Source organism: Intrasporangium sp. (genome assembly GCF_039812505.1).
Taxonomy (GTDB): Bacteria; Actinomycetota; Actinomycetes; order Actinomycetales; family Dermatophilaceae; genus Intrasporangium_A.
Genome location: NZ_JBDIAQ010000001.1, coordinates 1 through 82,623 on the forward strand (window position 1 = coordinate 1; position 82,623 = coordinate 82,623).

At 72.3% G+C, this 82,623-nt stretch carries 76 protein-coding genes, 2 tRNA genes and 2 pseudogenes; 39 read left to right on the plus strand and 41 right to left on the minus strand.

Going from position 1 to position 82,623, the window contains the following annotated elements; all coding sequences use genetic code 11:
* Positions 1-640 precede the first annotated feature (640 nt).
* Positions 641-1,846 (minus strand): trypsin-like peptidase domain-containing protein, encoded by a 1,206-nt coding sequence (locus WMI84_RS00005; protein ID WP_347349936.1) that lies wholly within the window; start codon positions 1,844-1,846, stop codon positions 641-643.
* Between the two features lie 406 nt (positions 1,847-2,252).
* Here WMI84_RS00005 and WMI84_RS00010 point away from each other — a divergent pair, with 406 nt between their 5' ends.
* Positions 2,253-3,059 carry a hypothetical protein gene (locus WMI84_RS00010; RefSeq protein WP_347349937.1) on the plus strand — a complete coding sequence of 269 codons (807 nt, stop codon included), beginning with the start codon at positions 2,253-2,255 and terminating at the stop codon, positions 3,057-3,059.
* Positions 3,060-3,206: 147 nt separating this feature from the next.
* Here the strand turns inward: WMI84_RS00010 and WMI84_RS00015 are convergent, their stop codons facing one another.
* The 3 genes from WMI84_RS00015 to WMI84_RS00025 form a co-directional block, all read right to left on the minus strand.
* Positions 3,207-3,854: a response regulator transcription factor gene (locus WMI84_RS00015; RefSeq protein ID WP_347349938.1), complete on the minus strand. Its 648-nt coding sequence runs from the start codon at positions 3,852-3,854 to the stop codon at positions 3,207-3,209.
* Complete coding sequence (locus WMI84_RS00020) at positions 3,851-4,987, minus strand: histidine kinase (RefSeq protein ID WP_347350003.1); 1,137 nt, start codon at positions 4,985-4,987, stop codon at positions 3,851-3,853. Before WMI84_RS00020 ends, WMI84_RS00015 begins: the two co-directional genes overlap by 4 nt.
* A gap of 111 nt (positions 4,988-5,098) precedes the next feature.
* The gene (locus WMI84_RS00025; protein ID WP_347349939.1) at positions 5,099-5,587 is read right to left on the minus strand and encodes a DUF6326 family protein; all 489 of its coding nucleotides are present in this window, start codon (positions 5,585-5,587) and stop codon (positions 5,099-5,101) included.
* A 307-nt stretch (positions 5,588-5,894) separates the two neighbouring features.
* Here WMI84_RS00025 and WMI84_RS00030 point away from each other — a divergent pair, with 307 nt between their 5' ends.
* Genes WMI84_RS00030 through WMI84_RS00045 form a run of 4 tightly spaced genes read left to right on the plus strand, consistent with a single transcriptional unit; the run spans position 5,895 to position 8,128 of the window.
* Positions 5,895-6,377, plus strand: a complete 483-nt coding sequence (locus tag WMI84_RS00030; protein WP_347349940.1) for an alpha/beta hydrolase — start codon at positions 5,895-5,897, stop codon at positions 6,375-6,377.
* A 30-nt stretch (positions 6,378-6,407) separates the two neighbouring features.
* Positions 6,408-7,016, plus strand: a complete 609-nt coding sequence (locus WMI84_RS00035) for a PQQ-dependent sugar dehydrogenase (protein ID WP_347349941.1) — start codon at positions 6,408-6,410, stop codon at positions 7,014-7,016.
* Entirely contained in the window at positions 6,938-7,516 is a 579-nt protein-coding gene (locus tag WMI84_RS00040; protein WP_347349942.1) for a PQQ-dependent sugar dehydrogenase, read from the plus strand. Before WMI84_RS00035 ends, WMI84_RS00040 begins: the two co-directional genes overlap by 79 nt.
* 42 nt (positions 7,517-7,558) lie before the next feature.
* Positions 7,559-8,128 (plus strand): DapH/DapD/GlmU-related protein, encoded by a 570-nt coding sequence (locus tag WMI84_RS00045; RefSeq protein ID WP_347349943.1) that lies wholly within the window; start codon positions 7,559-7,561, stop codon positions 8,126-8,128.
* A gap of 95 nt (positions 8,129-8,223) precedes the next feature.
* Here WMI84_RS00045 and WMI84_RS00050 read toward each other — a convergent pair whose 3' ends face one another.
* The 4 genes and pseudogenes from WMI84_RS00050 to WMI84_RS00065 all read right to left on the minus strand — a co-directional run bounded on the left by WMI84_RS00050 (position 8,224) and on the right by WMI84_RS00065 (position 12,477).
* Positions 8,224-8,667 (minus strand): cyclophilin-like fold protein, encoded by a 444-nt coding sequence (locus WMI84_RS00050; RefSeq protein ID WP_347350004.1) that lies wholly within the window; start codon positions 8,665-8,667, stop codon positions 8,224-8,226.
* 78 nt (positions 8,668-8,745) lie between these two features.
* Positions 8,746-10,095: pseudogene (locus WMI84_RS00055) on the minus strand (MFS transporter); the annotation flags it as partial.
* Positions 10,096-10,275: 180 nt separating this feature from the next.
* Positions 10,276-11,202: pseudogene (locus WMI84_RS00060) on the minus strand (IS1595 family transposase); the annotation flags it as partial.
* A 513-nt stretch (positions 11,203-11,715) separates the two neighbouring features.
* A complete protein-coding gene (locus WMI84_RS00065; RefSeq protein WP_347349944.1) occupies positions 11,716-12,477 on the minus strand; it encodes a class I SAM-dependent methyltransferase in 762 nt (253 codons plus the stop codon).
* A 65-nt stretch (positions 12,478-12,542) separates the two neighbouring features.
* On the opposite strand from WMI84_RS00065, the gene WMI84_RS00070 reads away from it, so the two are divergent.
* The 4 genes from WMI84_RS00070 (at position 12,543) to WMI84_RS00085 (ending at position 14,538) form a co-directional block, all read left to right on the plus strand.
* On the plus strand, positions 12,543-13,130 hold the full coding sequence (locus WMI84_RS00070; protein ID WP_347349945.1) for a tyrosine-type recombinase/integrase: 588 nt from the start codon (positions 12,543-12,545) through the stop codon (positions 13,128-13,130).
* 163 nt (positions 13,131-13,293) lie between these two features.
* Positions 13,294-13,617, plus strand: coding sequence for a hypothetical protein (locus WMI84_RS00075; RefSeq protein WP_347349946.1), 324 nt, complete (start codon positions 13,294-13,296; stop codon positions 13,615-13,617).
* A complete protein-coding gene (locus WMI84_RS00080; protein ID WP_347349947.1) occupies positions 13,601-13,846 on the plus strand; it encodes a DUF6290 family protein in 246 nt (81 codons plus the stop codon). Before WMI84_RS00075 ends, WMI84_RS00080 begins: the two co-directional genes overlap by 17 nt.
* A gap of 197 nt (positions 13,847-14,043) precedes the next feature.
* Complete coding sequence (locus WMI84_RS00085; RefSeq protein WP_347349948.1) at positions 14,044-14,538, plus strand: tetratricopeptide repeat protein; 495 nt, start codon at positions 14,044-14,046, stop codon at positions 14,536-14,538.
* Positions 14,539-15,049: 511 nt separating this feature from the next.
* On the opposite strand, the gene dnaB is transcribed toward WMI84_RS00085, so the two are convergent.
* Positions 15,050-17,971, minus strand: coding sequence for a replicative DNA helicase (gene dnaB, locus WMI84_RS00090; protein WP_347349949.1), 2,922 nt, complete (start codon positions 17,969-17,971; stop codon positions 15,050-15,052).
* Positions 17,972-18,527: 556 nt separating this feature from the next.
* On the opposite strand from dnaB, the gene WMI84_RS00095 reads away from it, so the two are divergent.
* Entirely contained in the window at positions 18,528-18,800 is a 273-nt protein-coding gene (locus tag WMI84_RS00095) for a DUF2277 domain-containing protein (protein ID WP_347349950.1), read from the plus strand.
* A gap of 31 nt (positions 18,801-18,831) precedes the next feature.
* On the opposite strand, the gene WMI84_RS00100 is transcribed toward WMI84_RS00095, so the two are convergent.
* Together WMI84_RS00100 and WMI84_RS00105 are read right to left on the minus strand one after the other, a co-directional pair.
* Positions 18,832-19,176: a DUF202 domain-containing protein gene (locus tag WMI84_RS00100; RefSeq protein ID WP_347349951.1), complete on the minus strand. Its 345-nt coding sequence runs from the start codon at positions 19,174-19,176 to the stop codon at positions 18,832-18,834.
* Positions 19,173-19,565, minus strand: a complete 393-nt coding sequence (locus WMI84_RS00105) for a DUF202 domain-containing protein (protein ID WP_347349952.1) — start codon at positions 19,563-19,565, stop codon at positions 19,173-19,175. Before WMI84_RS00105 ends, WMI84_RS00100 begins: the two co-directional genes overlap by 4 nt.
* A gap of 186 nt (positions 19,566-19,751) precedes the next feature.
* Between WMI84_RS00105 and WMI84_RS00110 the strand changes: the two genes are divergently transcribed.
* The 3 genes from WMI84_RS00110 to iolC all read left to right on the plus strand — a co-directional run bounded on the left by WMI84_RS00110 (position 19,752) and on the right by iolC (position 22,848).
* Positions 19,752-20,453: a DNA alkylation repair protein gene (locus WMI84_RS00110; protein ID WP_347349953.1), complete on the plus strand. Its 702-nt coding sequence runs from the start codon at positions 19,752-19,754 to the stop codon at positions 20,451-20,453.
* Positions 20,450-21,769 carry an MATE family efflux transporter gene (locus tag WMI84_RS00115; RefSeq protein WP_347349954.1) on the plus strand — a complete coding sequence of 440 codons (1,320 nt, stop codon included), beginning with the start codon at positions 20,450-20,452 and terminating at the stop codon, positions 21,767-21,769. Before WMI84_RS00110 ends, WMI84_RS00115 begins: the two co-directional genes overlap by 4 nt.
* Before the next feature lie 113 nt (positions 21,770-21,882).
* Positions 21,883-22,848, plus strand: coding sequence for a 5-dehydro-2-deoxygluconokinase (gene iolC / locus WMI84_RS00120; protein ID WP_347349955.1), 966 nt, complete (start codon positions 21,883-21,885; stop codon positions 22,846-22,848).
* Positions 22,849-23,452: 604 nt separating this feature from the next.
* On the opposite strand, the gene rplI is transcribed toward iolC, so the two are convergent.
* From rplI to WMI84_RS00175, 11 genes are all read right to left on the minus strand, one after another.
* The gene (rplI, locus tag WMI84_RS00125; RefSeq protein ID WP_347349956.1) at positions 23,453-23,899 is read right to left on the minus strand and encodes a 50S ribosomal protein L9; all 447 of its coding nucleotides are present in this window, start codon (positions 23,897-23,899) and stop codon (positions 23,453-23,455) included.
* Between the two features lie 32 nt (positions 23,900-23,931).
* Positions 23,932-24,168 carry a 30S ribosomal protein S18 gene (rpsR, locus tag WMI84_RS00130; protein WP_034722198.1) on the minus strand — a complete coding sequence of 79 codons (237 nt, stop codon included), beginning with the start codon at positions 24,166-24,168 and terminating at the stop codon, positions 23,932-23,934.
* Between the two features lie 126 nt (positions 24,169-24,294).
* On the minus strand, positions 24,295-24,936 hold the full coding sequence (locus tag WMI84_RS00135) for a single-stranded DNA-binding protein (protein WP_347349957.1): 642 nt from the start codon (positions 24,934-24,936) through the stop codon (positions 24,295-24,297).
* Between the two features lie 52 nt (positions 24,937-24,988).
* Positions 24,989-25,276, minus strand: coding sequence for a 30S ribosomal protein S6 (gene rpsF / locus WMI84_RS00140; RefSeq protein WP_347349958.1), 288 nt, complete (start codon positions 25,274-25,276; stop codon positions 24,989-24,991).
* A 244-nt stretch (positions 25,277-25,520) separates the two neighbouring features.
* Complete coding sequence (locus WMI84_RS00145) at positions 25,521-27,185, minus strand: alpha/beta fold hydrolase (RefSeq protein WP_347349959.1); 1,665 nt, start codon at positions 27,183-27,185, stop codon at positions 25,521-25,523.
* A 159-nt stretch (positions 27,186-27,344) separates the two neighbouring features.
* Positions 27,345-27,791, minus strand: coding sequence for a MaoC/PaaZ C-terminal domain-containing protein (locus WMI84_RS00150; RefSeq protein ID WP_347349960.1), 447 nt, complete (start codon positions 27,789-27,791; stop codon positions 27,345-27,347).
* Between the two features lie 4 nt (positions 27,792-27,795).
* On the minus strand, positions 27,796-28,305 hold the full coding sequence (locus tag WMI84_RS00155) for a helix-turn-helix transcriptional regulator (protein WP_347349961.1): 510 nt from the start codon (positions 28,303-28,305) through the stop codon (positions 27,796-27,798).
* Positions 28,306-28,402: 97 nt separating this feature from the next.
* Positions 28,403-28,732 carry a hypothetical protein gene (locus tag WMI84_RS00160; RefSeq protein ID WP_347349962.1) on the minus strand — a complete coding sequence of 110 codons (330 nt, stop codon included), beginning with the start codon at positions 28,730-28,732 and terminating at the stop codon, positions 28,403-28,405.
* A gap of 126 nt (positions 28,733-28,858) precedes the next feature.
* Entirely contained in the window at positions 28,859-29,692 is an 834-nt protein-coding gene (locus tag WMI84_RS00165; RefSeq protein WP_347349963.1) for an alpha/beta hydrolase, read from the minus strand.
* A gap of 169 nt (positions 29,693-29,861) precedes the next feature.
* The gene (locus WMI84_RS00170) at positions 29,862-31,223 is read right to left on the minus strand and encodes a glycosyltransferase 87 family protein (protein ID WP_347349964.1); all 1,362 of its coding nucleotides are present in this window, start codon (positions 31,221-31,223) and stop codon (positions 29,862-29,864) included.
* A gap of 7 nt (positions 31,224-31,230) precedes the next feature.
* The gene (locus tag WMI84_RS00175) at positions 31,231-33,402 is read right to left on the minus strand and encodes a transglycosylase domain-containing protein (protein WP_347349965.1); all 2,172 of its coding nucleotides are present in this window, start codon (positions 33,400-33,402) and stop codon (positions 31,231-31,233) included.
* A 664-nt stretch (positions 33,403-34,066) separates the two neighbouring features.
* Here WMI84_RS00175 and WMI84_RS00180 point away from each other — a divergent pair.
* The 4 genes from WMI84_RS00180 to WMI84_RS00195 all read left to right on the plus strand — a co-directional run bounded on the left by WMI84_RS00180 (position 34,067) and on the right by WMI84_RS00195 (position 38,031).
* Positions 34,067-34,756, plus strand: coding sequence for a PadR family transcriptional regulator (locus tag WMI84_RS00180; RefSeq protein WP_347349966.1), 690 nt, complete (start codon positions 34,067-34,069; stop codon positions 34,754-34,756).
* 3 nt (positions 34,757-34,759) lie between these two features.
* Positions 34,760-35,851 (plus strand): inositol-3-phosphate synthase, encoded by a 1,092-nt coding sequence (locus WMI84_RS00185; protein ID WP_347349967.1) that lies wholly within the window; start codon positions 34,760-34,762, stop codon positions 35,849-35,851.
* Between the two features lie 344 nt (positions 35,852-36,195).
* Positions 36,196-37,245 (plus strand): hypothetical protein, encoded by a 1,050-nt coding sequence (locus tag WMI84_RS00190; RefSeq protein WP_347349968.1) that lies wholly within the window; start codon positions 36,196-36,198, stop codon positions 37,243-37,245.
* A gap of 150 nt (positions 37,246-37,395) precedes the next feature.
* Positions 37,396-38,031, plus strand: a complete 636-nt coding sequence (locus WMI84_RS00195; RefSeq protein WP_347349969.1) for a peroxiredoxin — start codon at positions 37,396-37,398, stop codon at positions 38,029-38,031.
* Between the two features lie 78 nt (positions 38,032-38,109).
* Here the strand turns inward: WMI84_RS00195 and WMI84_RS00200 are convergent, their stop codons facing one another.
* Positions 38,110-39,420: a S8/S53 family peptidase gene (locus WMI84_RS00200; RefSeq protein ID WP_347349970.1), complete on the minus strand. Its 1,311-nt coding sequence runs from the start codon at positions 39,418-39,420 to the stop codon at positions 38,110-38,112.
* Positions 39,421-39,590: 170 nt separating this feature from the next.
* Between WMI84_RS00200 and WMI84_RS00205 the strand changes: the two genes are divergently transcribed.
* Positions 39,591-42,275, plus strand: coding sequence for a CHAT domain-containing protein (locus WMI84_RS00205; protein WP_347349971.1), 2,685 nt, complete (start codon positions 39,591-39,593; stop codon positions 42,273-42,275).
* A gap of 112 nt (positions 42,276-42,387) precedes the next feature.
* On the opposite strand, the gene WMI84_RS00210 is transcribed toward WMI84_RS00205, so the two are convergent.
* From WMI84_RS00210 to WMI84_RS00220, 3 genes are all read right to left on the minus strand, one after another.
* On the minus strand, positions 42,388-42,867 hold the full coding sequence (locus tag WMI84_RS00210; RefSeq protein WP_347349972.1) for a carboxypeptidase regulatory-like domain-containing protein: 480 nt from the start codon (positions 42,865-42,867) through the stop codon (positions 42,388-42,390).
* On the minus strand, positions 42,867-43,451 hold the full coding sequence (locus WMI84_RS00215; RefSeq protein WP_347349973.1) for a sigma-70 family RNA polymerase sigma factor: 585 nt from the start codon (positions 43,449-43,451) through the stop codon (positions 42,867-42,869). The genes WMI84_RS00210 and WMI84_RS00215 overlap by 1 nt, the downstream gene beginning before the upstream one ends.
* A 155-nt stretch (positions 43,452-43,606) precedes the next feature.
* The gene (locus tag WMI84_RS00220; protein ID WP_347349974.1) at positions 43,607-45,079 is read right to left on the minus strand and encodes a CCA tRNA nucleotidyltransferase; all 1,473 of its coding nucleotides are present in this window, start codon (positions 45,077-45,079) and stop codon (positions 43,607-43,609) included.
* Between the two features lie 110 nt (positions 45,080-45,189).
* Between WMI84_RS00220 and WMI84_RS00225 the strand changes: the two genes are divergently transcribed.
* From WMI84_RS00225 to WMI84_RS00255, 7 genes are all read left to right on the plus strand, one after another.
* Positions 45,190-45,675, plus strand: coding sequence for an NUDIX hydrolase (locus WMI84_RS00225; protein WP_347349975.1), 486 nt, complete (start codon positions 45,190-45,192; stop codon positions 45,673-45,675).
* Positions 45,672-48,008, plus strand: a complete 2,337-nt coding sequence (locus tag WMI84_RS00230) for a DUF6049 family protein (RefSeq protein ID WP_347349976.1) — start codon at positions 45,672-45,674, stop codon at positions 48,006-48,008. Before WMI84_RS00225 ends, WMI84_RS00230 begins: the two co-directional genes overlap by 4 nt.
* A 38-nt stretch (positions 48,009-48,046) precedes the next feature.
* Positions 48,047-49,825, plus strand: a complete 1,779-nt coding sequence (locus WMI84_RS00235; protein WP_347349977.1) for a protein kinase family protein — start codon at positions 48,047-48,049, stop codon at positions 49,823-49,825.
* Between the two features lie 108 nt (positions 49,826-49,933).
* A complete protein-coding gene (gene trxB / locus WMI84_RS00240) occupies positions 49,934-50,965 on the plus strand; it encodes a thioredoxin-disulfide reductase (protein ID WP_347349978.1) in 1,032 nt (343 codons plus the stop codon).
* A 74-nt stretch (positions 50,966-51,039) separates the two neighbouring features.
* Positions 51,040-51,363 carry a thioredoxin gene (gene trxA / locus WMI84_RS00245; RefSeq protein WP_347349979.1) on the plus strand — a complete coding sequence of 108 codons (324 nt, stop codon included), beginning with the start codon at positions 51,040-51,042 and terminating at the stop codon, positions 51,361-51,363.
* 133 nt (positions 51,364-51,496) lie between these two features.
* Complete coding sequence (locus tag WMI84_RS00250) at positions 51,497-52,690, plus strand: N-acetylmuramoyl-L-alanine amidase (protein ID WP_347349980.1); 1,194 nt, start codon at positions 51,497-51,499, stop codon at positions 52,688-52,690.
* Between the two features lie 234 nt (positions 52,691-52,924).
* Positions 52,925-53,314 carry an SHOCT domain-containing protein gene (locus WMI84_RS00255; RefSeq protein ID WP_347349981.1) on the plus strand — a complete coding sequence of 130 codons (390 nt, stop codon included), beginning with the start codon at positions 52,925-52,927 and terminating at the stop codon, positions 53,312-53,314.
* 93 nt (positions 53,315-53,407) lie between these two features.
* Here the strand turns inward: WMI84_RS00255 and WMI84_RS00260 are convergent, their stop codons facing one another.
* From WMI84_RS00260 to WMI84_RS00280, 5 genes are all read right to left on the minus strand, one after another.
* Positions 53,408-54,046 carry a response regulator transcription factor gene (locus WMI84_RS00260; RefSeq protein ID WP_347349982.1) on the minus strand — a complete coding sequence of 213 codons (639 nt, stop codon included), beginning with the start codon at positions 54,044-54,046 and terminating at the stop codon, positions 53,408-53,410.
* Positions 54,043-55,377, minus strand: coding sequence for a sensor histidine kinase (locus WMI84_RS00265; protein ID WP_347349983.1), 1,335 nt, complete (start codon positions 55,375-55,377; stop codon positions 54,043-54,045). The genes WMI84_RS00260 and WMI84_RS00265 overlap by 4 nt, the downstream gene beginning before the upstream one ends.
* A 51-nt stretch (positions 55,378-55,428) precedes the next feature.
* The gene (locus tag WMI84_RS00270) at positions 55,429-56,166 is read right to left on the minus strand and encodes an ABC transporter permease (RefSeq protein ID WP_347349984.1); all 738 of its coding nucleotides are present in this window, start codon (positions 56,164-56,166) and stop codon (positions 55,429-55,431) included.
* Positions 56,163-57,089: an ABC transporter ATP-binding protein gene (locus tag WMI84_RS00275; protein ID WP_347349985.1), complete on the minus strand. Its 927-nt coding sequence runs from the start codon at positions 57,087-57,089 to the stop codon at positions 56,163-56,165. Before WMI84_RS00275 ends, WMI84_RS00270 begins: the two co-directional genes overlap by 4 nt.
* Positions 57,090-57,195: 106 nt before the next feature.
* The gene (locus WMI84_RS00280; RefSeq protein WP_347349986.1) at positions 57,196-57,882 is read right to left on the minus strand and encodes a GNAT family N-acetyltransferase; all 687 of its coding nucleotides are present in this window, start codon (positions 57,880-57,882) and stop codon (positions 57,196-57,198) included.
* An 80-nt stretch (positions 57,883-57,962) separates the two neighbouring features.
* Between WMI84_RS00280 and WMI84_RS00285 the strand changes: the two genes are divergently transcribed.
* Entirely contained in the window at positions 57,963-58,985 is a 1,023-nt protein-coding gene (locus tag WMI84_RS00285) for a glutathione S-transferase C-terminal domain-containing protein (protein ID WP_347349987.1), read from the plus strand.
* 61 nt (positions 58,986-59,046) lie between these two features.
* On the opposite strand, the gene WMI84_RS00290 is transcribed toward WMI84_RS00285, so the two are convergent.
* The 10 genes from WMI84_RS00290 to rpmH form a co-directional block, all read right to left on the minus strand.
* Entirely contained in the window at positions 59,047-59,964 is a 918-nt protein-coding gene (locus tag WMI84_RS00290; RefSeq protein WP_347349988.1) for a metallophosphoesterase, read from the minus strand.
* Positions 59,965-60,052: 88 nt separating this feature from the next.
* Positions 60,053-60,910 (minus strand): DNA-formamidopyrimidine glycosylase family protein, encoded by an 858-nt coding sequence (locus WMI84_RS00295; RefSeq protein ID WP_347349989.1) that lies wholly within the window; start codon positions 60,908-60,910, stop codon positions 60,053-60,055.
* Positions 60,911-60,914: 4 nt separating this feature from the next.
* Positions 60,915-62,090 (minus strand): ParB/RepB/Spo0J family partition protein, encoded by a 1,176-nt coding sequence (locus tag WMI84_RS00300; RefSeq protein ID WP_347349990.1) that lies wholly within the window; start codon positions 62,088-62,090, stop codon positions 60,915-60,917.
* Between the two features lie 148 nt (positions 62,091-62,238).
* Positions 62,239-63,381, minus strand: a complete 1,143-nt coding sequence (locus WMI84_RS00305; RefSeq protein ID WP_347350005.1) for a ParA family protein — start codon at positions 63,379-63,381, stop codon at positions 62,239-62,241.
* Between the two features lie 93 nt (positions 63,382-63,474).
* Entirely contained in the window at positions 63,475-64,248 is a 774-nt protein-coding gene (gene rsmG, locus WMI84_RS00310) for a 16S rRNA (guanine(527)-N(7))-methyltransferase RsmG (RefSeq protein ID WP_347349991.1), read from the minus strand.
* Positions 64,249-64,353: 105 nt separating this feature from the next.
* Positions 64,354-64,884 carry a R3H domain-containing nucleic acid-binding protein gene (locus WMI84_RS00315; RefSeq protein WP_347350006.1) on the minus strand — a complete coding sequence of 177 codons (531 nt, stop codon included), beginning with the start codon at positions 64,882-64,884 and terminating at the stop codon, positions 64,354-64,356.
* Positions 64,885-65,191: 307 nt separating this feature from the next.
* Positions 65,192-66,178: a membrane protein insertase YidC gene (gene yidC, locus WMI84_RS00320; protein WP_347349992.1), complete on the minus strand. Its 987-nt coding sequence runs from the start codon at positions 66,176-66,178 to the stop codon at positions 65,192-65,194.
* Positions 66,179-66,275: 97 nt separating this feature from the next.
* Positions 66,276-66,551 (minus strand): membrane protein insertion efficiency factor YidD, encoded by a 276-nt coding sequence (yidD, locus tag WMI84_RS00325; RefSeq protein ID WP_347349993.1) that lies wholly within the window; start codon positions 66,549-66,551, stop codon positions 66,276-66,278.
* Entirely contained in the window at positions 66,548-66,910 is a 363-nt protein-coding gene (gene rnpA / locus WMI84_RS00330; RefSeq protein ID WP_347349994.1) for a ribonuclease P protein component, read from the minus strand. Before rnpA ends, yidD begins: the two co-directional genes overlap by 4 nt.
* 9 nt (positions 66,911-66,919) lie before the next feature.
* Positions 66,920-67,057, minus strand: a complete 138-nt coding sequence (gene rpmH, locus WMI84_RS00335; RefSeq protein WP_171784913.1) for a 50S ribosomal protein L34 — start codon at positions 67,055-67,057, stop codon at positions 66,920-66,922.
* 489 nt (positions 67,058-67,546) lie between these two features.
* On the opposite strand from rpmH, the gene dnaA reads away from it, so the two are divergent.
* The 13 genes from dnaA (at position 67,547) to WMI84_RS00400 (ending at position 82,588) form a co-directional block, all read left to right on the plus strand.
* Positions 67,547-69,085: a chromosomal replication initiator protein DnaA gene (dnaA, locus tag WMI84_RS00340; protein ID WP_347350007.1), complete on the plus strand. Its 1,539-nt coding sequence runs from the start codon at positions 67,547-67,549 to the stop codon at positions 69,083-69,085.
* A 676-nt stretch (positions 69,086-69,761) separates the two neighbouring features.
* A complete protein-coding gene (gene dnaN, locus WMI84_RS00345) occupies positions 69,762-70,889 on the plus strand; it encodes a DNA polymerase III subunit beta (protein ID WP_347349995.1) in 1,128 nt (375 codons plus the stop codon).
* A 125-nt stretch (positions 70,890-71,014) separates the two neighbouring features.
* Positions 71,015-72,088, plus strand: coding sequence for a phosphogluconate dehydrogenase (NAD(+)-dependent, decarboxylating) (gene gnd / locus WMI84_RS00350; protein ID WP_347349996.1), 1,074 nt, complete (start codon positions 71,015-71,017; stop codon positions 72,086-72,088).
* Positions 72,089-72,095: 7 nt separating this feature from the next.
* Positions 72,096-73,463 carry a DNA replication/repair protein RecF gene (recF, locus tag WMI84_RS00355; protein ID WP_347349997.1) on the plus strand — a complete coding sequence of 456 codons (1,368 nt, stop codon included), beginning with the start codon at positions 72,096-72,098 and terminating at the stop codon, positions 73,461-73,463.
* Positions 73,460-74,020, plus strand: a complete 561-nt coding sequence (locus WMI84_RS00360; protein WP_347349998.1) for a DciA family protein — start codon at positions 73,460-73,462, stop codon at positions 74,018-74,020. Before recF ends, WMI84_RS00360 begins: the two co-directional genes overlap by 4 nt.
* Before the next feature lie 113 nt (positions 74,021-74,133).
* A complete protein-coding gene (locus WMI84_RS00365) occupies positions 74,134-75,564 on the plus strand; it encodes a protealysin inhibitor emfourin (protein ID WP_347349999.1) in 1,431 nt (476 codons plus the stop codon).
* Positions 75,561-76,136: a DUF1697 domain-containing protein gene (locus tag WMI84_RS00370; protein WP_347350000.1), complete on the plus strand. Its 576-nt coding sequence runs from the start codon at positions 75,561-75,563 to the stop codon at positions 76,134-76,136. The genes WMI84_RS00365 and WMI84_RS00370 overlap by 4 nt, the downstream gene beginning before the upstream one ends.
* Before the next feature lie 358 nt (positions 76,137-76,494).
* Positions 76,495-78,600: a DNA topoisomerase (ATP-hydrolyzing) subunit B gene (gene gyrB, locus WMI84_RS00375; protein WP_347350008.1), complete on the plus strand. Its 2,106-nt coding sequence runs from the start codon at positions 76,495-76,497 to the stop codon at positions 78,598-78,600.
* Between the two features lie 223 nt (positions 78,601-78,823).
* Positions 78,824-81,466, plus strand: a complete 2,643-nt coding sequence (gyrA, locus tag WMI84_RS00380; protein WP_347350009.1) for a DNA gyrase subunit A — start codon at positions 78,824-78,826, stop codon at positions 81,464-81,466.
* Complete coding sequence (locus WMI84_RS00385) at positions 81,463-82,110, plus strand: DUF3566 domain-containing protein (RefSeq protein WP_347350001.1); 648 nt, start codon at positions 81,463-81,465, stop codon at positions 82,108-82,110. Before gyrA ends, WMI84_RS00385 begins: the two co-directional genes overlap by 4 nt.
* Positions 82,111-82,229: 119 nt before the next feature.
* Positions 82,230-82,306, plus strand: a tRNA-Ile gene (locus WMI84_RS00390).
* A 27-nt stretch (positions 82,307-82,333) separates the two neighbouring features.
* Positions 82,334-82,489 (plus strand): DLW-39 family protein, encoded by a 156-nt coding sequence (locus WMI84_RS00395; protein ID WP_347350002.1) that lies wholly within the window; start codon positions 82,334-82,336, stop codon positions 82,487-82,489.
* 26 nt (positions 82,490-82,515) lie between these two features.
* A tRNA-Ala gene (locus WMI84_RS00400) sits at positions 82,516-82,588 on the plus strand.
* Positions 82,589-82,623: the final 35 nt, after the last annotated feature.

Consider the following 82,623-nt stretch of genomic DNA (forward strand, 5'->3'; position numbering starts at 1 on the left):
CGAGCTCGACGAGCCGCGGACCGAGGGCCAGCTGCTGGTGCGCGCGCTCGACCCTGCTTTGGTGTGGCTGGCCCACGAGCACGAGCCGTGGCGGCCCGGGTCCGGGGCTGCCCGACCCTGAGGGGCTCGGCTCCCTTCGCCAAGCCGGTCGTGCCGGTGGGTGGTGACCCGCGGCCGCCTTCGGTGCAGCGTGATCGCCGGGGGTCGCCGTTCCGCGAAGGTGGGGGTCGACCTCATTGTCGCCGGGGCCTGCGCGGCTCGCGTGCCGGGCCCTGTTGACGGGCGGCCGGCCGGCCCTGCTCGGAGTCGACTCGAACCGGCCCGGCCGTTGCAGGGCACACCGACAATCGGACCACGGCCCGATAGTGGGTGCCCCGCGACCCCTCGAACCCACCGACGACCGTCGTCAGGTCCGGACTGTGCGTGGTTTGCGTCGTCAACCACGGGGACTGTGCGTGGTTTGCATCGTCAGGGCGACACCAACCACGCACGACGCGGCGCCTGCCGGTGCTTGACCGGACCGCGGTCCGAAAGTGGGCGCCCAGGCGCTGCCGTGGGGTCGGCTCTCGGCCGGGCCAGGGTGTCGCGTGCGCGAGCGAGCCGGGAGCACCCGGCTCGCTGAGCGGCATACGGGCTGGCGTCAGGCGGCCGGCCCCGCGCCGAGGGTCACCGTGCCGTGGTGCGCGGTCCCGGTGGCGTCGACCCACCCGACGGACACCTGCTGTCCGGGCCGGCGCACGGTGAGGGCGGTCTCGACCTCGGGCTGGCTGGAGACCGCCTGGCCGCCGATCTCGGTGATCGTGTCACCGGGGGCGAGGCCGAGACGCGCCGCGGCCGTGTCGGGGATGACGCCCTGGATCGTGGTCGACTCACCCGGCAGCAGCTGGACGCCGAGGAAGGCCGGAACGCCCTGCTGGATCGTCGAGCTGGACACCCCGGCGACGATCTGGTCGGCGACCGCGACGGCGTGGTCGATCGGGATCGCGTAGCCGGCCACGGTGGCCCCGGTGCGCGGGTCGGTGGCGGCGGCGGTGTCCATGCCGACGACCTGGCCGGACGAGCTGAGCAGCGGCCCGCCGGAGTCACCGGGCTGGATGTCGGTGCTCGTCCGGATCAGTCCGGTGACCTGCTCGGCGTCGGTGCTGTCCTCGTCGGTGGCGGTGATCGACTGCCCGAGCGCCGTGACCTTGCCGGTGGCGGCCGCCGTGCCGGGGGCGTTGCTCGCGTTGCCGACCCCGGTGACCGACTGGCCGACGGCGACGGTGTCCGAGTCACCGAGCGGCGCGACGTTCAGGCCGCTGGCGCCCTTCAGCTGCAGGACCGCCACGTCGTTGGTCGGGCTGTCGCCGACGACGGTGGCGCCGTAGCGCCGGCCGGTGTTCAGGTCGACGGCAGTGATCGAGGTCGCTCCGTCGATGACGTGGTTGTTCGTCAGGACCCGGCCGTTGCTGGTGAGCACGATGCCGGTGCCGGCAGCCTCGGCCCGGCCGTAGTCGACCGTGGTCAGGATGTCGACGACCCCGACGGTCTGGGCGGCCGTGGCCTGCGTCGCGGGTTGCAGGGCGGGTGTCTCCGCGGCGGCGCCGTCGGACCCACCTGAGCCGCCGGCGCCACCGGACCCGTCGTAGCCGTACCGGCCACCCCAGCCGCCATACCCGTGGCCGGCGACCGACTGGCTGCCCGCGCCGGAGCCCCGGTACGAGCTGGCCGGTGCGGTCGAGCCGACGGCGGCCGTCGACGGCGCTGCGGCGTGGGCCTCGAGACCGGCGCCGGCAGCGGCGGCGAGAGCAGCCACCACTCCGAGCGCCGCGATACGGGTGAGTCGGCGAGGGTTCGAGTACGTCATGGCAAGTCCTGAAGATCAGCGGCACGTGGTTGTGCCATCTCCAGATCACGCCTGCAGGTGATCAGTGGACTACGGGCTGGTTGTGTGTTTGCTGTGCGATTCGTCTGCTTGGTGGAGCGAGCATGCCGGTTGTCCGGCGCCCCAGCAGGTATGCCGCTCACCCACCCACCGCGCACACGCGTGGTGCGTAGCATCGGAGGGTGGCCTACGACCGACCAGCCGAGAGCATCGCGCTGATCGACTCCCGCAGCCCCGTCAGGCTGCTGCGGCTGGGCCGACGGCGGCGGTTCGCCACGACGGGCGTCGACGTCGCCGACGACATTGCGGTCACGATGTTCGCGCGGGCGGACGGACGCCGCGTGCGCGCAGTCTTCCACGGCCACCTTCCGTCACCCACAGGAGGAACATGGCTGCCGAATCACGCCGTCAGGCGAGACGAGCCGACCTGCCACCCGAGGAGCGAGCCAAGCGCCTGCGCGAGAGCATCTACCTGGTGTTCGCGGCACTGTCCGTGAGCGTCGCGGTCCGCGCCCATGGACAGGTCGACCCGGCGCAGGCGATGACGACGCTCGGTGTGACGCTCGCCGGAACGGTGCTGGCGGTCTTCACCTCCGACGTCATCGCCCACCTCGTCACGCACGAACGGATGATTTCCCTCGTCGAGCTGGGCCACACCGTGTACTCGACGTTCGGCGCACTCAGCGCCGTCGTCCTGCCGTTCGTCTTTCTCACCATCGCCGCACTGACCGGCTGGGATGCCGACGCCGCGCTGCTCGCCTCGACGATCGCGATGGCCGCCTCGCTCGTGATCCTCGCAGCGACGGCGGTCCGACGCGTCCCCCTCACGTGGTGGCAGCGGGTGATCGCACTCGGGACCGAGGGCGTGCTGGGTCTGCTCGTCATCGGCCTGCAGGTCGTCGCCCACTCGTACACCCGGGCTCGGCTGGGAACCGACCAACTGGCGCACGGCCCCAGCGGCAGGCGACGTGGCGCCTCAGGACGAGTGGTCCGCAACGGCGGCGCAAGCGAGGGCCCGCGTGCAGCGTCTCGCCCCCAGCTCCCGACGTGGCCGAGGGCTTCCCTCACTGTCGGGCAGCGGCGAGTCCCCGCTGCTGCGCGTCCGCCTGCCCCGCGAACTCGACGAAGCTGTGACCGAGGCGGCCAGACGTGCTGGAGCCTCTCGTTCCGAATGGGTGCGGCGCGTCCTCGATGAGGCAGCCCATCGGGCGAGCTAGTGCCGTCACGGCTGCCGGTTGCCCTCGGCGCCGACTCGATGTGGTTTGCATCCGGTCCTCCTCGTCAGCCACCATCCAGGCGAGTCGGTCACAGTGGGTGTGGGCCTCCGATCCACCTGACGGGCTCACACGCGTTTGGTGTGGTGGGCCCACATCGCAATCTCCACCCGGTTGCGGACATCGAGCTTGGCCATCAGCGAGGCGACGTGGGTCTTGACCGTACTCAGGCTGATGAACAGCTCCGCGGCGATCTCGGCATTGGTACGGCCGCGGGCAACCAGCACCAGCACTTCCTCCTCGCGTTCGGTGAGCGGGTCGACAGGTTGGATCGGTGACCCTGGCGCGTGGTCGGCGAAGGTGGCCAGCAGCCGACGGGTGACGTTGGGGGCGATCAACGCGTCCCCGTTGGCCGCGGCGTGGATGGCCTGGACGAGCAGGTCCGGTCCGGCGTCCTTGAGCAGGAACCCGCGAGCACCGGCGCGCAGGGCACCAAGGATGTACTCGTCGAGATCGAAGGTCGTGATGACGACGACCGCGATCGGGTCCGCCACGTCCGGCCCGGCCAGGCGCCGGGTCACCTCCACGCCATCGAGTCCGGGCATCCGGATGTCCACGAGGAGGACATCGGGTCGCAGCCGGGTCGCCACGTCGAGCGCGCCCGGCCCGTCAGCGGCCTCCCCCACGACCTCGAGGTCGGGTTGCGCACCGAGGATCATGACGAGCCCGGTCCGGACGAGGTCCTGGTCGTCGGCCACGACGACGCGAATGCTCACGCCGGAGCCCCTGCTGGGAGGACGGCTTCGACCACCCAGCCGCCCTCGGGCCCCGGCCCGGCGCGGAGGGATCCGCCGAGGAGCTGGGCGCGTTCGGCCATCCCGGTCAAGCCGAACCCGGGCTCGGCACCCGGCCCCGGATGGGTCAGTCCATCATCGGCGATACGCAGCCGGACCACGTCGCCGGCACGGCGGACGTCGATGTCGACGCGGGTCGCGCTCCGCGCATGCCGCAAGGCGTTGGTCAGGGCCTCTTGGGCGAGCCGGTAGATCGCGGCATCCACGGGTCCGGGCAACCGCGTCACCGACCCGGCCACCGACACCTCGACGGCAGGGGTCGCGTCGGTGCGTGCCAGGCCGGACAGGTCCGCGACCCCCAACCGGGGCGAGTGGGCGCCCCAGTCGTCCTCACGGAGCACGCGCACCACGGCCCGCATCTCCGCCAGGGTCCGCGATGCCTCGGACTCGATCGCGGCGAGAATCTGGGCCGCCTGCTGAGGCTGCGTGCCGGCCACCACGCCGCCGGCCTGGGCCTGAACCGCGATGGCCGAGACATGGTGGGCCACGGTGTCGTGAAGCTCGCGCGCCAGTGCCAGCCGCTCCTGGTTGCGGATCTCGCTTCGTTGTCGACGCCAGAGGGCGGCGCGATATCGGAACACTGCCGCGAGGGCGACGAAGAGCAGCAGGAAGAGGCTGCCGTAGACGACCTCGGCCGCCCCTGCCGAGGAGACGTACATCCCCAGAGCGACGACCGCCGCCACGAGCGGCATACCGACTGTCATCTCCTGACCCGAGCCCCAGCGCGCGAGGGAGTAGAGCAGGACCAGGATCACCATCATCGAGAAGAGGCCGAGCTCGCCGCTCTGGGTCGAGTACTGCAGGACGGAGAGCAGCCCGGCGACGCCGAAGCCGACCAGGCAGGCAAGCAGCGGGTGACTCCGACGCCAGAAGAGGACGGGCATCAACGCCATGGCGAGCAGGGTGACAAAGGGCTGCCCGGCGAGGCCCGGACGGGCGATGCCCTCGACCAGCGCGGCGGCTTCGAACCCGCCGACGAGCAGCCAGTCGAGACGACCCACCGGCGGTGGGTCAGCGGGTCGCGGCTCGCGCCAGATGGAGCGCCATACGGCCATCACGGATTCAGCGTAGGGACGGACACTCAGCGGCGCACCCACCGAAAGGCCGACCCGATCGGCCGACCCTGGCTGTGGGGCAGGCCGGCCGATCGGATCGAGCGCATCTGCCTACCGTCCCATCGGGAGCTGCGACCGGTGAGGTGCGGCGGGGGCTGGGGTCGATGCCGGTGGCGTGCGGGGCCAGGTCCAGGCGGAACGCAGGATGAACGCGAGGAGGACCAGCTCGATCGTGAGGCCGAGACCGTAGTAGTACAGCCACTCCCCGCCGGCGAGGTTGAACGCCATGTAGGGGATCAGGAGGGTGGCCAGGACGAGGTTGGTGGCGCGGTTGGCTCGGGCGGGCAGTGTCATGGAGAGCAGGATCATGAGTGCCGGGATCGATGTGGCCGCGAGCGCACTGACCGCGAAGGTCTGGCTGATGTCGAACGTGAAGACCTTGCCGTTGAGGATGTCCTCGACCGCGCCCGGCTTGTAGAGGCCGAGGAGGTCGACGTAGACGTAGAGGAACATGAAGCTGGTCCAGGCTGCTGCGAGCCTCGTCTGGATGGGGACCTGCGGGTCCTTGAGCGGGGTGAGGGCCGCTGTCGGGGTGGTCATGTGGTGGCTCCTTCGACTCAGTCGGATGGTCGGTTCCACCACGATGGCTGGCCTCGTCCATGCGGGTCATCGGCCTGAGGGCTCGACCTGGCCCGCCCGAAGCACGGTCCGTGGGCCGTACTTTCGACCGATCTGTTCGCCGAGGACTTCAGCGCCGCCGTCGACTCCTGGGCACGGTGCCGTTCGTCGACCGGGAGCGCATCGGGGTCATCGGTATCTGCGGTTCCGGCGGTTCGCCCTCTCGGCCGCCTCGATCGACCCGCGCATCAAGGCCGTCGCGACGTCCGCGATGTTCGACATCAGCGGAGTGAACCGCGATGGGTGGGAGGGTGCCGGGACCGCCGAGGCCCGGGCCGCGCAGCTCGCCGACCTTGCCAAGCAGCGCTGGGCCGACGTCGACGGCGGCGAGCCGGCCCTGCAGCCGCAGTTTCCCGACACGGTGCCCGAGGGCCTCGACCCGATCACCGCGGAGTTCTTCGAGTACTACGTCAAGAGCAACGACCGCGGCCGGCATCCGCGTTCCATCGGGGCGTTCACCCTGACGAGCTTCCCCGCGCACATCAACTTCGGCGCGCTGCGGAACCTCGAGGACATCGCGCCCCGGCCCGCCCTCGTCGTCACCGGCGACCGGGCGCACTCGAAGTGGATGAGCGACGAGGTCGTGGCCAAGACCGACGGCGCCGCCGAGGAGGTCGTCGTCCCCGGCGCGCGGCACATCGACCTCTACGACGACACGGCCCTCATTCCCTTCGACCGACTCGAGGCGTTCTTCACCGAGCACCTCCGCTGACCGCGTGCACGAGAGCAGGAGGAGCACGACATGACCCACCGCCGCTCCGCCCGTGTCCTGGCCACCGCGGTCCTGGCCGTGCTGGCGGTCGCCGGCTGCACGACCGCGCCCGAGCCCGGCGGCGCCTCGTCGGCGCCGTCCTCGGCCACCAGCGCAACCTCGTCCTCAGCAGCTGGGTCGGTGGCCGACCTGCCGGTCGTCGCCGACCGGCTCGAGACGCCCTGGTCGGTCGCCTTCCTCGGGCAGACGCCATTCGTCTCCGAACGGGACTCCGGCCGGATCCTCGAGCTCGACGCGGCCGGCCGGAGCCGCGAGGTGGCCACGATCGTGGGCGTGTCCCCCCGCGGCGAGGCTGGCCTGCTCGGCATCGCGATCCGCGACAACCGCCTCTACGTCTACCCCAGCGCCGCCGACGAGAACCGGATCGATCGAGCGCTACCCGATCACCGGGTCGCCCGGCTCGTTCGGGCTGGGCCCCGCGCAGCGCCTGCTCGGCGGCATCCCGGCCGCGAGCTACCACGACGGCGGCCGGCTCGCCTTCGGCCCCGACGGCATGCTCTTTGCGGACGGTTGGGGACGCGGGCAACTCCAGCGCCGCCCGGGACCGCTCCGCGTTCTCGGGCAAGATCCTGCGGCTGACCCCCGACGGCGGTGTGCCGCAGGACAACCCGTTCCCTGGATCATTGGTCTACTGCTACGGGCACCGCAACCCGCAGGGGATCGCGTGGACACCGGACGGCACGATGTACGCCAGCGAGTTCGGGCAGAACATGTGGGATGAGCTCAACATCATCGAACCCGGACGCAACTACGGTTGGCTCGCCGTCGAGGGCCTCGCCCACCGCTCCGGCTTCACCGACCCGGTAGCCCAGTGGGCGCCTGCCGAGGCCAGCCCGAGCGGGATCGCCATCGTCGGTGGCACCGTCTACATCGCGAACCTGCGTGGCCAGCGGCTCATGGCGGTCCCGACCGCCGACCCCTCCGCGGCCACCTCCCGTTACGTCGGTGAGCTCGGCCGGATGCGCGACGCCGTCGTCGCGCCCGACGGGTCGCTGTGGATCGTCACCAGCAACACCGACGGTCGCGGCACGCCCGGCCCGCGCGACGACCGCATCCTGCGCCTCGACCCGCCGGCCTGACACTGCCTCGACCACGCAACCCCCATCACGACAGGACTACACATGATGCAAGGCGACGACGAGATCCTGCAGCGCTGCCTCGACGGCGGCTTTCACGACTTCACCCGCCCCTCCTTCCGGGTCATCGACCGGATCGTCGCGGAGAACGCCCGGATTCTCGCCGAGCTCAACACCGGCTACCACGACGGCCGGGCCGTGAGCGCGGCATACGAACGGCTCACCGGGCGGCCGCTGCCCGCCTCCGCATCGGTCGCGCTACCGTTCCGGTCCGACTTCGGCCGGCACATCTGGATCGGGGAGCGGGTCTTCGTCAACGCCGACTGCTTCTTCGTCGACCTCGGCGGGATCGTCCTCGAGGACGACGTCCTCATCGCCCCGCGCGTGACGATTCTGTCGGTCGACCACCCCGCCGACCCGGCCACGCGGCGCAGCGTCATCACCGCCGGGGTGCGGATCTGCCGGAAGGCGTGGATCGGTGCCGGCGCGACGATCGGCGCAGGCGTCACGGTCGGCGAGAATGCCATCGTTGCAGCGGGGGCGGTCGTCACCCATGACGTCGAGGCGAACACGGTCGTGGGCGGCATACCGGCCCGCTTCATCAAGGAGATCTGAGATACGAGGCCTCGTTATCGCACAGGGAGAGCCCCGACCGGAGGCTCCGGTCGGGGCCGCTCTCTGGACGGGCACCGTGGCATGCGCCCCGGGTGTCAGCCTCGCTCGATGGTGACCTGGAAGCCGTCGGGCTGCTGTGCGAGCCACGCCATGACGGCTGCGGCGATCCGCCCGATCCGCACGATGCCTTCGTAACGGCCGACATCCGTCGTGTAGAGCACGACCCGTGCGTTCGGGGCGTAGTAGCCCAGGTCGTCGATCTCGGGGTCGTCACCGGAGGGCCCCCCTCCATCTGCAACGGGCGGTCGAGGTCGGCCAGCTTCTCCTGACCGCCGTGGTTGCGGAAGCTGAGGGTCACCGGGAGCCGTGCCAGCAGGTCCCGGGCGGTCGAGGTGTCGTTGAGGCTGCCGTCGATGGTGCGGCCCCAGACTCGAAGCCGGATCGGAGTCGACCCGGTCATGGTGGCGGCGCTGTTGTCCGAGGCGGCGCCGGAGCCGGTGGTCGGCCCTGCCGTGGATAGTGTCGTCGACGAGGTCGATAGCCCTGCGTGCAGCCGGCGAGACCGAGGGCTGCGATACCGAGGGCGGCTGCCACCCGGATGTGACGAGGCGTCGTGGTCAACACATCTGAGGGCTCCTGTCGGATGGGTCGTGAGGAAGCACCTCACCGGTCTGATCTGCTTCCCTTCCACTCGACCGCACTCCACCAGCCCGGAACAGTCCCGCTCGCGAGGTGTACCAGCGGGGCGCCCGACCGGCGGGTTCCACGGCACCGTCCGACCCCCGAACGAGCCAGAGGGAGTGCGCGGTCCTCAATGAGCCATAGGCTTGCCGGCAGCCTGCGTCGCAGGACGAGTAGGGCGACGCCCGTGAAAGCGGCAGCGGCGGCCCAGACCGGGTCAGGGACGTTGTCCGAAGGTGTCTGGTGCCGCCACGGGCCAGTCCGCCGTCCCGCTCGAAGTGGTTGCGCTCAAAGGGGAAGAACGCCCCGTCGCGGTAGTAGGCGGCCGGGAAGGCGAAGGGGCAGCCGCGAGGGTGCCCAGGGCCCCACTGGCCCGCGGGGGCGACACGGCCTTGCAGGTGGTCCGGCGTCAGTTGCTGCGCCGCGGTCAGGGCGGCCAGAAACACCCAAGGCAGGGCGAAGCCGAGCACGATGGACCCGGCCCAGGTAGTGGGCAGCGTGGGCATGGTCCGCAGTGCGGTGCCGATGGTGAATGCTGCCAAGCCGGCCAGCGCCAGCGGCCCCAGTCCGAACCGGTTGATCACTCGGGAACTGGTCAAGCTGGCCAGGATCGAGCCGGCTCCGAGCAAGGCGCTGAACACACCCAGGTATGCCGGTGGCCGGCCGACAGCAGTGACCATGCTGAACTGGGCCGCGACTCCGAACCCGGAGATCGCCATGATGACCGCCGCGACGGCCACGATCACACGCAACCGTGGGGTGTCGCGGACGTGAGCGAATCCGGCCAGCAGCCCGACAGACCACCGTTTCCTGGGTGGTCGAGCCTGCTCGGGTGGTGATCGTAGGCGGCTGGTCGCGCCCGCCGCGATCAGGAAGGTCGCGGCGTCCAGCAGCGCGACCGCGCCGCCGCCGAGGGCGGTGAACAGGCCGGCACCGACCGGGGGCGCCAGCAGGCGCCCGGTCTCTTGCATGCCCAGCCGTCATCCGTTGACCTGCTGGCGTAGCGCCGTGGGAAATGTGTGCGTGAACAGCGCGGTCTCGGCCGGGCCGAGCAGCACCAGAGAGGTGCCGTAGGCGGTCATCGCCGTCAGGAGCAGCCAGATCTGGTCGCGGTCGCGCACCAGAACCAGCGTGCAGACCACGGCAGCGGTGCACAGGTTGAGCAGCACGATGAGCCGCTGTCGCGGCAGCCGGTCTACCAGGTAACCGGCCAGCGGCCCCAGTAGCGACGGCAGGTAGATGCATGCCATGACCAGGCTCGCGACCGCGCTGCTGCCGGTCAGCGATTTCGCCCAAGTGGGTTATCCATTTGACTGCCGGGTCGTTGGCGCCTCAGGGGAACTGGGCTACTCGAGCGTGGTCGTAGCGCGCCAGGGGCGGTCTGCGGGCGGGCCGGCGAGGCTGCTGGGCCGGGAACGGGGGCCGGACACGCCGGTCGGCTTGGTCTTCTTCGGGCTCGGGTTGGCCACGAGCTGCCTGTAGGTCAACGGTGGCGCCGCGGCCGCGTACTGCAGCAGCCGGTAGAAGAGCATGCCCCGGGCGCGTGAGTGTCGCCGGTTGAAGCGGAAGGTGAACTCGTCCAGGTAGGACTGCAGGTGCGCCGGGTCGACGCGGCCCTGGTGGGTGCCCAGTAGCCAGCGCTTGGCCAGCGCGGCGACGCGGTGCACCGCCGGTAGCAGCTCGTTGGCCTGCTGGCCCGATCCCGCGACCGGGTGCGGTTCGTGCACGAACCAGTCCCGGCACGCCGGACGGTAGGACGGCCACCCGTCGGTGACCACAGTTGCGCCGGGTTCGACTGTCGCTACGAGGAACTCGTGCAGCGAGGCCGCTTCCGCGTTGGGGATGACGCTCATCCGGGCCCGCCCGTACCCGCGCGGCTCGCGCAGCTCGACCGCGATCGCCACCAGGCTCTTGCCCAGCGCGCCTCGTCCGCGCGGGCCGGGCTGCTCGCCGCCGATGAACGTCTCATCGACCTCGACCCGGCCGGTGAGTACCTCTCGGCCGGGCCTGACCATCGCTGTGCGGTACCGATGCAGCATCGTCCACGCCGTCTGGTACGAGCCAAGCCCAAGCAGTTTCTGCATCGTCAGCGCCGAGACCCCACCCGGGTCAGCGGTCATGTACCACCCGGCCGCGAACCAGACCGTCAACGGTGTGCGAGTGTCCTGAAAGATCGTGCCCGCCGTCCGTGAGACCCGCTTGTCACAGCGGCCGCAGCGCCACACCCGACCCCGAGCGACCCTCGTCCCGGCTCGCGCACAGCGCGGACACACCGGACCGGCAGGCCAGCGCAGCCAGTCCAAGTAGTCCATGCACGCCTCATCGTCGGGGAACCACGCCCTCAACTCCGCATAAGACCCCGGGTAGTGCACACCACGCGACGGCACGTCCACAGGCTACCCAAGACCCGGCAGCCAAATGGATAACCCACTCGCCCAAATGCCGGCAACCAGGCTCAGCGCACTGTCGCCGACCAGGGAAAACCCCAGCCCGGTCAGATACCAGCGGGCATTGCGCCGGTCGGCTGCCGTCGCGGTGTTCGCCGGGTCGGTCATCGCCGGCCTTCCATGCGAGGAACGAGGTCGGCTCACTGAACCTCACCGCACCAGCCAATGGCAACACGAGTCAAGAAAGTTGAGTCGATCAGACGCAAATGCCATGACAGGTTCGCACCGGATTGCCCGCATCCGCGCGGTGCAGAGAGCGCCCGCTGCATCCCGCCGGACCCGTCATGCTGGCTGGGCTCCGATGTCACGTCCGGAAGCGGGTCCCGCACCGGCACGGCTCCGCGTGCCCATCGGTACGCGGAGCGTGCCGATCCTTGGACGGGCTTACGCCTCGTTCCGAGGCCTCCGAGCCTCATCTGGCCAAGGCGACCATGTAGGGGCCAGCCCTTGGGGCGACACTCATCGTCGAGGCAGACGACACACCAACGCGAATCGACGCTGCGAGAACGCGAGGTCTGAGCACGAATGGTGAAGCCGCAGCAACGGGCCAGCGTAGGCATCAGGGGTGAAGTCGTCGGGAACTTCCCACGGCACCATACGCAGGTACGACACCAGAGTTGCGACGTCGTCGAACCACATGGTGCCCTGCCAGTCGTGCGCCTCGACGACTTCAAGCCCCGCGGTCTCGGCGTCCTCACGGAACCGGTCCAAGGTCACATGTACGTAGGCGTTCTCGCTGCCGAACAGAGCGTGCGTCTGCTCGAAATCGCGACCATCGACTTGTTGAGTCACGAACCGGCCCCCAGGGCGCAGCACGCGGGCGATCTCGCTGGCGACGTAGGCCTCGTGGCCGTCGAGCACGACGTCGAATCGGCCGTCGGCAAACGGCAAAGGCGGATCGGGTCCTTCTGCGTCGTAGTGGACGACCTCGATTCCACGGGGTGCGAGCGCGTCCTTCGCCAATGGCAGATTGGGCGCCCAACCTTCGGTGGCGACGGTGTCATTGGGGAGCGCGTCTGCGAGGCCGAGGAGCACTTCTCCACCGCCCGTGCCGATGTCGAGGGCTGATCGCGCCCCACACAGCGCCGCCCGCGCGAGGTCCGGGTAGGACCACGGCAGTTCGTCCGCGGTTATGGAGTCGCCGAAGACCTCGAAGCTCCAGCCCGTGGTCGGCTCGGCGAAGCGGGTGCGCCATGATCTCAGCAGGGTCGCGTCGTCCACGTCAGGATCCAAACACAACGCAGGCCACCGCCTCGTGTTCCGGACCACGAGGGTTGGCTATCGGCGTGCCGCTTGTCGAAGGTCCACCGGGACGAGTCCCGCACCAGGGCCTGGACCGGCTCGAGCTGATCAGGTTCCTGCAGGTCGCCCAGACGATCACCGTCCACCATGGCGCTCTCGCCTACCTCCTCGGGATCAACGCCCTGCGCGCCTCCGAGGCCGCCGTGCGGATCGAGGACTACGCCGACACCCTGCGCGGGTACCGGGTGCTGCACCTGGTCGGTAAGGGCAACAAGCCGGCCACGATGCCGGTGACTGTCCCGGTGCTGCGCGCGCTGGAAGCCTGCCGCGGCGAGCGGTCCAGCGGGCCCCTGATCCTGCGGCCGCTCTCCGGTCGGCCAGTCGACCGACGCGACGTCTACCGGATGGTCGCCCGGATCGCTAAGACCGCCGGCATCCCGCGGCACATCAGCCCGCACTCGCTGCGGCATGCCGCGATCACCAACGCCCTGGACGCCGGGGTTCCGCTGCGGGACGCACAAATCCTTGCCCGACACGCCGACCCCCGAACCACCGAGCACTACGACCGAGCCCGCGGCAACCTCGACCGACACGGCGTCCACTTCCTCACCGCCTACGTCGCGGGCATCTGAACCCTGGCGCACAACTGCGTCGACACCGCCCACTGTGGGGAAGGGTCATGGCAACGTCGACCGCACGGCGTGCACTTCCTCAGCGCTACATCGTCGGAGTCTGAGCGGTCCGCGGAAGAAAGAGAATGTACTACATCGTCGCACGAGGACGTACACTGATGGCGTGGGCGAACAGATCCAGTGGGACCTCGATGCCATCGCCTACATCCTCGCCCGCGGAGAACGGTACCCCGACGGCGTGGGCATCGAGCCGGACTGGACCCAGGAGGTCATGGCCGATGTCGATCTCTTGGCCCTCGAACCAGACCCCAAGTCGCGGATGGGCGCCTCCCGGTTCATCGGCCACTCACCATCAGCCCAGCGAGTCATCGTCGTGATCGCCTACCGCGACCTCGATGGCGACCTCCACGGCATCAACGCCTGGCCCGCGACTGGGGCCGACATGAACATGTACCAGCAAGGAGACGACCATGGCCAAGAAGATTGACCCAGCACTGGCTGAACGGCTCCGCCGCGAGTCCGAAACGACCAAGGAGGCCGCCTACCCCGCGGGCGCGACTGGTCGACGTCCGAACCGCGAAAAGGTCTACTCCGTCCGCCTCAGCGCCGAAGAGGAGGCCGACGTCCAACGAGTCGCGGCCGCCAAGCACCTACCAGCCTCAACCCTCGTCCGGTCCTGGATTCTCGAACGACTAGACAACGAACGCTCGGCCTGACCCGCCCCACTCCGCCGCCAATGACGTGTCAATACGCGACCGCCATGAAGCCGTCCCGGTCGCGGGATCCTGCACTACTGGTCACGCTCCGCGTGACGATCCGCTTGCGGACGGCTCGTCGTGCGACTCTCGTCCGTCCGCGCGTGTCGGCGCTGGAGGCTACGGTCTCTGTCACACCGAGCAGAGAGGCGACGAGTGTGGCGGATCAGGACCTGATCATGAAGCGAGTGGGCGAAGGGATCGAACTCAGTCAGCGCGGCGATCGGGAAGCCGCCCGCGGCTTGTTCGCCGAGGTGTGGGAGGAGATCGGCGGCGAACGCGGTGATCCCTTCCACCGATGCGCGCTGGCCCACTGTATGGCCGATGTCCAAGACGACGTACAGGACGAGCTGCTGTGGGACCGTCGGGCGCTGGAGGCAGCTGACATGGTCAGCGACGAGCGAGCCGCAGCCGCAGGGGTGAGTTCAGTGGAGGGGTTCTACCCCTCGCTGTACTTGAACCTGGGTGAGTGCTACCGCAAGCTCGGCGACTACGACCAGGCACGCCAGCACCTGGCTGCGGGGCGAGCGGCTGTCGACATGCTGCCGGACGACGGTTATGGCCGCATGATCAGGGGCGGGCTGCAGCGGCTCGAAGAGCGCCTTTGTGAGCCCGATCAACCGGCTGATGCCGAGGAGTTCCGCCCCAGTTGACCATCCCCAATCGGTGACTCGAAGGCGTGGCGGTCAGCACGGCAATCGTGGAGGGGTGTGCTCTTGCCCGACACGATTCGGGCAAGGGGCTGCGGCCTTCGGCGCAGGCGTACTGGTGCGCATGGATGCTCTCTCTTCCCGGACCGTGCTTGGGTCGTCGGTGCACGGTCGGCTAGACCGGGCGGCCGGCGGGACCCATCGGTCATGGAGGCGTGGTACCGTTCCTGCCGGGTGGCGGCCTGACGGTCGATGAGATCATCGTGTTGCCACCCGGTCTGGCTTGGCCTGTCTTGGCGGGCGACGCCTCAGGATGCGGTTCAGACCGGCACAGGCTCCACTTCGGCGCCCATGGGCGCGGCCGGAGTGGGGAGACATGACTCCGCGGCGGCCGGTGGCCGGCATAAGCGGACGTTTAGAAAGAGCCGCTGAGAATAATGTTCCGTTTATGTTACATAGGCGGCCCAGCCAGGGTCGACCTGATGCAGCAGGGCTCGAGTTTGGCGCCACCACCTCAGAACCCACTCGCCATGTTCGTGAACCGGCTGTAGTGGCCCTGGAACGCCACCGTGATCGTGTCGGTCGGGCCGTTGCGGTGCTTCGCCACGATCAGGTCGGCCTCGCCCTCCCGGGGTGAGTCCTTCTCGTAGGCCGCCTCGCGGTGCAGCAGGATCACCATGTCCGCGTCCTGCTCGATGGAGTTGTGCACGGTGACGCCGTTCGCGATGAAGTTGTGGGTGCCGAGCACGGTCGCGTCGTAGACCTGCTCGACGCCGTCCGGCTCGATCGCGACCACCTCGTCCCACAGGACGTCGTTGGCCGCCTCCAGGTCGAGCTCGAGGCTGTCGAACAGCTCTGCAATCCGTTCCAGGTCGAGGCCCGCCTCACCTCCGACCAGGTCCGCCTCGAGGTCCTCGGGGCGCACCGTGACCCGGCCCCGGCCCTCGGACGCGGCCCCCGCCTGCGGGGCCCCCACCTGCGAGGCCTCCGGCCCGGAGCGCTCCCGCACGATCCGCAGCAGCGACTCCGCGGCGGCCGAGCGCCCGGAGTGCACCGCGATCTCCTGCAGGAAACGGCGCTGGTCGTCGACCCCGGCCACGTCCAGCGACCAGCCGGCCCCGCACCCCCCACGCAGCACCGTCGAGATCCCGAAGCGCAGCAGCAGGCGCGACACGTCCTCCAGCAGCCGGCGCGAGGCGTGCCGCAGCACGACCCGCCCCTCACGCGAAGCCTCGTCGACGGCGATCTCCCCGTCGAGCGCCCACAGCGCGTCGAGCAGCAGCGCGATCTGCCGCTTCGGGAAGGAGGCGATATCGGGCATGAGGGACCGCTGCGCCATCGGCACCACGTCGAAGCCGATCGTGCAGCCGAGCCGCTCGAGCCGACGGCCGGGCCGGTCCTTCGTCCGCGACGAGAGGAGCTGCGCACCGGTGCGCAGGTCGCGGTCCTCCAGCACCTGCTCGAACTCCTCCGGCGCCGGGACATGCCGCGGCACCGCCACCCGCTCCCCCGCGCGCAGCTCGCCGAGCGGCGCCCAGCCGGCCACCGTCAGGAACGGGTGGTTGTCGGTCGCGCGGACCTGCTTGCCCGACGCGAGGGTGAGCCGGAACACCGAACGCACCCCCGTCGGGAACACCGCGGTCATCGGGCGCATGACGTGCCGCAGCGACTCGTCCAGGCCCCACACCGGCACCTCGTGCCCGGGGTGGCGCTCGAACTCGTCGAGCAGCTCGCGGATCGACATCTCCGCGCCGGTGTCGGCCCGCAGGATCCGCGTCTCACCGGTCAGGCACCCCGACTCGCGCAGGTCGCTCATCTGCGGCTTCTTGTCGGTGCGCTGCTCCGGGCCGCGGTTGAGCTGCGAGATCGCGATGACCGGCACCTCGAGCTCCTTGGCCAGCAGCTTGAGCGCCCGGGAGAACTCCGAGACCTCCTGCTGGCGCGACTCGACCCGCTTACCCGACGACATGAGCTGCAGGTAGTCGATGACGACCAGCTTGAGGTTGCTGCGCTGCTTGAGTCGGCGGCACTTGGCCCGGATCTCCATCAGCGACATGTTCGGCGAGTCGTCGATGAACAACGGCGCGTCCGACACCCGCGCCATCGTCGAGGCCAGGCGGGTCCAGTCCTCCTCACGCATCGTGCCCTTGCGCATGTGCTGCAGCTGGATGCCGGCCTCGGCCGACAGCAGCCGCATGGTGATCTCGGTGCGGCTCATCTCGAGCGAGAACACCACCGAGGCCAGCTTGTGCTTGATCGCCGCGGTGCGCGCCACGTCGAGGCCGAGCGTCGAGTTGTGCGTGGGCACCAGCGACTCGCCCGCCAGGTACAGGTGGTCCGCGGCGGCCACCTCGATGCAACGGACCGGCACCGAGCCGCAGGGCGTGACAGACTCGACCTTCCACTGCGCCGGGCCGACCCGACGCACGCCCCGGCCGGGCGCCCGCTCGATCGTCACGACGCGACCCCGCTGGGCGGCATACCGGGCCTGGGCGGTGGTCACCACGCGTGTGGGGCCGCCGTCGAGCGAGACGGCCCACTGGTGCTGCTCGTCGGCGACGATGACCGCCCCGTCGGACAGCTCGACCCGGCAGCACGGGCGCCCGTGCATCACGTCGGTCGCCGCGACGACCCGGGTCGGCCGGCCGTCGCCGCCCAGGACGAGCTCGCCCACGGCGACCGAGCCCATCGTCGTCCAGCCCCCGGGGATGGGCAGCGGCGTGTCGAGCGCGAGGGCCTTGCCCATCGCCGGGCGCGCGGCCAGCACGATCATCTGGCCCGGGTGCAGCCCGTTGGTCAGCGAGTCGAGGTCGGTGAACCCGGTGGGCACGCCGGTCATCTCGCCCGACCGTCCGGTCGCCACCTCGATCTCGTCGACGGTGGCCTCGATCAGCTCGCCGATGGCGTGGTAGTCCTCGCCGCCGCGCGTGTCGGACACGGAGTAGACCTCGGCCTGGGCCGCGTTGACGATGTCCTCGACGTCGCCGCCGCCCTGCGCGTAGCCGAGCTGCACGATCCGGGTGCCGGCCTCGACCAGCCGGCGCAGCACCGCCCGCTCGGCCACGATCTGCGCGTAGTAGCCCGCGTTGGCCGCGGTCGGCACCGAGGCGATGAGCTGGTGCAGGTAGGCCTGCCCGCCGATGCGCGTCAGGTCGCCGCGCTTGGTCAGCTCGTCGGAGACGGTGATTGCGTCGGCCGGCTCGCCGCGGCCGTACAGGTCGAGGATCGCGTCGTAGACGACCTCGTGCGCCGGGCGGTAGAAGTCGGTGCCCTTGAGCACCTCGACACAGTCGGCGATCGCGTCCTTCGACAGGAGCATGCCGCCCAGCACCGACTGCTCGGCACCGACGTCCTGCGGGGGGAGCCGGTCGTCCGGGGGTCCGTCGCCGCGCGCCGACCCGGCGAACGCACTCGTGCTCAGCTCGTCGAGCGACACAGATCCCCCTCGCAGATGTGACAACGGCCCCTGACTCCCCCACTCCAGCACCGACCGGTGACAGTGGCCCGGCGGGGGCGGCCCTCACGCTAGGACCGGGCTGCTCGGGGTGGCAATTCGGCCTGTGGACAAGGTGTGGAAAGTTCGTCCGACACGCCGTCAACAGCTGTGGAGAAGGTGTGTGCACAACTGTGGGTTGTGGCCCAGGTCACACCGGTTTGTGCTCAGCAACCTGCAAGAACGATGTCCACTGCCTGTGGACCGAAATCTCTCGGGGGCTGTGCGTTGTCCACAGGGGCATGACCCGGAACCTGCTCCCGCACGTTCCTGCCGACGGTTCCGTATGCCGCCCACCTCCTCCCGCTCGGCCCGCACGACGTGCTTTCCGCGGGTTGGACGCGTCGGCGGCTCCGCACCTCGCGGTTCTGCCCGGCCCGGTCAGGTCCGCCCCGGGCGGTGCCGAGCCGGCCGCGCGGGCCGGGGTCTCGCCGGGTTGCCTGCAGGCGGTGCGCAGCGGCCCGATCCGGTGCGCCCGGGCCCGGTCTACCGTGGTCGCATGTGCCGGAACATCCGCCAGCTGCACAACTTCGAGCCTCCCGCGACCAGCGAGGAGGTGCGTGCGGCGGCGCTCCAGTACGTCCGCAAGGTCAGCGGCAGCGCCAGGCCCAGCCGGGCCAACCAGCCGGCCTTCGACGAGGCCGTCGAGGCGGTCGCGCACGCCACCGCGCACCTGCTGGAGCACCTGACCACCAGCGCCCCGCCGAGGAACCGCGAGGTCGAGGCGGCCCGGGCCCGCGAGCGCAGCCGGCTCCGCTTCGGCACCGCCTGACGGCGGCCCGGTACACCCGGTCCGGGCCAGGTCAGGTCGTGAGCGCGAGGTCGAGGACCACCCACAGGCCCAACGCGCCGAGCAGCAGCGTCGCCGCGGTCACCACGAGCACCTCGGACAGGGCCAGCGGCACCGGGGCGTGCGGGAAGCGCGGTGCGATCTGCCGGGTCCGCCGCCGGGTCCCGAGCAGGATGTAGCCCGCGCTGACGCAGGCGATCGCGACCATCGCCAGCACCACCACGCCGAAGCGGTCCACGAAGCGCATCAGCAGCAGCGACCCGGCCAGGAAGCTGACCATCGTGCGCTGCCAGGCCAGCTCGGTGCGCTCCGGCTGCAGACCCGGGTCGTCGCGGTCGTGCCAGACCGAGCCCTTCATCGCCACAGGGTGAAGACGATGACCAGCACGAGCGCCGCCGCCAGCGCCCCGCCGACGGCCAGCAGCGGCACGAGCACGGGGAACGGCAGCGGGGTCTTCTCCCGCATCGCCCGCTCCACCCGCAGCCAGCGCAGCCCGGCGCCGACGCTGACCAGAAGGCCCAGCACGAGCAGCCCGATGACGAACACGGTCCGCAGCGGGGTGACCAGCGTGTCGGCCAGGAAGCCCTCGATCGCGATCCCGCCGGCGATCAGCGCCATCCCGGTGCGGATCCAGGCCAGGAAGGTGCGCTCGTTGGCCAGCGTGAACCGCGGGTCCGGCTCGGCGCCGCCGGGCAGCAGCCACCGCGCCAGCCGGCTGCGCGGCACCTCGTGCGCGTCACCGGTCATGTCGGCAGGCTAGGGGATCGAGGGTGCCGGGCGCGGGACGCCCACCACCCCCGGCCCGCTGCCCGGCCCCGCCCCGCCCTACCGGGGCCGTGGGGCGCGGAGGCGACACGGCGGCATACCGGTGGCGCGACGAGACCGCCCACCCTGCCCGTGCCCGCGTCGGGGCCACGCGCTACCTTGTGCACCGTGACCGGCGCGAACGAGGCCTTCGTCGCGGCCGTGCAGGCCGCGCTCACGCAGCGCGCCGACCCGGTGCGCGCGGTCGGGCAGCAGCGCTACATGAAGTCCGCGATGCCCTACCACGGCCTGACGAGCCCGGAGCTCAAGCGCGCCCTCACGCCCGTGCTGCGCGAGGTGGCCATGGGCTCGCCAGAGGAGTGGCTCGCCACGATCGAGGCCCTCTGGTCGCGGGCCACCCACCGCGAGCAGTGGTATGCCGCTCTCGCCCTCGCGCGGCACCGCCCCTACCGCGGCTGGCTCGGTGCCGAGGGAATGGCCCTGTGGGAGCGGCTGATCCGCGAGGGAGCCTGGTGGGACGTCGTGGACGACATCGCCACGCACCTGGTGCGTGACACGCTGCTCGCGACGCCCGGTGCCGAGTCCGACCGGATCCGCAGCTGGGCACGCAGCGACTCGGTGTGGGTGCGCCGCGCAGCGATCCTCTGCCAGGTCGGGGCCGGCGCGCGGCTCGACGAGGACCTGCTCGCCGACGTCATCGCACCGAACGTCGCAGACCCGGAGTTCTTCGTCCGCAAGGCGATCGGCTGGGCGCTGCGGGACCACGCCCGGGTCGCGCCGGGATGGGTGCTGCGCTTCGTCCACCGGCACCCCGGCCTGTCCCAGCTGTCCCGGCGGGAGGCGCTCAAGCGCGTCGGTGCGCCTGCGTGACGAGCGACCACCGGCGCGAGATCCTCCGCCTCGCGGTACCGGCGTTCCTCGCGCTGGTGGCCGAGCCGCTCTTCCTGCTGGCCGACTCCGCGATCGTGGGCCACCTCGGCACGGCCGAGCTGGCCGGGCTCGGCATCGCCAGCACCGCGCTGCTGACCGCCTCCGGGGTGTTCGTCTTCCTGGCCTACGGGACGACCAGCGTCGTCGCGCGTCACCTCGGCGCCGGCGACCGGCGCGCGGCGGTGGCGGCCGGTGTCGACGGTTGCTGGCTCGCGGTCGGGCTCGGCGTGCCGACCGCGAGCGCCGTCGCGGTGTGGGCCGAGCCGATCTGCGCGCTCTTCGGTGCCGGTCCCGAGGTGCTGGCCCAGGCGGCCACGTACCTGCGGGTGTCCGCGCCCGGGCTGCCGGGGATGCTCGTCGTGCTCGCCGTGACCGGCGTGCTGCGCGGGCTGCAGGACACCACGACACCGCTGGCCGTGTCGGTCCTCGGCTTCGGCGCGAACGTCGTCCTCAACATCGGGCTGGTCTACGGGCTCGGCTGGGGCATCGCCGGCTCGGCCTGGGGGACGGTGATCGCCCAGACCGGGATGGCGGCCGCGCTCGCGCTCGTGCTGGTGCGCCAGGCCCGGGTGCTGCGGGCCCCGCTCGGACCGCACCCGGGCCGGGTGCTGGCCGCGGCCCGCACCGGGGCGCCACTGCTGGTGCGCACCCTCGCGCTGCGGGCCACCCTGCTGCTGACCACCTGGGTCGCTGCCTCGATGGGCGAGGTGACCCTGGCCGCCCACCAGGTCGCCATGACGTGCTGGTCGTTCCTCGCCTTCGCCCTCGACGCCCTGGCCATCGCGGCCCAGGCGATCACCGGGCGCGCCCTCGGGGCCGGCGACCGCGGGGCCGTCCGGACCGCCATGGGCACCATGGTCCGCTGGGGCGTCTGGGGCGGGCTGGGACTCGGCCTGCTCGTCGTGGCCGGGCACAGCGTCATACCGGCGCTGTTCACCCCGGAGCCCGACGTCCGGACCGCGCTGGCCGCGGCCCTGGTCGTCGTCGGGCTCGGGCAGGCGGTGTCGGGCTACGTGTTCGTGCTCGACGGCGTGCTGATCGGCGCCGGCGACGGCACCTGGCTGGCCTGGGGCTACGTCGTGGCGCTGGTCGGGTACCTGCCGATCGTGCTGTGGGTGCGCGCGGCCGGCTCCACCGGCTCGCCCCGGCACGACGTCGTGATCCTCTGGGTCGCGTTCACCGCGCTGATGGCGCTGCGGGCCGTCGTGCTCGGCTGGCGGGCGCGGCAGGACGGCTGGATGCGCCTCGGCGCCTGAGCCCGGCCGCACCACGACTGTGAGGTATCCCAAGCGGTCCCGGGCCCGCCGAGGCGGGTGAATCGTGATGGGATTGTGGGGCATGGTCGGAGACGGTCCGAGAGGAGCGCGACGTGACACCATACGACCTGGTCACGATGGGACGGGTGGGCGTCGACCTCTACCCACAGCAGCACGACGTGCCACTCGAGGTAGTCCGGACCTTCGAACGCTTCCTCGGCGGGAGCGCGGCCAACGTCTCGGTGGCGGCAGCCCGGTACGGGCGTCGCGTCGCCCTCATCAGCCGGGTGGGTGACGACGCCTTCGGCCGGTTCATCCGCTCGGAGCTGCTCCGGCTCGACGTCGACACCGAGTTCCTCACCACGGTGGAGGACCCCACCCCCACCTCGCTGACGTTCTGCGAGATCTACCGGCCCGACCACTTCCCGCTCGTCTTCTACCGCTACCCGACGGCACCGGACCTCCTGATCCAGCCGGGATCCCTGCCGCTGGAGGCGATCCGTGCGGCCCGCGTCTTCTGGGCGACCGGCACCGGGCTCTCGCAGGAGCCGAGCCGGTCCGCGCAGCACGCCGCCTGGGACGCACGCGGTCGGGCGCAGTGGACCATCCTCGACCTGGACTACCGCGAGCCGTTCTGGTCCTCCCCGGCCGCCGCCGCCGAGCAGCTCCAGGGGGCCCTGCCGAAGGTGACCACGGTCGTGGGGACCGCCGCGGAGTGCGCGATGGTCACCGGCAAGGCCGACGCGTGGGCCGCGGCCGAGGCCCTGTTCGCGCACGGTCTCGAACTGGTCATCGTCAAACGGGGTCGGCTCGGGGTGCTGGCGATGTCGCGCGAGGCACAGGTCGAGGTGCCCGCCTTCCCGACCGAGGTGGTCAGCGGGCTCGGCTCGTCGGACGCCTTCGGCGGGGCGCTCGTGCACGGTCTGCTCAGCGGCTGGGACCTGCGCCGGATGCTGAGCTTCGCGAGCATCGCCGGGGCGATCGTCGCCTCGCGGGCCGAGGCCTCCACGGCCATGCCGACGGCGGCCGAGGTCGACCGGCTCCTGGACGACGTGGGCCTGCAGGACGAGTTCTCCTGACCCTGCCGGGCCGAGCGTGACCCGGGCCGGAAGGGGAGCGTGACCTGGACCCGGAGGGGAGTTCGCGGGAGATCCTCGACACCTGCTCCGCTACGGGGAGCAGGGGGCCCGCTGCTCCACTGCGGGGAGCAGGGGGCCCGCTGCTCCACTGTGGGGAGCAGGGGGTGAGGGTCCTGCCACGGGCGCCGCGTGCGGCTCGCGAACGAGTCACCGGACCAGCCAGGGCGCGGCCGGGGCGCAGCGACGGGCTCAGGCAGTGGCCGGCGCGGCAGCGGCACGGGCCTGGCACCGGAGCTTGGTCCGGAAACGCAAGAACCCGCCCCTGCTGGCCACGTCGCCGAACTCGACCAGCAGGAGCGGGTGCCCTTGGACTCGATGACCCGACAGGGGGAGGTTGGCCACCGAGTCATTCAGGAGCAACTCACATGACCGACTATGGCGTCCGAACCTTAAGGGAACCTGAACGTGCCCTGTCAGTTTCCCCGCCCCGGTCGGGCTCGGCCCGGCGCAGCACCTCGGCCTGCACCCCCGTGCCCGGCGCTCGGCCGCGCCCACGGCAACAAGGCCCGGTCAGCACGGAACCGGGCCTCGTGGCTGTCGCCGCTCAGGCAGGCACGACCTCGAACCGGACCGTCGCCGCGACCTCCGGGTGCAGGCGCACGGTCGCCTCGTAGGAGCCGACCGTCTTGATCGCGTGCGTCACCTCGATCTTGCGCCGGTCGAGCTCGGGACCACCGGCCGCCTTGACGGCCGTCGCGATGTCGGCGCTCGAGATCGCGCCGAAGAGGCGACCGGAGGCACCGGCCTTGGCCGCCACCTGGACGGGCTGCGCCTCGAGGCGGCCCTTGACGTCCTTGGCGGTGTCGAGGTCGCGGATGGCACGAGCCGCACGCCCCTTGATCAGGGCATCGACCTGCTTCTGGCCGCCCTTGGTCCACGGCGTGGCCAGGGCGCGCGGGAGCAGGTAGTTGCGGCCGTAGCCGTCCTTGACCTCCACGACGTCGCCGGCGGCACCGAGACCGGTGACCTCCTGGGTCAGAATCAACTTCATCGCTGCTTCTCCTTGCTTCGTCCCGAGCCGGCTCAGCGCGCCGAGCTCGAGTAGGGCAGCAGGGCCATCTCGCGGGCGTTCTTGACGGCCGTGGCGATGAGGCGCTGCTCCTGGACCGACACCCCGGTCACCCGACGGGCCCGGATCTTGCCGCGGTCCGAGATGAACTTGCGCAGCAGCGCGGTGTCCTTGTAGTCGATGTTCTCGACCTTCGCCGCCTTGAGCGGGTTGGCCTTCTTCTTGGGTTTGCGAATGGCGGGCTTGGCCATCGTGGTGCTCTCCTTCGGTTGAGAGCCCGGGGCCGGTCACCCCGGGATGGATCGGTACGTATCGGTATGCCACTCACGACGTGAGCGGCGCACCCGGCGAGGTCTCCGGCCGGGCGTGCGGTGCGGCTAGAACGGTGGCTCGTCGTAGTTGGGGGCGTTGCTGCCCCAGCCGCCCTGCTGGCCGCCGGCCGTCTGGCCGGCTCCCTGCTGGCCACCGCCGGGCTGGCCCGAGCTCGCGGCACCCGGCTGGCCCCAGCCGCCGCCCTGCTGCTTGCCGCCCCAGCCACCGCCGGAGTCGGACCGGCCTGCGCCGGCCCAAGGGTCGTCACCGCCGCCCTGCTGCTGGCCGCTCCAGCCGCCGCCCTGCTGCTGCGCGCCGCCGCCGTAACCACCGCCACCGCCACGCTGGGTGCGGTTGACCTTGGCGGTGGCGCTGCGCAGGGATGGGCCGATCTCGTCGACCTCCAGCTCGATGACGGTGCGCTTCTCGCCCTCCTTGGTCTCGTACGACCGGGACTTCAGGCGGCCGGAGGCGATCACCCGCATGCCCTTCTGGAGTGACTCAGCCACGTTCTCGGCCGCGTCACGCCAGATCGAGCATCGCAGGAACAGCGTCTCGCCGTCCTTCCACTCGTTGTTGTTCCGGTCGAACATGCGCGGGGTGGACGCGACGGTGAAGTTGGCCACTGCGGCACCCGAGGGCGTGAACCGCAGCTCGGGGTCGGCGGTCAGGTTGCCGATGATGGTGATGACGGTGTCGCCTGCCATGCGGGGCTCCGTTTCAGTCCTTCGATGGGTGTAGCAGCTGGCTCACGGTGGATCAGGCGCCGGGCCGCAGCAGCTTGGTGCGCATGACCGACTCGCTGAGGTTCAACTGCCGGTCGAGCTCCTGCGCAGTGGCCGGCTCGGCGGTGAAGTTGACCACGGCATAGATGCCCTCGGACTTCTTCTTGATGTCGTAGGCCAGCCGACGGCGGCCCCAGATGTCGACGTTGTCGACGGTGCCGCCCTCCTTCTTGACCACGGCGAGGAACCTGTCGACCGTCGTGCCGACGGTGCGCTCCTCGGTCTCCGGGTCGAGGATGACCATTAGCTCGTACTGACGCATGCTTCCAACCCACCTCCTCTGGTCTCGGCGGTCGCGGGTCTTTCCCGTGACAGGAGGGTTGCAACGCGTCCTGCCGGGGGGCCCGGATCCACCCTGACAGATCGCGCCGACACGAGGTCGGCGTCATCCACAGGGCAGGGCCCGCGCGGCGAACGTGGGCAACACTACCGGGTTGAGCGGCATACGACTAAACCGCGGGCGGCCGCCTCGCTGTCGGCCGCCCGGGGCCGCGACGCGGGCGCGGCTACTTCTCGTGCACGTAGGTGCCGGGGGCCGGCTCCTGCGGCGGGTACGTCGCGGACCCCAGGGCCTCTGGGGCCGGTTTGCGCGTCCCGGAGCGCGGCCGGAGCCACTCCATCCAGTCCGGCCACCACGAGCCCTGGTGCTCCTCGGCCTTGGCCAGCCACGCGTCCGGGTCCGGGCCGCCGGCGGGCGCGATGCGGTACTTGTAGCGCGAGCTGCCGGGCGCGTTGACGAAGGTCTGGATGTGCCCGCTGTTGACGATGACGACCTGGTTGTCGCCGCCGAGCAGCTGGCTGGTCATGTAGCAGGGGCGCCACGTCGTGATGTGGTCGCGCTGTCCGGCCACGACGAAGCCGTCGGACTTGACCTGGGACAGGTCGATCGGGGTGCCCAGCAGGGTCATCCCGCCCGGCTCGACCACCATGCGGTTGGCCAGCATGCTGTTCGTGTCGCGGGAGAACTTGGCCGACAGGTTGGTTGCGTCGTCGTTCCACGCCAGCACGTCGAAGGCGGGCGCATCCTGACCGAGCAGCCAGTCGTTGATCACGTAGTTGTAGACCAGGTCCTTCGGCCGCATCCAGGCGAAGTTGTGCGCCACCTGCTTGGAGTTGTAGACCTTGGCGTCCGTCGCCGCCTTGGTCAGCTCGCCCGAGATGCCCGGCGTGGCCATCATGGTGACGCCGTTGGGCTTGCGCGCATCCAGCATGGTGACGATGTAGGTGGCCGCGTGGACCGGGTTGGTGCCCTTGGTGACCAGGTGGGCCTGCACCAGCGCGCTGGTCATCCCGCCGGCGCACAGCCCCACCAGGTTGAGGTCCTTGGCCCCGGTGATCTCCCGGACGATGTCGAAGGCCCGGATGTGTGCGGCGAGGTACTCGTCGAGGCCCCACGCGCCGTGCCCGAGCGACGGGTCCTCGCGCGGGTTGCGCCAGACGATCATGAAGGTCTGCATGCCGTTGGCGATCGCGTACTCCACCATCGAGCGCCCGGGGGCGAGGTCGAGCACGTAGTGCCGGTTCAGCTCCGGCGGCACGAACAGCAGCGGACGCCGGTGCACCTGCTCCGTGGTCGGGTTGTACTGCAGCAGCTCGAAGATGTCCTCGCGGTAGACCACGGCGCCCGGGGTGCAGGCGAGGTTCTCGCCGACCGTGAACGGGCTCGTGTCGACCATGCTGGGCATGCCCCGGTTGTCCTTCAGGTCGCGCAGGAAGTGCTGCATGCCACGCAGCACGGACATCCCCCCGGTCTCGAGCGCCCGGGAGACGGCGACCGGGTTGGTCAGCAGAAAGTTCGCCGGCGAGACCGCGCCGGTGAAGATGTCGGTCAGGTACCGGGTGCGCTTCTGGCTCTCCCAGTCCGCGTCGTCCTGGGCGGTCATCCGCTCGACCGCCTGCGTCCAAGCCAGGTGGCCCTGCGCCAGCCGGCGGTACACCGGGTTCTCCCGCCACCGCCGGTCGCCGTAGAGCGGGTCGCGGGTCGGGATCTCGATCTCCGAGAGGTTGAGCACGACCTTGGCCCACTCCGCGAGCAGCCGCGGCGTCTCGGTGGCCAGGACCTCCGGCCGGGTCAGCAGCTTGACCAGCTCACGCATCCGCAGCGGATCGAACGCGTCGGCACCGACCGAGATCGCTCCGCCGACCGACTCTTCCAGCTCGTTTCGATCCATGGGACCATCACCATCACTTTGCTAGCTCGACCGGACCGGGCGTGTACCCACGCCACGCCGTGCTCGTCGGGACGTCACTCGTCGGGACGTCGCTGGGGACCTCGTCGGGACGGGTCCCGGTTGCCCTCCGTCGCGGGCTCGGCACCTGCCGAGCGTACCTCACTGCCCGGGCGGCTCGGCGTCCCAGATGAGGTGCTCGGCCACCGCCACGACCTCGTCGTGCTGGTTGCGTGCCTCCACGCGGCAGGTGATCCGGTGCCCGTCCTCGGACCGGGCGGTCATCGCCTGGGCCAGGCTGATCGTGTCCCCGAAGCGCACCGGCTTGGTGAACCGCATCCGGTTGTAGCCCAGCGACAGGCCGTCGACGCCGTTCTGCAGCATCCACCGACCCGCGACGGTCGACATGAGCCCGACGGTCAGCGCGCCGTGCGCGACGCGTTCGCCGACCGGGTGGCTGGCGGCATACACCGCGTTGATGTGGACCGGGTAGAAGTCACCGGTGATGCCGGCGAAGGAGTAGACGTCGAACTCGGTGATCGTCTTGGTGAACTCGACCGCCCCGGGAAGTTCGCGGACCGGCGGCTCCTGCTTCGGCTCTGGTGTCATGGCGTCAGCCTCTCGCGTCGTCCGCGTCCGGCGCTACCCCGGGTGCCGCGGCCGGGCCGGACGGGTCCGGCCGGCCGAGCGGGTGGTCGGCGCGACCGGTTGCCACGCGCTCGGCGGCGGCCCGCAGGTAGCTGCGGTAGACCGAGCGCAGGGCCTCCTTCTCGGCCGGGGCAAGCACGCGGTCGAGCGCTATCGCCGTCTCCACGCTGACCGGCTCGCCGGCGCCCTCGTCGGGACCCGACTCGCCCGCCGCGGGCTGCGGGCCGCGGTCGGGAAGCACCTGCTGGCGCAGCATCTCCTCGACCGACAGGTGCAGCGCCTCGCCGATCTGGACCAGCACCCGCAGGGTCGGGTCGTGCAGACCGCGCTCGAGCTGGCTGAGATAGGCGTTCGAGACCAACGTGGCCCGCGACAGCTCACGCAGGGACATGTTGGCCAGCTCGCGCTGGGATCGGATGAAGGCGCCCATCGCGGCGCGCTGGGACTCCCACATGCCCGAGATCGGACCTGTCATCGCGGCATCCTGCCTTCCGGGTACGAGCAGGAGCCACCCGCGGCTGCGGGTGGCTCCTGCCGGCGAATCGCTGGAGACGACTGGCGTGCGCCGCGCCTCAGGCCTTCTTGGCGGCCGGCTTGGCAGCCGGAGCCTGCTCGGCGGCCTCGGTCGCGACGGCGCCGGCCTGCAGCAGCGAGTGGACGAACTGCTTGTTGAGGTCCATCAGCTGGGCAGCGAAGTCGTAGACCGAGTCGACGATCGCGGTGGGGTCACCCATGACCTGCTTGGCACCGGGCACCTGCGCGAGGGTCGGCACCTGCGGGGTGAACTTGGCGACGGCCTGGCTCCACGCCTGCACGGCCTCGACGGCGGCGGCCTGGCCGGTACGGATCGTCTCGAGCGCCTGAGCCTGGGCGGAGGTGATGAGGTCCTGAGCGTTGTCCATGACTACTCCTTTGGTAGTGATTGAGATACTGAGCGGTACCTCTCCACTGTACGAACCTCGTGTTCACTATGTCAAGCGGCCGGCGCGCGCGTCGTCTGGTGCGGGTCGCCGGGCCGGCCGCAGCCGTCAGGCCGTGGCCACCCCGGCCTGCCGGTCGAGGAACTCCGTGATGATCGGTCCGACGACCCGGGCGCGGTCGAACGGGAACAGGTGGCCCCCGTGGTCGATGACCCGCAGCTCGGCGTGCGGGATGCCGCTGGCGAGCAGTCGGGAGTTGGCCACCGGCGCGAGCGGGTCCTCGTCGCCACCCAGGACGAGGGTCGGCATGGTGAGCCGGGCCAGCCAGGGCAGGCTCGACCACGTCGAGCCGGCCGCGAACTGGTAGAGCAGGCCGGTCAGCGACGGGCGGGCGCCGTTCCAGCCCGACAGCTCGGTGTCGAGCAGGCCGGGGTGGCGCCCGACCCGGCCCCGGTAGAGCACCGGGGCGGACAGCTCGTGGACGGCCTTGCACTGGTAGAGCAGCGGGTTGGTCACCGCCAGCATCGCCAGCGGGTCGGCCGGGAAGCCGCCCCAGCCGCAGGCGGTGCCGACCAGGACCATCGAGGCGACCCGGTTCGGGTGGTCCTTGCCGAGCTGCTGGGCGATCATCCCGCCGAAGGAGTAGCCCAGCACGTCGAAGACCTCGATCCCGAGCTGGTCCAGCACGTCGCGGTAGAGCTCGGCGAGCTGTCGGATCGTCATCGGGTACCGCGGCGCCTGGGAGCGGCCGGTCCCCGGGTGGTCGACGGCGACCAGGCGCCGGCCCGGCAGCCGGTCGACGAGCGCCTGCCAGCCCTCGAGGCGCCCGCCGAGCCCGTTGACGAGCAGCAGCGGCCGGCCGGCGCCGACGTCACGGATCCGCAGGGCCAGGCCGGTGCTCTCGACGAACCGGTCGGCGCTCCGGGCGAAGGGTCGGGTCATGACCATGCTGCTGCTCCCTCTTGTTGACGACGCTGCCGGCACGGGCGGCGGAGCGCGGGTCGTCCGGCCGGGACGCGCTCCCGGTCCCCATCTTCGCCGACCGGCACGGCCGCCGTTCACATCTTCGCCAACCCGTTCCGGCGGCGGTCACGCGGGTCCGCCGTACCGGTCAGGTGAAGCGGACCACGAGGGCGTCGCCGGCCCCGGCCATCGGCCCGGCGAGGTCGTCGACCTCGTCCGGCGGCTCCCCCTCCGGCGCTCCCCCCGGCCCGACCGGAGCAGCCCGGTCGTGGGCCTGCAGCCAGGTCGACACCACCAGCCACAGCACGGCCAGCACCCGGAGCATCGAGATGGCCGCGTACCACGGGTTCGGCAGACCCCGGTCCGGCACGGTGGTGGCCGCGATGACGAGCCAGACGGCCACGAAGTTGACCGCCTCACCGGTGGCCCAGACGAGGTGGTCACGCCACTGGACCGCGGCCAGTGCGACCAGCGGGACCAGCCAGAGCGAGCTCTGCACCGTGAAGGACTTGCCGGTGACCAGCACGATCCCGACCATGACCAGCGAGACCTCGGCGATCGTCGGGCGCCGCGGCGCCGCCAGCGCCAGCACCGCGCCGAGCAGCACGGCCAGGACCCAGCCCGAGACGGCGAGCGCCGTCACCACGCCGACCGAGAGGGGGTGGCCGGCCAGCTGCGGGAGCAGCCACGGCGAGCCGTACCCCGGACCGGCGGTGGCCCAGTCGGCGTAGGCGGACGTGGCCGCGGCGGGGTTGAGCAGCCACGTCGCGGCGAACACCACGACCAGCACGAGCACGGCCTGCCCGGCGGTGCGCCGGTAGTCGCGCAGCCGCCCGGCCCGCACGGCCAGCAGGCCGATCGCGATCAGCAGCAGCACCGGGTAGGACCGTGCGGCCATCGCGAGCCCGAGCAGCACGCCCGCCGTCGTCGGGCGGCGCCGGCCCCAGGCCCACAGGCCGGCCGTGGCCAGCGCGACCCCGACCGCGTCGGCCGAGATGAACGCGACGAGCGCGACGACCGGCGACAGGGCGACGTGCGCCGCGAGCCAGGGCCGGCGCAGCGAGCCGGCCACCATCCAGATCATCGCCAGCACGAGGACCGAGGTGACGACCGCCCACAGCGCGAAGTACCAGGCGATCCGGGCTCCCTCGCGCCCGTCCGGCACGAGGGAGCCGACGAGCATGAGCAGCACGCCGGTCAGCGGCGGCTGCCCGGTCACCGGGGCATCCGCCCCACCCTGGAGGTATGCCGCTATCCCCCGTTCCAGCCCCGCGTCGCGGAACGCGTTGGGCAGGTCGGCGTAGCAGGCGTCCCAGAACTGCTCGGTTCCGGTCCAGTGGGTGCGCAGGCAGGGTGCCCGCAGCAGGATCCCGAAGCCGAGCGGCAGGGCCGCGAGGGCGGTCAGGATCGCCGCGGTCACCGGCCAGCGCGGGTCGGGCTCGGCGGCATACCGTCCCCTCGGGCCCCCGATGACCTCGGCGGCGGCCCGGGCGACGGGGTCGGGCGCCACGCCTGCCTCACCCCGCCCGGGAGCGGGTCGCGCCTGCCTCGGGCCGGGGTGGCCGGGGCACCGTGAACGTCGGCCGGCTCCGCGTGGGCGGCCGGGTCAGCGTGGGCCGGGCCGGCACGGTCCGGGTGGGCACCGGGGGGCCGGTCTGCGACGGCGACTGGGTCGAGGGTGCCTCGGTCGTGGTCGGCGCGCCGGTCGGGGTACCCGTCCGGGGCGTGGTCGGCGCGATGGTCACCCGGTTGTCGCCGACGCCGGCCCGGGGCGGGAAGGACTCGACGGGCACGCCCTGCAGGACCGGCTGCATGAACTCCATGAAGATGTCCGCCGGGATGGTGCCGCCGGTCAGGTTGTAGCCCTCGGCGTCGGTCATCGTCGTCGGGTTGCCGGCCGCGTCCGGCTTGTACATGCCGATCGAGACGGCGAGCTGCGGGACGAACCCGGAGAACCAGATGGACCGGTTCTCCTCGGAGGTCCCGGTCTTGCCGGCAACCGGACGGTCCAGGCCCTGCAGCTTGGTCGCGGTCCCGCCGGGCCGGACCGTGTAGGTCATCGCGTCGGTGACATCGGCCGTGACGTCCTTGTCGAAGGCCCGCGTCGTCTTCGGCGTGGCGACGTAACTGAAGCCGGACGTGGTCGAGGTCGCCGACTTCACCAGGTAGGGGGTGCTGCGGATGCCCTGCGCGGCGATCGTCGAGTAGGCCGAGGCCATGTCGATCACGTGCGGGGAGGACGTGCCCAGCACGTTCGTCAGGGTCGTGTCGAGCCCGGCCGTGTCGGCCGGGATGCCCGCGTCGATGGCGGCCTGCCTCGTCTTGGCCGGGCCGACCTCCTCGTTGAGAGCCACGAATGCCGTGTTGATCGAGCGGCCGATCATCCGCCGCATGTCGATCATCCCGTAGGACACGTGGCCGAAGTTGTTGATCGTCACGTCGTGGAACGTCTGAGGCGAGTTGCCGTTGAACTGCGTCCGGGTCGAGATGCCGTCGCGGACGGCGGCGAGCACCGCGAACGGCTTGAAGTTCGAGCCGGCCTGCAGGATCGCCTGGGTCGCGGCGTTCCACTGGGACTTCTGGTAGTCGGCACCGCCGTACATCGCGACCACGGCACCGTCGCCCGGCTCGATCGCGACCAGGCCGCCGTCGACCTTGTCGGGCAGGTTGCCCTTCATCGCCGTGACCGCGGCGGCCTGCGCCTTCTTCTCGATCGTGGTGGTGACCCGCAAACCGCCCTGGTCGATGTCCTTGTCGGTCAGGCCGATCGCGTTGAGCTCCTTGCGCACCTCGGCGGTGATGTAGCCGGTCGGGCCGGAGCCGTAGGTATTCGCCTTGCGGGGGTTGATCCTGGGCAGCTCGGTCCACTCGGCGCGTTCGGCGGCCCAGAGCCAGCCCTGGCTGACCATCCCGTCCAGCACCCACGCGTAGCGGCGTTCGAGGTTGGTCCGGGCCTGCTCGCCGTTGGCCGGGTCGTACATCTCCGGCGCGTTCGTGATCGCGGCGAGCACGGCGCCCTCGCCGACGGTGAGCTGGGAGACGTCCTTGCCGAAGTAGGTGCGGGCCGCGCTCTGGATGCCGTAGGCCCCGCGGCCGTAGTAGATGGTGTTGAGGTAGTTCTCGAGGATCTGCTGCTTGGACATCTGGTTGTCGATCTTGATGGCCAGCAGGATCTCCCTGCCCTTGCGCGCCAGGGTCCGGTCCTGGGTCAGGAAGTAGTTCTTGACGTACTGCTGGGTGATCGTGGACCCGCCGACCTGAGCCTCGCCGGTGACGCTTGTCTTGAGCGCCCGCAGGATGCCGGAGATCGAGATCCCGCTGTTGGTCCAGAAGGTGCGGTCCTCGGCGGCCAGGTGCGCGTCCTGGACGTGCTTGGGCACCTGCGAGAGCGGTACCGACTCGCGGTTGCCCTCGGCGGAAGAGATCCGGTCGAGCTCGGTGGTGCCGTCGGCGTAGTAGAGGATGGACAGCTGGGCGCTGGCCAGGTCGTTCGGCTGCGGGATCGACATCCGGGCGTAGGTCACGCCGATCCCGATGGCGCCGAGGACGAACAGCCCCAGCACCGTGAGGGAGCCCCACTTGAACGTCGGGACGGCCCAGCGACGCCAACCCGTGCGCGGCGGCTTCTGCTCGGGCCGCTCGTCCGGCGCGGCCGGCTCGCCGCGCCCGTCCTGCCTGCTTCGCGCCACTGGCTCACTTCCCGTCCTGGATCGACCCGGTTGAGGGATCCGGGCCGCGTATCAGTATGACCGCCCGCGTCGCGCGCACCGAAACCCGAACCCCGCCGGTGGTGCCGGAGCCGGCGCGGCGGCGAGCTGCCGCAACTGTCGGCACGGCACTGCCGGGCGGGGTGCTGATCTGGGCACAGGCGGTGATGGACCGGCCCGCGACGGTAAAGGTCGGGACGCCCTCATCACCTGCTCCGCCACGGGGAGCAGCGGGCCCACTGCGTCGCTGAGCGGAGCAGCGGGCCCACTGCGTCGCTGAGCGGAGCAGGTGATGAGGGTCGCGGGACGCAGGTGGCGGCGAACCGGCGGACGACCATTGGTCGCCATCGGGCGATTCGCAGGCCTGGGCCGAGCACGGGAGCGGCAGGCTCGTGGCGCAATGGTCGTCCGTGGGAACACGTGGACCTGAGCCTGACCATTGACAACCCGCACCATGACCGCACGGCGACATGACACGGCCACACGCAGGACACCGCCACACGCACCGCGACATGACGTGGCGCCGCTACTACTGCGGGGCGGCGCTACGACGCGCACGACGCGCCGGCCGGAACGAGCGGACCGGCCCGACCCAAACCAGACGCGAGGATGTATCGCACCGATATATCTGCGGTACTCTGACCGCATGCCGAGGTCCCCCACGAGCAGGCCGAGCCGACGTGCTGCGCTGCTCGAGTTCGCGATCCTCGGCCTGCTGCACGACGGTGCGCTGCACGGCTACGAGCTGCGCAAGCGGCTCACCACCGCCTTGGGCATCTTCCGCGCCCTGTCCTACGGCTCGCTCTATCCGGCGCTGCGCGGCCTGGTCGCGGCGGGGCAGATCTGCGAGACCCAGCCGCCCGGGCCGGCCCGGGGCGGTCGGCGCGCCCGGATCACCTACGAGCTGACCGCCCAGGGCAAGGAACGCTTCCAGGACCTCGTGGCCCACTCCGGGCCCGACGCATGGGACGACGAGGACTTCGACGTCCGGTTCGCCTTCTTCTCCCGCACCGAGGCGCAGGTCAGGCTGCGGATCCTCGAGGGCCGGCGCTCCCGGCTGGAGGAGCGCCTGGCCAACATCCGGGCCGCCGCGCTGGCCCGCCGCGAGCGGATGGACAGCTACACCCTGGCCCTGCAGCGGCACGGCGAGGAGCGCGCCGAGCGCGAGGTCCGCTGGCTCGAGGAGCTGATCAGCGCCGAGCGACGCAGCACGCCGGCGCCGGGCGGGCCGCCACCGCCCCCGGAGGGCGCGCCGAGCACGGAAGCCGGCTCGGCGGCATACCCCACGATCGACCAGACCCACCCCCAGACCGCACACCCAGAGAACAAGGAGTGATCCATGGGATCCATTCGCGTCGCCATCGTCGGCGTCGGCAACTGCGCCAGCTCGCTCGTGCAGGGTGTCGAGTACTACCGGAACGCGGACGCCACCACCACCGTCCCCGGCCTGATGCACGTCGAGTTCGGCGACTACCACGTCGGTGACGTCGAGTTCGTCGCCGCGTTCGACGTCGACGACAAGAAGGTCGGCAAGGATCTCGCCGAGGCGATCGATGCCAGCGAGAACAACACGATCAAGATCTGCGACGTGCCGACCACCGGGGTGACGGTCCAGCGCGGCCACACCCTCGACGGGCTCGGTAAGTACTACCGCCTGACGATCGACGAGTCGCCGGCCGACCCGGTCGACGTCGTGCAGGTCCTGACCGACCGCAAGGTCGACGTGCTCGTCTCCTACCTGCCGGTGGGCTCGGAGCAGGCCGACAAGTTCTACGCGCAGTGCGCGATCGACGCGAAGGTGGCGTTCGTCAATGCGCTGCCGGTGTTCATCGCCAGTGACCCCGAGTGGGCCGCGAAGTTCGAGGCCGCCGGCGTGCCGATCGTCGGCGACGACATCAAGAGCCAGGTCGGCGCGACGATCACCCACCGGGTCATGGCCAAGCTCTTCGAGGACCGCGGGGTGGCGCTGGACCGCACCTTCCAGCTCAACGTCGGCGGCAACATGGACTTCAAGAACATGCTCGAGCGCGACCGGCTCGAGTCCAAGAAGCTCTCCAAGACCCAGGCGGTCACGTCCAACCTGCACGGCGCGCTGGCCGGCAAGAAGGACGACCGGAACGTCCACATCGGCCCGTCGGACTACGTGCAGTGGCTCGACGACCGCAAGTGGGCCTACGTCCGGCTCGAGGGTCGTGCCTTCGGTGACGTGCCGCTGAACCTGGAGTACAAGCTCGAGGTGTGGGACTCGCCCAACTCGGCGGGCATCATCATCGACGCGATCCGCGCGGCGAAGATCGCCAAGGACCGCGGTATCGCCGGGGCCCTGCTGTCCGCCTCGTCGTACCTGATGAAGTCGCCGCCCGAGCAGCGCGAGGACACCGCGGGCCGGGCGCGGCTCGAGGCGTTCATCCGTGGCGAGGAGTCGCGCTGAGGTCGACTCCCGGTCCCGACCGTATGCCGCCGAGCCCGCCTCCCGACGGAGGCGGGCTCGGGTGCGTCACGGGACGGCCACCGCGCACCGGCCGCCGACCGCGACAGGTTCTTGGATCAGCACCCTCCCGCAAGGCGAAGTGCACCGCCGACGGCCCCCGAGAGCGCCTCTTCGGGCAACCGGATCGGCTGGTCTGACGCCTAGCATGGACTGGACCAGCGCGCGTGCAGCACGCCTGGGCCGGCGTCTCATCGCGCAGCGCCGGCTCGACTGGACCAGCCCGCGCGTGCAGCCGCACGAACCGGCGCGGCGTGCGCGGGCCCGCACTGACATGGGAGGCGCAGGTGTCCCACGAACGATCCGTCGAGCCGGACGACCCCACCCGGGCGCCACGAACCGGCCGGGTCCAGCCTGCGTCGCCGAGCGGAACCCGGCCCGCCGTCGCGACAGCGGCCGGGTTGCCCCCGAGCACCCCGCAGCAGCTGCTCGCCCTGCAGCAGCTCGCCGGTAACCGGGCGGTCACCGGCCGGGTGGCCCAGCCCAACCCGGTCCAGCGGATGGTCACGCAGACCGGGCTCAAGTCGGAGCACGCCATGAAGGTCCTGAAGAACCATCTCAAGGGCGACCCGCCGTTCAAGCCGCAGCGGGGCAACTTCGGCGCGGTGTCCTGGTTCGCCGGGTCCGGCAACCCCTACGTCGGCGGTCAGGCCCAGTCGTACGACATCACGGTCGACGTGCTGATCAACCCCGACCCGGTCAGGCTTCCGGCCACCTACTTCGCCCAGTTCATGCAGCAGTACGTGGCGCAGACCGGAGCCGACCTGGCGGACCCCGACACCCATCACGACTTCTGGGTCGCGCTCGGCCGAGCCCTGGAGACCGGCGGCGCGCAGCAGGTCCCGATCGACCAGAGCGCGGTCAGCAGACAGGGCGGTGGCACCTTCGTCGTCGTCGGCGGCAGCGCCCGCGAGTCGATCACACTCGCCAACCCCGCCAAGCTGGCCCAGGACCTCGGCGGCGGCGAGGCCCTGACGAAGACCGTCGAGGCACGCCGGACCAGGCTGGCGCCGCGGTTCACGGTCGTCTTCGACCGGGTCGCCCCGGACCAGGCCCGGGCCGGCGCCCCGCTGGCCGCCTTGCAGGCCTACATCGCGAGGCCGGCCGGCCTGACCAGGAGCGAGAAGGATTTCCCGGCCATGGGCTGGGGAGAGAAGAAGGTCCCCGCCTCGGTCGAGGTGACCTTCACCCTGACCTACCCGGACTACAGCATCGCGCGGCGCCAGGCCAAGCGGCTGGCCACGGCGATCGGGGACGGCCGGCTCGTCGGGCACCAGGTGCGGGTCTCCGGGGGCCCCGGCTGGTCGGCCAAGGCGACCAGATCCTATCGCAGCTGAGGCCGAACGGGCGTCCGGCCGGACCGTCACGGCCTCGATCGACCCACGTCACAGTATTTGGACACACATAACGTTGTGCTATGTCTCGGTCCACAATAGCGGCGGCCGTGTGGCGCCGCCCCGGGCGCCCCCCACCCGAGAGGAACCAGCATGAGCGCACCGCACCTGGGCGAGATCGCCCCGGACTTCACCGCCGAGACGACCGAGGGCACCGTCACCTTCCACAGCTGGAAGGGTGACAGCTGGGCGGTGCTGTTCAGCCACCCAGCCGACTTCACGCCGGTGTGCACCACCGAGCTCGGCCGGGTCGCGACGCTGGAGAGCGAGTGGGAGCGGCGCGGCGTCAAGGTCATCGCGGTCTCCGTCGACCCGCTGGAGAGCCACCAGGGGTGGAAGCGCGACATCGCCGAGGTGGCCGGCTCCGAGGTCGGCTACCCGATCATCGCCGACGAGACGCGCGCCGTGTCCGAGCTCTACGACATGATCCACCCAGGCGAGGGAGACACCTCCGGCGTGCGGTCCGTCTTCGTGATCGACGGCTCGCACAAGGTGCGCCTCACCCTGACCTACCCGAAGAGCGTGGGCCGCAACTTCGACGAGATCCTGCGCGCCGTCGACGCGCTGCAGACCACCGACCGGGGGCCCTACTCGACACCGGCCGACTGGCGCGCCGGTGAGCGCGTCGTCATCGCGCCCGCCATCCCGACCGCCGAGGCCAGGGACCGGTTCGGCGACGTCGAGGAGCTCACGCCATACCTGCGCTACGCCGCCGAACCGGCGCGCTGACCCCGGGACGCACGCGTGCCCCGGCGGGCGCGGGCACCGCGCCCGCCGGGCGGCACGACGTCATCCTCGGAACTCGGCTCAGAGCACCGGCGGGTCGGCCATCCCCGGTTCGAGCACCTTGCCCACCCCCGGGCGGGCGTTGGCCAACGCCTCCACGAGCAGGGCGTCGGCGGCCTCGCGGGCGCTCTCCCCGCTCCACGTCATCCGGGCCGCGATCAGCCCGGAGACCAGCGGCGTCGAGAACGAGGTGCCGCTCCAGTTCGCCAGGCCGGGGATGAAGTTGGCCTGCTGTCCCTGCAGTGGCGGCTCCTGGTAGGTGTAGACGCCTTTGGGGTAGGCGTTGACCACGTCGGAGCCGCGGGCGTAGACGTCCACCCAGCTGCCGTGGTTGCTGTACCCGGCGCGGCTGCCGTCCGCATCCAGCGCGCCGACCGAGACCGCCCACGGGAACGCCGCGGGCCAGAACGGGCCCCGGTCGCCGTCGTTGCCGGCCGCCGCGACGAGCACGGTGCCCTTGATGTGGCGCAGGCGCTCCTCCCAGAAGACGAGCAGCGACAGCAACGGCCGACCGCCCCGGGTCCGGGTGCCGGCGGACATCGAGATGATGTCGGGCATCCCCTCGAGCACCTCCCCGAGGTCGTGGGCCAGCTCGCTCTCGAGCACCGCGCCGCCGACGATCATCAGCGCGTCGACGTCGACCTGCGCCGCAGGGGCCATCGTGCGCAGCACGCCGGCCACGAAGGTGCCGTGACCGGTGTAGTGCCCGATGCCGCTCGGCTCCGGCTGCCCGGTCACCCCGGTCAGCCAGGCGTGCTCGGCGACGACAGCGGGCAGCACACCGGTGTCCACCACGGACACCCGCACGCCCGCCCCGTCGGAGTCCGGGTCCGGGTTGATCCCGGGCACCGGCGCCCCCGCGGACGGCAGCGGCTCGGTCGCCGGGCAGCAGCTCGAGGTGGTGATGTGCAGCACGTGGTCCGGCGTCGCGACCCCGGCCCCGAGCGCCGCATCGAGCCGCGCGAGGACGTCGGCGGTGCTGCCGAGCTTGTCGGCCGGGACCTCGATCACCTGCAGGCCCGCGACCGCCCGGCCGCGCCCGGCACGGGTCTTGTCGTCCTGCTGCTCCAGGCCGAGCACCCGGTAGACCCGCGGCGCGTCCACGTCCCGGGTCAGCACCGTGCCCTCCCGGTAGAGGTAGACGGCCTCCTCAAGCGGGCGGTCCGGCGGATAGGCAACTACGGTGATGCCGATGCCCTCGAACGCCTTGATGATCAGCTCGAGCTGCACCGCCTTGCGCCGGTCGGCCAGCGCCTCGTTGCCCGGGTCCCACCAGCGCACGTCCGCGTCCTTCGGGAGTTCCGGCCTGCTCTTGTCGTTGTCAGTGGTCATGTGAACCTTCAGGTCGCTCGAGTACGGGTAGGACAGCCATGACGTCGAACGCGCATCCGGGACTCGCGGGCCCGCTGCCCCGAAGGCGTCGCCGAGTCGCTGACGACTCTGGCACCTCCGGTGCCCGACCGCACGCCGAAACCGTCCCTGGCCCCCGTCCCGTCCCTGGTATGCCGCTCAGCCCGGACCCTGCCGAGACCCTCCTGCCGCTCGCGATCGGCGACCCGCCGGCCGCGTTCGTGGCCGCGCAGCGGCTGCTGGCCGACTCCCACGACCCGTACCACCGGTCCGTCGCCCACCAGACCATCGCGGTCGTGGAGCGTGACCGGGGCCGCCTCGACGAGGCGACCCGGCAGGGGTTCGCCGCGTTGCGCCAGGCTCGCCGCGTCGACCCGGACCGGCAGCGGGAGCGCGAGGGCGACGTGCTCGCCACGCTGGCAGCGGTGCTGGCCTACGCGGGCCGGACCGGCGAGGCGTTGCGGCGCTTCGACGCGGCGATCCCGCTCACGCCCCCGAACCGCCTGCCCCGGGTGCTGCACCGCCGGGCGCACATCCTCGGGCTGCTCGCGCACTACGACGCGGCGCTCGCGGACCTCGACCGCGCCGTCTCCGGCAGCCGAGCGCTGGGCGACACGCTCTGGGAGGGCCGGTCCCTGGTCAACCGCAGCGACGTGCACCTGGCCCGCGGCGAAACGGCCGCCGCGGAGCACGACGCCCGGCGGGCCGAGGAGCTGCTGAGCAGCATCGGGCAGCGCTTCGAGGCGGTGCAGGCGGTCCACAACCGGGCCCTGGCCGCCCACCAGCGCGGCGACCTGCCCACCGCGCTGGCCCTGCTCGACACGGTCACGGAGCGGTACGTCGAGCTCGGCAACGTGCGCGACGACCTGGTCGGGGACCGGATGGAGATGCTGCTGACCGCGGGGCTGGTCGACGAGGCGCGCGAGCTCGGCGCCGCCACCCTCGCCCGGGGGGGCCTGGCCCCGGTCCGGCGTGCCGAGCTGCTGCTCGTCACGGCCCGCGCCGCCCTGGCGCACGGCGACCTCGACGACGCCGACACCTGGGCCGGGGCGGCGGCCCTGCTGTTCCGCGCCCAGCTGCGACCCGGGTGGGCCGACCGGGCCGGGCTGCTGCGGCTGCGGGCGCGGTTCCTGGCCCGGCAGCAGGGCCTCGAGCCGACGCCGGCCACCCCGTCGTCCGGTGTGCCCACGGCGCCCCGTCGCGCCGCGCCAAGCGCCGGCGCGCTGCTGCGCGAGGCGCAGGTCCTGGTCGACTCGCTACGGCAGGCCCGGAGCACCGACCTGCCCGTCGGGCTCGCGCTGCACGGTCAGATCGCGCTGGCCGCGGGGCGGACCGAGCAGGCACAGTACAGCCTGGCGGAGGCGGCTGCGACCCGGCACCACGGTCCTCCGCTGGTCCGGGCGGCCGGCTGGCTCGCGGCGGCGCTGCTGGCCGACCAGCACCACGACGCCCGCGCGCTCATGACGGCCTGTCGACGGGGGCTGGACGCCGTCGACGAGCACCGCAGCCAGCTCGGCGACCTCGAGCTGCGGGCGCTGGCCAGCGGCCACGGCATCGAGCTGGCCCGGCTGGCGATCGGCGCGGCCGCCCGGTCCGGCCGCGCCCGTCGACTGCTGTGGTGGAGCGAACGGTGGCGCGCGACGGCCCTCACCAGCGCGGCCGACCCGGTCGAGGACCCTCGGCTGCGCCAGGACCTCGCGGCGTTGCGCGAGGTGGCCCGCCGGCTCGACGCGCTCGAGGACGGCGATCCGGGCCGGTCGGCGCTGGGCCGCCAGCGCGCCCATCTCGAGGCGTCGGTGCGCAGCGCGCAGCGACACCGGCGGGCTCGGGCCGAGCCGGGGCACCAGGGCAGCCCGGGCCTGGACCTCGACGCGGTCTTCGCCCGGCTGGGGGACGACGGCCTGCTGCTCAGCATGGTCAGCGACCGGGACGCCCTGCACCTGCTCGCGATGTTCCGGGGCAGGGTGCGGCACGAGCTGGTGGGCCCCGTCTCCGCCGCCTTGCGCGAGGCCGAGTTCGCGCGCTTCACGTTGCGCCGGGCCGCCCTGGGCCGGCGGGTCGACCTGACCGCAGCCGGGGGGCAGCTGCAGCAGGTCGCCCTCCGGACCGGTCGGCTGGTGCCCCGAGCTGCTCGACGGGTCGTCGTGGTCCCCCCGGCCGACCTGCTGACCCTCCCGTGGGGCCTGCTGCCCGTCCTGGCCGGCACGGTGCTGACGGTCAGCCCGTCGATCGGCCTGTGGCTGCGCGCGGGAGAGCGCCGGGACGATCCCGCCCACCCGGGTCGCGCCGGCCACGTCGCGCTGGTGACCGGCCCCGGCCTGACCACCCGGGAGCAGGAGGTCATCGGGCTGAGCCGCATCCACCCCGGCGCGTGCGTGCTGCACCCGGCGAAGGCCACCGCGGCGGCTGCGCTGGAGGCGCTCGACGGTGCCGCCCTGGCGCACATCGCGGCGCACGGCACCTTCCGGGCCGATGCGCCCCTCTTCTCGTCCCTCCGGCTGGCCGACGGCCCGCTGACCGTGCACGACCTGCAGGCGCTGGCCCGTCCGCCGCTGGCCCTGGTGCTGTCGGCCTGCGACTCGGGCGGGGCCGCGCCGATCAGCCCGTACGAGGCGCTGGGTCTGGTCTCCAGCCTGCTCGGGATGGGCACCAGCGCCGTACTGGCCAGCGTCGTACCGGTCAACGACGCGTCGTGCCTGCCGGTGATGTCCGACGTGCACGCCGCGGCCGGTGCCCACGGGTCCCTCGCCGAGGGGTGGCTGGCGGCCCGGCGCGCCGCCGGCGACGACGTGCTGCGTGCCGCGACGGCGGCCGCCTTCACCGCCTGGGGCGCCTGACGCCTCCGGCGGGCCCGTCCCCGACGCCCCGGCCCCCCGGACGGACCCCCCACCGGCCCATCCCCCACCGGACCCGTCCTCCCGACGACCCGGCCCCTGACGCGCCGGGTCGTCAGCCGGCGTCGAACCAGCCGGTCGTCAGCAGCGGCCGGTCCCCCCTCATCAGGACCAGGCGCACCAGCCCCAGCGGCACCCGGTCGACCACGAACCGGCCCCGCTCCAGGTCCACGGTCACCGAGGACGAGGCCGTCTCGAGCACGACCTGCCCGTCGGGCAGCACCCCGGGGTCGCTGCTGTCGGTGACCACGCCGACCGCCTGGGCGAAGTCGCCGCGCCGGGTCAGCTCGACGTCGACGGACACGCTGCCGTGCTCGAAGAAGTGCACCCGCGAGGAGGCCAGCCCGGCCCGGAGCGCCTCCTCGGGTATCGGCGCGTCGAGCATCGTCATGAGCTCGGCGTCGACCTGGCGCAGCAGGAAGGCCGCCTTGCCCAGCTCGACGACATGACGCGGCACCGGGTCGACGACCTGGATGATGGCGCGCAGCCGGTCGAGGACGGCCACGTCGTCTGGGTGCAGCTCGTGCTCAGCCATCACGATCTCCCCCCGGAGTCGAAGACGTAACCGGACTTGGCGACCAGCTCGCGCAGCGTGCGCAGGCAGCGCATCCGGGTCGGTCCGATCGAGCCGACCGGGATGCCGAGCGCCTCGGACACCGCGGTGTAGCTCGGCCGGTCGCAGGCCATGAGGATGCGCAGCAGCTGCTGACAGCGCGGCGACAGCTGGGTGAAACATGACCAGAGCTGTGCGTCCCGCTCGTCGCCGAGCAGCGCGGCGTCGAGCCCGGCCGTGTCGACGTCGACCGCCCGCTCAGCGAGGTCCTCGTCGCGCACGAGGTGTTCGCGTCCGCGCCGGCGCAGCGCGGTGAGGGACTCGTAGCGCGCCGTGGTGGCCAGCCACCCGGCCAGCGCCTCCGGATGCTCGATCCGGTCGAGGTTGTCCAGCAGGCGCAGCCAGGTGTTCTGCACGACGTCGGCGGCGTCGGTCTGGCCGAGCCGGTGGGCGCGGGCGATGCCCCACAGCAGGGACGAGAAACGCTCCACGATGGCAGACCAAGCCGACTCGTCGCCGCGGGAGGCAGCGGCGAGCAGCTCCGTGAGACCGCTCTGTTCGCCCATGCCTGGCCCCTTCTCAGGTTGCACAGTCTAGAACTCACCCTTTACAGACGCGCGGCCGGCCCGCCAGATACGTGCCCGGCCCGACGCCGGCCACGCGGGCCACCGACCGTACCGCGGAGACGGTCGCGCGCCCACTCACCGCCGGGCCCGGTGGGTCAGTGCGGCCGGGCGGCCCACCAGGCCAGCAGCCGCTCGCGGGCGGCGTCCTTGCCGAGCGGCCCCTCGTCGAGCCGGACCGCGAGCAGGTAGGCGTAGGCCTGCCCGAGCACCGGGCCCGGCTCGATCCCCAGGGCCGCGGCGATCTCGTTGCCGTCGAGCTCGGGCCGCACCCGCGACAGCTCCTCCTGGGCGACGAGCCGCTCGATCCGCGCCTCGAGGTCGTCGTAGGACGCCGCGAGGCGCTGGGCCTTGCGGACGTTGCGGGTGGTGCAGTCCGAGCGGGTCAGCCGGTGCAGCCGGGCCAGCAGCGGCCCGGCGTCGGTGACGTAGCGGCGCACCGCCGAGTCGGTCCACTGCCCGCCGCCGTAGCCGTGGAAGCGCAGGTGCAGCTCGACGAGCCGGGCGACCTGGCCGACCGTGGACTTGTCGTAGCGCAGCGCCTTGAGCCGCTTGGCCGCCAGCTTGGCGCCGACGACCTCGTGGTGGTGGAACGACACGCCGCCACCCGGCTCGAACCGGCGCGTCGCCGGCTTGCCGATGTCGTGCAGCAGCGCGGCGAGCCGGAGCACGAGGTCGGGACCGGGGACCGACTCAGGCGGGCCGTCGGGGGGGCCCTCGAGCGCGATCGCCTGCTCGAGCACGGTCAGCGAGTGCTGGTAGACGTCCTTGTGCCGGTGGTGCTCGTCGACCTCGAGGCGCAGCGCGGGCAGCTCCGGCAGGAAGACGTCGGCCAGGCCGGTGTCGACCAGCAGCGTCAGGCCCGCCCGCGGGTCCCGCGCGAGCAGGAGCTTGCCGAACTCGTCTCGGATCCGCTCGGCCGAGACGATCTGCAGGGAGCCGGCCTGTGCGGTCATGGCCCGGCGCACCTCGGGGGCGACGGTGAAGCCCAGCTGCGCCACGAACCGGGCCGCGCGCAGCATCCGCAGCGGGTCGTCGGCGAAGGACTCCTCCGGCGCGGCCGGGGTACGCAGCCGGCGCGCCGCGAGGTCACCCAGGCCCCCGTGCCGGTCGACGAACCCGAGGGAGGGCAGCCGGATCGCCATCGCGTTGACCGTGAAGTCGCGACGCCCGAGGTCGGCCTCGATCGAGTCGCCGAACATCACGTCGGGCTTGCGCGAGGCCCGGTCGTAGGTGTCGGCGCGGTAGGTGGTGACCTCGAGCGTCCGCGCGCCCTTGCGCAGCCCGATCGTGCCGAACTCGCGACCGATCTCCCACCGCGCGTCGGACCACCCCTCGACCGCGGCGAGGATCTGCTCCGGCCGCGCGTCCGTGGTGAAGTCGAGGTCGGGCGAGCTGCGCCCGAGGAACGCGTCGCGCACCGGCCCGCCGACCAGGGCGAGCTCGTGCCCGGCCGCCGCGAACCGGTCCCCGAGCTCGGTCAGCAGCGGCAGCACGGGAGCGAGCCGGGCGACGGCCCCCTGCAACAACGTGGCCGGGGCGGGTGCCGTGGGGGTGCGGTGGTCGGACACGCCCTTCAGCCTAGGTGAGCGGCATCCGTCGGTATGCCGCCCACCGCGGCGCGCGGCGACGTGCCGCGCGGCTGGGCGTCCCTCGAAGGAGCGCTGGCTAGGGTGGCGATGTGACCGCCCTGCCCAAGCCGCTGCCGACCCCCGGCCGGCGGCTGCCCGCGGTCGAGGAGCGCTCGGCCGGGGGGATCGCGGTCGCGATCTGCGACGGGTGCGCCTACCTGCCGATCATCGCGCGCCGCAACCGGGCCGGGCGCATCGAGTGGTGCCTGCCCAAGGGGCACGTCGAACCGGGCGAGACCCTGGTCGAGACCGCGGTCCGCGAGGTGGCCGAGGAGACCGGCATCCGGGGGCGGGTGCTGGTCGAGCTGGGGATGATCGACTACTGGTTCGCCACCTCGACCAAGCGGGTGCACAAGTACGTCCATCACTACCTGCTGGAGGCGGTGGGCGGCGAGATCACCGTCGAGAACGACCCGGACCGGGAGGCCATCGACGCCGTGTGGGCGCGGCTCGACGAGGTGCACCGGCGCCTCACCTTCCCCAACGAGCGGCGCATCGCGCAGGCGGCCTGGCACCGGCTGGCGGGCGACGGGTGAGCCGATGGCGGCGGGTCCCGGCGGGGCTCGGGGCCGCGCTCCTGCTCCTGCTCACCACGGTCGGCGGCGTCGCCGGGGCGGTGCCGCTGCCCGAGCGGGCCGCCCGGGCAGCGCGCGCGACGGCAGGACACGTCCCGGACGCCGCAGGCCGACCGGACGGCCCGGACCCTCACGTGACGCCCGGGCCGGACCGGGCCCTGGTGACCGTCACCGACGTCAGCCCCTTCGTGACCGGGCCCGGCACGACCGTGACCATCACCGGCACCGTCACCGCCCCCCGCGACCGGGCGCTACGCGGCGCGCGGCTCCGGGTCGTGCGCGGACCGTCCGGCCTGACCCGCCACGACGCCGTCGCGGCCTGGGCGAGGCAGACCGGCCCGGCGCGCGGGTCGACCGTGGCCCGGGCCGGACTGCCCACGGTCGAGGCCGCCGGGAGCACCGGGTTCAGCGTGCAGGTCCCTTCCGGCCGGGTCGGTTCCAGCCTGCCCTTCGCCGCCATCCCGATCTCGATCGAGGTGGTCCCGCGCGAGGCGGGCGGACCCGTCGGGGTGTTGCGCACCTTCCTGGCCTGGCAGGCGCGCAAGGAGTACGTCCCGCTCGAGATCGCCACCGTCCTGCCGGTCACGCTCCCGCCCGACCCGGCCCTCTTCTCGGGCCCGGAGGATGCCCGAATCCGGGCCTGGCGCGCGGCGATCGGCCCGGGCTCCCGCGTGCGCGACCTGCTCGACGGGTCCGCCGGGCACGAGGTCACCCTGGCCGTGGACCCGTCGGTCTTCGGGCCCAGCGCGGTGGGCGCCTCCGCGCCGACGGCGCCGACGCCCGGCCCCACCGGGAGCGAGCCCGCCACGACCGGCCCGCCGGCGGACGGCTCGGCGCTGCCCACCGCGCCGGCCCCCGGCGCGGCGCCGCCGTCCACGCCCGGCAGCACGGCGGCGCCGACCCCGACCCCCGCACCGACCATCGCCGGCCGGGTCGTCGCCGGGCTCGGCGACGAGGTGGCCGAGGCGCTGAAGGACCGGACCGTCTGGGCGCTGCCGTACGCCGACGCCGACCTCGCGGCCGCCGCGGCCATCGACCCGTCGAACGCGATCATCCGCGGGTTGGTCGACCGGTCCGCGATCGTCGGCAGCCGGCTCGGCCGACCGGTCCGGGCAGACGTCGTCCTGCCCGCCGACGGGCTGGCCCCCCCGGCACGCGAGCAGGCGCTGCTGACGCTGCTACAGGGCACCCGGGTCGGTCGCCCGGCCGGGATCGTGGTCAACAGCGCGGCGATCAGCAGGACGGCGGCATACACCCCCTCGGCGCGCCGCGTCAGCGCGGCCGGCACGCGACTGCTCGGCTGGGACCCGACCCTGTCGGCCCTGCTGCCGGCCGGTCCGGACGCGGGGGTGGCGGCGCGCCAGCGGTTCCTGGCCGAGACGCTCGCGCTGCTGTGGGAGCGGCCCGGGACCGAACGCTCGGTCCTCGTGCTCGGCGCCCGCACGCTGAACCCCGACCCGGTTGGCCTGGGCGACCTGCTCGACGCCATCGACGCCGCGCCGTGGCTCATCCCGGTCCGGGCCGACACCCTCCTGGTCGACTCGGGATCCGACGTGGCCACCCGCGTCGAGACACCCGCCGGGCCGGTCGCCCCGGCCGCGCCGAAGCCGACCCTGACCGGGCCGCGCCTGCAGCGGATGGCCACCGAGCGCGACACCCTGCACGAGGTGGCCACGGTGCTGCGCGACGGCCCGAGCTTCGAGGCCGCCTACCAAGAGGTCCTCGACGAGCTCGCGAGCACCCGGTGGCGGTGGGACCGCGCGGGCTGGACCCGGCTCGAGGCGTCGGTCACGGCCGACGTGAAGGCGGCCACGAGCGCCATCCGGGTCGTGCCCCGCAGCTTCAACTTCCTGGCCGAGCAGGGCACCCTGACCCTCACCGTGGAGAACGGCCTCGGCTACGCGGTCGCCGACATCCGGCTCGTGCTGACCCCGACGAACCCACGGATGCAGATCATCGCGCAACCGGGCCCGATCCGGATCGGCGCCGCGTCGAAGACGAGCGTCAAGGTGGCGGTCCGCGCGGTCGCGGCTGGACAGGCCGACATCCGGGCCGCGCTCACCACGGCCGACGGCACCCCGATCGGCCGGCCCGCCGTGATCCCGGTGACGGCCAACCCGCTGGACCGCACCATCTACTGGGCCGTGGGCATCCTCGCGGCCCTGGTCCTGATCGCCGGTGTCGCGCGGTCGCTGCTGCGGGGGACCTCGCGCCTGGAGCAGATCGGCAACCCGCCCGATCCGGACACCGACTCGCACGGTCAGCAGCACGGCAGCCGCGGCCGGTCCACTTAGGATGGACGCGACCAAGCCGAGGAAGGGGTGACGGGATCGTGCAGGGAGTCGGTCCGGGATCGGTCCTGGCAGGTCGGTATGCCGTCACCCTGCGCACCGCCGAAGGCCCGCACCACGAGCGGTGGCGGGCCACCGACCAGACTCTGGAGCGCGACGTCGTCCTGGTGTGCTTCCCGAGCACCGCGTCGGTGACCGCGGCCACGCTCGACGCGGCCCGCCGGGCCGCCGGCCTGGAGGACCCGCGCCTGGTCCGGGTGCTCGACGTCGGCACCGACCAGGACGTGTCCTTCGTGGTCGAGGAGCCGCTGACCGGTTCGGTGACGCTCGCGCACCTGCTGGTGGGCGGCGGCCTGCTCGCCGACGAGGTGCGCCGGCTGGTCGGCGAGTCGGCGGTCGCGCTCGAGAAGGCCAGGCACCGCGGGCTGCACCATCTGGCGCTGACCCCCGACTGCGTGCTGCGGATGCCCGACGGCGCCGTCAAGGTGCGCGGGCTGGCGACCGACGCCGCCCTGGCCGACCTCGACGGCGCGCCGGACGACCTCGCCTCCCGGGTCGACGCGGTTGGGCTGGTCCGGCTGACCTACGCGGGCCTGACCGGCCGCTGGCCCGCGGCGGCGCCCGAGCGTGTCCCGCCGGCCCCGCACGAGGGCCTCGAGCCGGCCCCGACGATCGTCGGCGGGCTGGCCGCTCCGTCCGAGATCGCCGTCGGGGTCCCGACCGACCTCGACCTGATCTGCCGTCAGACCCTGGCCGACGACGCCGGGCCGGCCTCGCCCGGCGACCTGGCCAACCAGCTCGCACCCTGGCCGCACGAGGCTCCCACGACCGACGGCGCAACGGCGATCGGGCTGCCCCGGCCGGTGGTCGCAACGAGCTCGACCCGCGTCCTGCCCGGGCTCGAGCCGGAGACCGAGGAGCATCGCGGGGCGCACCACCTGGCCACCGCGGGCGCCGCCGCGGCGGGGGCGGCCGCCGCGATCGGCGACCGGGTGGGCTCCTTCGCCCGGGCCGCGGCGGACAAGGCCGCCGCGCGCGCCGCCGAGCGCCGCGCGGCACACACCGAAGGGTTCGACGGCGAGGACGTCGCCCTGCACGACGCCCTCGAGGGCGGCGGCAACCAGCAGCTCGAGCCGCCCGTCCCGCTGCTGCGCCACCCGGTGCCGGAGGCACCGTCACGCACCCAGGCCCGGATCGCGCTGGCCATCGTCGGCGCGCTGGTCCTCGTCGCCCTGGTCATCGGGGTACAGAACGTCATGAAGATCGGTCGGCACGACGGGCCGGCCACCGCGCCGGCCGTGACGCCCTCGACGGCAGCCCGGCCGAGCCCGACCGCTTCGGCGACCTCGCCGAGCCCGAGCCCGACGAAGAGCGCGGCGGCGCGCACGCCGATCGAGATCACCGGCGGCACCGGCTTCGACCCGGAGGGTCACGAGGACCAGGGCGACGCCAAGGCGCGGCTCGCCTTCGACGGCGACCGCGACACGCAGTGGCAGTCGCGCTGGTTCGCCACCGACGACTTCAACGGCAGCCGCGACGGCGTCGGGCTCGTGCTCGACCTCGACGAGCGGGCCAGGATCAGCCAGGTCGAGCTGGTCCTGCCGGCCGACCAGGACGTGACCGTGTATGCCGCCGACCGGGCGAGCCTGGCGGGCGCCCAGAAGATCGGCAAGGTCCGCGACAAGTCGGGCACGGTCAAGCTCACCGCGCCCGACGACCTGAGACCGGCCTCCAAGGTCATCGTCTGGGTCACCAAGGCCGCGCCTGCCGAGGCCCCGAACCGCTTCCGCGCCCAGGTCTCCGAGGTCGTGGTGCGCTGACCGCGGCGTCCCGCTCCGGGAACAAGCGCCCCGTAGGATCGGTTGAGCCGTACAGGTCCGGGGCAGCGGCCCCGCGGTCGACCGATCCGCAACGAATCTGGGAGAACCATGTCCGACGTCCGCAACGTCATCATCGTCGGTTCGGGCCCGGCCGGGTACACGGCCGCGATCTACGCCGCCCGCGCCAACCTGCACCCCGTGGTCGTCGAGGGCGCCGTGACGGCCGGTGGCGCACTGATGAACACCACGGAGGTCGAGAACTTCCCCGGCTTCCCCGACGGGATCATGGGCCCGGACCTGATGGACCAGATGCGCGCCCAGGCCGCCCGGTTCGGCGCCGAGCTGGTCACCGACGACGTCGTCGAGGTCTCGCTCGAGGGCGAGCTCAAGACCGTCACCACCGGCTCGGGCAGCACCTATACGGCTCGCGCGGTCATCCTCGCGATGGGCTCGGCCTACCGCGAGCTCGGCCTGCCCAACGAGAAGGAGCTGTCCGGGCACGGGGTCTCCTGGTGCGCCACCTGCGACGGGTTCTTCTTCCGCGACCAGGACATCGCCGTCGTCGGCGGGGGCGACTCGGCGATCGAGGAGGCCACCTTCCTGACCAAGTTCGCCCGGTCCGTGACGATCGTCCACCGCCGCGACGAGCTGCGCGCCAGCAAGATCATGGCCGACCGGGCCTTCGCCAACGACCGCATCGGCTTCGCCTGGAACAGCACGGTCAGCGCGATCCATGGCGACGGCAAGCTCACCGGCGTGACCCTCACCGACACCACGACCGGCCAGACCCGCGAGCTGGCCGTGACGGGCCTGTTCGTCGCCATCGGCCACGACCCGCGCAGCGAGCTCGTCAAGGGCGCGGTCGAGCTGGGCCAGGGCGGCTACGTCATGGTCGACGGACGCTCCACCCGCACCAACCTCGCCGGGGTGTTCGCCTGCGGCGACCTCGTCGACCACACCTACCGTCAGGCCGTGACCGCCGCCGGCACCGGCTGTGCCGCTGCCCTGGACGCCGAGCACTACCTGTCCGGCCTGCCCGACGCCGGGCGGCCGGCCGCAGCACCGGCCCTCGTCATCGAGGGCGCGAGCCCCGCGGCAGCCGCCGTCCCGGCCACAGCCGGTGCGACGGGCCGGCACTGACCCGAGCAACCCGCCCCGTCCGCGCGCCCGCTGCCCAGCGGCATACGAGCTCGGCGGCATACGAAAGGAACGAGATGGCCCTGAAGGAAACCAGCGACGCCGCCTTCGCCGACGACGTCCTCATGAACGACAAGCCGGTCCTCGTGGACTTCTGGGCCACCTGGTGCGGCCCGTGCCGCAAGGTGGCCCCGATCCTGGAGGAGATCGCTGCCCAGCACGGCGACAAGATCGACGTCGTCAAGCTCGACACCGACTCCAACCCGAGCACGACGGCCCAGTACGGCGTCGTCTCGATCCCGACGATGAACGTCTACGTGGGCGGTCAGGTGGTCAAGACCATCGTGGGCGCGCACCCCAAGCCCAAGCTGCTGCGGGAGCTCGAGGAGTTCATCGCCTGAGCCGGGCTCCCCGGCAGCTCACAGCCGCCGCTCAGCCCGACCGAACGGTTCGGGTACTAGGCTGCACCACGGCCCCGAACCAGAGCGCGCCGCACGCCGCGGCACCGCCCGAGGCGCGGCGGAAGGAGTCCGAATGACGTCGCACCCCGTGAACGCGCTCCGGCCGGGCGACCGCGGCCCGGCCGTCGCCGCCGTCTGCCACCGGCTCATGCTCACCGGCGACCTGCCCGCCTCCTTCCCGCTCGACGACCGCCGGGATGTCGCCTACGACGCCACCGTCGAGCAGGCCGTGCGGGCCTTCCAGCAGCGCCGTGGCCTGATCGTCGACGGGGTGGTCGGCAGGGCCACCTTCGCCGTGCTCGACGGGGCGCAGTGGCGGCTCGGCGACCGGGTGCTGCGCTACACGTCCGGACCTGCCCTCGAGGGTGACGACGTCGGGGTGCTGCAGCGCCGGCTGGTGCAGCTCGGCTTCAGCGTCGGCAAGGTCGACGGCATCCTCGGTCCCGAGACCGACGCCGCGATCCGGACGTTCCAGAGCGCGGTCGGGCTCGCCGGCGACGGGGTCGTCGGGCCCGGGACGATAGGCGCCTTCGAGGCGCTGCGCCGCAGCGTGGGGGGCGGGTCGGCCACTGCCCTGCGCGAGCGCGAGCAGCTGCGCCGGTCCGGGCCCAGCCTGGCCGGGCGCACGATCGTGCTCGATCCCGGACACGGCGGGGGTGACCCCGGTGTCATCGGACCCGACGGGCTGACCGAGGCCTCGGTCGCGCTCGGCATCGCGGCCCGGGTCGAGGCGCGGCTGTCCGCGCACGGGGTCGACGTGGTCTTCACGCACACCGCCCACACCCCGGGCGGCTCCGAGGACGAGCGTGCCGCGTTCGCCAACGATGCCGGGGCGGACCTGTTGATCACCCTGCACAGCGACCACTCGATGCAGACCTCCGGCCACGGCGTCGCGACCTTCTTCTACGGACACCCCGACCATGGTGGGTGGTCCACGATCGGCGAGCGCTTCGCCGACCTCATGCTGCGCGAGGTCGTGGCCCGCACCGGCCTGACCGACTGCCGCTCACACGCGCGCACGTGGACCCTGCTGCGGCGCACCCGGATGCCGGCCGTCCGGCTCGACTTCGGGTACCTCACCCACCCCGGCGACTGCGCCCTCCTTGCCCGCCCCGGCATCCTGGACGGGCTGGCCGAGGGCATCGTGGTGGCCTTGCAGCGGATGTACCTCGGCGACGCCGACCTCGGCCGCACCGGGATGCTGCGCCTGTCCGACCTGCGCCGGCACCTCGAGGCGATGTCCGCCGGCTCCTCGCCTCCGGGCTGAGCCCCGCCCGGGGGGCGTCGTCCCGCCCGGCGCGAGCATCGGATTTGCTCGCCCCCCGAATCGTCCGGCAGGATCGGGGTGGAACGTCCACCGTCAGGCGTAGACCCGCCGGGCTGTGCCCTGCCTCTGCACGGCACGTCGTCGTGGGCGTTCGGGGGGCCCGACGGCGCGCCACCCTGCATCTTCCCTGGCCTGACCCGACCGTCGGGCCATCACCTTGAAAGGACCCTTGCAATGGGTGACTTCCTGTCCCACATCTGGGACTTCCTGTGGATGTTCTTCGCCATCTTCGTGTTCGTCGCGTGGCTGATCGCGCTGTTCAGCATCCTCGTGGACCTCTTCCGCGACCGCGAGCTGTCCGGCTGGGCGAAGGCCGTCTGGCTGCTCTTCCTGATGTTCGTCCCCTTCCTGACCGCGCTGGTCTACCTGATCGCCCGCGGCCGCGGCATGGCCGGCCGGGCCACCCGCCAGGCGCAGGCGCAGCAGGACGCCGCCGAGTCCTACATCCGCTCGGTCGCCCACGCCGGGCCGGCCGCCGAGATCGCCCAGGCCAAGCAGCTGCTCGACTCCGGCTCGATCACCGAGGCGGAGTTCGCCACGATCAAGGCGCGGGCGCTGGCCTGAGCCGCAACTCCCGGGGCACCGCGCCCTCGTCCGATCAAGCCCCCGGCACCGGAGCAGGTGCGTGGGGGCTTGACCCTTCCCGGGCGCGTCCGGTCAGCGCAGGATGCCCCGTCGGTGGCCCTCGCTGACGGCCGCGGCCCGGTCACGCACCCCGAGCTTGTCGAAGACGTGCAGCAGGTGGGTCTTGACCGTCGTCTCGCTGACGAACAGCCGCGCGGCGATGTCCTTGTTCGTCGCACCGTCAGCGGCCAGGGCCAGCACCTCACGCTCCCGGGGGCTGAGGGCGCCCTGGGACGGGGACCGCACCATGGTCACGAGGCGGTCGGCGACGGTCGGTGACAACGTGGTCCGTCCGGCGTGGGCCGCGCGGATGCCGGCGAGCAGCGTGTCCGCGGAGCTGTCCTTGAGCAGGTAGCCGGTGGCGCCCGCCTCGATCGCGGGCAGCACGTCGGCCTCGGTGTCGAAGGTGGTCACCACCAGCACCCGCACGTCGGGAGCGCGGGCCGCCAGCGCCCGGATCGCCTCCACCCCGCCCATCCCCGGCATCCGCAGGTCCATCAGCACCACGTCGACCGGGTGCGCCGCCACGAACGACAGCGCTGCCGCGCCATCCGCGCAGGCACCGACGACCTCGACCCAGGGAGTGCCACCGAGCATCCCCGCCAGGCCGTCCCGGACGACGGGATGGTCGTCGACGACCAGGACCCGGACCGGTCCGCCGATCCGTGTCATGCCGGCTCCTCGAGCGCGGCACGCGACCCGGGGGCCGCGACCGGGCTCGGGCCCTGCTTCGGGATGACCGCGCTGACCGTGGCGCCGGCCCCCGGCTCGGACTCGAGGGTGACCTGCCCGCCCAGAGCGGCGACCCGCCGGCGCATCGACCGCAGGCCGAAGGCGGTGCCGGACGTCGGGGCGGCAGCGTCACAGCCCCGCCCGTCGTCGCGTACGTCGAGCAGGATGGCGCTGTCCGTGTACGAGAGCGTCACGACGACGCGCGCGGCCTGCGCGTGCTTGGCGACGTTGGTCAGCGCCTCCTGCGCGGCGCGGTAGAGTGCGACCTCCGCATCGGCCGTCAGGGCTGCCGCGGTCCCGACCACCTCCACGTGCGTCGCGACGCCGGTGCCGACCGCCCAGGCGGCCGCCAGCTCCCGGACGGCGTCCGGGAGCCGGGCCTGCTCGAGCCGCTCCGGCCCGACCGCGGCCAGGAAGCGGCGGGCCTCGGCGAGCGCGTCGCGCGCGATCTGCCTGGCGGCGCTCGCGTGCCGCTGCCGCTCCTCGGCCGAGCCGGCCCGCTCCAGCGCCTCCAGCTGGGTGATCACGCCGGCCAGCCCCTGCGCGATCGTGTCGTGGACCTCGCCGGCGAAACGCTCCCGCTCGGCCTGCACCCCGGCCTCGTGGGCCTGGCCCAGCAGCTGGTCGTACAGGCGGGCGTTCTCGGCCAGCACCTGCTGCAGTCGCGCGTTGCTGGTCTCGAGCTCGGCCACCAGCTCCTTGCGCCGCTCGGCGTGACGGTCGGAGACCTCCATGAACCGGACCACCGCCACCGCGATGCCGAGGTTCATCGCCAGCAGCGCGGCCCAGAACACGAGCAGGCCGGTGGTCGGCTCCACCGGCGAGCCCGACTGCGCCCAGCTGATCAGGCCGGCGACGGCCAGGACCCCGACCCAGCGGGGCCAGCCGCGCGCGACGTCGAAGGTGCGGATGAACAGGAACCAGGTGAAGAAGCCGTACAGCGGGTGCGCCAGGTCGAGGCACGCGGTGAGCGCGAACAGGACCCCGAGGTAGACGCCGTCCGCGGCGCCGCCCAGCCGTCCGGCCCGGCCCAGACCCGGACTGCGGTCCCGGGAGCGACGCACCCGCGCCGTTGACCAGCCCGCCTCCCAGGCCGAGGTGGCGAGCACCAGACCGAGCAGTGCCGCCGGGGCGATCCGGGACAGCGAGCCGAGCAGAACCACGGTCGTGACCACCAGCAGCAGCCCGTGCGGCAGCCACCGGAAGAAGGTCGTCTCCCGGCTGCGCCAGCGTTGCTCCGCAGCGGCGAGCCCGCGCCCGTCCTGGCCCATCATCCGATCCTACGCGGCGGGGGCGGACCCCCGGGGCACCCGGTCACGGCCCTACTCCCAACGGAACCAGCGCACGGCCGCGGCGCCCAGCCCGGCGGCATACCCCACCAGCACGAGCAGGTGCAGCACCGCCGGCCATCCGCCGGCGGCCGCCCGGTACAGCGCCAGCGAGCCCGCCCCGAGCGGGGTGTACCCGCTGATGGTCTGCAGCAGCTCGGGCATGGCCGGTACCGGCACCCACAGCCCACCGAAGAACATGAGCGGGAAGAAGGCCATCGAGCCGACCCCCGAGGCGACCTTCGCCGAAGGCGCGAGGGCACCGGCGAGCAGGCCGAGGGCGAGCAGCGCCGCGGTCACGAGCACCAGGACCAGCAGGTATGCCGCCGGGTTCGCCGGCAGGGGGACCGCGAAGGCCGTGCGCGCGACCGTCACGAGCAGGAGCGCCATGACCAGGACGGCCGCGCCGAGCAGGGTCAGCTGGGCCCACACGAGCCGGTGCCAGCCGGCCGGGGTCGTCGCGAGCCGCTTGAGGACCTTGCGCTCCCGGTAGGTGCCCAGGATTGTCGCCAGGCCCGTCACGGCCAGGAAGCAGATCGACATCAGGATCAGGACCGGCAGGTAGAGGTCGATGAGCCGTACCCCGGTGTCGGGGTCGGGGCTGCGGAAGACGGGGATGAGTCCGAAGATGCCGAGCAGCAGGACCGGGAACAAGCAGGCCCAGAAGCTCAGGATGGGCTCCCGCAGCATGAGACGGCCCTCGGCGCGGGTCATCGCGATGTAGGCGGTCATGCCGGCTTCCTCTCGAGGGGGGCGGTGGTGCGGCTGGTCAGGGCCACGAAGGCGTCGTCGAGCCCGGCCTGCTCGACCCGGAGCCGCTGGGCCAGGATGTCGCGCCGGATCAGCTCGGCGATGACCGACTGGACGACGCCGTCGGTGCCGGACACGACGACCTCCGGACCGTTGCGCCCGGCCGTGCGTACCCCCGGCAGGTCGACGAGGTCGGCCGGCTCCACCGGGCGCGAGGGCACGAAGCGCATCGTCTGGTCCGGGGCCACGCTCGCGGTGATCTGGGCGGGGCTGCCGGACGCGGTGACCCGCCCGGCGTCGATGACCACCAAGCGGTCGCAGAGCCGCTCGGCCTCCTCCATCGAGTGGGTCACCAGCAGCACCGTCACCCCGGTGTCGCGCAGCTCGCGCACCAGCCGCCAGGTCTCCCGCCGAGCGGCGGGATCCAGGCCGGTCGTCAGCTCGTCGAGCATCGCGATCCGGGGCCGCCCGACCAGGGCCAGGGCGATCGACAGGCGCTGGCGCTGGCCGCCGGAGAGCCGGGCGAAGCGGGTGCGCAGGACCGGCCGCAGGCCGAGCCGGTCGACCAGCTCGCCCAGCTCGATCGGGCGCGCGTGGAAGGCGGCGTGCAGCTCGAGCGCCTCCCGGACGGAGAGCTTGTCCGGCAGTGCGGCCTCCTGCAGCTGGGCGCCGACCAGGGTCGTGATCCGGTCGTGGTCGGTGGCCGGGTCCAGACCCAGGACGCTGACCAGGCCGGCGTCGCGGCGGCGCAGGCCGAGCAGGCACTCGACGGTCGTCGTCTTGCCCGCTCCGTTCGGGCCGATGATCCCGAAGATCTCGCCCTCCTGCACGGTGAAGGACACGTCGGCGACGGCGACGGTCTCGCCGTAGGTCCGGCGCAGGTGGGCGACCTCGATGACTGCCATGCCTCCAGCCTCGGCCCGCGGGCGCGGCACCGGTATCGGCCGGCCGGGTGCGCTCGGGTCGGGTCCGGACGAGGACGGCATCCCCCGGACGGAGGATGCGGTGGGCTCAGCCCCGGTCGCGAACGCGGGCCCGGGTCGCCCCGTCGGGGTGCGGCGTCTCCGGTACCGGGTGCACCTTGGGCACCCGGGCCAGGGCTCGGGACAGCAGCTCGGCGGCCTCGTCCCGCAGGGTCAGCGCGTTGCGCAGGTCGAGCCGCAGGCGCGGGTAGCTCGGGTGCTCACGCTGGACGTGGAAACCGGCCCGCTGCAGGTCGGCCAGCTCGGGGATGCACGGGTGGTGGCCGAGTGCGCTGGGGCGGGCCCCGATCGCATCCAGTGACCGCGCCCGGTGCCGCAGGGCGTCCTTGGCGGCGGCCTGGACCAGGGTCTTGCGCAGCCCACGCCCGCGCGACCGGTCGGCCACCGCCAGCGCCACGAGCATGACGGTGGCCGGGTCCGACGGCCCGGTGGCGAAGGCGGCCAGCCGCGGGACATGGCGCGCCGGGGCGAGCAGGACGTGTCCCACCGGGGCACCCTCGAGGTAGACCACCCGGCCGGGCGGCCCCCAGTCGTCGGTCACGGCCCGGACCCATTCGGTGAGCAGCGTCAGCGGCTCGGGACCCCCGCGGTAGCCGTTGCGCGGGAGCGTCTGCCAGTACGTGCACGGGGCGCAGGAGCCGACCAGGTCGGCGACCGTGTCGGGAGTGAGCAGCCGGACCTCGCGTCTGCCCACCCGTGCCACCGGCCCGTCCATGTCCCTATTCTGCCCACGTCCGCAAGGGGGCAGTTGCGCCGGTGCGGGGTGAGCGGCATACCCGAACTACGGTGGGAGGCATGAGCGAACCGGGCACCTACGTCGAGAAGTCCTTCACCCGAGACACCCGCTACCTGACCGACCGCATCACGCGCGACGGCCGCGACGGCTGGCCGGTGCAGCCGGGTCGCTACCGGCTCGTCGTGGCCCGGGCCTGCCCGTGGGCCAACCGTGCCATCATCGTGCGGCGCCTGCTCGGCCTCGAGGACGCGCTCTCGATGGGCATCTGCGGGCCGACGCACGACAAGCGCAGCTGGACCTTCGACCTGGACCCCGACGGCCTCGACCCGGTGCTGCGCATCCCGCGCATCCAGAACGCCTACTTCCGGCGCGACCCCGACTACCCGCGCGGCATCACCGTCCCGGCGATCGTCGACGTCCCGAGTGGCGCCGTGGTGACCAACGACTTCAAGCAGATCACCGTCGACCTGGAGACCCAGTGGGTCGACCTGCACCGGGCGGGCGCGCCCGACCTGTACCCCGAGGCTCTGCGCGACGAGATCGAGGCCGTCGCCGAGCCGATCTACCAGGACATCAACAACGGCGTCTACAAGTGCGGCTTCGCCGGCTCGCAGCAGTCGTACGAGGAGAACTACCGGCGCCTGTTCGACCGGCTCGACGAGGTGTCCGAGCGGCTGCGCACCCGGCGCTACCTGGTCGGCCAGCACATCACCGAGGCGGACGTGCGGCTGTTCACCACGCTGGTGCGCTTCGACCCGGTCTACCACGGGCACTTCAAGTGCAACCGGAGCAAGCTGACGGAGATGCCGGTGCTCTGGGCCTACGCGCGCGACCTGTTCCAGACGCCCGGGTTCGGCGACACGGTCGACTTCACGCACATCAAGCAGCACTACTACGTCGTGCACCACGACGTGAACCCGACCGGGATCGTGCCGCTCGGCCCGGACCTGAGCGGGTGGGCAACCCCCCACCACCGCGAGGAGCTGGGCGGTTCGCCGTTCGGGGACGGCACCCCACCGGGGCCGGTGCGCGAGCCTGTCGACCCGGCGCACAACCCCGTGCTGTCGGCGGTGCACGCCTAGGGAATGCCGCCGGGCTGCCTTGGGCGGCAGCGCACCCGCGGAGTGGCCGGGTGTCTCGGGCTCAGGCCTCACCGGACCGGTCGGGCGGCGGGTGTTTGCGGGCGAACACGGCTCTGCGGCGGTCGGTCGGCACGGCCGCCAGATAGGCCCGGACCTCGTCGTTGAGCGCCGGCCAGGTCTCGCTCCGGGCGACCGGGACCACGGAGCCGACGACCTGGTCGTCGTGCACCTCGACGAGGTTCCAGGACTGGGGGCCGTCGAGCGCCATCAGCCGCTCCGGCGGCGCGCCGGCGTCGTCGACGTAGCAGACGCCGCCGGCGACGAAGACGGGGACCGTCCCAAGGGTGCCGAAGCTGGTCACGTGCAGGTGGCCGCCGAGGATCGCCCGAACGTCCGAGCCGCCGATCATCGCGCGCAGCCGGTCCGGCTCCCGGAAGTCGAGCAGCTGCATCCACGGGGAGTGGTAGGCGATCGGCGGGTGGTGCATGACCAGGACGGTCCCGTGCGGGGCGGGGGTCGCGAGCTGCCTTGCCAACCAGTCGAGCTGTTCGTCGGACAGGCCCCCGTCGTGGTGACCGGGCACGGCCGTGTCGAGTGCGATCACGCGCAACCCGCGCACCGTCGTCACGGTGTCCTGCGGCGCGTCCGTGTCGACGCCGAAGAGGACCTGGGCCAGGGGGCGTCGCTCGTCGTGGTTGCCGCCGGTCCACACGACGGCGGCGTGCAGCCGCGCGGCGACGGGCTCGACCAGCTCGCGCAGCAGCCGGTATGCCGCCGGGTCACCCGTGTCGGTCAGGTCCCCGGACAGCACGAGCAGGTCGATGCGCTGGTCGGTCGACTCGACCCGGTGCAGCGCGGCCCGCAGCTGAGCCGCGGTGTCGATCCGGCCGTGCAGCAGCGTGCCGTCGGCGAGCAGGTGCGGGTCGGACAGGTGGGCGATGACGTGCGTCGGGATCCGGGTCGTCGCGGCGACTGCCATGGCGCGAGCCTATGCCGACCTCATGCGCCCGCTCAGCGCCGTCGCGACGGCTGGACTGGCGCGAGCCTGTGCCGACCGCGCGCCCGGCTCAGCGCCGGGTCTGACAGCCCGGGCACCAGTAGAGCATCCGACCGGCCACCTTCTGGCCCACCACGGTGCTCCCGCACCGGTCACAGGTCTCGCCCGCCCGGTGGTAGGTGGCGAAGCGGCGCTCGAAGAACTCCCCGAGCCGCTCACCGGTCAGCGCCGCGGTGATCGGGCGCACGCTGCCGTCGGCCACAATTCGCTCCGCCTCGTCGACCTGGTCGTCCAGCGTCAGGATCTGCCCGAACGCCACTCCCAGCGGGAGCAGCCGGACGAGGTCCGACCAGATCTCCCACCACAGGTCGACGGCCAGCTCGCGGCCGGGGGTGAGCGGGTCGATCCGGTGCCGGTACAGCACCTCGCAGCGGTAGACGTTGCCGATCCCGGCGAGCACGGCCTGGTCGAGCAGGAGGGCGCCGATACCCCGCCTGGTACGCCGGATCCTCGCCAGGGCGACCTCGGGGGCGGCGGCCGGATCGAGCGGGTCCGGGCCGAGCGCGGCCCGGACGGACCGGCGGGTGTCGCGGTCGACGAGCGCACAGACCATCGGACCACGCAGGTCGGCGTAGTGCTGCGCCCCGACCAGCCGCAACCGGACCGTGCCGGCCGGGGCGGGCGGCTGGTGAGCAAAAGGGATGACCGGGAAGGTGCCGATCAGGCCGAGGTGGACGTGCAGGATCCGGTCCCCGATCTCGACGAACAGGTGCTTCCCGGCGGCGGTCGCGTCCTCCAGGACGCGTCCGTCCAGCCGAGCGGCGTCCGCGGCGAACCGTCCCTGCGGGCTGGTCGCGGAGACGCGACGGTCCCCGAACGCACGGGTCAGGCGAGCGGCCAGGGCATGGATCGTGTGGCCCTCCGGCACCGGGTCAGCCCAGGTCCTCGACGCCCATCAGCGTGAGGATCCGCTGGAGATCCTCGACCGAGGCGAACTCCACGGTGATCCTCCCCTTGCGGCGGCCCAAGGTGATCCCCACCCGGGTGTCGAGGCGGTCCGCCAACGTCGTGGTGTAGTCGTCCAGCTGGGGGTGCCGCGTGCCGGGGCGGGCGTGCTGCCGGGCGGGCGGCGCCGTGGGCGCGTCGCCGAGCGTGACGATCTCCTCCACGGTTCGCACGGACAGCCCCTCGGCCACGATCCGCTGGGCCAGTCGCTCCATCGCGGCGGCGTCGGTCAGGCCCAGCAGGGCACGGGCGTGGCCCGCGGAGAGCACCCCGGCCGCGACCCGTCGTTGCACGAGCGGCGGCAGCCGCAGCAGGCGCAGCGTGTTGGAGACCTGCGGCCGCGAGCGCCCGATCCGCGTGGCGAGCTCGTCCTGGGTGCACCCGAAGTCCTCGAGCAGCTGCTGGTAGGCGGCAGCCTCCTCGAGCGGGTTCAGCGCGGTGCGGTGCAGGTTCTCCAGCAGGGCGTCGCGCAGCAGCTCGTCGTCCGGGGTGTCCTTGATGATGGCCGGGACGAATTCGAGGCCGGCTGCCTGCGCCGCCCGCCAGCGGCGCTCGCCCATCACGAGCTCGTACCGGACGCTGCCGTCCGGGCCGCCCGCGGCGGTGTCGGCCGGCGCGTCCGACGCTTCCGCCGCGATCCAGCGGAGCACGACGGGCTGCAGGATGCCGATCTCGTTGACCGACTGCACCAGCTCGGCGAGCTCGTCCGCGTCGAAGATCGTGCGGGGCTGCCTCGGGTTGGGCCGGATCGCCGTGACCGGCACCTCGGCGAAAACCGCGCCGGGCACGGGCGCGAGGCTGCTGTCGGCCGGGTCCGGGTGTCCCGCCGGGTCGCTCCGCTCGGACCGGGCGCCGTCAGCGGCCCCGGCTCCCATCGCTTCGGGGTCACCCGGCCGGTCGGTGCGCGTGAGCGCGACGGCCGGGGCACCGTCGGGTCCGGCTTCGTCCTCGGGCGGCGCCCCGATCTCCTGCGGCACGCCGCCGGTCGCGCCCGGTTGCCGAGCCGGGAAGAAGACGTCGACCGGGCGGCCGTTCGGGCCGGGTGGCGCGCTCGGGATCAGCGCCCCCAGCCCGCGCCCCAGCGCCTGCCGCTTGTCCGCCATGGCCCACTCCTCCTGTGCGTGGCGCGCCTGCGGCGCCTCCCGCAGTCTAGGCGCCGCGCCGTCTCGCATCCGGGCGGCGCTCCGAGGGGCAGAGCTGTTGTTTCCCCGATCAGGTCCCATGTTTCACGTGAAACACCGACCGGACCGGTCAGATCGCGCCCGCCGCCCCCCGCTGCGCGATCTCGCTCGCCGCCTCCAGGTAGGCCAGGGCACCACTGCTCGACGGGTCGTAGGTCATCACCGTCTCGCTGAAGCTCGGCGCCTCCGAGATCCGGACCGAACGGGGCACGGTCGTGCGCAGCGTCTGCTCCGGGAAGTGTTCGCGCACCTCCTCGGCGACCTGGGCCGACAGACGGGTGCGGCCGTCGTACATGGTCAGCAGGATCGTCGACACGTGCAGGGCCGCGTTGAGATGCGACCTGACCAGCTCGATGTTCTTCAGCAGCTGCGAGAGGCCCTCCAGCGCGTAGTACTCGCACTGGATCGGGATGAACACCTCCTCGGCGGCCACCAGGGCATTGACCGTGAGCAGTCCCAGGCTCGGCGGGCAGTCGATCAGGACGTAGTCGTAGCCCTGCTCCTCGAGCGCGGCCGCCTGCAGGGCCCGCTTCAGGCGGGACTCGCGGGCCACGAGGGAGACGAGCTCGATCTCGGCCCCGGCCAGGTCGATAGTCGCGGGTGCGCACCGCAGGCCCGGGACGGCCGCGCAGGGCTGGACCACCTCGGCCAGCGGCTTGTCCCGGACCAGCACGTCGTAGACCGAGGGCAGGTCGGCGTGGTGGTCGATGCCGAGCGCGGTGCTCGCGTTTCCCTGCGGGTCGAGGTCGACGACGAGGACCTGCAGCCCGGACTGCGCCAGGGCCGCGGCGGTGTTGACGGCGGTCGTGGTCTTGCCGACCCCGCCCTTCTGGTTGGCCACCGTCAGCACCCGGGTGCCACCGGCCGGCTTGGGGAAGGCCCGTCCGGTCAGCCGGATGCGTCGCCGCGCGTTCTCTGCCAGCTCCTGCGCGACGGGGGTGTCCGGTCCCACGTTAGGGATTTCCGCGGCGAGCTCGGCCCGATCCCGGGCCGCATCGGCCGCCTCCACGTCATCCTGCGGGTCCTCCGGGCGCTCGACCGGCTCGTCCCCGGCCGGTGGGTCATCCGCCGCCTCGTGTTCCCCGCCCTTCGGCCCGGGTTCCGCAGCGTCCGGCAGGTCGACAGGCGTTTCACGTGAAACGGCAGCTCTCGGGTCGGGCCAGCCGAGGCGGCGATCCACTTCGCCCGCCGACTCGGCATCCGGCCAGCCCAGGTTGCTCGACACGGTCACTGGGACTCCACCTCCGGGAGCTCGATCGGGATGGGCAGCCGGTCGTACCTGACCCGGTCCGCGGCGGGCTGCACCTCAGCCACCGCGCCGCACTCTCGCACCACGACCGGTCACGTTACCGTCGCGTCTGCCCCGATGGCGGTCCTGCCGCCGGCGTGCCGAGCCGGCACTCGTGCGGCCGCCGGCCCGCAACGACCGCACGTCGACCGACCGGTCGAGCACGAGCCGAAGCACGGTCGTCTCGCCGACTCCTGCGGGGTCGGTGATTGCGATGGCCTCGGCACGTCCCACCCCGAGGCGGCGCAGCTCTCCCTCGGCCCGGGCCAGCTCCGTCCTGCCGTGACCGCCCTTGAGGGCCAGCAGCTGTCCCGGGACGTCGAGCAGCGGCAGCGTCCACTCGGCGAGCCGGACGATCCCGGTGACCGCACGAGCGGTCACCCATGGCGCGGTCAGCTCGCCCCAGAGGGACTCGGCCCGAGCGGTGTGCACGGTGACGTTGGACAGCGCGAGCTCGGCCACCGCGCAGGTGAGCCACGTGGTCCGCCGGGCCAGCGGCTCGACGAGGTGCACCTCCAGATCAGGGCGGGTGATCGCCAGGACCAGGCCGGGCAACCCCGCTCCGGACCCGACGTCGATGAGCCGCCGGCCCGGTCCAGCCGCCGGGATCAGGTCGGCGAGGACCGCGCAGTTGAGCACGTGGCGCTCCCACAGCCGGGGCCCCTCGCGGGGCCCGAGCAGACCGTGCGCGATGCCGGTGGTCGCGAGCAGGGCCACGTACCGCTCGGCCGTCCCGAGCCGGGGCCCGAAGACCTCCTCGGCCCGGGACGGAGCCGGCGGTGGAGGCAGCATCGCGGGCCGGTCCGATCCCGCGTTCACCTGTGCTCCCCTCTGCCTGCCGCAAACGGCTCCCGGGCGGGCTCGGCCCCTGTCCTGTCCTGTCGGGCGCGGCGGTGCTCAGCCCGGCTTGATGACGATGTACCGGTTCGGCTCGACGCCCTCGGACTCGGAGACGAGTCCGGCGGCCGCAACCTCGTCGTGCACGACCTTGCGCTCGAAGGCCGACATCGGCTCCAGCTCGCGGCGGCCTCCCGTCTGCTGCACCGCCGCGATCGCCTCGTGGGCCAGCTCGACCAGGGCGGCCCGGCGGGCGGCCCGGTGCCCGGCGATGTCGAGCATGAGCCGGCTGCGCTCACCGGTCTCGGCCTGCACCGCGAGCCGGGTCAGCTCCTGCAGCGCCTCCAGCACCTTGCCGTCGGTGCCCACCAGCCGGCGCGGCACCCGCCCCTCGTCCGAGTCCACGATGGCCACCACCGCGCGATCCCCGTCGACGTCGACGTCGAGGTCACCGTCGAGGTCGGCGATGTCGAGCAGCGTCTCGAGGAAGTCGGCGGCCACCTCGCCCTCGCGCTCCAGCTGCTGGATCCGCGCGGCCCGACGCGAGCCGCCCGCCTGCCCGGTCGCGGCGTCACCCGTCGGGGTCGCCAGCGGGTCGACAGGCGCCACCGGGTCGGCGGGGGTGGCCGGCGGCGGCTCGTCCGACCCGCGCACGGGCCCCTCCGTCGGCTCCGGGCCCTCGCTGGGGACCGGGGCCACCCCGGCGGCCGGGCCGTCCGTGGGTGGTGGTGCCGACACGGGGCGAAGCTCGGCCTCGGTGTCGGGCTCGGCCGGCTCCTGCCGCTGCGGGCTGTCGCTCATTGGTTCTCCTTGTTCCGCCGCGTCGACGACCGCCGGGGCACCGCACCGATGCCTGGCCGCGGACGCGGGACTGACCTTGGTCCTGGGGGAAGGGCCGCTAGGTGCGCCCCTTCTTCTTGCTCCGCTTCTTGCTCACCGGCTGCTGGCGCTGTCTGGGCTTGGGCTCCTCGACCACGGTTGCCACCTCGGTATCGCTGCCGGCCTGCAGCCCGGGCACGGTCACGTGCTTGGTGGCCCGCCCCTTGCGCCGGTCGCGGTCCTCCATGGCCTTGTACGCCGCCGAGCCCGGTGCGGGCATCTTGCGGATGACGTAGAACTGCTGGCCCATCGACCACACGTTGGTGGTCAGCCAGTAGATCAGGACGCCGATCGGGAAGTTCACGCCGGAGATGGCGAAGAACAACGGCATCAGGTAGATCAGGATCTTCTGCTGCTTGGCGAAGGGGTTGTCCAGCGCCGAGGCGGGCATGTTCTTGCGCATCAGCTGGTGCTGGGTCGTGAACGTGGTGACCGACATCAGCACGATGAGCACGCCGGCCAGGATCTTGACGTTGAGCGACTCGGTGCCGAGGAAGTGGTCGGACAGTCGGGCACCGAAGATGTTCGACGACTCGATGGTCGCGGCGACCTGCTGGGTGATCGGACCGATCGGGGAACCACCGTTGGGGTTGCCCTCGGCGATCGCCCGCAGGTTGTTCAGCAGCTGGAAGAGCGCGAAGAAGAACGGGCTCTGGATCAGGATCGGCAGGCAGCTGCTGAACGGGTTTGTCCCGGTGCGCTTGTACAGCGCCATGATCTCCTGCTGCTGGGCCTTCTGCGACTCGGGGTCGCGCTTGCCCTTGTACTTCTTCTGGATCTTCTGCATCTCGGGCTGGATGAGCTGCATCTGGCGCGAGGAGTGGATCTGCTTGACGAACAGCGGGAAGAGCAGGACGCGCACGACGACGGTCAGCCCGACGATCGAGAGCGCCCAGGCCCAGCCGGTGGGCAGGCCGATGACGTCGAACAGCCAGTGCCAGGCGTACATCACCCAGGCTTCCCCGAGCTTGATCGGGTAGAGCAGGGTGTTGAAGAAGTCGATCAACGTGGTCCCTCTGTGACGGCGGTGAGAGGCTCACCAAGGGTGGTCGGGGTGACCGGGTCGGGTGCAGCAGGTGTCCGGTCGGGGCGAGCCGGCCGGATCACCCGGTGGTTCGGATCTGGTGCAGCTGCTCCGAGTGGCGCTCCTCCCACCTGTCCGGAACGTGGTCGATGCCCCCGGGGTTCCACGGGTTGCACCGGCCGAGACGGCACAGCACGAGCCAGCCACCGCGGACCGGACCGAAGCGCGTGAGCGCGGTGACGGCATACGTGGAGCACGACGGGTAGAAGCGGCAGGTCGGCGGGCGCAGCGGTGAGACGAACAGCTGGTAGAGCCGCACGAGCAGGACGAACGGCGCGGACAGGATGCGGTTCATCGCACCCTCACGGGCGAGAGCACGCGGGCGAGCTGGCGCGCCAGCGCCGCGTCGAGCTCGTGGTAGCTCGCCGTGGCGGCCGCCGGGTTGGCGCGTACGACGAGGTCGCACCCCAGGGGTATGACGCTCAGCCGGCTCGCCGCGCTCGCGCGCAGCCGGCGTCTGGTGCGGTTGCGGGTCACGGCGTTGCCGACCGCGCGGGACACCACGAAGCCGACACGCGGCGGTAGGCCCGCCCGCGCACCGGTCCGGTTGGCATGCACGACGAGGAGCCGTCCGCCCACTCTGTGTGCCCCGGGGCCGCGCACCGTCGACGTGAAGTCTGCGCTCGCGCGCAGGCGATGACGTGCCGGCAGCACCGGGTCACCTCAGGCCGACAGCTCGGTGCGGCCCTTGCGACGACGGTTGGCCAGGATCGCGCGACCGGCGCGGGTGCGCATCCGCAGGCGGAAGCCGTGCGTCTTGGCTCGGCGTCGGGTGTTCGGCTGGAACGTGCGCTTGCTCACGTGCTACTCCGTGTGGATCGCGGGGCTGCCGCGCGCAGGACGCACAGTGAACCCGTTGGACATGGCTTCGGGCGGTCGGCGACCGCAATCGGCAAGCCCATGGATGACTCTGAGGGGTCAGTCTGCGCGACTGGGTCCAGGTCGGCGCCACGGGCATGCGAAAGAGGTCGCCGAGAGGCCGTCCACCACGATACGGGAGCCGCCGAAGGAGGGTCAAACCCACCGTCCGGCGCCGCGCACAGCGTGGCGAGGGGCCGACACGGCCCGGTAGGCAAGGCGACACGCCGGGCATCCCGGAGGTTTCCTCCCGTGCGGTTGTCAGGTCCTGCCGAAGGCGTTAGGTTTCGTGTCTCACGGTCCCTGCGCGCACCCCTGCACGGCTCACCCTGTATACACAGTTTGTGGACAACCGTGTGGACAACGGCCGACAGTGCGGCATGCAGCCCGGTCGTGGAGCCCGCCGACAGGGAAGAGTCAGGGACGGTGAAAGTGACGGTGACCTCGGACGACGTCGACTACGGACAGGTCTGGCAGCTCACGCTTGCGACCCTGGACACGGTCGGACTGCCCCACCAGGACCGGGCCTTCGTCCGGCTCTGCCGGCTCGTCGGGGTCCTCGACCAGACCGCGCTCGTGCGGGCGCCGAACCCCTTCACCAAGGACTTCCTCGAGAACCGGGTCCGAGGTCAGGTGACGGACGCGCTCTCGCTGCACCTGGGCCAGCCCGTCCAGCTCGCGGTCTCGGTCGACGAGGCGCTCGAGCAGGACTTCGGCCTGCTGGTCGAGGAGCCGGCGCCCGGCCCGGACCCGACGACCGACACCTTCGGGCGCCGCGACGGCTCGCACCTGCACCTCGTCGGGTCCGCTGACCGGCTCAGCGACCTGCGCGAGAACGCCCCGGCGCTGAACGGGGCCGACCTCGACGAGCCGCTCCCGACCGCAGGCGAGAGCGGCCCGGGTCCCCTGCGGCACCGGCCGGACCCGGGTGTCCCGGGTGACACCCGGCTGAACCCGAAGTACACCTTCGACACGTTCGTCATCGGCGCGGGGAACCGGTTCGCGCACGCGGCCGCGGTCGCCGTCGCGGAGGCGCCCGCCAAGGCGTACAACCCGCTGTTCATCTACGGCGAGTCCGGGCTGGGCAAGACCCACCTGCTGCACGCCATCGGCCACTATGCGCGCTCCATGTTCCCCGGCGTGAAGGTGCGCTACGTGAACTCCGAGGAGTTCACCAACGACTTCATCAACAGCATCCGCGACGACAAGGCGAGCACCTTCCAGGCCCGGCACCGCAGCGTCGACGTCCTGCTCATCGACGACATCCAGTTCCTGCAGGGCAAGCTGCAGACGCAGGAGGAGTTCTTCCACACCTTCAACACCCTGCACAACGCCAACAAGCAGATCGTCATCACCAGCGACCTGCCGCCGAAGGAGCTCTCCGGCTTCGAGGACCGGATGCGCACCCGGTTCGAGTCGGGCCTGCTGACCGACGTGCAGCCCCCGGACCTGGAGACACGCATCGCGATCCTGCGCAAGAAGGCCATCCAGGAGCGGATGTCGGTGCCGGACGAGGTGCTCGAGTACATCGCCAGCAACTTCTCGACGAACATCCGCGAGCTGGAGGGTGCCCTGATCCGGGTCACCGCCTTCGGCAACCTGAACCGGCAGCCGATCGACCGCGTCATGGCCGAGATGGTCCTGAAGGACGTGCTGCCCCACGAGACGCCCAACCAGGTCACCGCGGCCACGATCATGGCCGTGACGGCGCAGTACTACGCGGTCACGATGGACGACCTCTGCGGCTCCTCCCGGTCGCGCCAGCTCGTCACGGCGCGACAGATCGCGATGTACCTCTGCCGCGAGATGACCGAGCTGTCGCTGCCGAAGATCGGCCAGCACTTCGGCGGCCGCGACCACACCACAGTCATGCATGCCGACCGCAAGATCCGCGAGCTGATGGGTGAGCGCCGGGCGATCTACAACCAGGTCACCGAGCTGACCAACCGGATCCGGCAACAGACCCACTGAGCGTCCGACCGAACCCTGCAGAGCACCCCCCACGCCCGAGCCGTCCCGTCCCCCCGATCCGTCCCGTCCCCCCGAGCCCTCCTCCCGGCGCCGTTTCCCGAGCTGCCCCCGGGCCACGTCGGGCGCCCCGTGACCTTCTCTGCCCACAGGTTTTCCACAACGGGCGAGACCTGGGAGCCGGGTTGCTCCCGACCAATCCTCCACACCCTGTGGAAAAACCTGTGGAGACCTCGTCCCCAAGGTGCCGCGCCGAGGCTGGGCCCATCGCGGCCATGCAAGAGGACCCGGACCTGCGCCTGCACAGCCCCTGTGGGCAACCACGGACACCTGTGGAAAACCTGGTCCGGCGCGGGGAAGGACCCGTCCGTCGGGCGATCCGCGCTGTGGATGGCGCGCCGTCGTCCACAGCCACGCCCCGGCTGCACCTCACCGTCCACAGCCTCGTCCACACCCCGACACGCCCGGTGACGTGCCCCGCTGCGAGCGATCCACACGATCCACAGCACCGACGACCACTACGAGACCTCCCAGAAGAGGGCGCGCCCCGAGAACGAGTGTGGAAACGGCCCGACCGGACCGGGCGCTCCAGGTGCCGTGGGGCCGGGTGGTGCCGTGGGCGCACGGGCGACTAGTGTCTGAGCCCCAGTGGTCCGTCCTTTGACGAAGCGAGGGTGACGTGAAGCTCCGGGTTGACCGTGAAGTCCTGGCCGACGCCGTCACCTGGGTGGCGCGGGGCCTGCCGGCGCGGCCACCGGTACCCGTGCTCGCGGGCGTCCTGGTCGAGGCGGACCTGGCCGGCACCCTCACGCTCTCGGCGTTCGACTACGAGGTCTCGGCCCGGATCACCGTCCCTGCCGACGTCTCCGAGCCGGGCGAGGTGCTCGTGCTCGGCCGGCTGCTGACCGACATCGCGCGCAACCTGCCGGCCCGGCCGGTCGACGTGTCGACCGACGGCAGCAAGGTCAACCTCGTGTGCGGCTCGTCCCGCTTCAGCCTGCGCGAGATGCCCGTCGCCGACTACCCGACGCTGCCGGCGGCCCCGGAGGCCAGCGGCACCGTCGCGGGCGACGTGTTCACCCAGGCCGTCGCGCAGGTCTCGGTCGCGGCCGACCGCGGCGACACCCTGCCGATCCTGACCGGCGTGCGCATGCAGATCGAGGACGAGCGGATGACCCTGCTGGCCACCGACCGCTACCGACTCGCGATGCGCGAGCTCACCTGGAGCCCGGTCACCTCCGGCATCGACCACGTCGCGCTCGTCCCGGCTCGGCAGCTGTCCGAGATGGCCAAGGCCCTCGGCGCCGCGGGCTCCATCGAGCTCGAGCTGGGCTCCGGCAGCGACGGGCTGATCGGCTTCGAGGCGGGCCGGCGCCGGGCCACGACCCGGCTGCTCGACGGCGAGTACCCCAAGGTCGCCTCGATCTTCCCGACAGACCTCGAGACCGAGGCAGTCATCGCCACCGACCTGCTCGAGGAGGCCGTCCGCCGCGTGGCCCTCGTCGCCGAGCGCAACACCCCGGTGCTGCTCGGTTTCACCGACGGCCAGGTCTCGATCGAGGCCGGCAGCGGCGACGACGCACAGGCCTCCGAGGCCGTCGAGGCGAGCCTGACCGGCCCCGAGATCCAGATCGCGTTCAACCCGCAGTTCCTCCTCGACGGCCTGCACGCGGTGGGCACCGCGTTCAGCCGGCTCTCGTTCACCCAGCCGAGCCGCCCGGCAGTGCTCACCGGCCAGGCCGAGGCCGAGGGCGAGTCCGACCAGGGCTACCGGTACGTGCTCATGCCGGTCCGCTTCGCCAGCTGAGCCGCCGCACGCCGGATCCGCCCTGACCGAGGGGATGTCGCTCGGCAGGCGTAGCCTCGGAGGCACCCGCCCGGCCCGGGCGGAACTGTGGACCCGCCGGTTCACACCGTCAGGAAGGCAGGCGAATGCAGCTCGGACTCATCGGTCTCGGCAAGATGGGTGGCAACATGCGCGAACGGTTGCGTCGCGCCGGCCACGAGGTCGTCGGCTACGACCGCAACCCGGCAGTCTCCGACGTCGCGAGCGTGCCGGATCTCGTCGCGGCGCTCACGGCGCCACGCACCGTCTGGGTCATGGTCCCGGCCGGTGCGCCCACCCGCTCCACGGTCGAGCAGCTCAGCGGCCTGCTCGCGACCGGCGACCTGGTCATCGACGGCGGCAACTCCCGGTTCACCGACGACTTCCGCAACGCGGAGGTGCTCGGCGAGCAACAGATCGGCTACCTCGACTGCGGGGTGTCCGGGGGCATCTGGGGGCTGGCCAACGGCTACGGCCTGATGGTCGGCGGCGACGAGCGCTGGGTCGAGCACGCGATGCCGATCTTCGACGCGCTGCGCCCCGAGGGCCCGCGTGACGAGGGCTTCGTCCACGCCGGCGACGTCGGAGCCGGCCACTACACGAAGATGGTGCACAACGGCATCGAGTACGGCCTCATGCAGGCCTACGCCGAGGGCTACGAGCTGCTCGTGCGCAAGGACATCGTCAAGGACGTCCCCGGCGCGTTCAAGGCGTGGAGCCGGGGCACCGTGGTCCGGTCCTGGCTGCTCGACCTGATGACCGGTGCGCTGGCCGAGAACCCCACCCTGGCCGGCGTGTCCGACTACACCGTCGACTCCGGCGAGGGCAAGTGGACCGTCGAGGAGGCCGTCGCGCTCGAGGTGCCGATGCCGGTGATCTCGGCGGCGTTGTTCGCCCGGTACGGCTCGCGCCAGGAGATCTCCCCGACGATGCAGGCCGTCGCCGCGCTGCGGGGCGCGTTCGGCGGGCACGAGGTGATGACGATCGAGGAGGGCCAGGCCCTGCGACGCGGCGAGGGCCCCACCTCGGCGGCGCAGCACGTCGCGGCCAAGGGCATCGACGAGAAGGCCGACGCCGAGCGCCCCCTGGCGGCCCGGCCCGCGCCGACCGCCTACGTCGACCTCACCGGGCCGGTATCCGGGGCCTCGGCCGGGGCGAGCCCGGCACCGCAGCCGGACTAGCCGGGTCGTGTACGTCCGACACCTGACGCTGGCGGACTTCCGCAGCTATCCGAGCGCCGAGCTGGCCCTCGACCCGGGGGTCACCACGCTCTGCGGGCGCAACGGGCAGGGCAAGACCAACCTGGTGGAGGCCATCGGCTACCTCGCGACCCTCGGCTCGCATCGCGTGGCGAGCGACCAGCCGCTAGTCCGGTTCGGGACCACCCGGGCGGTGGTACGTGGCCTGGTCGTGCGCGGCGAACGCGAGACGCTGGTCGAGCTGGAGATCACCCCCGGGCGGGCCAACCGCGCCCGGCTCGGCCGGTCCCCGGTGTCGCGCCCCCGCGACGTGCTCGGCACGCTGCGCACCGTGCTGTTCGCTCCCGAGGACCTCGCGCTCGTCAAGGGCGAGCCGGCCGAGCGGCGCCGGTTCCTCGACGAGCTGCTCGTGCAGCGCCAGCCCCGCTGGGCCGCGGTCCGGTCCGACTACGACAAGGTGGTGCGCCAGCGCGGCGCCCTGCTCAAGCAGGCCGTGCCCCTCCTGCGGAGCGGGCGCGGGAGGCGCGGCGAGCGGCATACCCCGCGAGCGGACCCGGAGGGTGAGCAGCAGGCCCGTGCGTCCGTGCTGCAGACCCTGCACGTGTGGGACGCCCACCTGGCGACCGTCGGGGCCCAGCTGCTGTACGCGCGGCTGCGGCTGCTGCGCGACCTCGGGCCCGACCTGGCCGAGTGCTACGACGCGGTGTCCGAGAGCCGGGCGAACGTCCGGGCGACCTATCGCAGCTCGCTGCACGAGGAGGCGGCCGGGCCGATCGCCTCCGGTGCGGTGCCCGAGGTAGAGCAGCTGCGCGCCGCCCTGCTCGAGAGCCTCACGCGGGTGCGCGACCAGGAGGTCGAGCGAGGGGTGTGCCTCGTCGGGCCGCACCGCGACGACCTCGTCCTCACGCTCGGGGACCTGCCCGCCAAGGGCTATGCGAGCCACGGCGAGTCCTGGAGCCTGGCACTCGGGCTCAGGCTGGCGGCCTATCGGCTGCTGCGGCGCGACCTCGGCGAGGACCCGGTGCTGGTCCTCGACGACGTCTTCGCCGAGCTCGACACCGGGCGCCGCGCCCGGCTGGCCGAGCTGGTCGCCGACTGCGAGCAGGTCATCGTCACCGCCGCGGTCGTCGCCGACGTGCCGGACCGGTTCCGGCGGCAGGGCGCCACGTTCGAGGTCGAGCTCGGCCACGTCGCCCCCACCGGCCCGAACGGTCCGTTCGAGGGTGAGCGGGCCGGACTGCCGGACGGCTTGCTCCCGACCGGTCCGTTCGCGAAGGACCGGGTCGAGGTGGCGTCCGGCCCGGTTCGCCCCGACCGGCTCGGCGACCCGGCACCCGCCGTGAGTGACCCGCCGTGAGTGACCGCCCGGCCGAACCCCGGCCCCGGCCCGCCGCCGAGTCCGCCGGCCCACCGCCACCCGAGGACGCCGCGGCCGCGGCGTTGGCGCGGGCCCGGGCCGACGCGCTCGAGAAGGGCCTGCGACCCGGGATGCGGCCCAGGCGACGGGTGCGTCCGACCGGGTCCGGGGTGATCCTGTCCGGGGCCGACCGCGACGGCCGGGACCCGAGCCTGCTCGGTGAGCAGCTCGACCGGCTGGTCGCGGACAGGGGGTGGCAGCTCGACGTCACCGTCGGCTCCGTGCTGGGCCGCTGGGACGAGATCGTCGGCCCGGACGTGGCCCAGCACGTCGAGCCGGTGTCCTTCACCGACGGCCTCCTCACGGTGCGCACGGACTCCACCGCATGGGCCACCCAGATGCGGCTGCTGGCCTCGCACGTGCTGGCCCGCATCGGCGCGGAGGTCGGCGCCGGCGTGGTGACCGAGCTGAGGGTGCGCGGCCCGGGCGGACCGTCCTGGCGGCGCGGCCGGCTGCGGTCCCCCGACTCCCGCGGGCCGCGCGACACGTACGGCTGAGCGGACCCGTCCGGCGCGCGCCCTTCCCGGTCGGCACCGGGCCAGCGGCCCACCTCCGGCCTCTCGACGCGCCGGGGGAGGCGAATGTCGGCGGTCCGGACCACACTGGACCCATGAGGTGCCCATCGATCATCCCGCCCTATCTTCTCGAGCAGCTGGCCCAGGGCGACGACGACGCCCTCGCGCGACGGGCCCGCGAGTCACTGCACCACGACCGACGGCTGCGCACCGGTGGCCGGTTCCTGCCGCCCCTCGGCTACCAGCCGTCCGGGCTGCGGACCGCGGGACCACCGGCGACCCGCGCCGAGCACCCCGCGCCGGGGACGCAGGCGCCCGGGCTCGACCGCACCATCGGCGACGCGGACAACCAGACCACCACCCCCGGGCGCACCGTCCGCACCGAGGGCCAGCCGCCGGTCGCCGACCCCGCGGTCAACGAGGCCTACGACGCGCTCGGCTACACCTGGCACCTCTACGACGACGTCTACGACCGCAACTCGATCGACGGCAAGGGCATGCCGCTGCTGGCCACCGTCCACTACGGCCAGAGCTACGACAACGCCTTCTGGGACGGCACCCAGATGGTCTTCGGCGACGGCGACGGTATCGTCTTCGAGCGGTTCACCAAGAGCGTCGACGTCATCGGGCACGAGCTGACCCACGGCGTCACCGCCCACACCGCGGGCCTGCTCTACCGGGGCCAGTCCGGCGCGCTCAACGAGTCGGTGTCCGACGTCTTCGGCAGCCTCGTCAAGCAGCACCACCTGGGCCAGAGCGCCGAGCAGGCCGACTGGCTCATCGGCGCCGAGCTGCTCGCCCCGGGCGTGCACGGCCGGGCCCTGCGCGACATGCACCACCCCGGCACCGCCTACGACGACCCGCGGCTCGGCAAGGACCCGCAGCCGGCCGACATGGACCACTACGTCGACACGACCGAGGACAACGGCGGGGTCCACATCAACTCCGGCATCCCCAACCGGGCCTTCACCCTGGCCTGCCTCACCGTGGGCGGGTCGGCGTGGGAGACGATCGGGCCGGTCTGGTACGCCGTGCTGACCGGCGACGCAATCCGGGCCGACTGCGACTTCGCCACCTTCGCCGGGCTCACAGTCGCCGCGGCCGCGAGCAGGTACGGCGACGGCTCGGCCGAGCAGGGCGCCGTGCGCGACGGCTGGGTCACCGTCGGTGTCCTGGCCGACGACGGCGGCCGCGCCCCCGCGGCGAGCCGCGCGGCGCCGCGCGGCCTGGACCGGGGCCTGGCCGGGCCCGACGCCCAGGTCGTGCTGCGGCGCACGGGCGGCTTCGCCGGCATCGTCCGCGAGCGCCCGTTCTGCCTGGGCGACCTGCCCGAGCGCGACACCAAGAACTGGCAGCAGCTGCTGGGGGTGCCCACCCTGGACCAGATCGCCGGCGAGCAGGGGGGTCACCCCGACATGTTCAGCTACTCGATCACCTGCCCGCAGGCCGGGCTCGAGGTCACGGTGGCCGAGCCGCACCTGCCCGAGGCGATCCACCAGCTGTTCGAGCGCACCCTGCGCCAGTGACCGGGCCGACCCACGTCGCGCTGTTGCGCGGCGTGAACGTCGGCGGCACCGGCAAGCTGCCGATGTCCGAGCTCCGGGAGGTGCTCGAGGGCCTGGGCCACCGCGACGTCGTCACCTACATCCAGAGCGGAAACGCCGTGTTCACCCCGGGGACGCCGGCCGACCCGGCGACCCTGGCCCACACGCTCGAGGCGGCCATCGGGCAGGTGGCCGGCTTCCGTCCGGCGACCGTGGTGCTGACGGCGGCCCAGCTCCGGACGGTCCGCGCCGGCAACCCGTTCCCGGAGGTGACCGAGCCCAGGCAGCTGCACGCGGGCTTCTTCCCGCACCCGCTCGGGCCGGCGTATGCCGCCCAGGCCCGCCGGGCGCAGCAGCTGGCTCACGAGCAGGGCAGTCACGACCGGGTCGCGGTCGACGGGGCCGTGGTCTACCTGCACACCCCCGACGGGCTCGGCCGCAGTCGGCTCGCGCCGCTGCTCGGCCGGATCCGGGACGACGAGGGGGCGAGCGTGCCGGGCACCTTCCGCAACTGGGCGACCGTGACGAGGCTGGTGGCCCTGCTCGGGGGCTGACGCGCACCCGGCCGCACGCCTGGCCCGCCGCGCTGACTCGGGCTGCCCGGGCTGGCCGACTGCGCCGGCCCACGTTGACCCGCCGCCTGCCGGCCCCGCGGAAACGTCGCGCAGGCGCGCTGGGAGCCCCGGTCGTGACCCTCCCCCCGGCGGGGCCCACCGCTGGGCGTCTCGACGGCGGTTCCGGGCCGCGCACGGCATGCTCCCGGCCACTCGGACGGTAGGATGGAGGGGTTGCGGCTCGACCATCGCGTCGAGCCGCCCCGGTGTCGCCGCACGACTGCCGCACAACTGCTGTGCGGCCGGCGCCACCGGGAGTGCACGACGAGCAAGGAGAGACGTGTCCGAGGCCGACCCGATGCCAGAGCCGCTCGCTGACGACCCCTACCTGCGACACCTGCACCCGGACCACAAGCCCAACGGCGTCGACTACGACGCCAGTGCGATCACCGTCCTCGAGGGGCTCGAGGCGGTACGCAAGCGCCCGGGCATGTACATCGGGTCGACGGGCGAGCGCGGCCTGCACCACCTGGTCTGGGAGATCGTCGACAACGCGGTCGACGAGGCCCTGGCCGGCTACGCCGACACCATCGACGTCACCCTGATGGCCGACGGCGCGGTGCGCGTCAAGGACAACGGCCGCGGCATCCCGACCGACCTGCACCCGGTCGAGCACATCAGCGCGGTCGAGCTCGTGCTGACCCAGCTGCACGCCGGCGGCAAGTTCGGCGGGGGCGGCTACAAGGTGTCCGGCGGGCTGCACGGCGTCGGCTCCTCGGTCGTCAACGCCCTCTCGTCCCGGCTCGACGTCGCGGTCCGGCAGAAGGGCCACGCCTTCCGGATGAGCTTCGAGCACGGCGTGGCGACCGGACCGCTGCAGCAGATGGAGGAGACCCAGGCGACCGGCACCACGATCACCTTCTGGGCCAACCCCGAGATCTTCGAGACCACGCACTACGACTTCGAGACGATCCGGGCCCGGTTCCAGCAGATGGCCTTCCTCAACAAGGGCCTGACCATCAACCTGGTCGACGAGCGCGTCGTGCAGGCGCCCGACGACGCCGACGAGGATCTCGACAACGTCGACGACGTCATCGAGCAGGTCGAGCGCGACGACGAGGACCCGGCCGTGCCCGAGGGCACGACCAAGGTCGTCGCCGCCAAGCGGGTCTCCTACCGCTACGACGGCGGCCTGGTCGACTACGTGCACCACCTCAACGGGTCGAAGCGCAACGAGCCGGTCCATCCCGACGTGATCAGCTTCGAGACCGAGGACGACGCCAAGTCGCTCAGCCTCGAGGTCGCGATGCAGTGGACGACCGCGTTCAGCGAGTCGGTGCACACCTACGCCAACACGATCAACACCCATGAGGGCGGCACCCACGAGGAGGGCTTCCGCGCGGCCCTGACCAAGCTGGTCAACGAGTTCGCCCGCAAGCAGAACCTGCTCAAGGACAGGGACGACAACCTCACCGGCGACGACGTCCGCGAGGGCCTGACCGCGGTCATCTCGGTCAAGCTGGCCGACCCCCAGTTCGAGGGGCAGACCAAGACCAAGCTCGGCAACTCCGAGGTCAAGGGGTTCGTCCAGAGCGCCATGACCGACGAGTTCGGGCACTGGCTCGAGTCGCACCCCAGCGAGGGCAAGGACATCGTGCGCAAGGCGGTCCAGGCGGCTGCGGCGCGGATGGCGGCCCGCAAGGCCCGCGAGGCGACCCGGCGCAAGGGGCTGCTCGAGTCCGGCGGGCTGCCCGGCAAGCTGAAGGACTGCCAGTCCAAGGACCCGGGCGCCTCCGAGGTGTTCATCGTCGAGGGTGACTCGGCGGGCGGGTCGGCCACCCAGGCGCGCAACCCGCACACCCAGGCGATCCTGCCGATCCGCGGCAAGATCCTCAACGTCGAGAAGGCCCGGATCGACAAGATCCTGTCCAACCAGGAGGTCCAGGCGCTCATCTCGGCCTTCGGCACCGGGATCGGCGAGGATTTCGAGCTGGCCAAGGCCCGCTACCACAAGATCATCCTGATGGCCGACGCCGACGTCGACGGCATGCACATCCGCACGCTGCTGCTGACGCTGCTGTTCCGGTTCATGCGCCCGCTCATCGAGGCCGGCTACGTCTACCTCGCCCAGCCGCCGCTGTTCCGGCTGCGCTGGAGCAACGCGCCCCACCAGTTCGCCTACTCCGACCGGGAGCGCGACGGCCTGAAGGAGCTGGGCGAGGCCCGTGGCTGGCGGCTGCCCAAGGACAACCCGATCCAGCGCTACAAGGGCCTCGGCGAGATGAACTACACCGAGCTCGGGGAGACGACGATGGACCCCGAGACGCGCACGCTGCTGCAGGTGACCCTCGACGACGCAGCCAAGGCCGACGAGGTCTTCTCGGTGCTCATGGGCGAGGACGTCGAGTCACGCCGCACCTTCATCCAGAAGAATGCCCGCGACGTTCGCTTCCTGGACATCTAGCACCAGCCCGGATGCCGACACACGGGAGCTCCCGGCCGCGGGCGGCAGGCACCCCCGTGGGTCCCCGAGAACCCGGCCGCGAGACAACGGCGCGTTGGACGGGAAGCCCGGTGAGCGGCATACCCCTTGAGCTTGAAACCGACCGTACGACGAAGGAACCGACGTGAGCGACGACCTGCCTCCCAGCGACGGGAACGAGCCCCCCGAGGAGGACCAGAGCCACCTGCAGGGCACCGCCCCGGTCGAACGGGAACCCGGCCAGCACGACCGCGTCGAGCCGATCGACCTGAACACCGAGATGCAGCGCAGCTACATCGAGTACGCGATGTCGGTCATCGTCTCGCGCGCGCTGCCCGACGTGCGCGACGGCCTGAAGCCGGTGCACCGGCGCATCGTCTACGCGATGTATGACGGCGGCTACCGGCCCGAGCGCGGGTTCAACAAGTGCGCGCGGGTCGTCGGCGACGTCATGGGCCACTACCACCCGCACGGCGACTCGGCGATCTACGACGCGCTCGTGAGGCTCGTGCAGGACTGGTCGATGCGCTACCCGCTCGTCGACGGGCAGGGCAACTTCGGCTCACGCGGGAACGACGGGGCGGCCGCGCCCCGCTACACCGAGTGCCGGATGGCGCCGCTCGCGATGGAGATGGTGCGCGACATCGAGCAGGACACGGTCGACTTCGTGCCGAACTACGACGGCAAGACGATGCAGCCGACGGTGCTGCCCAGCCGGTTTCCCAACCTGCTGGTCAACGGCTCGGCCGGCATCGCGGTCGGCATGGCCACGCAGATCCCGCCGCACAACCTGCGCGAGGTCGCCGCCGCCGCCCAGTACTACCTGGCCCACCCGGACCTGCCCCGCGAGGAGTTCCTGGAGGAGGCCATCCGGATCGTGCAGGGGCCCGACTTCCCGACCGGGGCCCTGATCATGGGTCGGAAGGGGATCGAGGACGCCTACCGGACCGGGCGCGGGTCGATCATCATGCGCGCGATCGTGCAGGTGGAGGAGATCCGCGGCCGGCAGGCGCTCGTGGTGACCGAGCTGCCCTACCAGGTCAACCCCGACCAGCTCGCGATGAAGATCGCCGACCTGGTCAAGGACGGGCGGATCGCCGGGATCTCCGACATCAGCGACGAGACCTCCGGACGCACCGGGCAGCGCCTCGTCATCACGCTCAAGCGCGACGCCGTGGCCAAGGTGGTGCTCAACAACCTCTACAAGCACACCCAGCTGCAGACGACCTTCGGGGCCAACATGCTCGCGCTGGTCGACGAGGTGCCCCGCACCCTGCCGCTTTCGGCGTTCATCCGGCACTGGGTCGAGCACCAGATCGAGGTCGTCGTCCGGCGCACGCGGTTCCGCAAGGCCAAGGCCGAGGCCGAGATCCACGTCCTGCGTGGGCTGCTGAAGGCCCTCGACATGCTCGACGAGGTGATCGCGCTGATCCGGGGCAGCGCCACCGTCGAGGACGCGCGGGCGGGCCTGATCGGGCTGCTGCAGATCGACGAGGTGCAGGCCAACGCGATCCTCAACATGCAGCTGCGGCGGCTGGCCGCCCTGGAGCGGCAGCGGCTGGTCGAGCAGCACGACGAGCTGCAGGCCCTGATCGACGAGTACACCGCGATCCTCGCCTCGCCGGAGCGCCAGCGCGAGATCGTCTCGACGGAGCTGCAGGGCATCGTCGACAAGTACGGCGACGAGCGGCGTACCGCGATCGTGCCCTACGACGGCGACATGTCGGTGGAGGACCTGATCCCCGAGGAGGACGTCGTCGTGACGATCACCCGGGGCGGCTACGCCAAGCGGACCAGGGTCGACCAGTACCGCTCGCAGAAGCGCGGCGGCAAGGGGGTGCGCGGGGCCACGCTGCGCGGCGAGGACGTCGTCGAGCACTTCTTCACCACGACGACCCACCACTGGCTGCTCTTCTTCACCAACCTGGGCCGGGTGTACCGGGCCAAGGCGTACGAGCTGCCCGAGGGCTCGCGCGACTCGAAGGGCCAGCACGTGGCCAACCTGATGGCCTTCCAGCCCGACGAGCGGATCGCGCAGGTGCTGGCCATCAGCGACTACGACGCGGGCGACTACCTCGTCCTGGCGACCCGGCGCGGCCTGGTCAAGAAGACCCGGCTGGGTGACTACGACTCGCCACGCTCCGGTGGGGTCATCGCGGTCAACCTGCGCGACGGGGACGAGCTGGTCGGTGCCGACCTGCTCTCGTCCCGCGACGACCTGCTGCTCGTGTCTCGCAAGGGCCAGTCGCTGCGGTTCCACGCCACCGACGACGCGCTGCGACCGATGGGGCGGGCCACCTCCGGGGTCACGGGGATGAAGTTCCGCCGCGGCGACAGCCTGCTGTCCATGTCGGTCGTGGAGGAGGGCGAGGAACCCGACGTCTTCGTCGTCTTCGAGAACGGGCTGGCCAAGCGCACGCCCGTGTCCGACTACCGGATCCAGGGCCGCGGCGGGCTCGGGGTACAGGTGGCCAAGCTGTCCGACAAGGGCGGCGACCTGGTCGGCGCGCTGATCGTCGACGAGAGCGACGAGGTCATGGTCGTCATGGAGAAGGGCAAGATCGTCAGGTCGCGGGTCGACGAGGTGCGGGTCACGGGACGGTCGACCATGGGCGTGAAGTTCGCCACTCCCGACCGCGGTGACTCGATCGTGGCCGTCGCTCGCAACGCCGAGTCCGAGCACGAGGACGACGACGAGGAGCCGGACCAGCCTCACGAGACCGGTGAAACCGCGGGTGTCACCACGGGCGCGCAAACAGCGGTCTCCACGGTCGATGGCGTACCGTCTGACGAGAACACGAACGACCGGGGTGACAGCTCCGAGAGCGACAGCAGAGGTGACGAGTGAGCACGAGCAGCTCTGAGGGTGTGCCGGCCGGCGCCGGCTACGGACCGGGCTCCTCGACGCGGCACACTGCAGCCGGCGCCTCGCCCGGCCCGGCCGGGCCCAAGGGTGCGTCGGCCGCGCAGCGCAGCGTCGGGCCCACGCAGACCGCCCCTACCCAGGCCGTGCGGACCGGCGAGGCGGGCAGCTCGAGCGAGACGCACGGTGCCGGCCAGGCTCGCATCACCAGCCCGGCACCGGCCTCGACCCAGACCGCGGCCCAGGCCCGCCCGGCCCGCAAGGGGCCCCGGCGGGTGCGGCTGGCCGTCGCCCGGGTCGACCCGTGGTCGGTGATGAAGATGAGCTTCCTGCTCTCGGTGGCCATCGGCATCGCCGGGGTCGTGCTCACCGCGGTGCTATGGATGATCCTGTCGACGATGAACGTCTTCAACGACATCGAGGGGGTGCTGCAGAGCCTGCAGACCGCCACGAGCAACCCGTTCTCGATCAAGGACTACATCGGCTTCGGCCGGATCGTGTCGCTGTCCATCGTCATCGGTGTCATCGACGTGATCCTCATGACGGCGATCGCGACCATCTTCGCGTTCCTGTACAACATCTGCTCCGCGCTCGTCGGAGGCGTCCAGCTCACCCTCACCGACGACTGACGATGCGGGCACGCGAGGCCGGGCGAGCGGCATACCCGGTTTTGGTGCGGCGCGGACCGATCCGGTAACGTGATCCCTCGGCCCGGGTCTGCTGATCCTGGCCGCTTGTCGGTGACCACGGGCCTATAGCTCAGACGGTTAGAGCGCTTCCCTGATAAGGAAGAGGTCGGAGGTTCAAGTCCTCCTAGGCCCACCAGCACCACCGCATCGAGAGGACCAGCCCATGTGGAAGCGTCTCGCCCTGATCGCAGCGTCCGCCGCTGGGGTGGCCTACCTGCGCAAGAAGGCCAAGGACCAGCAGGCCGAGCAGGACCTCTGGGCCCAGGCGACCGACCCGATCCCGCCGGCCACGCCCGGGGAGCCCAAGCCGCAGGCATGACGGCCCGCGGCGCCTGATCGCCGCTCGGGGCCATGGCGCAACTGGTAGCGCACCTGCTTTGCAAGCAGGGGGTTAGGGGTTCGAGTCCCCTTGGCTCCACTCACGTTCGTGCAGGTCAACGGCTTGCAAGTCGC

Coding starts and splice junctions, on each gene's coding strand:
- WMI84_RS00005 (WP_347349936.1), bottom strand. CDS start 1,846: ATGACGTACTCGAACCCTCGCCGACTCACCCGTATCGCGGCGCTCGGA.
- WMI84_RS00010 (WP_347349937.1), top strand. CDS start 2,253: ATGGCTGCCGAATCACGCCGTCAGGCGAGACGAGCCGACCTGCCACCC.
- WMI84_RS00020 (WP_347350003.1), bottom strand. CDS start 4,987: ATGGCCGTATGGCGCTCCATCTGGCGCGAGCCGCGACCCGCTGACCCA.
- WMI84_RS00025 (WP_347349939.1), bottom strand. CDS start 5,587: ATGACCACCCCGACAGCGGCCCTCACCCCGCTCAAGGACCCGCAGGTC.
- WMI84_RS00035 (WP_347349941.1), top strand. CDS start 6,408: ATGACCCACCGCCGCTCCGCCCGTGTCCTGGCCACCGCGGTCCTGGCC.
- WMI84_RS00045 (WP_347349943.1), top strand. CDS start 7,559: ATGATGCAAGGCGACGACGAGATCCTGCAGCGCTGCCTCGACGGCGGC.
- WMI84_RS00080 (WP_347349947.1), top strand. CDS start 13,601: ATGGCCAAGAAGATTGACCCAGCACTGGCTGAACGGCTCCGCCGCGAG.
- WMI84_RS00095 (WP_347349950.1), top strand. CDS start 18,528: ATGTGCCGGAACATCCGCCAGCTGCACAACTTCGAGCCTCCCGCGACC.
- WMI84_RS00100 (WP_347349951.1), bottom strand. CDS start 19,176: ATGAAGGGCTCGGTCTGGCACGACCGCGACGACCCGGGTCTGCAGCCG.
- WMI84_RS00105 (WP_347349952.1), bottom strand. CDS start 19,565: ATGACCGGTGACGCGCACGAGGTGCCGCGCAGCCGGCTGGCGCGGTGG.
- rplI (WP_347349956.1), bottom strand. CDS start 23,899: ATGAAGTTGATTCTGACCCAGGAGGTCACCGGTCTCGGTGCCGCCGGC.
- rpsR (WP_034722198.1), bottom strand. CDS start 24,168: ATGGCCAAGCCCGCCATTCGCAAACCCAAGAAGAAGGCCAACCCGCTC.
- WMI84_RS00135 (WP_347349957.1), bottom strand. CDS start 24,936: ATGGCAGGCGACACCGTCATCACCATCATCGGCAACCTGACCGCCGAC.
- rpsF (WP_347349958.1), bottom strand. CDS start 25,276: ATGCGTCAGTACGAGCTAATGGTCATCCTCGACCCGGAGACCGAGGAG.
- WMI84_RS00145 (WP_347349959.1), bottom strand. CDS start 27,185: ATGGATCGAAACGAGCTGGAAGAGTCGGTCGGCGGAGCGATCTCGGTC.
- WMI84_RS00150 (WP_347349960.1), bottom strand. CDS start 27,791: ATGACACCAGAGCCGAAGCAGGAGCCGCCGGTCCGCGAACTTCCCGGG.
- WMI84_RS00155 (WP_347349961.1), bottom strand. CDS start 28,305: ATGACAGGTCCGATCTCGGGCATGTGGGAGTCCCAGCGCGCCGCGATG.
- WMI84_RS00160 (WP_347349962.1), bottom strand. CDS start 28,732: ATGGACAACGCTCAGGACCTCATCACCTCCGCCCAGGCTCAGGCGCTC.
- WMI84_RS00165 (WP_347349963.1), bottom strand. CDS start 29,692: ATGACCCGACCCTTCGCCCGGAGCGCCGACCGGTTCGTCGAGAGCACC.
- WMI84_RS00180 (WP_347349966.1), top strand. CDS start 34,067: ATGCCGAGGTCCCCCACGAGCAGGCCGAGCCGACGTGCTGCGCTGCTC.
- WMI84_RS00185 (WP_347349967.1), top strand. CDS start 34,760: ATGGGATCCATTCGCGTCGCCATCGTCGGCGTCGGCAACTGCGCCAGC.
- WMI84_RS00195 (WP_347349969.1), top strand. CDS start 37,396: ATGAGCGCACCGCACCTGGGCGAGATCGCCCCGGACTTCACCGCCGAG.
- WMI84_RS00200 (WP_347349970.1), bottom strand. CDS start 39,420: ATGACCACTGACAACGACAAGAGCAGGCCGGAACTCCCGAAGGACGCG.
- WMI84_RS00205 (WP_347349971.1), top strand. CDS start 39,591: ATGCCGCTCAGCCCGGACCCTGCCGAGACCCTCCTGCCGCTCGCGATC.
- WMI84_RS00210 (WP_347349972.1), bottom strand. CDS start 42,867: ATGGCTGAGCACGAGCTGCACCCAGACGACGTGGCCGTCCTCGACCGG.
- WMI84_RS00215 (WP_347349973.1), bottom strand. CDS start 43,451: ATGGGCGAACAGAGCGGTCTCACGGAGCTGCTCGCCGCTGCCTCCCGC.
- trxB (WP_347349978.1), top strand. CDS start 49,934: ATGTCCGACGTCCGCAACGTCATCATCGTCGGTTCGGGCCCGGCCGGG.
- trxA (WP_347349979.1), top strand. CDS start 51,040: ATGGCCCTGAAGGAAACCAGCGACGCCGCCTTCGCCGACGACGTCCTC.
- WMI84_RS00250 (WP_347349980.1), top strand. CDS start 51,497: ATGACGTCGCACCCCGTGAACGCGCTCCGGCCGGGCGACCGCGGCCCG.
- WMI84_RS00255 (WP_347349981.1), top strand. CDS start 52,925: ATGGGTGACTTCCTGTCCCACATCTGGGACTTCCTGTGGATGTTCTTC.
- WMI84_RS00260 (WP_347349982.1), bottom strand. CDS start 54,046: ATGACACGGATCGGCGGACCGGTCCGGGTCCTGGTCGTCGACGACCAT.
- WMI84_RS00265 (WP_347349983.1), bottom strand. CDS start 55,377: ATGGGCCAGGACGGGCGCGGGCTCGCCGCTGCGGAGCAACGCTGGCGC.
- WMI84_RS00270 (WP_347349984.1), bottom strand. CDS start 56,166: ATGACCGCCTACATCGCGATGACCCGCGCCGAGGGCCGTCTCATGCTG.
- WMI84_RS00275 (WP_347349985.1), bottom strand. CDS start 57,089: ATGGCAGTCATCGAGGTCGCCCACCTGCGCCGGACCTACGGCGAGACC.
- WMI84_RS00280 (WP_347349986.1), bottom strand. CDS start 57,882: ATGGACGGGCCGGTGGCACGGGTGGGCAGACGCGAGGTCCGGCTGCTC.
- WMI84_RS00285 (WP_347349987.1), top strand. CDS start 57,963: ATGAGCGAACCGGGCACCTACGTCGAGAAGTCCTTCACCCGAGACACC.
- WMI84_RS00290 (WP_347349988.1), bottom strand. CDS start 59,964: ATGGCAGTCGCCGCGACGACCCGGATCCCGACGCACGTCATCGCCCAC.
- WMI84_RS00300 (WP_347349990.1), bottom strand. CDS start 62,090: ATGGCGGACAAGCGGCAGGCGCTGGGGCGCGGGCTGGGGGCGCTGATC.
- rsmG (WP_347349991.1), bottom strand. CDS start 64,248: ATGCTGCCTCCACCGCCGGCTCCGTCCCGGGCCGAGGAGGTCTTCGGG.
- yidD (WP_347349993.1), bottom strand. CDS start 66,551: ATGAACCGCATCCTGTCCGCGCCGTTCGTCCTGCTCGTGCGGCTCTAC.
- gnd (WP_347349996.1), top strand. CDS start 71,015: ATGCAGCTCGGACTCATCGGTCTCGGCAAGATGGGTGGCAACATGCGC.
- WMI84_RS00365 (WP_347349999.1), top strand. CDS start 74,134: ATGAGGTGCCCATCGATCATCCCGCCCTATCTTCTCGAGCAGCTGGCC.
- gyrB (WP_347350008.1), top strand. CDS start 76,495: ATGCCAGAGCCGCTCGCTGACGACCCCTACCTGCGACACCTGCACCCG.
- WMI84_RS00395 (WP_347350002.1), top strand. CDS start 82,334: ATGTGGAAGCGTCTCGCCCTGATCGCAGCGTCCGCCGCTGGGGTGGCC.